The 111814-nt window shown below is 70.6% G+C and carries 110 protein-coding genes and 3 pseudogenes (2 of these 113 only partly in view); 76 read left to right on the top strand and 37 right to left on the bottom strand.

The window, feature by feature from the left end; all coding sequences use genetic code 11:
- From chvE to mmsB, 3 genes are all read left to right on the top strand, one after another.
- Positions 1-184 carry the final stretch of a multiple monosaccharide ABC transporter substrate-binding protein gene (chvE, locus tag ACH3VR_RS16425; protein ID WP_397557399.1) on the top strand. Its footprint begins 947 nt before the window's first position, so the window shows 184 of its 1131 coding nt (coding positions 948-1131); its start codon lies off the left edge, out of view; it ends in the stop codon at positions 182-184.
- An 88-nt stretch (positions 185-272) separates the two neighbouring features.
- Positions 273-1799: a multiple monosaccharide ABC transporter ATP-binding protein gene (gene mmsA, locus ACH3VR_RS16420; protein WP_397557398.1), complete on the top strand. Its 1527-nt coding sequence runs from the start codon at positions 273-275 to the stop codon at positions 1797-1799.
- 21 nt (positions 1800-1820) lie between these two features.
- Complete coding sequence (gene mmsB / locus ACH3VR_RS16415; protein WP_397557397.1) at positions 1821-3050, top strand: multiple monosaccharide ABC transporter permease; 1230 nt, start codon at positions 1821-1823, stop codon at positions 3048-3050.
- Positions 3051-3113: 63 nt separating this feature from the next.
- Here mmsB and ACH3VR_RS16410 read toward each other — a convergent pair whose 3' ends face one another.
- A complete protein-coding gene (locus ACH3VR_RS16410; protein WP_397557396.1) occupies positions 3114-4151 on the bottom strand; it encodes a LacI family DNA-binding transcriptional regulator in 1038 nt (345 codons plus the stop codon).
- A 145-nt stretch (positions 4152-4296) separates the two neighbouring features.
- Between ACH3VR_RS16410 and ACH3VR_RS16405 the strand changes: the two genes are divergently transcribed.
- From ACH3VR_RS16405 to ACH3VR_RS16390, 4 genes are read left to right on the top strand one after another with little or no spacing between them, the layout of a single operon-like run.
- Positions 4297-5340, top strand: a complete 1044-nt coding sequence (locus ACH3VR_RS16405; protein WP_397557395.1) for a nucleoside hydrolase — start codon at positions 4297-4299, stop codon at positions 5338-5340.
- Between the two features lie 53 nt (positions 5341-5393).
- Complete coding sequence (locus tag ACH3VR_RS16400; RefSeq protein ID WP_397557394.1) at positions 5394-6662, top strand: ABC transporter substrate-binding protein; 1269 nt, start codon at positions 5394-5396, stop codon at positions 6660-6662.
- The gene (locus ACH3VR_RS16395; RefSeq protein WP_397557393.1) at positions 6662-7591 is read left to right on the top strand and encodes a carbohydrate ABC transporter permease; all 930 of its coding nucleotides are present in this window, start codon (positions 6662-6664) and stop codon (positions 7589-7591) included. The genes ACH3VR_RS16400 and ACH3VR_RS16395 overlap by 1 nt, the downstream gene beginning before the upstream one ends.
- Complete coding sequence (locus ACH3VR_RS16390) at positions 7588-8481, top strand: carbohydrate ABC transporter permease (protein ID WP_397557392.1); 894 nt, start codon at positions 7588-7590, stop codon at positions 8479-8481. The genes ACH3VR_RS16395 and ACH3VR_RS16390 overlap by 4 nt, the downstream gene beginning before the upstream one ends.
- 63 nt (positions 8482-8544) lie before the next feature.
- Here ACH3VR_RS16390 and ACH3VR_RS16385 read toward each other — a convergent pair whose 3' ends face one another.
- From ACH3VR_RS16385 to glnT, 8 genes are read right to left on the bottom strand one after another with little or no spacing between them, the layout of a single operon-like run.
- Complete coding sequence (locus ACH3VR_RS16385) at positions 8545-9135, bottom strand: helix-turn-helix domain-containing protein (protein ID WP_397557391.1); 591 nt, start codon at positions 9133-9135, stop codon at positions 8545-8547.
- 9 nt (positions 9136-9144) lie between these two features.
- Positions 9145-10377: an allantoate amidohydrolase gene (locus ACH3VR_RS16380; protein ID WP_397557390.1), complete on the bottom strand. Its 1233-nt coding sequence runs from the start codon at positions 10375-10377 to the stop codon at positions 9145-9147.
- Positions 10374-11501 carry an FAD-dependent oxidoreductase gene (locus ACH3VR_RS16375; protein ID WP_397557389.1) on the bottom strand — a complete coding sequence of 376 codons (1128 nt, stop codon included), beginning with the start codon at positions 11499-11501 and terminating at the stop codon, positions 10374-10376. The genes ACH3VR_RS16380 and ACH3VR_RS16375 overlap by 4 nt, the downstream gene beginning before the upstream one ends.
- Positions 11502-11512: 11 nt before the next feature.
- Complete coding sequence (locus ACH3VR_RS16370) at positions 11513-12070, bottom strand: HutD family protein (protein WP_397557388.1); 558 nt, start codon at positions 12068-12070, stop codon at positions 11513-11515.
- Between the two features lie 7 nt (positions 12071-12077).
- Positions 12078-13400 carry an FMN-binding glutamate synthase family protein gene (locus ACH3VR_RS16365; RefSeq protein WP_397557387.1) on the bottom strand — a complete coding sequence of 441 codons (1323 nt, stop codon included), beginning with the start codon at positions 13398-13400 and terminating at the stop codon, positions 12078-12080.
- Between the two features lie 24 nt (positions 13401-13424).
- Positions 13425-14126 (bottom strand): GltB/FmdC/FwdC-like GXGXG domain-containing protein, encoded by a 702-nt coding sequence (locus ACH3VR_RS16360; protein WP_397557386.1) that lies wholly within the window; start codon positions 14124-14126, stop codon positions 13425-13427.
- Positions 14123-15049, bottom strand: a complete 927-nt coding sequence (locus ACH3VR_RS16355; RefSeq protein ID WP_397557385.1) for a class II glutamine amidotransferase domain-containing protein — start codon at positions 15047-15049, stop codon at positions 14123-14125. Before ACH3VR_RS16355 ends, ACH3VR_RS16360 begins: the two co-directional genes overlap by 4 nt.
- Before the next feature lie 29 nt (positions 15050-15078).
- The gene (gene glnT / locus ACH3VR_RS16350; RefSeq protein ID WP_397557384.1) at positions 15079-16443 is read right to left on the bottom strand and encodes a type III glutamate--ammonia ligase; all 1365 of its coding nucleotides are present in this window, start codon (positions 16441-16443) and stop codon (positions 15079-15081) included.
- Between the two features lie 208 nt (positions 16444-16651).
- Between glnT and ACH3VR_RS16345 the strand changes: the two genes are divergently transcribed.
- Both ACH3VR_RS16345 and ACH3VR_RS16340 read left to right on the top strand, forming a co-directional pair.
- Entirely contained in the window at positions 16652-17914 is a 1263-nt protein-coding gene (locus ACH3VR_RS16345) for an ammonium transporter (RefSeq protein ID WP_397557383.1), read from the top strand.
- Between the two features lie 198 nt (positions 17915-18112).
- Positions 18113-19681 carry a glycosyltransferase family 39 protein gene (locus ACH3VR_RS16340; protein WP_397557382.1) on the top strand — a complete coding sequence of 523 codons (1569 nt, stop codon included), beginning with the start codon at positions 18113-18115 and terminating at the stop codon, positions 19679-19681.
- Here ACH3VR_RS16340 and ACH3VR_RS16335 read toward each other — a convergent pair.
- Positions 19671-20690 (bottom strand): sensor histidine kinase, encoded by a 1020-nt coding sequence (locus ACH3VR_RS16335; protein ID WP_397557381.1) that lies wholly within the window; start codon positions 20688-20690, stop codon positions 19671-19673. The genes ACH3VR_RS16340 and ACH3VR_RS16335 overlap by 11 nt on opposite strands.
- Complete coding sequence (locus ACH3VR_RS16330) at positions 20687-21355, bottom strand: response regulator transcription factor (RefSeq protein WP_397557380.1); 669 nt, start codon at positions 21353-21355, stop codon at positions 20687-20689. Before ACH3VR_RS16330 ends, ACH3VR_RS16335 begins: the two co-directional genes overlap by 4 nt.
- Before the next feature lie 102 nt (positions 21356-21457).
- Here ACH3VR_RS16330 and ACH3VR_RS16325 point away from each other — a divergent pair, with 102 nt between their 5' ends.
- The 9 genes from ACH3VR_RS16325 to ACH3VR_RS16285 all read left to right on the top strand — a co-directional run bounded on the left by ACH3VR_RS16325 (position 21458) and on the right by ACH3VR_RS16285 (position 26902).
- Complete coding sequence (locus ACH3VR_RS16325; RefSeq protein WP_397557379.1) at positions 21458-22231, top strand: COG4705 family protein; 774 nt, start codon at positions 21458-21460, stop codon at positions 22229-22231.
- 74 nt (positions 22232-22305) lie between these two features.
- A complete protein-coding gene (locus ACH3VR_RS16320; protein ID WP_397557378.1) occupies positions 22306-23187 on the top strand; it encodes a GlcNAc-transferase family protein in 882 nt (293 codons plus the stop codon).
- Positions 23184-23795, top strand: a complete 612-nt coding sequence (locus tag ACH3VR_RS16315) for a prolyl hydroxylase family protein (RefSeq protein WP_397557377.1) — start codon at positions 23184-23186, stop codon at positions 23793-23795. Before ACH3VR_RS16320 ends, ACH3VR_RS16315 begins: the two co-directional genes overlap by 4 nt.
- Positions 23796-23826: 31 nt before the next feature.
- On the top strand, positions 23827-24132 hold the full coding sequence (locus tag ACH3VR_RS16310; protein WP_397557376.1) for a hypothetical protein: 306 nt from the start codon (positions 23827-23829) through the stop codon (positions 24130-24132).
- Positions 24133-24287: 155 nt separating this feature from the next.
- Positions 24288-24653: a PadR family transcriptional regulator gene (locus ACH3VR_RS16305; protein WP_397557375.1), complete on the top strand. Its 366-nt coding sequence runs from the start codon at positions 24288-24290 to the stop codon at positions 24651-24653.
- A gap of 2 nt (positions 24654-24655) precedes the next feature.
- Positions 24656-25024, top strand: coding sequence for a DUF1048 domain-containing protein (locus ACH3VR_RS16300; RefSeq protein WP_397557374.1), 369 nt, complete (start codon positions 24656-24658; stop codon positions 25022-25024).
- On the top strand, positions 25021-25836 hold the full coding sequence (locus ACH3VR_RS16295; protein ID WP_397557373.1) for an ABC transporter ATP-binding protein: 816 nt from the start codon (positions 25021-25023) through the stop codon (positions 25834-25836). Before ACH3VR_RS16300 ends, ACH3VR_RS16295 begins: the two co-directional genes overlap by 4 nt.
- Positions 25833-26594: an ABC transporter permease gene (locus ACH3VR_RS16290; RefSeq protein WP_397557372.1), complete on the top strand. Its 762-nt coding sequence runs from the start codon at positions 25833-25835 to the stop codon at positions 26592-26594. The genes ACH3VR_RS16295 and ACH3VR_RS16290 overlap by 4 nt, the downstream gene beginning before the upstream one ends.
- Before the next feature lie 83 nt (positions 26595-26677).
- On the top strand, positions 26678-26902 hold the full coding sequence (locus ACH3VR_RS16285; protein WP_397557371.1) for a three-helix bundle dimerization domain-containing protein: 225 nt from the start codon (positions 26678-26680) through the stop codon (positions 26900-26902).
- Positions 26903-26912: 10 nt separating this feature from the next.
- Here the strand turns inward: ACH3VR_RS16285 and ACH3VR_RS16280 are convergent, their stop codons facing one another.
- On the bottom strand, positions 26913-27992 hold the full coding sequence (locus ACH3VR_RS16280) for a DNA polymerase IV (RefSeq protein ID WP_397557370.1): 1080 nt from the start codon (positions 27990-27992) through the stop codon (positions 26913-26915).
- On the opposite strand from ACH3VR_RS16280, the gene ACH3VR_RS16275 reads away from it, so the two are divergent.
- The 3 genes from ACH3VR_RS16275 to ACH3VR_RS16265 all read left to right on the top strand — a co-directional run bounded on the left by ACH3VR_RS16275 (position 27889) and on the right by ACH3VR_RS16265 (position 31379).
- Entirely contained in the window at positions 27889-28341 is a 453-nt protein-coding gene (locus ACH3VR_RS16275; protein ID WP_397557369.1) for a DUF3459 domain-containing protein, read from the top strand. The genes ACH3VR_RS16280 and ACH3VR_RS16275 overlap by 104 nt on opposite strands.
- Before the next feature lie 85 nt (positions 28342-28426).
- Positions 28427-30622: an RNA polymerase recycling motor ATPase HelR gene (helR, locus tag ACH3VR_RS16270; RefSeq protein WP_397557368.1), complete on the top strand. Its 2196-nt coding sequence runs from the start codon at positions 28427-28429 to the stop codon at positions 30620-30622.
- Positions 30623-30878: 256 nt separating this feature from the next.
- Complete coding sequence (locus ACH3VR_RS16265; RefSeq protein WP_397557367.1) at positions 30879-31379, top strand: MarR family winged helix-turn-helix transcriptional regulator; 501 nt, start codon at positions 30879-30881, stop codon at positions 31377-31379.
- Positions 31380-31381: 2 nt separating this feature from the next.
- Here the strand turns inward: ACH3VR_RS16265 and ACH3VR_RS16260 are convergent, their stop codons facing one another.
- Entirely contained in the window at positions 31382-32011 is a 630-nt protein-coding gene (locus ACH3VR_RS16260) for an HDIG domain-containing metalloprotein (RefSeq protein ID WP_397557366.1), read from the bottom strand.
- An 81-nt stretch (positions 32012-32092) separates the two neighbouring features.
- Between ACH3VR_RS16260 and ACH3VR_RS16255 the strand changes: the two genes are divergently transcribed.
- From ACH3VR_RS16255 to ACH3VR_RS16220, 8 genes and pseudogenes are all read left to right on the top strand, one after another.
- The gene (locus ACH3VR_RS16255; protein WP_397557365.1) at positions 32093-32248 is read left to right on the top strand and encodes a hypothetical protein; all 156 of its coding nucleotides are present in this window, start codon (positions 32093-32095) and stop codon (positions 32246-32248) included.
- A 181-nt stretch (positions 32249-32429) separates the two neighbouring features.
- Positions 32430-33629 (top strand): LLM class flavin-dependent oxidoreductase, encoded by a 1200-nt coding sequence (locus tag ACH3VR_RS16250; protein ID WP_397557364.1) that lies wholly within the window; start codon positions 32430-32432, stop codon positions 33627-33629.
- A 23-nt stretch (positions 33630-33652) separates the two neighbouring features.
- Positions 33653-35023, top strand: a complete 1371-nt coding sequence (locus ACH3VR_RS16245; protein WP_397557363.1) for an NtaA/DmoA family FMN-dependent monooxygenase — start codon at positions 33653-33655, stop codon at positions 35021-35023.
- Between the two features lie 13 nt (positions 35024-35036).
- Positions 35037-35882 (top strand): DUF1684 domain-containing protein, encoded by an 846-nt coding sequence (locus ACH3VR_RS16240; protein ID WP_397557362.1) that lies wholly within the window; start codon positions 35037-35039, stop codon positions 35880-35882.
- A pseudogene (locus tag ACH3VR_RS16235) lies at positions 35879-36064 on the top strand (LLM class flavin-dependent oxidoreductase); the annotation flags it as partial. The gene ACH3VR_RS16240 and the pseudogene ACH3VR_RS16235, both read left to right, overlap by 4 nt.
- 89 nt (positions 36065-36153) lie before the next feature.
- Positions 36154-36759, top strand: coding sequence for an LLM class flavin-dependent oxidoreductase (locus ACH3VR_RS16230; protein ID WP_397557464.1), 606 nt, complete (start codon positions 36154-36156; stop codon positions 36757-36759).
- 101 nt (positions 36760-36860) lie between these two features.
- On the top strand, positions 36861-37367 hold the full coding sequence (locus ACH3VR_RS16225; RefSeq protein WP_397557361.1) for a GNAT family N-acetyltransferase: 507 nt from the start codon (positions 36861-36863) through the stop codon (positions 37365-37367).
- Positions 37364-38470 carry an FAD-dependent oxidoreductase gene (locus ACH3VR_RS16220; protein WP_397557360.1) on the top strand — a complete coding sequence of 369 codons (1107 nt, stop codon included), beginning with the start codon at positions 37364-37366 and terminating at the stop codon, positions 38468-38470. The genes ACH3VR_RS16225 and ACH3VR_RS16220 overlap by 4 nt, the downstream gene beginning before the upstream one ends.
- A gap of 39 nt (positions 38471-38509) precedes the next feature.
- Here ACH3VR_RS16220 and ACH3VR_RS16215 read toward each other — a convergent pair whose 3' ends face one another.
- Positions 38510-39844 (bottom strand): HNH endonuclease signature motif containing protein, encoded by a 1335-nt coding sequence (locus tag ACH3VR_RS16215; RefSeq protein ID WP_397557359.1) that lies wholly within the window; start codon positions 39842-39844, stop codon positions 38510-38512.
- A 315-nt stretch (positions 39845-40159) separates the two neighbouring features.
- Here ACH3VR_RS16215 and ACH3VR_RS16210 point away from each other — a divergent pair, with 315 nt between their 5' ends.
- Together ACH3VR_RS16210 and ACH3VR_RS16205 are read left to right on the top strand one after the other, a co-directional pair.
- Complete coding sequence (locus ACH3VR_RS16210; RefSeq protein WP_397557358.1) at positions 40160-40996, top strand: MBL fold metallo-hydrolase; 837 nt, start codon at positions 40160-40162, stop codon at positions 40994-40996.
- 123 nt (positions 40997-41119) lie between these two features.
- Positions 41120-41752 (top strand): hypothetical protein, encoded by a 633-nt coding sequence (locus tag ACH3VR_RS16205; RefSeq protein ID WP_397557468.1) that lies wholly within the window; start codon positions 41120-41122, stop codon positions 41750-41752.
- Positions 41753-41821: 69 nt separating this feature from the next.
- Here the strand turns inward: ACH3VR_RS16205 and ACH3VR_RS16200 are convergent.
- From ACH3VR_RS16200 to ACH3VR_RS16175, 6 genes and pseudogenes are all read right to left on the bottom strand, one after another.
- Positions 41822-42112 (bottom strand): annotated as a pseudogene (locus ACH3VR_RS16200) (GNAT family N-acetyltransferase); the annotation flags it as partial.
- 134 nt (positions 42113-42246) lie between these two features.
- Positions 42247-43419, bottom strand: a complete 1173-nt coding sequence (locus ACH3VR_RS16195) for an LLM class flavin-dependent oxidoreductase (RefSeq protein ID WP_397557357.1) — start codon at positions 43417-43419, stop codon at positions 42247-42249.
- Positions 43420-43494: 75 nt separating this feature from the next.
- Entirely contained in the window at positions 43495-44496 is a 1002-nt protein-coding gene (locus ACH3VR_RS16190; RefSeq protein ID WP_397557356.1) for an ABC transporter substrate-binding protein, read from the bottom strand.
- Positions 44497-44530: 34 nt separating this feature from the next.
- Positions 44531-45319 (bottom strand): amino acid ABC transporter ATP-binding protein, encoded by a 789-nt coding sequence (locus ACH3VR_RS16185; RefSeq protein WP_397557355.1) that lies wholly within the window; start codon positions 45317-45319, stop codon positions 44531-44533.
- Positions 45316-46392, bottom strand: a complete 1077-nt coding sequence (locus ACH3VR_RS16180) for an amino acid ABC transporter permease (protein ID WP_397557354.1) — start codon at positions 46390-46392, stop codon at positions 45316-45318. Before ACH3VR_RS16180 ends, ACH3VR_RS16185 begins: the two co-directional genes overlap by 4 nt.
- Before the next feature lie 129 nt (positions 46393-46521).
- On the bottom strand, positions 46522-47889 hold the full coding sequence (locus ACH3VR_RS16175; RefSeq protein ID WP_397557353.1) for a M20/M25/M40 family metallo-hydrolase: 1368 nt from the start codon (positions 47887-47889) through the stop codon (positions 46522-46524).
- A 153-nt stretch (positions 47890-48042) separates the two neighbouring features.
- Between ACH3VR_RS16175 and ACH3VR_RS16170 the strand changes: the two genes are divergently transcribed.
- On the top strand, positions 48043-48897 hold the full coding sequence (locus ACH3VR_RS16170) for a sulfurtransferase (RefSeq protein ID WP_397557352.1): 855 nt from the start codon (positions 48043-48045) through the stop codon (positions 48895-48897).
- Between the two features lie 3 nt (positions 48898-48900).
- Here the strand turns inward: ACH3VR_RS16170 and ACH3VR_RS16165 are convergent, their stop codons facing one another.
- Positions 48901-49920, bottom strand: a complete 1020-nt coding sequence (locus tag ACH3VR_RS16165; RefSeq protein ID WP_397557351.1) for a LacI family DNA-binding transcriptional regulator — start codon at positions 49918-49920, stop codon at positions 48901-48903.
- Between the two features lie 75 nt (positions 49921-49995).
- Here ACH3VR_RS16165 and ACH3VR_RS16160 point away from each other — a divergent pair, with 75 nt between their 5' ends.
- Entirely contained in the window at positions 49996-50712 is a 717-nt protein-coding gene (locus tag ACH3VR_RS16160; RefSeq protein WP_397557350.1) for a ThuA domain-containing protein, read from the top strand.
- Positions 50682-51752 (top strand): Gfo/Idh/MocA family protein, encoded by a 1071-nt coding sequence (locus ACH3VR_RS16155; protein WP_397557349.1) that lies wholly within the window; start codon positions 50682-50684, stop codon positions 51750-51752. Before ACH3VR_RS16160 ends, ACH3VR_RS16155 begins: the two co-directional genes overlap by 31 nt.
- 142 nt (positions 51753-51894) lie before the next feature.
- Here ACH3VR_RS16155 and ACH3VR_RS16150 read toward each other — a convergent pair whose 3' ends face one another.
- Together ACH3VR_RS16150 and ACH3VR_RS16145 are read right to left on the bottom strand one after the other, a co-directional pair.
- Positions 51895-53304: an aldehyde dehydrogenase family protein gene (locus ACH3VR_RS16150; RefSeq protein WP_397557348.1), complete on the bottom strand. Its 1410-nt coding sequence runs from the start codon at positions 53302-53304 to the stop codon at positions 51895-51897.
- Between the two features lie 270 nt (positions 53305-53574).
- Positions 53575-54522 (bottom strand): AraC-like ligand-binding domain-containing protein, encoded by a 948-nt coding sequence (locus ACH3VR_RS16145; protein WP_397557347.1) that lies wholly within the window; start codon positions 54520-54522, stop codon positions 53575-53577.
- A 177-nt stretch (positions 54523-54699) separates the two neighbouring features.
- On the opposite strand from ACH3VR_RS16145, the gene ACH3VR_RS16140 reads away from it, so the two are divergent.
- Complete coding sequence (locus ACH3VR_RS16140) at positions 54700-56223, top strand: APC family permease (protein ID WP_397557346.1); 1524 nt, start codon at positions 54700-54702, stop codon at positions 56221-56223.
- 104 nt (positions 56224-56327) lie between these two features.
- Positions 56328-57755 (top strand): HNH endonuclease signature motif containing protein, encoded by a 1428-nt coding sequence (locus ACH3VR_RS16135; RefSeq protein ID WP_397557345.1) that lies wholly within the window; start codon positions 56328-56330, stop codon positions 57753-57755.
- A 562-nt stretch (positions 57756-58317) separates the two neighbouring features.
- Here ACH3VR_RS16135 and ACH3VR_RS16130 read toward each other — a convergent pair.
- Positions 58318-60285, bottom strand: a complete 1968-nt coding sequence (locus tag ACH3VR_RS16130; RefSeq protein WP_397557463.1) for a primary-amine oxidase — start codon at positions 60283-60285, stop codon at positions 58318-58320.
- Positions 60286-60549: 264 nt separating this feature from the next.
- Between ACH3VR_RS16130 and ACH3VR_RS16125 the strand changes: the two genes are divergently transcribed.
- Both ACH3VR_RS16125 and ACH3VR_RS16120 read left to right on the top strand, forming a co-directional pair.
- Positions 60550-61536, top strand: a complete 987-nt coding sequence (locus ACH3VR_RS16125) for an aldo/keto reductase (RefSeq protein WP_397557344.1) — start codon at positions 60550-60552, stop codon at positions 61534-61536.
- 77 nt (positions 61537-61613) lie between these two features.
- The gene (locus ACH3VR_RS16120) at positions 61614-62681 is read left to right on the top strand and encodes an FUSC family protein (RefSeq protein ID WP_397557343.1); all 1068 of its coding nucleotides are present in this window, start codon (positions 61614-61616) and stop codon (positions 62679-62681) included.
- A gap of 41 nt (positions 62682-62722) precedes the next feature.
- Here the strand turns inward: ACH3VR_RS16120 and ACH3VR_RS16115 are convergent, their stop codons facing one another.
- Complete coding sequence (locus tag ACH3VR_RS16115; RefSeq protein ID WP_397557342.1) at positions 62723-63484, bottom strand: GntR family transcriptional regulator; 762 nt, start codon at positions 63482-63484, stop codon at positions 62723-62725.
- Positions 63485-63650: 166 nt separating this feature from the next.
- Here ACH3VR_RS16115 and iolC point away from each other — a divergent pair, with 166 nt between their 5' ends.
- From iolC to ACH3VR_RS16035, 16 genes are all read left to right on the top strand, one after another.
- Positions 63651-64613, top strand: a complete 963-nt coding sequence (gene iolC, locus ACH3VR_RS16110; RefSeq protein WP_397557341.1) for a 5-dehydro-2-deoxygluconokinase — start codon at positions 63651-63653, stop codon at positions 64611-64613.
- On the top strand, positions 64610-65518 hold the full coding sequence (locus ACH3VR_RS16105) for a Cgl0159 family (beta/alpha)8-fold protein (protein ID WP_397557340.1): 909 nt from the start codon (positions 64610-64612) through the stop codon (positions 65516-65518). Before iolC ends, ACH3VR_RS16105 begins: the two co-directional genes overlap by 4 nt.
- A 33-nt stretch (positions 65519-65551) precedes the next feature.
- Complete coding sequence (locus ACH3VR_RS16100) at positions 65552-67123, top strand: CoA-acylating methylmalonate-semialdehyde dehydrogenase (RefSeq protein WP_397557339.1); 1572 nt, start codon at positions 65552-65554, stop codon at positions 67121-67123.
- A gap of 77 nt (positions 67124-67200) precedes the next feature.
- Positions 67201-68118, top strand: coding sequence for a 5-deoxy-glucuronate isomerase (gene iolB / locus ACH3VR_RS16095; protein WP_397557338.1), 918 nt, complete (start codon positions 67201-67203; stop codon positions 68116-68118).
- Positions 68118-70031 (top strand): 3D-(3,5/4)-trihydroxycyclohexane-1,2-dione acylhydrolase (decyclizing), encoded by a 1914-nt coding sequence (gene iolD, locus ACH3VR_RS16090; protein ID WP_397557337.1) that lies wholly within the window; start codon positions 68118-68120, stop codon positions 70029-70031. Before iolB ends, iolD begins: the two co-directional genes overlap by 1 nt.
- Before the next feature lie 44 nt (positions 70032-70075).
- Complete coding sequence (locus ACH3VR_RS16085) at positions 70076-71065, top strand: LacI family DNA-binding transcriptional regulator (RefSeq protein WP_397557336.1); 990 nt, start codon at positions 70076-70078, stop codon at positions 71063-71065.
- Between the two features lie 106 nt (positions 71066-71171).
- A complete protein-coding gene (locus tag ACH3VR_RS16080; protein WP_397557335.1) occupies positions 71172-72122 on the top strand; it encodes a sugar phosphate isomerase/epimerase family protein in 951 nt (316 codons plus the stop codon).
- 25 nt (positions 72123-72147) lie between these two features.
- Positions 72148-73161, top strand: coding sequence for a Gfo/Idh/MocA family protein (locus ACH3VR_RS16075; RefSeq protein ID WP_397557334.1), 1014 nt, complete (start codon positions 72148-72150; stop codon positions 73159-73161).
- 18 nt (positions 73162-73179) lie between these two features.
- On the top strand, positions 73180-74046 hold the full coding sequence (locus tag ACH3VR_RS16070; RefSeq protein ID WP_397557333.1) for a sugar phosphate isomerase/epimerase family protein: 867 nt from the start codon (positions 73180-73182) through the stop codon (positions 74044-74046).
- Positions 74043-74930 (top strand): sugar phosphate isomerase/epimerase family protein, encoded by an 888-nt coding sequence (locus ACH3VR_RS16065; protein WP_397557332.1) that lies wholly within the window; start codon positions 74043-74045, stop codon positions 74928-74930. The genes ACH3VR_RS16070 and ACH3VR_RS16065 overlap by 4 nt, the downstream gene beginning before the upstream one ends.
- A 13-nt stretch (positions 74931-74943) precedes the next feature.
- Positions 74944-75966 carry a Gfo/Idh/MocA family oxidoreductase gene (locus ACH3VR_RS16060; protein ID WP_397557331.1) on the top strand — a complete coding sequence of 341 codons (1023 nt, stop codon included), beginning with the start codon at positions 74944-74946 and terminating at the stop codon, positions 75964-75966.
- Positions 75967-76070: 104 nt separating this feature from the next.
- Positions 76071-77534: a sugar porter family MFS transporter gene (locus tag ACH3VR_RS16055; protein WP_397557330.1), complete on the top strand. Its 1464-nt coding sequence runs from the start codon at positions 76071-76073 to the stop codon at positions 77532-77534.
- 545 nt (positions 77535-78079) lie between these two features.
- On the top strand, positions 78080-79144 hold the full coding sequence (locus ACH3VR_RS16050; RefSeq protein WP_397557329.1) for a substrate-binding domain-containing protein: 1065 nt from the start codon (positions 78080-78082) through the stop codon (positions 79142-79144).
- Positions 79145-79223: 79 nt separating this feature from the next.
- Positions 79224-80327: an ABC transporter permease gene (locus tag ACH3VR_RS16045; RefSeq protein ID WP_397557328.1), complete on the top strand. Its 1104-nt coding sequence runs from the start codon at positions 79224-79226 to the stop codon at positions 80325-80327.
- A gap of 1 nt (position 80328) precedes the next feature.
- Entirely contained in the window at positions 80329-81129 is an 801-nt protein-coding gene (locus tag ACH3VR_RS16040) for an ATP-binding cassette domain-containing protein (protein WP_397557327.1), read from the top strand.
- Positions 81130-81240: 111 nt separating this feature from the next.
- On the top strand, positions 81241-82236 hold the full coding sequence (locus ACH3VR_RS16035) for a LacI family DNA-binding transcriptional regulator (protein WP_397557326.1): 996 nt from the start codon (positions 81241-81243) through the stop codon (positions 82234-82236).
- A gap of 12 nt (positions 82237-82248) precedes the next feature.
- Here the strand turns inward: ACH3VR_RS16035 and ACH3VR_RS16030 are convergent, their stop codons facing one another.
- Genes ACH3VR_RS16030 through ACH3VR_RS16020 form a run of 3 tightly spaced genes read right to left on the bottom strand, consistent with a single transcriptional unit; the run spans position 82249 to position 85255 of the window.
- A complete protein-coding gene (locus ACH3VR_RS16030) occupies positions 82249-83025 on the bottom strand; it encodes an SDR family NAD(P)-dependent oxidoreductase (protein ID WP_397557325.1) in 777 nt (258 codons plus the stop codon).
- Positions 83022-84035 carry a sugar phosphate isomerase/epimerase family protein gene (locus tag ACH3VR_RS16025; protein WP_397557324.1) on the bottom strand — a complete coding sequence of 338 codons (1014 nt, stop codon included), beginning with the start codon at positions 84033-84035 and terminating at the stop codon, positions 83022-83024. Before ACH3VR_RS16025 ends, ACH3VR_RS16030 begins: the two co-directional genes overlap by 4 nt.
- A gap of 14 nt (positions 84036-84049) precedes the next feature.
- On the bottom strand, positions 84050-85255 hold the full coding sequence (locus tag ACH3VR_RS16020; RefSeq protein WP_397557323.1) for a Gfo/Idh/MocA family protein: 1206 nt from the start codon (positions 85253-85255) through the stop codon (positions 84050-84052).
- Positions 85256-85396: 141 nt separating this feature from the next.
- On the opposite strand from ACH3VR_RS16020, the pseudogene ACH3VR_RS16015 reads away from it, so the two are divergent.
- Positions 85397-85951: pseudogene (locus tag ACH3VR_RS16015) on the top strand (LacI family DNA-binding transcriptional regulator); the annotation flags it as partial.
- Positions 85864-86388 carry a substrate-binding domain-containing protein gene (locus tag ACH3VR_RS16010; RefSeq protein ID WP_397557322.1) on the top strand — a complete coding sequence of 175 codons (525 nt, stop codon included), beginning with the start codon at positions 85864-85866 and terminating at the stop codon, positions 86386-86388. The pseudogene ACH3VR_RS16015 and the gene ACH3VR_RS16010, both read left to right, overlap by 88 nt.
- A 35-nt stretch (positions 86389-86423) precedes the next feature.
- On the opposite strand, the gene ACH3VR_RS16005 is transcribed toward ACH3VR_RS16010, so the two are convergent.
- Positions 86424-87455 carry a Gfo/Idh/MocA family oxidoreductase gene (locus tag ACH3VR_RS16005; RefSeq protein WP_397557321.1) on the bottom strand — a complete coding sequence of 344 codons (1032 nt, stop codon included), beginning with the start codon at positions 87453-87455 and terminating at the stop codon, positions 86424-86426.
- A 91-nt stretch (positions 87456-87546) separates the two neighbouring features.
- On the opposite strand from ACH3VR_RS16005, the gene ACH3VR_RS16000 reads away from it, so the two are divergent.
- Both ACH3VR_RS16000 and ACH3VR_RS15995 read left to right on the top strand, forming a co-directional pair.
- Entirely contained in the window at positions 87547-87963 is a 417-nt protein-coding gene (locus tag ACH3VR_RS16000) for a tautomerase family protein (protein WP_397557320.1), read from the top strand.
- Positions 87964-87968: 5 nt separating this feature from the next.
- On the top strand, positions 87969-89051 hold the full coding sequence (locus tag ACH3VR_RS15995; RefSeq protein ID WP_397557319.1) for a transaldolase family protein: 1083 nt from the start codon (positions 87969-87971) through the stop codon (positions 89049-89051).
- Between the two features lie 92 nt (positions 89052-89143).
- Here the strand turns inward: ACH3VR_RS15995 and ACH3VR_RS15990 are convergent, their stop codons facing one another.
- Positions 89144-89956, bottom strand: coding sequence for a CDP-alcohol phosphatidyltransferase family protein (locus ACH3VR_RS15990; RefSeq protein ID WP_397557318.1), 813 nt, complete (start codon positions 89954-89956; stop codon positions 89144-89146).
- A gap of 17 nt (positions 89957-89973) precedes the next feature.
- On the opposite strand from ACH3VR_RS15990, the gene ACH3VR_RS15985 reads away from it, so the two are divergent.
- Genes ACH3VR_RS15985 through ACH3VR_RS15955 form a run of 7 tightly spaced genes read left to right on the top strand, consistent with a single transcriptional unit; the run spans position 89974 to position 96616 of the window.
- Positions 89974-90951 carry a zinc-dependent alcohol dehydrogenase gene (locus ACH3VR_RS15985; RefSeq protein WP_397557317.1) on the top strand — a complete coding sequence of 326 codons (978 nt, stop codon included), beginning with the start codon at positions 89974-89976 and terminating at the stop codon, positions 90949-90951.
- Complete coding sequence (locus ACH3VR_RS15980) at positions 90948-91343, top strand: 6-pyruvoyl trahydropterin synthase family protein (RefSeq protein WP_397557316.1); 396 nt, start codon at positions 90948-90950, stop codon at positions 91341-91343. Before ACH3VR_RS15985 ends, ACH3VR_RS15980 begins: the two co-directional genes overlap by 4 nt.
- Entirely contained in the window at positions 91340-92365 is a 1026-nt protein-coding gene (locus ACH3VR_RS15975) for a glycosyltransferase family 4 protein (protein ID WP_397557315.1), read from the top strand. Before ACH3VR_RS15980 ends, ACH3VR_RS15975 begins: the two co-directional genes overlap by 4 nt.
- Positions 92362-93174, top strand: a complete 813-nt coding sequence (locus tag ACH3VR_RS15970) for an SAM-dependent methyltransferase (RefSeq protein WP_397557314.1) — start codon at positions 92362-92364, stop codon at positions 93172-93174. Before ACH3VR_RS15975 ends, ACH3VR_RS15970 begins: the two co-directional genes overlap by 4 nt.
- Positions 93175-93216: 42 nt before the next feature.
- Complete coding sequence (locus ACH3VR_RS15965; RefSeq protein WP_397557313.1) at positions 93217-94230, top strand: lysylphosphatidylglycerol synthase domain-containing protein; 1014 nt, start codon at positions 93217-93219, stop codon at positions 94228-94230.
- Entirely contained in the window at positions 94227-94961 is a 735-nt protein-coding gene (locus tag ACH3VR_RS15960) for a RibD family protein (protein WP_397557312.1), read from the top strand. Before ACH3VR_RS15965 ends, ACH3VR_RS15960 begins: the two co-directional genes overlap by 4 nt.
- 11 nt (positions 94962-94972) lie before the next feature.
- On the top strand, positions 94973-96616 hold the full coding sequence (locus ACH3VR_RS15955; protein ID WP_397557311.1) for an alkaline phosphatase family protein: 1644 nt from the start codon (positions 94973-94975) through the stop codon (positions 96614-96616).
- A gap of 9 nt (positions 96617-96625) precedes the next feature.
- Here the strand turns inward: ACH3VR_RS15955 and ACH3VR_RS15950 are convergent, their stop codons facing one another.
- The 6 genes from ACH3VR_RS15950 to ACH3VR_RS15925 all read right to left on the bottom strand — a co-directional run bounded on the left by ACH3VR_RS15950 (position 96626) and on the right by ACH3VR_RS15925 (position 100491).
- Complete coding sequence (locus ACH3VR_RS15950) at positions 96626-97564, bottom strand: helix-turn-helix transcriptional regulator (protein ID WP_397557310.1); 939 nt, start codon at positions 97562-97564, stop codon at positions 96626-96628.
- A gap of 75 nt (positions 97565-97639) precedes the next feature.
- On the bottom strand, positions 97640-97963 hold the full coding sequence (locus ACH3VR_RS15945) for a DUF7882 family protein (RefSeq protein WP_397557309.1): 324 nt from the start codon (positions 97961-97963) through the stop codon (positions 97640-97642).
- A gap of 184 nt (positions 97964-98147) precedes the next feature.
- Positions 98148-98741, bottom strand: coding sequence for a DoxX family protein (locus ACH3VR_RS15940; RefSeq protein WP_397557308.1), 594 nt, complete (start codon positions 98739-98741; stop codon positions 98148-98150).
- Positions 98742-98850: 109 nt separating this feature from the next.
- On the bottom strand, positions 98851-99306 hold the full coding sequence (locus tag ACH3VR_RS15935) for an arsenate reductase ArsC (RefSeq protein WP_397557307.1): 456 nt from the start codon (positions 99304-99306) through the stop codon (positions 98851-98853).
- 28 nt (positions 99307-99334) lie between these two features.
- Positions 99335-99871 (bottom strand): GNAT family N-acetyltransferase, encoded by a 537-nt coding sequence (locus ACH3VR_RS15930; protein ID WP_397557306.1) that lies wholly within the window; start codon positions 99869-99871, stop codon positions 99335-99337.
- Positions 99871-100491 carry a TetR/AcrR family transcriptional regulator gene (locus ACH3VR_RS15925; protein WP_397557305.1) on the bottom strand — a complete coding sequence of 207 codons (621 nt, stop codon included), beginning with the start codon at positions 100489-100491 and terminating at the stop codon, positions 99871-99873. Before ACH3VR_RS15925 ends, ACH3VR_RS15930 begins: the two co-directional genes overlap by 1 nt.
- A gap of 119 nt (positions 100492-100610) precedes the next feature.
- Here ACH3VR_RS15925 and ACH3VR_RS15920 point away from each other — a divergent pair, with 119 nt between their 5' ends.
- The 11 genes from ACH3VR_RS15920 to ACH3VR_RS15870 all read left to right on the top strand — a co-directional run bounded on the left by ACH3VR_RS15920 (position 100611) and on the right by ACH3VR_RS15870 (position 111145).
- On the top strand, positions 100611-101354 hold the full coding sequence (locus ACH3VR_RS15920) for an enoyl-CoA hydratase/isomerase family protein (RefSeq protein WP_397557304.1): 744 nt from the start codon (positions 100611-100613) through the stop codon (positions 101352-101354).
- A complete protein-coding gene (locus ACH3VR_RS15915) occupies positions 101351-102250 on the top strand; it encodes a 3-hydroxyacyl-CoA dehydrogenase family protein (RefSeq protein ID WP_397557303.1) in 900 nt (299 codons plus the stop codon). The genes ACH3VR_RS15920 and ACH3VR_RS15915 overlap by 4 nt, the downstream gene beginning before the upstream one ends.
- The gene (paaZ, locus tag ACH3VR_RS15910) at positions 102247-104343 is read left to right on the top strand and encodes a phenylacetic acid degradation bifunctional protein PaaZ (RefSeq protein WP_397557302.1); all 2097 of its coding nucleotides are present in this window, start codon (positions 102247-102249) and stop codon (positions 104341-104343) included. The genes ACH3VR_RS15915 and paaZ overlap by 4 nt, the downstream gene beginning before the upstream one ends.
- Positions 104340-104747 (top strand): hydroxyphenylacetyl-CoA thioesterase PaaI, encoded by a 408-nt coding sequence (gene paaI / locus ACH3VR_RS15905; protein WP_397557301.1) that lies wholly within the window; start codon positions 104340-104342, stop codon positions 104745-104747. The genes paaZ and paaI overlap by 4 nt, the downstream gene beginning before the upstream one ends.
- Positions 104748-104772: 25 nt before the next feature.
- Positions 104773-106089, top strand: a complete 1317-nt coding sequence (paaK, locus tag ACH3VR_RS15900) for a phenylacetate--CoA ligase PaaK (RefSeq protein WP_397557300.1) — start codon at positions 104773-104775, stop codon at positions 106087-106089.
- Positions 106090-106183: 94 nt separating this feature from the next.
- A complete protein-coding gene (gene paaA, locus ACH3VR_RS15895; RefSeq protein ID WP_397557299.1) occupies positions 106184-107131 on the top strand; it encodes a 1,2-phenylacetyl-CoA epoxidase subunit PaaA in 948 nt (315 codons plus the stop codon).
- Positions 107128-107433 (top strand): 1,2-phenylacetyl-CoA epoxidase subunit PaaB, encoded by a 306-nt coding sequence (gene paaB, locus ACH3VR_RS15890; RefSeq protein WP_345800373.1) that lies wholly within the window; start codon positions 107128-107130, stop codon positions 107431-107433. The genes paaA and paaB overlap by 4 nt, the downstream gene beginning before the upstream one ends.
- 122 nt (positions 107434-107555) lie before the next feature.
- Positions 107556-108359 (top strand): 1,2-phenylacetyl-CoA epoxidase subunit PaaC, encoded by an 804-nt coding sequence (gene paaC / locus ACH3VR_RS15885; RefSeq protein ID WP_397557298.1) that lies wholly within the window; start codon positions 107556-107558, stop codon positions 108357-108359.
- Positions 108353-108853 (top strand): 1,2-phenylacetyl-CoA epoxidase subunit PaaD, encoded by a 501-nt coding sequence (gene paaD, locus ACH3VR_RS15880; protein ID WP_397557297.1) that lies wholly within the window; start codon positions 108353-108355, stop codon positions 108851-108853. Before paaC ends, paaD begins: the two co-directional genes overlap by 7 nt.
- Positions 108853-110028: a 1,2-phenylacetyl-CoA epoxidase subunit PaaE gene (paaE, locus tag ACH3VR_RS15875; protein WP_397557296.1), complete on the top strand. Its 1176-nt coding sequence runs from the start codon at positions 108853-108855 to the stop codon at positions 110026-110028. Before paaD ends, paaE begins: the two co-directional genes overlap by 1 nt.
- 346 nt (positions 110029-110374) lie before the next feature.
- Complete coding sequence (locus ACH3VR_RS15870; RefSeq protein ID WP_397557295.1) at positions 110375-111145, top strand: enoyl-CoA hydratase/isomerase family protein; 771 nt, start codon at positions 110375-110377, stop codon at positions 111143-111145.
- On the opposite strand, the gene ACH3VR_RS15865 is transcribed toward ACH3VR_RS15870, so the two are convergent.
- On the bottom strand, positions 111132-111814 hold the 3' portion of the coding sequence (locus tag ACH3VR_RS15865) for an esterase/lipase family protein (RefSeq protein WP_397557294.1). 139 nt of this gene lie beyond the right edge of the window; only the last 683 of its 822 coding nucleotides appear in the window; its start codon lies off the right edge, out of view; it ends in the stop codon at positions 111132-111134. The two genes, ACH3VR_RS15870 and ACH3VR_RS15865, sit on opposite strands and share 14 nt — an antisense overlap.

Below are 111814 nucleotides of genomic sequence, written 5' to 3'. Positions count from 1 at the left end.
CGTCACGATGGCGGTCGACCTGCTGAGCGGCAAGGACCCCGAGGTCAACAACACGAAGGACTACGACAACGGCAAGAAGGTCGTGCCGTCGTACCTCCTCGAGTCGCAGATCGTCGTCAAGGACAACATCAACGAGGTCCTCGTCGACAGCGGCTACTACACCGCTGACGAGATCAACGGCTGATCAGCCTGTCGTCAGGACTCGCCGGTGAGGGCACCACTACGGTGTCCTCACCGGCGGACCGGCGTCATTCGCAAGGAGCAGGAACAGGATGACTGAACACATTCTCCAGATGCGCAGCATCACCAAGACGTTCCCCGGCGTCAAAGCGCTCTCGAACGTCAACTTCGAGGTGGAGCGTGGTGAGATCCACGCGATCTGCGGAGAGAACGGCGCCGGCAAGTCCACCCTCATGAAGGTGCTGTCCGGGGTCTATCCGCACGGCACGTACGACGGCCAGATCATCTACGCGGGCGAAGAGGTCGAGTTCAAGAACCTCAACGACAGCGAGGCGAAGGGCATCGTCATCATCCACCAGGAGCTGGCCCTCAGCCCCTACCTCTCGATCGCCGAGAACATCTTCCTCAACAACGAGCGCACCTCCGGCGGCCTCATCGACTGGAACAAGACGAACTTCGAGGCGGGCGAGCTGCTCAAGCGCGTCGGCCTGCGCGACAACCCGACCACCAAGATCAACCAGATCGGCGTCGGCAAGCAGCAGCTGGTCGAGATCGCGAAGGCCCTGTCGAAGGAGGTCAAGCTCCTCATCCTCGACGAGCCGACCGCCGCCCTCAACGACGAGGATTCCGACCACCTGCTCGAGCTGATCATGAGCCTCCGCGAGGAGGGCATCACGTCGATCATCATCAGCCACAAGCTCAACGAGATCAAAAAGGTCGCCGACACCGTGACCGTCATCCGCGACGGCAAGACGATCGAGACGATCGCGAAGTCCGACGTCACGGAAGACCGCATCATCAAGGACATGGTGGGGCGGGACCTCGAGCACCGGTACCCCGACCACGAGCCGCAGATCGGCGAAGAGCTGCTGCGCGTCGAGGACTGGACCGCGCACCACCCCCAGGATCCCAGCCGGGTCGTCGTCGACAACGTCTCGATCACGGTGCGCGCCGGCGAGATCGTCGGCATCGCCGGCCTCATGGGCGCGGGGCGCACCGAGTTCGCGATGAGTCTCTTCGGCCACTCGTACGGCAGCCGCATCTCCGGCAAGGTCTTCATGCGCGGCGCGGAGATCAAGACCCGCACGGTCGCCGAGGCGATCCAGAACGGCATCGCGTACGCGACCGAGGACCGCAAGACCTACGGCCTCAACCTCATCGAGGACATCAAGCGGAACATCTCGATGGCGTCGCTCGGCCGGCTCGCGAAGAGCGGGCTCGTCGACGACAACGAGGAGTTCAAGGTCGCCAACGACTTCCGCAAGAGCATGAACATCAAGGCGCCGAGCGTCCTGGTCAAGACCGGCAAGCTGTCCGGCGGCAACCAGCAGAAGGTCGTGCTGTCGAAGTGGATCTACTCCGACCCCGACGTCCTGATCCTCGACGAGCCGACCCGCGGCATCGACGTCGGCGCCAAGTACGAGATCTACACGATCATCAATCAGCTCGCGGCATCCGGAAAGGGGATCATCGTGATCTCGTCCGAGCTGCCGGAGCTGCTCGGCATCTCGGACCGTGTCTACGCCCTCTCCGAGGGACGCATCACGGGCGAGCTGCCCATCGAAGAGGCGACCCCCGAATCCGTCCTCAAGCTCATGACCATGGAGAAGCCGCGCTGACCGCGCGGAGGAGTGATTGACATGTCCGAGACGACCACCCGCAACACCGCCGTCGGTTCCAACATCAACCCGCCGGAGAACAAGTTCACCAACTGGCTCAGCCACGTGCTGAGCGACCTCGGCAAGAACGGCATCTTCATCGCCCTCATCGCCGTCGTCGCGCTGTTCGCGTTCCTGACGAACGGCATCATCCTGCGCCCGCAGAACATCTCGAACCTCGTCGTGCAGAACGGGTACATCCTCGTCCTCGCGATCGGCATGGTGATGGTCATCATCGCCGGCCACATCGACCTCTCCGTCGGCTCGGTCGCCGCCTTCGTCGGGGCCTGCTCGGGCGTCTTCGCCGTCAACTGGGGCCTGCCGTGGTGGCTCTCGGTCGTGCTGTCGCTCGCCATCGGCGCCGCGGTCGGGGCCTGGCAGGGCTTCTGGGTCGCCTTCGCCGGCATCCCGGCGTTCATCGTGACCCTGGCGGGCATGCTCATCTTCCGAGGGCTCGCGCTCGTCGTGCTGGGCAACGCGAACATCGGCTCGTTCCCCACCGAATACCGCGCCCTCGGCAACGGCTTCCTCTCCGGACTCTTCGGCGAGACCGACCCCGACCTGTTCACCCTCGCGATCGGCGCCGTCGCGATCGTCGCGATCGTCGTGCAGCAGGCGCGCACACGCGCCGGCCGCTCGAAGTACGGCCAGGAGGTCGAGCCGCTGACGTGGTTCGTCATCAAGCTCGTGCTCGTCGCTGCGGTCATCGCGTGGTTCACATGGGCGCTCGCGTCGTACAAGGGCATCCCGGTGACGCTCATCATCCTCGCCGTCCTGATCCTCGTGTACAGCCTCGTCATGAATCGCACGGTGTTCGGCCGCCACATCTACGCGATCGGCGGCAACCGCCACGCGGCCGAGCTCTCCGGCATCAAGACGCGCCGCGTCGACTTCTGGCTGTTCGTCAACATGGGGTTCCTCGCCGCGCTTGCGGGCCTCATCTTCACGGCGCGCCTCAACCTCGCCGGTCCCAAGGCCGGTGACGGCTTCGAGCTCGAGGCGATCTCGGCCGCGTTCATCGGCGGCGCGGCGGTGCAGGGCGGCGTCGGCACGATCGGCGGCGCCATCATCGGTGGTCTGATCATCGGCGTCCTGAACAACGGCATGTCGATCATGGGCATCGGCATCGAGTGGCAGCAGGCCGTCAAGGGCCTCGTGCTGCTGCTGGCGGTGGCCTTCGACGTCTACAACAAGCGCCGCTCGGGTTCCTGACCCGCTCCGGCCAGAGGCCCGTCGCATCCGGAAGGATGCGGCGGGCCTGGGTCGTTCGCCGGGTCAGGCGCTGCGGGGCGGCGCGCTCGACGCGCGGGCGATGAGCTCCGGCTCGACGATGAGGTGGTGCGGGCGCTCGCCCGTGACGATCTCCTGGTGCAGCATCCGGAAGGTGATCGCACCCAGCATGCGGAAGTCGAGGCGCATCGTGGAGAGCGGGGGAGAGAAGTACGCGGCCGTGGGCATGTCGTCGACGCCGACGATGGAGAAGTCGCCGGGTGCGCGGAGCCCGCGCTGCTCCATCGCGCTCATGAACCCGAGTGCGATCTCGTCGTTGGCAGTGAAGACGGCGGAGAAGCGCGCGGGATCAGCGACCTCGCCGGCGCGGAATCCGGATGCCGACGACCAGTCCGTCGCCACGTCGAGCACCTCGGGCTCGAGGCCCGCCTCGGCCATGGCGTCGCTGTACCCGCGGGCCCGCTCGACCGCCTCGTTGCGTGTGCGAGGCCCGGCCACGTGGAGGATCCGCCGATGCCCGAGCGCGATCAGGTGACGCGTCGCCTCGAGCCCCGCCGTGTGCGACTGCGTGCTCGCGGATTGGTCGAGTGACGGCGGCATCTCCGAGACCGTGATGATCGGCGTCGACTCGCCGATCGACCGGATGAGGTCTTCCGCCCCCCGCACGGGCGTGGAGAAGACGATGCCGTCGACCGGGATCGACAGGAAATGGTCGAGCGCGCGCCGAGCCTCGCCCTCCCAATCCTTCGCCTCGTAGTCGAGGTCGAGTTCGACGATCGAGAGGGTGAAGTCGACCTCGCGGGCGGCGAGGCTCAGTCCCGTGAGCACAGCGGCGCTGCCGTAGTTGAGGGCGCCGAGGGCCAGCACGCCGACGGAGTCGGTGCGCTGGGTCCGGAGGTTCCGAGCCGCTTGATTGAACCGGTAGCCGAGCTGATCGACCGCTGCGGCGATGCGCTCCTTCGTATCGGCGCTCACGTAGCCCGTGCCCGTGAAGTAGCGGGACACGGTCTGCGCCGACACGTTCGCAGCGCGACCGACGTCGGCCATGCTCGGTCGCGATGTCGTGCCGCGCGGTGCCGCCATGCGTTCCTCCCTCGCCTCGTCACGCGTAGATAACGATCAGGTAACGGGCTTTTCAAGCCTATAGGTTATCGATCGCACATGTCGTAGGTTATCGATCACTGAAATTGGTCAACCGGTGTGGCTGACCTCGACGAGGAGATCAAGGATGACCCAGGTTCCAGCCACGACGGCGCCCGCGCTCGACACCGCCAAGAGGTGGACGCTGGGCACCGCCCCCTGGCAGAAGATCGCGCCCCTGGGTGCCGCCCGCGCGCGGGTCATCATCGACAACGATTTCTCGGGCGACCCCGACGACCTGTTCCAGGTCGTGCACCACCTGATCTCTCCGAGCGTCGAGATCCCGCTCGTGATCGGGTCTCACCTGCGTGAGGGCGACCCGTTCGATCCGGGCCCCGACACGGCGACCAACGCGGTCAGCGTGCTCCACGACGTCTTCGCCCGGCTCGGCCTGGACTCGACCCAGGTCATCGTGAAGGGTTCCGAGGCGCCGCTCGCAGACAGGGCGACGCCGCAGCAATCGGAGGCCGCCGACGCGATCATCGCGGAGGCGCTGCGCGACGACGCTCGCCCCTTGTTCTTCGTCGCCGGCGGCGGCCTCACAGATCTCGCATCGGCGTACCTGCTCGAGCCGCGCATCGCCGAGCGCCTCACCGTCGTGTGGATCGGCGGCGGCGAGCACGCGGGCCTCGCGGTGCCGCCGCCCGACGCGATGCCGATCGAGTACAACCTGCTGATCGACGTCGTCGCCGGCCAGGTCGTGTTCAACGACTCCGACCTCACCATCTGGCAGGTCGCGCGCGACGTCTACCGGCAGTGCCTCGTCTCCGACGCCGAGCTGCGCCTCCGCGTCGCGGCGGCGGGCCCGGTCGGCGAGTACCTGTACGACGAGGTCGCGAACGTCATGCTGCGCGCTGCGCTCGAAGGGCGGGGCCCGGCCGAGACGTACGCGCTGGGCGACTCACCGCTCGTGCTGCTGACCGCCCTGCAGTCGCTCTTCGAGGCGGACTCGTCGTCGAGCACCCACGTCACACGTCCGACGCCGCACATCGGCGACGACGGACAGTACACCGCTGTGCCAGAAGCGCGCGAGATGCGCGTCTACACGTGGGTCGACACCCGCCTCATGTTCGAGGACTTCTACCTCAAGCTTCACGAGTTCAGCCGCTGGCAGGCATCCGAGAACTCGTGAGCCGACGCTCCCGCGTCGGAACGCCCGACATCCACCCCAACAGAAGGAAAGCAATGATGCACACCAAGCGCATGTGGGGCGCCGTCGCCCTCGCAGCGACCGCGATCACCGTCCTCGCCGGCTGCTCCGGCGGGGGAGGCGACAGCTCCTCGGACGGGAAGGCCGAGCTGAGCGTGTGGCTGCCCACGCAGGAGGACGCGCAGGCGAAGGCGATGAAGGGCCTGATCGACGCGTTCGAGAAGGCGAATCCCGACATCACCGTCAAGACCGAGGAGCGCTCGGTCGACGAGCACAAGACGGCGCTGCGCCAGGTCGTCGGCACCGACGCGGGCCCCGACATCTACTGGTACTGGGAGGGCTCGGGTCTGGGCGGCGAGCTCGTCGACGCCGGCATGAGCCTCGACCTCTCGACGTACTACGACGAGTACGGCTGGGCGGACCGCTTCACGGGCGCTTCGCTCGCCGGGGTGACGCAGTACGGCGGGTACCACGGCATCCCGTGGACCCAGCAGGGTGAAGGCCTCTACTACAACAAGAGGCTCTTCGAGCGGGCGGGCATCACTGCTCCTCCGACGACTTATGCGGAGCTGGTTCAGACTGCGGAGAAGCTCAAGGCGGCCGGCATCACGCCGATCAGCTTCGGCGGCACGGTCAACTGGCACGTGATGCGACTGCTCGACGCGCTCATCGAGACGAAGTGCGGCGCCGCCACCGCAGACAAGCTGAACACCGGTGACGGGGATTGGGGCAAGGAGAAGTGCGTCACGGATGCCTTCACCGAGCTCAAGACATGGGGCGACGACTACCTCAACGACGGCTTCATGGGCGTCAGCAACGATGACGCCAGCCAGCTGTTCTACTCGGGGCAGTCGGCGATGCAGTTCGAGGGCACCTGGTTCAACGGCAACGTCACCGACAACGGCATGAACCCCGATGACCTCGGCATCATCGCGTTCCCGACCGGCACCGACCGGCTCTACGGGTTCGGCGAGGCGTACTACATCAACGCCGCGTCGAAGCATCCCGATGAGGCGGCGAAGTTCCTCGACTTCATCACGTCGGAGGACGGGCAGAAGATCGCCGGGTCGGCGTGGGCCGCACTCTCGGTCAACAAGGCGATGCCGGTCGACGCGAGCAACCCACTCAACCAGGTGTGGGCCGATCTGTTCAGCCAGGCCAAGGGCATCTTCACCAACAACGACCAGAACTTCTCGACCGCCGAGACCACCGAGTACTGGCGCATCCAGAACTCCGTGCTGACCGGCGACATCGACCCCGCCGACGCGGGCGCCGAGTTCCAGAAGTTCCGGGACTCCCAGTGATGGCCACGGTCACCCTCGTGACCGGGGGGCGCGCCAAGACGCGCGCCCCCCGGCACCACCGGTTCCGCCTCGCGCTGCCGTACCTGATCCCGGCGCTGGTCCTCTACGGCTGGTTCCTCGTGTACCCCATGGTCGACGCGGTCAGACTGTCGTTCTTCCAGTGGTCGGGCTTCCGCACGCAGGAGCCGGTCTGGGTGGGATTGCAGAACTACGTGCGCCTGTTCACGCAGGATGCCGTCTTCTGGACCGCCTTCCGCAACTCCATCGTGTGGGTCATCCTCTCGCTGCTGCTGCCCACGGTGATCGCGCTGCTGCTGGCTCTGGGCCTGAATCGCAAGATGGTCGGCCGCAACCTGATGCGCGCGGTCTTCTACATCCCGGCGGTGTTCGCCTCGATCACGGTCGCGGCCATGTGGCGGTGGATCTACAACCCCACGCTGGGCGCCGTGAACCAGTTCCTGAAGGCGATCGGCCTGGGCGACTGGGCGCAGTCGTGGCTCGGAGACCCGCAGTTCGCGTTCGGGTCGATCTTCGTCGCGTCGATCTGGCAGGCGGTCGGGTTCAGCATGGTGCTGTTCCTCGCCGGGCTGCAGACCGTTCCGGGCGAGCTCATCGAGGCTTCCAAGCTCGACGGCGCGAACGCCTGGCAGCGGTTCCGCGCCGTCACGATCCCCGCGCTTCGCCCGACCACGATCGTCGTGGTCAGCCTCACCATCATCAACTCGCTCAAGGTCTTCGACCTCGTCGTGGGCATGACCGGCGGCGGTCCTGCGCAGTCGACCCAGGTGCTCGCGCTCTGGTCGTACACGCAGTCGTTCACCAACCACCAGTTCGGCATGGGCGGCGCCGTCGCCACTGTGCTGCTGATCCTCACGCTCGCCCTCGTCGTGCCCTACATGGCGTGGTCGATGAAGGGAGAAGACCGATGAGCAGCGCCATCGCGACTCCGGTCATCGCACCCGAGATCCTCACCCCCGCGGGGAAGCGGCGCGGCCGCCCCGACTACGTCGGCATCGGCCTGTGGATCTCGCTCGGCATCACGGCGCTGCTGTGGTTCGTGCCGCTGTACCTCATGTTCGTCACCTCGGTGAAGAGCAAGCCCGAGATCAACACGACCCCGCAGTGGTCGCTTCCCACAACGTGGGAATGGGGCAACTACGCCTCCGCGATCGACACCGGCGACCTCTGGGTCACCGCCGGCAACAGCCTCCTGGTAGCCGCGATCAAGGTGCCGCTGGGCCTGCTCATCGCCGCAGCCGCCGCGTACGCGCTCGCCCGCATCCGGTTCCGCTACGGCCGGACCCTGCTCGCCGTCATCGCCGTCGGCTCGATGGTCCCCGTGCAGATCGGCCTCGGCCCGCTGTTCTCCACGATGCTCAACCTCGGTCTGCTCGACTCGCTCGGCGGCCTCATCCTGCCCTACCTCGCGTTCGGCATCCCGTACCAGATCTTCGTGCTCTACGGCTTCTTCCGCGGCATCCCGGACGAGCTCGAGGAGTCCGCTCGAATCGACGGCGCCTCGACGTTCCGGATCTTCTGGCAGATCATCCTGCCGCTGGCCAAGCCCGCCCTCGCCGCACTGTTCGTGCTCGACTTCGTCGCGACCTGGAACGAGTACGCCATGGCCACGACGCTGCTGCGCTCGCAGGACCACTGGACGGTCCCGCTCGCCGTGCAGAGCTTCTCCACGCAGCACGGCACCGACTACGGCCCGATGAACGCCTTCATCTTCATGTCGGCCATCCCGGTCCTGATCATCTACCTGCTCTTCCAGCGCTACTTCGTGCAGGGCGCGCTGGCGGGAGCCGTCAAGGGCTGACGAGGGCGTGGGCAGAGGCCCGTCGCATCCGGAAGGATGCGGCGGGCCGCTGGCGTGCGGCGGCTACGGGGAGCGGACGGCGAGGAACCGGATCGGCACCTCGAGCAGCTGCAGGGGACCGTGCGACGACTCGCCGTCGAGGAGGAGCGCGTCGCCCGGCTCCATCTCGTACTCGTAGCCGCCGTGGCCGTAGACCATGCGCCCCTCGAGCATGTACAGGAACTCGGTTCCCGGATGCTGGAAGAGCGGGAAGACGTTCGAGGCGTCGATGAGCGTCACGAGCGTCGGCTCGAGGGCGTTCGGGGTGTCCTTCAGGACCCCGAGCATGCGGTAGATGTGCCCGTGCTGCGTGCCGCTGCGCACGCTCATGCTGCCCGTGCCCGACTTCGTGAACGACGCCTCGCGATCGCTGTCCGAGCCGCGGAAGAGCGCCGTGACCGGGATGCCGAAACCGTCGGCGAGCCGCTGCAGCGTCGTCAGCGAGCACGACGTCGTCGCAGACTCGATCTTGGAGATCATGGCCTTCGACAGCCCCGTGCGGGTCGCGAGATCCGCCGCCGAGATGCCCTGCTCGGTGCGGTAGCGACGCACCTGCTGCGCGATGATCGGCTCCAGGACCCCCGCGTGCTGATCCTCTCCCGGCGCTGAACTCACGTCGTCATCTTAGGAGGGCGTCGCCGCAGGCTCGGGGAGGGGCGCCCGCGCGAGGTCGCCGAGCACCTGGGCGAGGGCGACGGCGCCGGCCTCGGCATCCGCGTCTTCGCACAGCTCCTCGGGCGAGTGCGACACACCCGTCGGATTGCGCACGAAGAGCATCGCCGTAGGCAGATGCCCGGCGAGCACGCCGGCGTCGTGCCCCGCGCCGGTGCCGAGCTCGGGCGCGTCGGGGAGAGCTGCGCGCAGCTGCCGGCGCAGGCCCAGGTCGAAGTCGACGGTGGGGCTCAGCGACTCCTCGCGCACCGTCGCGGTGCAGCCCTCTGCGAGCGCGATCACGTCGACGAGGTCGCGCACGCGTGTGACGAGCGCCGCCGTGACGAGGTCGTCGGGATGACGGAGGTCGATCCAGAAGTCCACGCGGGACGCGATGACGTTCGTGCCGCCCGGCACCGGCTCGAGTCGGCCGACCGTCGCGCGCGCGTCAGGGGTCGCGCGGGCGAGGTCGCGGATCGCGAGGATCATGGATGCCGCCGCCACGACGGGATCGCGGCGACCCTGCATGAGCGTCGTGCCGGCGTGGTTGCCCTGCCCGTCGACGGAGACCCGCCAGCGGCCGTGGCCGAGGATCGAGGAGGCCACCGCGACCGGGTGCCCGAGGTCGACAAGCCCGCGGCCCTGCTCGACGTGGAGCTCGACGAAGGCGCCGATTCCGGCGAGCGACGCCGGGTCGGCGCCCATGCGCGCCGGATCGAGCCCGTCGCGCGCCGCCGCGTCGGCGAACGTGTCGCCCTCGGCATCCTTCAGCGCGAGCGCGCGCTCGGGTGCGATCGCCCCGGTCAGCAGCCGCGAGCCGAGGCACGCGACGCCGAAGCGCGAACCCTCCTCCTCCGGGAAGACGGCGATGCCGATCGGGCGGGGCAGCGCCATGGACTTCAGCAGGTCGATCGCGGCGAGCGCCGACGCGACGCCGAGGGGGCCGTCGTAGCCGCCGCCGCCAGGGACGGAATCGAGGTGGCTCCCCGTCACGATCGCGGGGCCTGTCGTGCCGGGCGGCCGCCACCACGCCCACACGATCCCGTTGGCGTCGCGCTCGACGTCGAGCCCGCGGCGGATCGCGTGGCCTTCGAACCATTCGCGCAGCTCGCGGTCGACCGCGCAGTACCCCGGCCGGCTGTAGCCGCCGCGGGTCGCGTCGGCGCCGATCGCGCCGATCTCGCCGAGCATGCTCGCGACCGTCATGCGGGCACCTTCGCGTGCAGGGGGCGGAAGCGCGCCGGCACGTCATCGCCGCCGGTCACGAGCCGCGCCGCGAGCTCGCCGATGAGCGGGGCGAACTTCGCGCCGTGCCCCGAGCAGGGCGAGAGGATGGTGACGCCCTCGACGCGGTCGATGACGAACTCCTCCTCGGGCAGGTTCGTGAACAGGCACGTCGTCTCGGCGTACGGCTCGGGGTTCAGGCCCGGGAGCGTGCGCGCGACGTAGTCGACAAGCCGTTCCCGCTGCGCCGGATCCACGACGCGGTCGTGCCCGAGGGCGGAGGGGATGACGCGTCCGCCGTTGTAGATCGCCACCTTCTGGCCGCAGAAGTCGGCATCGCGTCCGCCCGGCAGGCCGTACACCTGAAGGTCGTCGGTCTTGTGGATGAACGTCGGCCAGGCCGCCTCGGGGTCGCGGTAGGGGAAGTGCAGCGCCTGCTCCTGGCGCACCTCGACGGCGGGGAAAACGATGTCGTCGGGCAGGTCGAGTGACCCCAGAAGCGAGGGCAGCCAGCCGCCGGCGGCCACGACGACCTGCGAGGCGGGCTGCTCCGCGCCGGTCTCCGACACGACGACGTAGCCGTCGCCGCGCTTGAGGACCGAGTTCGCCGTCCAGTTCGAGTGGACGACGGCGCCGTGAGCCTCGGCGAGGCGCAGCATCCCGTTCACCGCCGACTCGGCGTCGATGACGCCCGCCGCCTCGTGCCACAGCACGGGGCCGTCGAAGGCGAAGCCAGGCCACCGATCGGCGGCCTCCGAAGGGGCGAGGAGCTCGTGCGCGATGTCGAGCTCGCCGAGCACGGAGGCGAGGGCCGCGGGGTCGCGGCGACCGCCGAAGTCGAGGGCGCCGGACGGGGTGATGAGGGTCGTGCCGAGGGATGCCTCGAGCTCGTCCCAGCCCGCGCGGGCGATGCGCACGAGGTCGGTGTAGAAGGGGTCGGGATAGGCGTAGCGGAAGATCCGCGCCGAGCCGTGCGAGCTGCCGAACGGGCTCGCGGGCTCGTCGCGCTCGAGCACGACGACGTCCCGGCCCGCGGCGGAGAGCTTCCAGGCGGCGGCCGAGCCGGACAGGCCCGCGCCGATGACGACGATCGGATGGGAGGACATGGGGGTGCCTTTCACTGCGGTGCGTCGGCCGGGCTGACGCGGAATCGGGCGATCAGGGCGTCCGCGCATTCGAGGGCGCGCGGACGGGAGCCGGTCGGGAGCACGCTTCCCAGGGGCAGCGGGATGCCGTCGAGCCGGGCCGCACCCGCGACGAGGGCGGTCAGGGTGTCGGCCGGATCGACGGCGAACGGGCCGCGATGCGTCTCGATGCGCCAGGTCGTCCGCGCGAGCGCACGCCTCGTCATGACATTGAGCACCGACACGGCGCGACCGCCCGTCGCCGCGATCGCGTGGGCCTCGCCGGCGAAGGCGAGGCCCGCGGCACTCGTGACGCGGTGATCGACGCCGTCGACCATGAGGGTCAGCGCGGGCTCTGTGAGCGGGATGAGGATGCGGTCGATGCCGGGCAGGAGGGAGAACGGCATCCGTCCCCGCACCTCCGCGATGCTGACCCGCCAGGCCAGCCGCTCGACGAGCACGCGCGTCGTGCCGAGCCCGTTCGCCCACGGCTGCGGGGAGACGTCCGCGGGGGTCACGACATCGAGGTCGGCGAGCACGTCGAGCGGCACGGCGGGCCTACCGTCCGGGGACCCAGGACGTGCCGGCGAGCGGCACACCGGCCATCGCGGCGGACTCGACCGTGAGCGCGACGAGGTCCTCGGGCTCGAGGTTGCGCACGTGCGACTTGCCGCACGCCCGGGCGATCGTCTGGGCCTCGAGCGTGAGCACGCGAAGGTAGTTCGCGAGGCGCCGGCCCGCCGCCACGGGGTCGAGCCGTGCCGACAGCTCGGGGTCCTGCGTCGAGATGCCGGCGGGGTCGCGCCCGTCCTGGAAGTCGTCGTAGAAGCCCGCGGCCGACCCGAGCTTGCGATACTCCTCGTCGTAGCGCGGGTCGTTGTCGCCCAGTGCGATGAGCGCGGCGGTGCCGATGGCGACGGCATCCGCTCCCAGCGCGAGGGCCTTCGCGACGTCGGCACCGTTGCGGATGCCGCCCGAGACGATCAGCTGCACTCCCGTGCGGTGCACGCCGAGCTCCTGCAGCGCCTGCACGGCGGGGCGGATGGCGGCGAGCGTCGGGATGCCGACGTGCTCGATGAACACCTGCTGCGTCGCGGCCGTGCCGCCCTGCATGCCGTCGAGCACGACGACGTCGGCGCCGGCCTTCACGGCGAGGGCCGTGTCGTAGTAAGGGCGGGATGCCCCGATCTTGACGTAGATGGGCTTGCGCCAGTCGGTGATCTCGCGCAGCTCGGCGATCTTGATCGTGAGGTCGTCGGGGCCCGTCCAGTCGGGGTGCCGGCTCGCGGAGCGCTGATCGATGCCGACGGGGAGCGTCCGCATGCCCGCGACGCGCTCGGTGATCTTCTGGCCGAGGAGCATGCCGCCGCCGCCGGGCTTGGCGCCCTGGCCCAGCACGACCTCGATCGCGTCGGCCTTGCGCAGGTCGTCGGGGTTCATGCCGTAGCGCGACGGCAGGTACTGATAGACGAGGGTCTTGGACTGGCCGCGCTCCTCGGGCGTCATGCCGCCGTCGCCGGTCGTCGTCGAGGTTCCCGCCTCGCTCGCGCCGCGCCCCAGCGCCTCCTTCGCGTTCGCCGACAGCGCGCCGAAGCTCATGCCCGCGATCGTGACCGGGATGTCGAGGTGGATGGGCTCGAGCGCGTTGCGGGCGCCGAGCGTGACGTCGGTCGCGCATTTCTCGCGGTAGCCCTCGAGGGGGTAGCGGGACATGCTGGCGCCGAGGAAGAGGAGATCGTCGAAGTGGGGGAGCGGGCGCTTGGCGCCCCATCCGCGGATGTCGTAGATGCCGGTCGCGGCGGCACGCTGGATGTCATTGATCGTGGCGCGATCGAACGTCGCCGATTCGCGCAGGCCCTGGGCAGCGAGGTCAGTGGTCATTTCATGCTCCTGGTTTGCGAGTGGTCAGTACGCGCCGGCGTTGTCGACCTTGAAGTGGTAGAGGCTGCGGGCCGAGCCGTAGCGGCGGAACTCGCTCGGGTCCTCCGTGCGGCCGGCGCGGGCGAGCAGATCGGCGAGCTCCGCGAGGTGCTCTTCGCGCACGGGCTTCTCGACGCAGTCGGCGCCGAGCGACGCGACCGTGCCGCGCACGTAGATGCGCGCTTCGTAGATCGAGTCGCCGAGGGCATCGCCCGCGTCGCCGCACACGACGAGGCGGCCGGCCTGCGCCATGAAGGCCGACGCGTGGCCGATGCTGCCTCCCACGACGATGTCGACGCCCTTCATCGAGATGCCGCAGCGGGCTCCCGTGTTGCCCTCCACGACGACGAGACCGCCGTGGCCCGTGGCCGCCGTGGACTGCGAGGCATCCCCCGTCACGTGCACGACGCCCGACATGATGTTCTCGGCGAGCCCGACACCCGCGCTGCCGTGCACCCTGACGGTGCCGCGCTGGTGCATGCCGGCGAAGTAGTAGCCCACGTTGCCGTGCACCTCGACGTCGATCTCACGGTCGATGCCCACGGCGATGTTGTGCGCGCCGCGCGGCTCGTCGACGACCCAGGCGGAGCCGGGGTCGGCGTCGTGGAACAGCTGGTTGAGCTCGCGGACCGTCGTGATCGAGAGGTCGACGGGGGTCGCGGTGAGGGTTTCGGCGGCGAGGGTCATCGCACGGCTCCTTCCAGGACGGGCGCGTCGAGGCGCCAGGTGTAGACCACGCCGGGCGTGGGTTCGAAGATGCGGGCGTCCTGGACGCCCGGCAGGCCCGCGAGGGCGCGGTACTCGGAGGCCATGGCCACCCAGTCGTCGGTCTCGGCGATGATCGCGGGCTTGCAGGCGATGGGGTCGCGGACGACGGCCATGCTGTCGGCGGTCGTGACGACGAGCGTGTAGAAGCCGTCGAAGACGTCCTGCAGGTGCGCGAGGGCCGTCGGCAGGTCATCGCCCTCGGCCATCCGCGACGCGATGTAGCGCGCGGCGACCTCGGAGTCGTTCTCGCTGTCGAACTCGACGCCCTGCGCGCGCAGCGTGCGCCGGATCGAGGCGTGGTTGCTGAACGACCCGTTGTGCACGAGGCACAGGTCCTCCGCCACGGTGAAGGGGTGGGCGCCGACGGCGGTGACGGCCGACTCGGTCGCCATCCGCGTGTGCGAGAGCGCCTGCGTTCCGCCGATGCCGGTGAGTCCGTACGTGTCGGCGAGCTCGACGGGGTGGCCGACGCCCTTGAGCACGGCGACGTGGCGGCCGCGGCCGATGATGTGGGCCCCGGGCACCTCGGCGCGCACGGCGGCCTCGAGTGTCGCGGCATCCGTCTGGGCGTTGACGAGCACCGACTCGGCGTACGCGGCGACCGTCGGGCTCGCGCTCGGAAGCGCCGTGCGCAGTCCGGAGAGGAGGTCGTCGGCATCGACGTCGCCGATGACGGTGACCGTGGCGGTGCCGGCGGGAGTCATGCGCTCCGACCCGTAGAGGGCGAGGCCCGCGGAGTCGGGGCCGCGCTCGACGATCTCGCACAGCATCCCGTGCATGTATGCGCCGAGGTCGGCGCGCAGGGCGGGATTGCGGATCTGGAGTGCTGCGATGCCGCACATGGTGTGTCCTTTCGAGAAGTGGATGCCGGTCAGAAGGCCGTCAGGTACTGGTCGATCTCCCAGCCCGTCACGGTGTTGTGCCAGCTGAGGAACTCGTCCTCCTTGGCCGCGGCGAAGTACTCGCCGATGTCCTGGCCGCCGTTGACGGCGTCGAGCAGGACGCTGTCGTCGCGGAGGGCCTGGACGGCGTGGAGGAGGGTGCGGGGGAGCGCGGCGGAGGTCTCGCGCGACTCGCCGGGACCGCACGGGTCACCCGGGTCGGTCCGAGCGTCGATGCCCCCGAGGCCCGCGAAGATCACGGCCGCGAGCGCGAGATAGGGGTTGGCCGAGCCGTCGCCCGCGCGCAGCTCGATGCGGTTCGAGTCGGGCACGCGGATGAAGTGCGTGCGGTCGTTGCCCCCGTACGTCGCGTGCTTGGGCGACCACGTCGCGCCCGAGGCGCTCGTCGTGGCGCCGCGACGCTTGTACGAGTTGACGCTCGGCGCGAGGAACAGCTGCAGTGCCGGGGCGTGCTCGAGCACGCCGCCGACGAACGAGTAGGCGAGCGGCGAGAGGCCGAGGCCCCGGGTGTCGTCGGATGCGGGGAAGGCGGGAGAGTCGCCCTTCCACAGCGAGAGGTGGAAGTGCAGCCCGTTGCCCGAGCGGTCGGTGAAGGGCTTGGGCATGAACGTCGCCGTCATGCCGCGCTGCTCGGCGAGCATGCCGATGAGGTAGCGGAGCGTGATGACGCGGTCGGCCGTCACGAGCGCCTCGGCGTACTTGAAGTTCTGCTCGAACTGGCCGGGCGCATCCTCGTGGTCGTTGGCGTAGTTCGCCCAGCCGAGGGCGTTCATGGCGTCGCTGACGGCAGCGAGGTGATCGAACATGCGCGTGACGCCGCGGGCGTCGTAGCACGACCGGGCGCCTTCGTCGCGGGAGTCCGCCGTCGTGAGACGGCCATCCTCGTCGCGGTCGACGAGGAAATACTCGACCTCGGCGCCGACCTTGCCGGTGAGGCCGCGGGCGGCGAGCTCGCCGAGTGCGCGCTTGAGGATCACGCGTGGCGCGTAGGGCCACGGCGCTCCGTTGACATAGGGGTCGCAGTGCACGATCGCGAGGCCCTCGCGGACGAAGGGGATCGGCGCGTAGGAGTCGAGGTCGGGCACGGCGATGAGGTCGGCGTCCTGGGGGCGCTGCCCGATGAGGCCGGCCGCGAAGCCGGCGAAGCCGAGCTCCCCGGCCTCCAGCTCGTCGGCGGCCGAGACGGGCACGAGCTTGGCGCAGGGCTTGCCGTTGAGGTCGACGAACACGGCGAGGATGAATCGGACCTCGTCCTGCTCGGCGCGGGCGCGGAGCGAGAGGCGCGGCGTGGGAAGCGTCACGATCTCGCTCTCGAGTGCGGGAAGGGTGGTCATGTCAGAGGCTCCTCAGAATTGACTGTAAGTGAAGCGCGTTGACTGACAGTAACAATAGTTGCTTCACCAACAGGTCTCGACGATGTTTCGGGCACGTAAAACCGAGGACGGTCCACGACACAGACTGTTTACGGCGAAGCAACGCCCACTGAATTGCCTGTCAAGAAAATGAGTTGCATAACAGTTGTCAACCCGAGAGGCAATCGAAATGGACCAAGGAAACACCGCATTCGTGCTGCTGTCGGCGGCGCTCGTCCTGCTCATGGCGCCAGGACTGGCGTTCTTCTACGGCGGGCTCGTCAAGGCCAAGAGCGTCATCAGCATGATGATGATGACCTTCGGCGCGGCGGGACTCATCGGCGTGCTGTGGGTGATCTACGGCTACGCGATCGCGTTCCCCGGGTCGACGGGGCTCGTCGCGCCGTGGTCGATCGACTGGTCGGCGATCGGGCTCGGCAGCCTGCTCGAGACCCCCGAGGGGGCTGCGTACCCGCCGCTCGCCTTCGTCGCCTTCCAGGCGACCTTCGCCATCATCACGGTCGCCCTCATCTCCGGCGCGATCGCCGACCGCGCGAAGTTCGGCGCCTGGATGATCTTCGCGGGCGTCTGGGCGACGATCGTGTACTTCCCCGTCGCGAGCTGGGTCTTCAACTTCGGCCTCGCCGATGACGGAAGCTTCGCCTACGGCGGGTGGATCACGTACGGCCTGCAGGAGGCGTTCGGCGTGGGCGTCATCGACTTCGCCGGCGGCACGGCGGTGCACATCAACGCGGGCGCCGCGGCGCTCGCCCTCGCGCTCGTGCTCGGCAAGCGCGTCGGCTTCCGCAAGGGAGCCCACGTGCCGCACAACCCGCCCTACGTGCTCCTCGGCGCCGGCCTGCTGTGGTTCGGCTGGTTCGGCTTCAACGGAGGCTCCGAGCTCGCCGCCGACAACACCGCGGCGCTCGTCTACGTCAACACGATCGCCGCGACGGCAGCGGCCCTCCTCGCCTGGCTCGTCGTCGAGAAGATCAAGGACGGCAAACCCACCTCGATCGGCGCCGCATCCGGCGCCGTCGCGGGTCTGGTCGCGATCACGCCGGCGTGTGCCGCGCTCGACCCCATCTGGGCGATCGTGCTGGGTCTCGTCGCGGGCGCCGTCTGCGCCATCGCGATCGAGCTGAAGTTCAAGTGGGGCTTCGACGACTCGCTCGACGTCGTGGGCATCCATCTCGTCGGAGGCCTGATCGGAACGCTCTACCTCGGCTTCTTCGCCAACGGCACGGGCCTGTTCATGGGGGGCGACGGCACTCAGCTGCTCGTGCAGGCGATCGCGGCGTTCGCGGTGCTCGGCTACTCGCTCGTGCTCACGCTCATCATCGGCTTCGCGATCGAGAAGACGATCGGCTTCCGCGTGACGAACGACGACGAGATCGCCGGCGTCGACCTCGCCGTGCACGGCGAGGCGGGCTACGTGCTCGAAGACGCGTAACGGCTCTGCGGGCCGGTGCGGCGGATCCGCGCCGGCCCGATAACCCATCGCTGCGGGATGCGCCACCCCCGGGCGGACCCGCACCGTGCGGCGTACCGTGAAGCCGACGAGCCGACGACGCGGGAGCCGCTGCGCGCGGGCGCCGCGACTCTGAGCGTTTTCTCAGCGCGGGATCGTCACGGTCGAGGAGTGGACGTGATGGCGACGAGCACGACGGCGGCCCGGGGTGCGGCATCCCGGCCCGACGCACGGCTTCCGGGGACGCCTGCACGGCGGCTGCGCCGTGCAGCAATCCTCGTCGGCGCGATCGCCATGGTCGTGAGCCTCCTCGGCTCGTGGATCCCGTCGCTGTGGGGCGACGAGGCGGCGAGCGTCCTCTCGGCACAGCGCCCGCTCCCGTCGCTCATGGCGATGCTCACGCACGTCGACGCCGTCCATGGCGCGTACTACCTCGGCCTGCACGTGTGGATCGACCTGTTCGGGCCGAGCCCCTTCTCGGTGCGCTTCCCGTCCGCCGTCGCGGCCGGCCTCACGGCCGCCGCCGTGACGTGGCTGTGCGGCAGGTTCGGGTCGGTGCGGTTCGCGCTCGTCGCGGGGCTGCTCGTGGCGATCCTGCCGCGCATGACGTACGCCGGCACCGAGGCGCGGGCCTACGCGCTCGACGCCGCGATCGCGGCGATCCTCTGCGTCATCGCCGCGGAGGTGCTGCGGAGGGATGCCCCGTCCCGGCGGTGGTGGGCCGCGTACGCCGCGATCCTCGCCGTCGGCGTCTACGCCTTCCTCTACCTCGCCCTCATGGCCCTCGTCGTGGGGGTCGCGCTCGCCGTCGAACCGCGGGGCCGACGGCAGCTGCGGCGGTGGGCCGTGGCATCCGCTCTCGCGTTCACGGCTGCCGCCCCCGTGATCGTGCTCGCGCTGATCGAACGCAAGCAGATCGCGTTCCTCGCAGGCCGTGACCGGCTCACGGCCGACGCCGTGTTCGTCAAGATGTGGTTCGGCGCGCTGCCGTTCGCGATCGTGGCATGGGCGCTCATCGTGGTCGCCATCGTCGTGTACGTCCGCCGCGGCCGCCGCGCGCCACTCCCGCACCTCGAACCGCTCGCCCTCGCGTGGCTGATCGTCCCCATGGGGGTGCTCCTCGCCGCCAGCACGATCGATGCCATCTACACGCCGCGCTACGGCACGCTCGCCGCCCCCGCCGCCGCCGTGCTCATGGCGCTGGGGATCCGCGCCATCGCGCGCAGCCGCTGGATCGCGCGCCGCCGCGGCATCGCACGGGACGACCGGATGCGGCGCTCGCGCCGCATCGCTGCGGTCGTCGCAGCGGTCGTCGTTCTCGCCGCCGCGCCGGTGTGGGCCGGCCAGCGCACGGAGTGGGCGAAGAACGAGTCCGACTGGAATGACATCGCCGCGACGATCCAGCCGCACGCACGGCCGGGCGACGCGATCGTCTTCGACGAGTCGGTGCGCCCGTCGCGGCGGCCCCGGCTCGCGATGGAGACGAATCCCGCGCCGTTCGCGTCCGTCGCCGACGCCACCCTCGAGACCCCCTACGCCGAGCGGCCCCTGTGGTACTCGTCGACGTACACGGTCGCCGAGGCCGCCGGCCTCGGGCGGTTCACCGGCGTCGACCGGGTGTGGGTCGTGGAGTACGACACGGGCGGGAAGGTGAGCACGTGGGGTGTGGCCGATCTCGAGGCGCGGGGCTTCCACGCGGCGACCGAATTTCGGCTGCACAGCAGCGTCGTGACGCTCTTCACTCGGTGACGGGCCTGCCCGCCTGCCTGGCGCGGGGCAGGCGGATCGCGATCCTCGTGCCGCGGTCGGAGGTCTCGACGACGGCGGCCCGGCCGCCGAACCGGGTGAGCGCGTCCTGCACGAGGAAGAGCCCCAGGCCGTAGCCCGTGCGGGTGGAGCCTCCGCCGTCGACGGCGTCCGACGAGCGCGCGAACCGGTCGAAGACGCGCTCGGGAGGGATGCCGCGGATGCCGGATCCCTCGTCGACGACGTCGATGCGCACCTCCGTGCGCGACGCGGACGGCGCGACGGTCACGGTGCCGCCCTGCGACGAGTGCTTCACGGCGTTGTCGATCAGCGCGACGAGCGCCCGGTGCAGCGTCGCCTCGGGCATCGCGACGCACACGTCGGGGCCGATGGACCGGCCGACGAGCCGCACGCCCCGGTCGGCCGCGAGCATCTGCATCGCGTCGACGGCGAGGCGGACGGCCTCGCCCACCGGGATCGCCGGCGGATCGAGGTAGCCGGGTCCCTCCACGCCGTCGAGGAGGTCGTCGACGACCGCGATGAGCCCCGCCGAGTCGCGGCGCAGCTCGCCCACGATCTCGCGGTGCTCGTCGTCCGGGCGTAGCGATCGCTCGAACACCTGGAGCCGCGTGTCGAGCACGGCAAGCGGCGTGCGCAGCTCGTGCGAGGCATCCGCCACGAAGCGGCGCTGGCGGCGCAGTGCGTCGACGAGCGGTGCGACGGCCTGCCGCGTCGCGATGAGAGCCAGCGCGCCGACGACGAGGACGCAGAGCACGCCGATGGCCAGCACCGCGACGAGCACGTCGCGGCTGCCCACATGCACCGGATCCTCGCGGTCGCCGGTGTCGAAGAGCTCGGTGATCGAGACCTGCGACGACACGATCCAGAACGCCGCCGCCAGCACGACGATCACGAGCACAGCTGCCGTGACGGTGATCCACAGTCCGACGCGCCGCGAGGTGCGGCGGACGAGCAGCTCGTCGGCATCGAGGCGCTCGCGGCGCGCGCTCACGACACGATTCCGAGCCGATATCCGCGGCCGCGCACCGTCGTGACGATGTCGGCGTCGAGCTTCCGGCGCAGGTAGTGGACGTAGGTGTCGACCGAGCCGGGAGTCTCGGTCGCGTCGAAGACGGCGGTGAGGATCTCGTCGCGGCTGAACGTCTTGTGCGGGTGGGTCGCGAGCAGCTCGAGGAGCGACGTCTCGCGCTCGGTCAGGATGACCCGCCCGTCGTACGGCGAGTAGACGGCGCGCGACTCGGGGTAGAACTCCCACGCGCCGATGCGCACGAAGGGGCCCTCGCCGCTGCCCGCGCGCCGGATCGCGCGCAGGCGGGCGAACAGCTCGTCGAAGTCGAAGGGCTTCACGAGGTAGTCGTTGGCTCCGGCATCGAGGCCGCGCACCTTGTCGTGCACGCTGCCGAGCGCCGTCAGGATGAGCGTCGGGGTGTCGTTGCCGCTGCGTCGCAGGATCTCCACGATCGACACGCCGTCGACGGTGGGGAGGCGGCGATCGATGACGAGCGCGTCGAAGCGCCCGTCCTGCGCGGCGTCGAGCGCCTCGCCGCCGTCGGGCACGAGCGTGACCTCGTAGACCTCGTCGAGCACGCTCGCCATGAGCGGGCCGAGCTGCGGGTCGTCCTCCGCGAGCAGCAGTCGCGGTCGATCCTCGGGCATGAGCGACCTCCTCACGACGATCCAGCCACGATAGCTCTGAGATCAGACTAAGAATCGCAACGGTCAGTCGATTCTTAGCGTCTGCCCGCGACGCTCGGCGGCATGGCCACTCGCACGGCGGGCGCGCGCTCCCGCGTCCCGGACCCCTCGCCGCTGTTCTGGATGACGAAGGCTGCCTCGACGGCCCTCGGCGAGGCGGTGTCGGACTTCTCCATCCACGTGCTCCCGCCCGTCGTCGCGGTGCTGCTCGGGTTCGCCGCGTTCGTCGCGGCGCTGCTGTTCCAGCTCACGCGGGGCCGCTACCTGCCCGGCGTCTATTGGCTGGCCGTCGCGATGGTCGGCGTCTTCGGGACGATGGCGGCCGACGTCGCCCACGTCGTCATCGGACTGCCGTATGCCGTGTCGGCGCTCGTCTACGGCGTGGCGCTCGCCGCGGTGTTCTTCGCGTGGTGGCGCGTCGAGAGGACGCTCTCGGTGCACGCCATCACGACGACGCGTCGCGAGATCTTCTACTGGGCCGCCGTGGTCGGCACCTTCGCGCTCGGCACCGCCGTCGGCGACCTGCTCGCCGTCGGCCTCGGGCTGGGGTATCTCGGGTCGGTGCTCGTCTTCGCGGTGCTCATCGCGATCCCGGCGCTCGGCTATCGGTTCCTGAAGTTCGGGCCCGTCTTCGCGTTCTGGTTCGCGTACGTGCTGACCCGCCCGCTGGGCGCGTCGGTGGCCGACTGGCTCGGCAAGCCCGTCGCCGAAGGGGGAGCCGGAGTCGGGTCGGGATGGGTCGCGGCGGGCTTCGCGCTCGTCATGGTGGCGTTCGTGCTGGTGGAGCGGTTCGCGCCCGCGCGCGAGCGCGCTCCGGGACTCGTCGGCGAGGTGTGACCCACGCCCTTGTCGCCCGCGCCGGGCGGCGATATGGTCGCGGTGTCTCGGGGGAGCGAGCACTGGGGGGTGCGATGTCTGCGAGACGGATCTTCGTGCAGATCCCGGCGTACCTCGACACCGAGCTCGCGTCGACGCTGCGCGACCTGTACCGCAAGGCCGCCGAGCCCGAGACCCTGCGGACCGTCGTGCTGTGGCAGCACGACGAGGGCCAGGCGCTGCCGGCCGACGTCCTGCGGCTGCCGGGCCTGACGATCATCGAGACGGATGCCGCGGCGAGCCGTGGCCCGAATTGGGCGCGCCGCCGGCTCGGCGAGGAGCTCGCCGACGAGCCGTATTCGCTCCTGCTCGACTCCCATCACCGGTTCGCGCCGGGGTGGGACGCGCAGGTCGTCGGCATGCACGAGGGTCTCGTGGGGCGCGGCATCCCGAAGCCTCTCGTGACCTCGTATCTGCCGGCGTATCTTCCCGGCGCGGGGGCGCGATCACGGCAGCAGGATCCGTACGTCGTGTCGCCCATGGAGCGGGACGACGGCGTGCTGACCCGACTCACGAGCCATCCGCTGTACCGGTGGGAGGTGCTCGAGGCGCCCGTGCGCGGCACCTACGTGTCGCTGCACTTCCTGTTCTCGTCGAGCGACTTCACCCGCGAGGTGCCGATCGACCCGGCGGTCTACTTCTTCGGCGACGAGATCGCCCTGAGTGTGCGGGCGTTCACGTACGGGTGGGACGTGTACCACCCGCATCGGATCCTCGGCTGGCATGCGTACGACCGCGCGAGCCGCGAGCCGCACTGGGAGCGCCACCGGGAGTGGGGCGACGCGCAGCGGGCCTCGCTCGCGCGGCAGCGCTCGCTCTATACAGGAGGCTCCGACACTGCACAGCTGCGCGGTTCCGCGCGGTCGGTCGCCGACTTCGAGGCGCACGCGCTGCATCGATTGGTGGTGGCGGCATGACCCGCGTCCAGACTCTCGCCGAGACGGTCGCGGAGGGCGGCATCGGCTGCGACCCCGATTTCCTCTCCGCGAAGCGCGCCGCCGCGATGACCGACGACCTGCGGTACGTGCGCTGGGAGACCAGCCGCGTCGTCAAGCCGGCGCCGGGCGGCGGGCACGTCATCGCCGACGACCCGATCCGCGTGAGCCGCACGGCGAACCAGGTGTGGTTCAACGCGGCGCTCGCCAAGCGCGTCGACGAGATCGAGGAGCGCATCAGCCGCGATTTCGCGACGCCGCGCTCGCACCTCGAGTCATGGCAGGCGGTGCAGTACGGGCCGGGCGGCAAGTTCGAGACCCACCTCGACGGCGGCACATTCCGCGACGAGCCCGCGGGAGAGCGGGTGCTGACGCTGCTGCTCATCCTCGAGGCCCCGGAGTCGGGTGGCGAGACCTACTTCCCCGAGCTCGACCTCCTCGTCGAGCCGACGGCGGGCAAGCTCGTCGTCTGGAACAACCTGCTGGCCGACGGGAGCCTCGACCGGCGCTTCCTGCACGCGGCGACGCCCGTGCGCGCAGGCCGCAAGACCATCCTCACGACCTGGTCGCGCGAGCGACCGGTGCGCTGAGGCATCCGGATCCACGCGAAAGGAGACAGGGATGAGAGAGAGCGACGAACAGCTCGTCAAAGCGGTCATCGCGAAATACGGCACCACGCTCGACCTCGTGAACCGGCCCGACGAGCTCATCGAGATCGTCCGGAACATCCGGTTCGACGACCCAGACGGCGGCACGAACCCGTGTGCGGGGACGCCGCCGCCCCCGCCGCCCGGACCCGGGCCGACCAGCCTGCAGTTCGGCGACCTTCAGCTCGTCGATGTCATGAAGGAGGTCTTCGCCCTGCGCAAGGCCGTCGATCAGAACACGAAGCAGCTGAAGTCCCTGAGGAAGGGGCTCACGAGCTGAGTCGTGCGACCGACGCGAAGGCCGCGACCCTTGGGGGTCGCGGCCTTCTTCGATGCATGTGGAGATTCTTCGGTATTCAGTGTTGCTATGTACTGGTACTCAGCGTTACTATCTAGTGGTAGTCAGTAACACCGAGTAGTGGAAGGGAGGCTCCCATGGGCAAGCAGGAGACCGAGATGCTCAAGGGCATCCTCGAGGGCGTCGTGCTCGGCGTCCTGTCCACGCGCGCCGCCTACGGGTACGAGATCACGGCGTGGCTGCGGGACCAGGGCTTCTCCGACATCGCGGAAGGCACGATCTACGCACTCCTCGTGCGCGTCGAGCAGCGAGGGCTGGTCGACGTCGAGAAGGTCCCCTCCGAGAAGGGGCCGCCGCGCAAGGTCTACACGCTCAACGCGCAGGGACACGAATACCTGAACGAGTTCTGGAGGACCTGGAGCTTCCTCACGGACCGACTCGAGAAGCTCCGCACCGCACAGCTCGACGCCGCGGAAGACGGCGTCGAAGAAGGAGACAAGTGATCATGGCCGCGAAGTGGATCGAAGCCCTCACCGGGTCGCTCGAGCAGAAGAAGCAGTACAAGGGGTTCCGGGCCCGCATGGACGCCCTCCCCGAGCCCTACCGCGAGGTCGCGAACGCGATGCACCGGTACTTCATGTACTACGGCGGCGTCACCGACGGCGACACCCTCGTCACGATGATGGGCGACCTCGTCGACCTCTGGGAGCGCGCCGCCGCCGACGGCACCGCCGTGCGCGACATCGTCGGGTCGGACCCCGTCGACTTCGCCGAGACGTTCGCGCAGGCCTACGGCGGCACGCAGTGGATCGACAAGGAGCGCAGTCGCCTCGCGAAGGCGGTCGACGATGCAGAACGGAGTCAGGGATCATGACCGCGGCAGTACGGGTGCAGGGCGTCGAGAAGGCGTACAAAGACCTGCAGGTGCTCAAGGGCGTCGACCTCGAGGTCGAGCGGGGGTCGATCTTCGCCCTCCTCGGCTCGAACGGCGCCGGCAAGACGACGCTCGTGAAGATCCTCTCGACGCTGCTCAAGGCCGACGCGGGGGTCGCGACCGTCAACGACTTCGACGTCGCGACGCAGTCAGGCGACGTGCGCGAGTCGATCAGCCTCACGGGGCAGTTCGCCGCCGTCGACGAGGTGCTCTCGGGCCGGGAGAACCTCGTGCTCGTCGCGAAGCTGCGGCATTTGAAGAATCCCGGTGCGATCGCCGATGCGCTGCTCGAGCGCTTCGCGCTGACGGATGCCGCCTCCCGCAAGGTCGCGACGTACTCCGGCGGCATGCGGCGACGGCTCGACATCGCGATGAGCCTCATCGGCGACCCGCCGGTGATCTTCCTCGACGAGCCGACGACGGGCCTCGACCCGCAGGCGCGCATCGAGGTGTGGGATGCCGTGCGCGAGCTCGCGGCGAATGGCACGACGGTGCTGCTCACGACGCAGTACCTCGACGAGGCCGAGCAGCTCGCCGACCGGATCGCGATCCTCCACGAGGGGCGCATCATCGTCGACGGCACGCTCGGCGACCTCAAGAAGCTGCTGCCGCCGGCGAAGGTCGAGTACATCGAGAAGCAGCCGACGCTCGAAGAGGTCTTCCTCGCGATCGTCACGAAGGGCGGCGCCGACAATGCCGCCGCGAAGGGCGCCGCCGCCGGCGTCGACACGGAGAAGGAGGTCGCGAAATGACCACGCACGTCATCGGCGACACGGCCGTCCTCACCGGGAGGTCGCTGCGCCACATCACCCGCAGTCTCGACACGATCATCACGACGGCGATCACGCCGGTCGCGATCATGCTGCTGTTCGTCTTCGTCTTCGGCGGGGCGATCGACACGGGCTCAGTGCCCTACGTCAGCTACCTGCTGCCCGGCATCCTGCTCATCACGGTCGCCTCGGGCGTGGCCTACACCTCGGCGCGCCTGTTCACCGACCTGCAGGGCGGTATCTTCGAGCGGTTCCAGTCGATGCCGATCGCACGGTCGTCGGTGCTCTGGTCGCACGTGCTGACTTCGGTCGTCGCCAACCTGACCTCGGTCGTCGTCGTCATCGGCGTGGCTCTGCTCATGGGGTTCCGCTCGGGCGCCGACGTGCTGGAGTGGCTCGCGGTCGGGGGCATCCTGGTGCTGTTCACCCTCGCCCTCACGTGGCTCGCCGTCATCGCGGGGCTGTCCGCCAAGACGATGGACGGCGCGGGCGCCTTCGCCTACCCGCTCATCTTCCTGCCGTTCATCAGCTCGGCGTTCGTGCCCACCGAGAGCATGCCGGGGCCGGTGCGCTTCTTCGCGGAGTACCAGCCGGTGACGTCGATCGTCGACGCCATCCGCAACCTGCTCGCGGGGCAGCCCGTGGGCGGCGACATCTGGATCGCGCTCGCCTGGTGCGTGGGCATCCTCGTGATCGCGTACTTCGTGGCGATGCTCGTCTACCGGCGCAAGTTCCGCTGAACCCGGCCTCGGCCGCGCATCACGATCGGCCCGCGTTGTCAATCCAGGTTGACGACGTGGGCCGATGCGCGCATCCTGGACACATGAGCGCGACGAATCCGTCCGACGAGTGGGAGGCTCTCTTCCACGTCGTCAGGCGGCTGTGCGCCCGCTTCCCCGACGCGGGGGAGGACGCCGTGTTCGCGCTCGTGGCCGAGGAGCTCGTCGAGTTCGACGACGCGTGGTTGCGCGACTACATCCCGGTGCTCATCGAAGGCCGCGTGCAGCGGCGCCTGCGAGCACGCCTGCCGCGGGCCGCGGCATCCTGAACCGGCCCCGTCACCAGCCGCTGCGCGTCGGGGTATGGCCGTCGCGGGCATCGTCGGGCAACGCCATCTCGAGCCGCACGCCGAGGAGCCGGATCGGACGGTCGGGCTCGATGCCGGCGACGAGCTCCATCGTCTTGCCGAGGGCGATCTCGCGGTCGAACGTCTCGGCGACCTTGCGCGTGAAGGTCTTCGTGAAGAACGGCGCATAGCGCACCTTGAGGCCGACGCCCACGACGGGTCGCCCCTCGGCCGTGACATCGGCGAGCACCTGCTCGAAGAGCTCGAGGGCCGCGCGCCGGATGTCCACGGGGTCGACGATGTTCTCCTGGAAGGTCGTCTCGCGGCCGTGCCCGCGGGCGACCCACGGGGTGTCGTCGACGACGTTCGAGCCGTCGCCGCGTCCGAGCTGCCGGTACCAGAGGCCCATCTTCGGACCGAACTCCGCGACGAGCGGGGCCTCGTCGGAGTGCGCGAGCTCGGTGACGGTGTGGATGCCGAGGCCCAGCAGCCGCTTCGACACCTTCGGACCGACTCCCCACAGCTCGATCGTGGCGCGTGCGCCCATGACCTCGAGCCAGTTGTCGGCCGTGAGCCGGAAGACGCCCTGCGGCTTGCCGAAGCCCGTCGCGACCTTCGCGCGCACGAGGGTGTCGCCGATGCCGACGCTGCAGTGCAGCCGCGTGCCGTCGAGCACGGCGCGCTGCGTCCGGCGGGCGAACGCCTCGGGGTCGTCGGTGTCGACGCCGAGGAACGCCTCGTCCCATCCGAGCACCTGCACGACGACGCCGGGCTGCGCGCGGAGGATCGCCATGACCTCGTGCGACGCGGCCGTGTAGGCCTCGGCATCGACGGGCAGGATGACGGCGTCGGGGACTTTCCGCGCCGCGAGGCGCAGAGGCATGCCCGATCCCACGCCGAACGCGCGGGCCTCGTACGAGGCGGTCGACACGACGGCGCGCTCGGTGGGGTCGCCGCGGCCGCCCACGATGACGGGCATGCCCTTCAGCTCGGGATGCCGGAGCACCTCGACGGCGGCGATGAACTGGTCGAGGTCGACGTGCAGCACCCACCGCCGGCCACCCTCGCTCATGCGACCAGTCTGCGGGTTACGGCCGGGTCAGATCCAGGCCCGCGAGCAGTGCGCCGGCCTCGGTCAGCCACCGGCCCGGACGCTGCTCGAGGTGCGCCGCGGACTGCCCGCGTTCTCGCCCTTCGCCGATCAGCGCGTCGAGCAGCTCGATCCGCGCGTGTTCGTCGTGCGGCGTGGTGCGGGCACCGACGAGGAGGTCGTCGCGGCGATCAACGTGAGCGACGAGCCGGTGCGGCTGCCGATGCTCGCCGGCACGGACGTGCTCTCGGGACGTGAGGTCGACGGGCTGGAGCTTGCACCCTTCGGGTATGCGTGGCTCGTGCCGGCATCGCTTCCCCTTCCAGTTTAGAGACGACAGGGGGGCTTGCGGCAAGGGCCCCGTCGGGGGGCAGAATCGATCCCCGCCTCCCTTTGCCGTCCCTGGAGTCAGCTGCATGCCGCGTGTCTCGACCAGCCCGTTCGACCTGCCCGACAACCTCGCCGCGAAGGCCGCGCCCGCACTCATCGCCGCCGACGAGTCGCACTTCGCCGCGATCGGCGAGAGCCTCGCGGCATCCATCGCCGACCTGTCCGCCCGTCTCGATGAGGTGCGCCTCGCTCCGACGGGCGGCGGCCAGGCGGCGCTCGATCGCGATCTCGAGATCCACCGGCTGAGTGCGCGGCTGCGGGCGCTGCGGCGGTTCGGACTCGATCTCGTGCTCGGTCGCATCGTGCCCGACGACGGCGGCGAGCCCGTCTACATCGGCCGTTTCGGACTGGTGGATGCCACAGGTCGGCGCCTGCTCGTCGACTGGCGGGCTCCGGCCGCCGAGCCGTTCTTCGCCGCGACGCACGCTCAGTCGCAGGGCCTTCTGAGCCGGCGCCGCTACCGGTGGTCGGGCGGGCGCGTGCGGGACTACTGGGACGAGGTCTTCACGGCCGAGGGCCTCGAGGACAATGCGGCGCTCGACGACCAGTCGGCGTTCATCGCGAGCCTCGGCACGAGCCGGTCGCCGCGCATGCGCGACGTGCTCGGCACGATCCAGGCGGATCAGGATGCCATCATCCGGGCGGGTTCGCGCGGGGCGCTCGTCGTCGACGGCGGACCGGGTACGGGCAAGACGGTCGTCGCGCTGCACCGTGCCGCCTACCTCATCTACTCCGATCCGCGCCTCGGCGAGGGGAGCGGCGGGGTGCTGTTCGTCGGCCCGCACGCGCGATACCTCGCCTACGTCTCGGACGTGCTGCCGAGCCTCGGTGAGGAGAGCGTGCAGGTGTGCACGCTGCGCGACCTCGTGACGGAGGGTGCGGCTGCTCTTCCCGAGCGTGACCCGGTGGCCGCGGCGGTGAAGGCGTCGAGCCGCATGGTCGAGGCGATCGAGCCCGCCGTGCGGCTCTACGAGGAGCCGCCCACTGAGCCGCTGATCGTCGAGACGCCGTGGGTCGATCTGCTGCTCACGCCGCAGGACTGGGCGGAGGCGTTCGCGTCGCCCGAACCCGGAACGCCCCACAACGATGCCCGCGACCAGGTGTGGGAGACGATCCTCGACATCCTCGTCGACCAGGTGGACGGCGACGACGTTCCGCTGCACCGCCTGCGCCGCGCGATCGCCCAGCACGACGGGCTGCGTCGCGCGGTCACCCGGGCCTGGCCGCTCATCGAGACATCCGTCCTCGTCGCGGACCTGTGGTCCGTGCCCGCGTACCTCCGCCGCTGCGCGCCGTGGCTCACGCCCGCGGAGGTCGATGCCGTGCAGCGGACGGATGCCTCGGCGTGGACCGTCGCCGACCTGCCGCTGCTCGACGCGGCGCGGCGGCGGCTCGGCGATCCCGCCGCGTCGCAGCGTCGCCGCGAGCGCGAGGCGATGCTCGAGGCGGAGCGGGCCGAGCGCGAGCGCGTCGCGGAGGAGCTCATCGCGGCCGACGACTCCGAGATGCTCATCATGACGATGCTGCGCGGCCAGGACTTCGTCAACTCGCTCGACGATGAGGCGGCCGTCGCCACGATCGACCCCGACCTGCTCGCGGGCCCGTTCGCGCACGTCATCGTCGACGAGGCGCAGGAGCTGACGGATGCGGAATGGCGGATGCTGATGAGCCGCTGCCCGTCGCGCAGTTTCACGATCGTGGGCGATCGCGCCCAGGCGCGCCACGGCTTCACCGAGTCGTGGGAGGAGCGGCTCGACCGCATCGGGCTGCGCGACAGCACCCTCGCGGCGCTCACGATCAACTACCGCACGCCGGAGGAGGTGATGGCGGCGGCCGAGCCCGTCATCCGCGCCGCGATCCCCGACGCCAATGTGCCGGTGTCGATCCGGGCGACCGGCGCGCCCGTCGTCTACGCCGACGCCTCCGAGCGCGATGCGATCCTCGCCGAGTGGCTCGGACACCACGGCGAAGGAATGGCCTGCGTCATCGGCGACGAGACCTTCGCGGGGTCGCCGCGGGTCGCCTCGCTCAGCCCGGAGCTCGTCAAGGGGCTCGAGTTCGACCTCGTCGTGCTCGTCGACCCGGAGGCGTTCGGCGGCGGCATCGAGGGCGCCGTCGACCGGTATGTCTCGATGACCCGCGCCACTCAGCAGCTCGTCGTGCTGCATAGCCCCGCCCGGCGCGCCTCCCTGGCGGTGGGAGCATCCCGAATTCCCCATTGAACTTCGCGCTCACACGGCCCTGGCGAGGCGTGGTCGCATCTGGGGCGTTGTCGGACAGAAGTGCTCTCGTTGGCCCATTGAACTTCGTGCTCAGACAGGTGCTGCGTGAGCCTGAAGTTCAATGGGGTTTTGGGAAGCATGCCGACCGTCGTGGCAACGGCGGTCGCCCCGTCGGCACCGGCCGCGTGGCGACGCGCAAGCGGCCGATCCACGCGCGTGACACCCGCGCGCCGCCATCTCCAAGTACCGTCGGAGTGTGCCCGGGCCAGAACGTGACGACGAGGTCGACCTGCTGATCGATGCGTGGTCGCAGCGCCTGCCCGGCGTCGACCTCACGCCGCTCGACGTCATGTCGCGGCTGCGCCGGGTGGCGGCGCGGCTGTCCCGCCTGCGGTCGGCGGCGTTCCGCACCGCGAAGCTGGCCGCGTGGGAGTTCGACGTGCTCGCGGCGCTTCGCCGCGAGGAGCCGCCCCACCAGCTGAGCCCTGCCCAGCTCATCGAGGCGACCATGACCTCGAGCGCCGGCATGTCGGCGCGGCTCGCGAGCCTCATGGAGCGCGGACTCATCGAGAGGCAGCGCAATCCGAAGGACGGCCGCAGCGTGCTCGTGCGTCTCACCGACGAGGGCGCGGCCCGCGTCGACTCGGCGATGAGCGAGCTGGCCCGCCGCGAGGAGGAGGCGCTCGCGCCGCTCGGCGACCGTGAGCGCGCGGCCCTCGTGCACCTCCTGCGGCTGATGATGACCGACGAGTCCTGAGTTCAGAGCCCGAGCTCGCGCGCCACGCGCAGCCACGGGATCGAGGCATCCGGCCGCGCGGCTGAACCCCGCGCGTCACCGTCGGCCTTCACGACGACCGCCCAGTCCTCCAGCGTCGCCTCGGACCCTCGGAGCCGTGAGACGAGGTTGCGCACCGCTCTCGCGCTCGGCGCGCCCTGCACCGAGACGTGCGCCATGTGGTCCCCGACGATCGCCGCGATCGGGCGGACGAGCGTGCCCGGCCAATCGAGCCGCCGGCCGAGCGCACGGACGATCTCGGCGCCGCGCTCGGCGTGACCGCGCGACGTGAGGCGGCCGTCTCGACGACGGGTCGTGGCAGGCTTGCCGATGTCGTGCAAGAGCGACGCGAGCACGACGAGCTCACGCCGTTCCGGGGCGAAGCGCTCGGCGTCCGCGCGTGCGGCGGCGAGGTCGGCGGCCCACAGCGAGTGCACGAGCACGTCGCCCTCGGGGTGCCAGAGCGGGTCCTGCGGAGTTCCGGCGAGCGCGGCGAGCTCGGGCACTGCGGCGATGAGGCCTCGTTCGCGCAGCGCGCTTGAGGGTTCGGATGCTTCACGCGCGACCGTGCGCAGCATCCCTCCCCACTCGCGCTCTGAGACCTCGTCGGACATGGAGCGATTCTCGCCGACCGCGTCATGAAATCGGTCGGTCGGGGTCTCATGTATGGATCCCCGACGAAAGCAGCACCTCACGTGACGACCCCTGACGACCCTGACCGCCCACGTGATCGCGAAGAGCGGGAGGGACGGCGGGCCGCCCGCGGCATCATCTACGGCGTCCTCTTCTCCCTCGTCGCGATCGGCCTCATCGTCGCGGCCATCGTCGTCGCGGTCGATCTCCTCGGATAGCGATCTGCCTCAGCCGGCCGTGTGCCGGCGTATTCCCGAGAGGCGCCGGAAGCGGCATCCGTTACGGCGCATGAAGTCGCATGACCACCTTTGACGCGCCTGATTCGGCGCCCGAGGCGAACGGGCGAAGCTACTCCCCGAGGTTCGGTCGCCGCCGCGGGACCGCAGAACAGGAGAAGTCATGACCACTGATTCGCCGCTGCACGTGGGAATCGCGCTGGAGGGCGCGGGCTGGCACCCGGCCGCGTGGCGCGAGCCGTCGTCGCGCCCGGACGAGCTGTTCACGCCCGAGTACTGGACCGACATCGTGCGCATCGCCGATCGGGGAGGGGTCGACTTCGCGACGATCGAGGACTCCTTCGCCCTGCAGTCGAGCCGCCCGTTCGGCCCCGACAGCCGGCTCGACGAGGTGCGCGGGCGCCTCGACGCGCTGCTCCTCGCTGCGCGCCTCGCCCCCGTCACCGACCGCATCGGCCTCATCCCGACCGTCACGACGACGCACACCGAGCCCTTCCACGTGTCGAAGGCCGTCGCGACGCTCGACTACGCGAGCCTCGGCCGCGCCGGCTGGCAGCCCAAGGTCTCCGGCCGCGCCGACGAGGCCCGCCACGTCGGCCGCCGCGAGATCCCCGAGGTCGAGAGCATCGACGACCCGCGCCTGTGGGAGACCGCCGAGGAGCTCTTCGCCGAGGCCGCCGACGTCGTCAAGGTCGTGCGCCGGCTCTGGGACAGCTGGGAGGACGACGCCGAGATTCGGGATGCTTCCACCGACCGCTTCCTCGACGCCGACAAGCTGCACACGGTCGACTTCTCCTCCGACCGCTTCACGGTGCGCGGCCCGTCGATCACGCCGCGCCCGCCGCAGGGCCAGCCCGTCGTTGCCGCCCTCGCGCACGCCGCGCTGCCATACCGGTTCGCCGCGGCATCCGCGGATCTCGTCTTCGTGACGCCGGGCGACCTCGCCTCGGCCGCCGCGATCCTCGCCGAGGTGCGGGATGCCGAGACCGCCGTCGGACGCGAGGGCGAGCCACTGCGGGTGTACGCCGACATCCTGGTCCTCCTCGACACCGGCGAGCGAGCCGCCGATCGTCTCGTGCGACTCGACGCCCTCGGCCGCGAGCTCACCTCCGACACGCGCATCTTCACCGGCTCGGCCGCCGAGCTCGCCGACGAGATCGCGGCTCTCGGCGCTCTCGGCTACGCCGGCGTGCGCCTGCGGCCGGGCGTCGTCACCGACGACCTCCCGCGCATCGCGGAAGACCTCGTGCCCGAGCTGCGCCGCCGCGAGCTGCTCGCGGACTCCGACGAGCCGGTCTCGCTGCGCGCGCGGCTCGGCCTTCCGACCACCGTTCCCAACCGCTACGCGTCGGCACTCGCCTGATCGCGGCATCCCGAGGAGCCATCATGACCACGTCACCCCGCAAGCAGATCATCCTCGCCGCGTACGTCGGCGGCGTCAACGAGCACACGCTCTGGGAGCACCCCGATGCGGGCAGCCAGATCGCGTTCGACAGCTTCCGCCACGTCGCGCAGACCGCCGAGCGCGGCCGGTTCGACTACTTCTTCTTCGCCGAGGGTCTCGCGCTCCGTGAGCGCGACGGCAAGGTCTTCGACCACGACGTCGCGGGACGCCCCGACACCCTCCCCGTGCTCGCCGCGCTCGCCGGAGTCACGGAGCACATCGGCCTCGTCGGCACGCTCAACGCGACCTTCAACGAGCCGTACGAGCTCGCGCGCCAGCTGCTGAGCCTCGACCACCTGTCCGGCGGGCGGGCCGGCTGGAATGTCGTTACGAGCTGGGACGCGTTCACGGGCCAGAACTTCCGGCGCGGCGGGTTCCTCACGCGCGAGGAGCGCTACACGCGCGCCGAGGAGTTCGTCAGCACCGTGCGCGAGCTCTGGGACTCGTGGGCGGAGGACGCGATCGTCGCCGACAAGGAGACGGGCGAGTTCCTCGCGGATGCCTCTGCCGGCGCCTTCTCGCACCAGGGAGCGCAGTTCGACATCGAAGGCCGGTTCACGGTGCCGCGCAGCCCGCAGGGCAACCCGATCATCGTGCAGGCCGGCGTCTCGCCGCAGGGCCGCGACTTCGCCGCGGCGAACTCCGACCTCATCTTCTCGCCGTACTCGCGCCTCCCCGAGGCCCGGGAGTTCTCCCAGGACATCAAGGCGCGCGCCCGGGCTCACGGCCGCAACCCCGACCACCTCAAGATCATCCCCGGTGCGGGCTTCGTGATCGGCGACTCGCTCGCCGACGCAGAGGAGAAGGCACGCGACATCCTGGAGCAGCAGCTCACCGACCGCACCGTGCAGGTGCTGCTCGAGCAGGTCTGGAACCGCGACCTGTCGGCGTACGACATCGACGGCCCGCTTCCCGACGTCGATCCCGACCCCGAGGCCGCACCGATCATCCAGGGACGTGCGTTCATCTACCAGGACCGCTTCGAGACCGTCCGGAAGTGGCGGGATCTCGCCGACGCGAAGGGCCTCACGATCCGGGGCCTCGCCGCCGAGATCTCGCCGCGCGCGCAGTTCATCGGCACGCCCGCGCAGGTCGCCGAGGGGCTCGACGACTTCATCCAGAACGACGGCGCCGACGGTGTCGTGCTCGGCGGCCACGTCACGCCCACGGGCCTCGACGAGTTCGTCGACAAGGTCGTGCCGCTCCTGCAGGAGCGCGGCTCGCTGCGCACCGACTACGAGGGCTCGACGCTGCGCGAGAACCTCGGCCTGCCCATCCCCGCACGCCGCGGCGCGCTCGCCGCGACGGCGTGAAAGGAGTCCGCTCATGACTTCAGCTCAGATCACCGATCGCGCCCAGTTCGGACGTGAGTGGGAGGAATGGCATCGCGCCCACGAGGCCCGCCGCGCCGACCCGCACGGATTCCTGGCCGTGACCGGCCTGCACTGGCTCACCTCCGAGTCCACGTCGTTCGACGGCATCCCGGGCCTGTGGTCGACGGGACCCGACGGACCTGTCGTCGACCTCGACGAGGGCGAGTCGCTCGACGTCGCGGGCGCGCCCGCGACGGTCGAGTACGGCTTCGGCCCGATCGCGGAGCGCGACGGCGTCACCGTCGGCTTCGACGGCGGCGTCATCGAAGTCGCCAAGCGCGGCGGTCACGACATCCTGCGTCCGCGCCGGGCGGATCACCCGTTCCTTGCTTCCTATGCGGGGACTCCGACCTACGTCCCGAACCCGCGCTGGCGGGTGGCGGCGCGGTTCGAGGCGTTCGACGTGGCCCGGCCCACGTCGGTCGGTTCGGCCGTCGACGGACTCACCCACGTGTACGAGGCTCCGGGCGAGCTCGTCTTCACGCTCGCGGGCGAGGAGTTCCGCCTCGTGGCCTTCCCCGGCCGCGGTCCCGGCGACCTCCTCGTGCTGTTCACCGACGCGACGAGCGGCATCACGACGTACGCGGCCAACCGCAGTCTCGGCGTGCCCGCACCCGACGCCGACGGCTGGACCGTGCTCGACTTCAATCGCGCCGTCAACCTGCCGTGCGCGTACACCGACTTCGCGACGTGCCCGCTGCCGCCGGCGGAGAACCGTCTGCCGATCGGCATCGAGGCGGGGGAGAAGACCCCGCTGTCGCGCGTGCAGGCCGATGACCTCGTGGGGGCGCCCGCGTGAGGTTCCAGCTGCTCGACATCATCCCCTATCGCGCCGACCCGCTGACGGGTCGCCAGGTCTCACCGGCCGAGCGGCTCGAGCAGACCCTCGAAGCCGCGGTGCGTGCGGAGGAGCTCGGCTTCGACGCCGTCGCGGTCGGGGAGCGCCACGCAGGCCCGTTCCTGTCGTCGTCTCCGACGGTGCTCCTCGGCGCGATCGCGGCGCAGACCAGTCGCGTGCGACTCAACTCCGGCGTGACGTCGACTGGCCGGGCGGAGAGTTCACTCGGGCGCTGTCCGACTTCACGACGCTGCCGCGGCCGTTCGCCGGTGCGCCGCGCGTGTGGCACGGCTCTGCGACGACGCTCTTCTCGGCGGCGCTGGCCGGGCGGTGGGGCGACCCGCTGTTCAGCGCCAACGCCATCCAGCCGCTGGAGAACTACGCCGTGCTCGTCGACCACTACCGCGCGGAGTATGTGCGCCACGGCCACGAGCCGGGACGCGACTACGTCGCCGCCGGCGCGGGGGCGCTCTTCATCGCCGACACGACCGAGGAGGCGATCCGCCAGTACGGCCCCGTCTACGACGCGATCGTCGCCGCGACGAACGTGCCCGGCAACAACACGCCGTATCGCGACATCCATCACGCCGTCGCGGAAGGTCCCGTGCTCGTCGGCACGCCGGAGCAGGTGATCGAGAAGATCCAGCGCTTCCACGAGCGGCTCGGCCACTCGCTGCAGTCGATCAGTCTGCCCACGACCGTGCCGTTCGCGCAGCAGCTCGAGATCCTCGAGCGGTTCGCCCTGGAGGTCGCGCCGGTGCTGCGCCGGGAGCTGCCGACGACACTGTGGACGGAAGCGGATGCCGCGACCCGCGTCGGCGACCCCGTCGCGGCGTGACGTCGACTGAGCCCGCCACGCTGCGCTCGGTCGCTCAGGGCTCGTTACGGGGTGTTGCCCGTGCGGCCGCTGCTGTCGCGTGGCCGAGCGAGAATGGCAGGATGCCCGACCCGACCGCGCTGTGGACGATCGAGACCGTGCCGTGGGATGACGAGCGCGCCGCCGCCCTGCGCGACGCGATGGACGCCGAGGTCTCGCCGCGCTACGCCGACCGGCTCGACGACATCTCGGACGAGCAGGCCGAGCGCATCGGTGCGGCTCTGGGCATCGACCCCGACTCGATCGTGGCGACGATCGTCGCGACCGACGCCGACGCTCGCCCGGTGGGTCACGCGGCGCTGCGGGACCTCGGCTTGTCGGGGGCGCTCGAGGTCAAGCGGGTCTTCGTGGACCCGGGCGCTCGGGGAAGCGGTGTGAGCAGAGCGCTCATGGCGGAGCTCGAGCGCATCGCCGTCGCAGAGGGCGCGGGCCGCCTCATCCTGCAGACGGGGGATCGTCAGCCGGACGCCATCGCGCTCTACGAGAAGATCGGCTACACGCGCATCCCCATCTACCCGCCCTACCTCGACATCTCGTTCTCGCACTGCTTCGAGAAGAGCGTCGCGTGACGGCGGCACGCGACGCGCAGGTCGTCGTCCTCGGTGGCGGTGTCATGGGTGCGGCGACGGCGTGGCAGCTCGCGCGGCGCGGCCTCGACGTCGTGCTCATCGAGCGGTTCGAGGCCGGACACAAGCGCGGCGCCTCGCACGGCGCCTCTCGCAACTTCAACGTGAGCTACGAGGATCCGGGGCTGCTCGCGTGGCTGCACGAGGCCGAGCGCGATTGGCGCGAGCTCGAGGCCGAGACAGGGACGTCGGTGCTCACGCGCACCGGCATCGTGAACCACGGGCCGGGTCGGGACTTCCAGGAGGTTGCTTCCGCCGTGTCGGCCGGCGGCTTCGAGACCGAGCTGCTGTCTGCTGAGGCGGCGTCGGAGCGGTGGCCGGGCTTCCGCTTCGCCGGGCCCGTGCTGCACACCCCCGAGGCGGGGCGCCTGAACGCCGATCGCGCCGTGACAGGCTTCGCGGCTGCCGCCGCCGCGCGAGGCGCCCGCGTGCTGCATACGACCGCCGTCGTCGGCGGTTCGGTGTCGGATGACGGCGTCGTCGTGCGGGTCCGTTCGTCTTCAGGGGAGACTTCGTTGCGAGCGGATCGCCTCGTCGTGGCCGCAGGCGCGTGGACCGTCGACGTGCTCGCCGCGCTCGGAGCGTCCTTCTCGCTGCCGCCACTGCGCGTGACGCAGGAGCAGCCCGCGTTCTTCGCGCCGCTCGCCGGCGTCCCGGAGGACTGGCCGGGCTTCAACCACGCCTCGTCGCCCGCCGACCCCGCGACGGCGTGGTTTCCGAGCGCCGTCTACGGCATGGGCTCGCCCGGCGAGGGCGTGAAGGCGGGCTGGCACGGGGTCGGGCCCGAGACGCATCCCGACCGGCGCACGTTCACCCCCGACGCCGAGCTCTCGGCGCTCATCCGGCGCTACGCGGACGAATGGCTTCCCGGGGTGGATGCTTCGGCCGCGGCCGAGATCACGTGCACCTACACGTCGACTCCTGACGCGGCGTTCTTCCTCGAGCGCCGCGGGCCCGTGTCGGTGGGCGCGGGGTTCTCCGGTCACGGCTTCAAGTTCGCTCCCGTCATCGGACGTGTGCTCGCCGACCTCGTGGCGCGCGACTGAGCTCTGAGGCATCGAGCATCCGCATCCCGTAGGCCTGATTCAGAATGGCGCCGGGTCGCTCGCCGATCGCATGCCTGTCGGGCTCACCCACCACGTGACCCCGGTCGCGGGACAGCGGTACGACTCCCATCGCGTGCCGTGCTTGATCATGTGATGGTGCTCGCAGGCGGGGTCGAGGTTGTCGCTGCTCGTCGTGCCGCCGTACTGCCAGTCGAGGCGATGGTCGAGGTCGCACTCGCGGGCGGGGCGGGAGCATCCGGGGAAGACGCACGTGGCCTGGGTCACCTGGATCCACCGCTGGAGGTCCGCCGGCACGCGATGCGTTCGTCGATCGACGTCGAGGACGGTGCCGGTCACGGGATCCGTCAGCACGCGGATCCAGGAGGTGGCCGACCCCGCGAGCTGCTTCGCCGTCTCGATGTCGATCGGACCGTAACCCTCGAGCATCGCGGGCTCGTCGGAGGCCCCGAGCAGAGTCAGCACCGGAACCGTGATCGCTACGATCGCGCGGATATTCGGGCCGGCGGCTTCTGTCACTCCTGAGATGAGCAGATCGGCGAAGACATCGGCGCGGAGCTGGGCGAGTGTGCGCTCCTCGCCCTTCGCCGCCGCGAGGCGGCGCGCGATCGCGTCGATGCGAGACCAGGCGGCACGAGCCTTCGCTGCGGGCATGCTCGCTCCGAGCGACCCCATGCCGTCGAGCTCAGCAGCGGACCACACGCCGCGGTCGTCAGCCGCGCGTCGGTGTCTCTCCTCGATCGACTCGGGATGCTCCCGTTCGCGGGCGGCGCGGGCCGCCACGCGGAACTTCGCCGGTGTGAGCACCTCGACGACCTCGACGACCCGGGCGTCGAAGGTTGCCCAGGCTTCGCAGGCATCGGCGGGGAGCGTCGCGGCGAGGGACGCCGCCGTGACGGCGTTCTGCTCACTCACGCGGCCGGCGAGGAACAGCGACCAGAGCCGGGGCGTCCGCTCGCGCATCGCCTCCGCGTGCGACGCTCGGGTGCGCACGGTCGCCTCCGACATCCGCAGCCGCAGCGCGACGTCGGCCGCCGCGGCCCTCGCCGCGAAGTCGCGGCGCTCCTTCCGGATCGCCGAGACGGTGCGCCCGCGATGGTCGACCCACAGCGGATCGAGCGTCGGGTCGGGCCCGGTCCAGAAGTCGGGCTCGAGCTCGGCCTCGCGCAGGATCTCGCCGATGAGCCGGTATTCCTGAGCCACGGCGAGGCGGCGCTGGCGCGCGAACGCCTCGAGCTCATGGCCGGCGAGCTCGTGAAGAGAGGCGTCGGGTGCGGGTGCTCGATCAGGTGGGCCATAGAGTTCGGCATCCCACAGGTCGAGTTCGCTCGTCGGGTCGAGGAGTGATTCGTACATAAATACGAGACTAGCGAGAGCTTCCGACATTGAGCTCTCGAAGCGGGGATCCAACGAATGTCTAAAGTCTGGCAGATGATCAGTGCATGATCGAACATAGCTACGATGCTTCAATCTTCAGAACTCGGCCCGAACGTCTGCGAAGGCTTGAACCTGTTCCTGCGGGCGGCGCGGCGACTACTCTCCGTCACGCCGCCAGCGATGACGACTCGCGCCGGCGTCCGAGCCCGCGAACGGATCGGCGTGTGCCTCCCAGAACGCCTGCGCAATCACCCACCCGTGACGTGTGTGCACCGCCCGTGGTTGACTGCAACGATGGCCGGCAGCTCGACGACGACGTCTTTCTGGATCTGCGCGACGTGCGCGGTGGAGCACGCGGAGCGCGTCGACGTGTGCGCGATCTGCGCCGACGATCGGCAGTGGGTTCCGGCAGAGGGTCAGCGGTGGACGACTCTCGCGGAGCTGAGGGATGCCGGCACTCGCATCGAGCTCGTCGAAGCGGAACCGGACCTCTGGCTCGTCGGCAGCACGCCCGGTGTGGGGATCGGGCAGAAGTCGAAGCTCCTCCGCACGGATGCAGGGAGCCTGCTGTTCGATCCGATCGGATTCCTCGACGACGCAGGTGTCGAGGCCCTCCAAAAGACGGGGCCGGTCGTCGCGATCGTGGCGAGCCATCCGCACATGTACGGCGTGCAGGTCGAGTGGAGCCGTGCGCTCGGTGGTGTGCCGCTGCTCGTCGCCGAGAAGGACCGGGAATGGGTGGCCCGGCCCGATCCCGTCATTCAGCTCTGGTCGGAGGAGATCGAGATCCTGCCAGGCGTGACGCTCACGCAACCAGGTGGCCACTTCCCGGGAAGCGCCGTCGTGCACTGGGCGGCGGGAGCAGAAGGCAAGGGGGTGCTGCTGTCGAGCGACACGATCTTCGCGAACCCCGACAGGACGTCGGTGAGCTTCATGCGGAGTTACCCGAACCGGCTGCCGCTGTCCGGCGCCGTCGTGGACCGGATCGCGACCCAGGTCGGACGGTTCGCGTTCGATCGGCTGTACGGCAATTTCGACAACGTCATCCCGACGGATGCGCAGGACATCGTGCGGAGGTCGGCCGACCGGCACATCGCGTGGGTGCGCGGCGACTTCGATGACCTCACCTGAGAAGCGTGGCGCTGCCCTGGTCCGACGCAGCGGTGACCTTGATCAAGGGTCCGCGAAATGACCCCATCTGACAGGCGCGTCAGCGCGACGAGACGTCGATGCGCCAGCCGGGCGATCGCCCCGATGGTCCTCGCGGGCCTGGTCGTCGCGCTGGTCACGGGATGCAGCACGGCACCCACCGCGGAGGAGCTCGCCGGCGCCGACGCTGCGCGTGCCGAGGGGCTGCGCGTACTCGAAAGCGTCGACATACCCCTGCCGAGCGGCGTCCACCAGATCGCCGAGCGCCGCCTCGACGCCTGCGGATCCACGACGAGCGACAGGGGCGGGTTCGACGACCGACACATCGAGGGATACTCGTGCGCGGCCGTGCGGCGAACCGTCTACGCATTCGACGACGCCACCGGGAGCGGACGCAACGACGCCACTGACCTCCCCGACGATGCCACCGCCACGGCGGCCGTCGCCGAGATCCAGAACGCCTTCGGACTGAATCTCAGCCCGTACGCGCCGACGGCGGACGGCCTCGTGGACATCGACGGAACGCGCGTCCGCATCCTCGCGCTGGTGAGGCCCGCCGAGGAGGTCGACATCGACGTGCTCCCGCTCTGGCATCGCAACGAGACGGTCCGGGACGACGACGGGCCGCTCAAGGGGGCGATGGATGCCGCGGGGGTGGCGGCATCCCGGGTCCTGCAGGTGACGACGACCGTCTACTACTTCGAGGTGTCCCGCGATACTCCCGACGCCTCGGGCTGAAGCACATCGAGCCCGAAAGTGAGCAGGTCGACCCATCGGCCGGGTTCGACCTCGATCGCCTTCTCGCTCGGTGAGACGGCGGAAGCCGATCTTGGCGTACAGCGCGTGGGCGCTGAGCATCTGCGGGCCGCTGTTCATGATGACGCGATGCGATCCGCGCTCGGCGGCCAGGGCGATGACGTGGCGCGTGAGGGCCTCGCCGATACCCCGTCCCCGCGCGGAGGGCGCGACGGCGAGCTGACGGAAGTCTGTCTCGCCCGGCTCGGCGACGGGGGAGAGAGCACGGCCTTCGGGGGCCACCCACACCGTCCCGACGATCTCGCCCGAATCCACGGCGACCCAGACGTCGCCGTCGGTCACCCGTCCGGCGACGTCGCGCAGGGACGCGAGGTAGGAGTCGGACAGGTCGGCGTAGCTCGCCGAGTACGCGCAGGCGGTCACCCGACCCGCCTCCGCATACTCCTCCGGGCGGACGAGCCGGATCGACACCGTGCTCACGCGACGCCGGCCGCCTCGAGCTCGCGCTTGACAGCGGCGGCCGAGCCAACCTCCGGCTCCCACGCCTCGAGCCCCCACACCTCCGCCAGCAGCTCGTACGATCGCTCGCGATCGGCGGGGTCGTGGCTGATCGACGTCACAAGAAGCTCGTCGGCGCCCGTCACGCGCTGCAGCGTCTCGAGACGCTCGGCGACCGCGGCCGGGCTTCCGGCGAACTGGGTCGCGACGCGGTCGCTCACGAGGGCGAGGGCCTCGGCATCCAGCGGCGAAGCCAGTGCCTGCTCCGGCGTCGGATACGGGATGGCCCCGTCACCGGCGCGGATGCTGTGCACCCAGTGCGGAAAGCCCGCGGCGAGCCGGAGTGCCTCGTTCGTCGAGTCCGCCACGAGCGCATCGACCGACACGATGACGCGCGGCTCGGCGAGCACGCCCGGGCGGAACGCCTTGCGGTAGGCCTCGACGGCGTCGAGCACGAACGAGGGGGCCACGTGATAGTTCGCGCCGAACGGCAGGCCGAGCCGGCCCGCGAGGTCGGCGCTCGGGCCGGCCGTGCTGCCGTGCAGCCACACCTGGATGTCCTGGCCCTCGGCGGGGGTCGCGCGGATCGGCACGCCCTCGGGCGCGATGTAGGTGCCGCCGATGAGATCGAGGATGTCGAGCACATCCTGCTCGAAACGGTCGGCGTCGCCCGCCGTGCGCCCCAGCAGCCGGAACTGCGCGACGAAGCGCTCCGAGCCGACGTTGAACGGAAGCGGTGCGGGAAGCACGAGGCCGTCGACAACGCGGTCTTCGCGGTCGGTGACGGTGGGAGGCGTCTGCGCCGAGCTCGTCGAGCCCGAGCGGCCGATGCCGAGGTCGAAGCGCCCGGGGTGGAGCGCCGAGACGACGCCGGCGGCCTCGACGACCTGCAGCGGCGAGTAGTTGCCGATGATCGTCGCCGCGGTGCCGATGCGGATGCGCGACGTCCGATCGGCGATCGACGCGAGCAGAACGTGGGGGGCCGCGCCCGCGACGCCCGGGTTGAGGTGGTGCTCGGCGAGCCAGTAGCGCGAGTAGCCGAGCCGCTCGGCGCGCTGCGCGAGCGCGATCGAGGCGCGCAGCCCATCGGCCGGGGTCTGCCCGGCGCCGAACGGCGACAGGTCGAGGACGGAGAGGGGGACGGTGGTCATGGCTGCCTCACTGCAAAAGGGAGAAAGGGGAGAGCGTGGCGGAGCCGGACAGACCGGCCCCGCCACGCGAAGGGATCAAGAGCGGGGAAGCCCGGGAGGGTTGATCTCGGACGAGGTCACGGCCTCGGAGTCGAGACCCCAGAAGTCCAGGAGATCCTGGTAGGTGCCGTCCTCGATGAGCTTGTTGAGCACGATGTTGACGGCCTCGATGAGCCCATTGCCCTTCTTCGTACCCGCCGCGATCTGCGCCGTCTCGGGCCAGCCGCCCGGGACGAGGCCGACGAGCTTCGTGTCGCCAGTCTCCCGAGCCGCCCACGCCGACGTCGCGTTGGGGCCGAACGTCGCGTCGACACGGCCCGACTGGAGCGCGAGCACGGCCGCCGCGTTGTCGTCGTAGTACTGCAGCTCTGCGGGCGCCTTGCCGGCGGCCTTCAGCTCGTCGTTCCAGGCGAGCAGCACCTTCTCCTGGTTGGTGCCCGAGCCGACGACGATCTTGAGGCCCGAGATGTCGTTCGCGTCCTTGATCGAGTCGATGTCGCTGTCGCTCTTGACGTAGAAGCCGAGCACGTCCTCACGGTAGCTGGCGAAGTCGTACAGGTCCTTGCGCTCCTCAGTCACGGTGACGTTCGAGGTGATGAGGTCGTACTTGCCCGACTGGATGCCCAGCGGCCAGTCGGCCCACGCGACGACCTGCGGGTTGTAGGTCAGGCCCAGGCCCTCGGCGATGAGCGAGCCGAAGTTCGGCTCGGTGCCGGCGACGTCGGTCGCGGCGGAGGTGCCTTCGGGCTGGTAGCTCAGCGGCGGCACGAACGCGCCGACCGCGACCGTGAGCTCGCCGGCGTTGACGGGCGTGAAGCCGCTCGCCTTGAGCGCCGCGACGGCCTCGGGCACGGGGTCGGTGTGGAACCATTTGATGTCCCCGGTCGCCGTGTTGGTCTCGGTCGGCGACGGGGCGGATGCCTCGTCCGCCGCGGCGGGCTGATTGAGGTTGACGGCGGCGAAGATGCCGCCGACGATCGCGGCCACCGCGACGACGCCCACGCCGATCGCGATGCCCTGCTTCTTGCTGATGGCCATTGCTGTGTCTCTCTTCTTTCGGGTTTGCCGGCGCTCAGGCCAGGACTTTGGCGAGGAATTCCCGCGTGCGCGGGTGCTCCGGGTCGACGAGGACCCGCTCGGGTGGGCCCTGCTCGAGGATTCGGCCGCCGTCGACGAACACGATCCGGTCGGCCACCTCGCGGGCGAATCCGATCTCGTGGGTGACGATGATGAGGGTCGTGCCGCTGCGGGCGAGGTCGCGGATGACGTCGAGCACTTCGCCGACGAGCTCCGGGTCGAGCGCACTCGTGGGCTCGTCGAACAGCAGCACCTTGGGACTGAGCGCGAGCGCCCGGGCGATCGCGACCCGCTGCTGCTGGCCACCGGAGAGCTGGCGCGGGAAGTGCTCGGCCTTGTCGCCGAGTCCGACGCGCTCCAGGAGCGACAGCGCGAGCGAGCGCGCGGCATCCTTCTCCCGCAGACCCGTCGCGACGGGCGCCTCGGTGACGTTCTCGACGGCCGTCAGGTGCGGGAACAGATTGAAGTTCTGGAAGACGATGCCCACCTGCGTGCGGCGCTTCAGGATCTCCTTCTCGCGCAGCTCGTACAGGCGGTCGCCGCGGCGCTCGTAGCCGATCAGCTGCCCGTCGACCGTGACCGAGCCCCGGTCGACGGACTCGAGGTGGTTGATCGTGCGCAGGAGGGTCGACTTGCCCGAGCCGCTCGGGCCGAGGATCGCGACGACCTCGCCCGGCTGCACCGTGAGGTCGATGCCCGAGAGCACCTCGAGACCGCCGTAGCTCTTGTGGACGTTGTGGATCTCGACGAGACCGCGGGTCTCGGTGAGGGGCGCGATGGTCATCGGATCTCCTGGGAGGCGGGGATGCCGGCATCCGGCGTGACGGGAGTGGATGCCGCGGCGAGCGGCGCGGGAGGAGCAGGGGCGTCGCCGAGCCGCGCCCACTGCGCCGACGCCCAGCGGCGGAAGCTCTGGAACGGCGTCGGGGGCAGCACGCGCACCGTGCCGCGGGCGTAGTGGCGCTCGATGTAGTACTGGCCGATGCTCAGGATCGTCGTGATGAGCGTGTACCACACGACCGCGACGAGCAGCAGCGGGATGACGCGGCTGTTGCGGTTGTAGATGACCTGCACGGCGTAGAAGACCTCGGGGATCGCGATGACGAAGACGACCGAGGCGCCCTTGACGAGGCCGATGATCTCGTTGGTCGCGTTCGGCACGATCGAGCGCATGGCCTGCGGAAGCACGATGCGGAACAGCCGTTTGCGAGCCGGGATGCCGAGGGCGGCCGCCGCTTCGGTCTGTCCCTGGTCGACCGACAACAGGCCGCCGCGGATGATCTCGGCCGAATACGCGGCCTGGTGCAGGCCCAGGCCCAGGATCGCGGCCGCGAAGGCGCTGATGAGGTTGACGGTGGGGAACTCGACGATCCAGAAGTCGGTCGTGAACGGGGTGCCCAGGCCGAGCGTCGGATAGAGGTAGCCGAGGTTGTACCAGACGATGATCTGCACGACGAGGGGGACCGACCGGAAGAACCAGATGTAGCTCCACGAGGCGGCGCGCAGCAGGGCAGACTTCGAGAGGCGCCCGAGCGCGAGAACCGTGCCGAGTGTGAAGCCGATGGCCGCCGCGATCGCCGTGAGCGACAAGGTGTAGCCGACGCCGATGAGCACGGGCTCGGCGAAGAAGTAGTGGGCGAAGACATCCCACTCGTAATTCGGGTTCGTGAAGACCGACCAGACGAACTGCGCGATGACGAAGATCACGATCGCGCCGAGCGTCCAGCGGAACCAATGCCGCGTGTGCACGACGCGGAACGAGCCGAAGTCGACGCGTTCGTCGGCCGGAGCGGTGGCGGCCGGCGCGGAGGTGACCTGCACGGCGGTGCGCGTGCGGTCGTCGGCGGTTGTCGTCATGGCGCTTCCTCGGGAGGGATGGATGGCCGGTTCGGCCGGGGTGGAGATCACGCTAGAGAGTGCGAAGCGGGCCGCGCGGGTCGCGTCATCACACGCGGTAAGAAGTCGTCTCGCGGGGTAACAGACGGCTCACGCCGTGCGGAGGATGCGCTCGGTCGCACGGGCCGAGAACTCCACCGCCGACACCGGGATGCGCTCGTCGGCGGCGTGGAACTGCCCGAAGACGTCGAAACCGTCGGGCACGCGCAGGGGCACGAATCCGTAGCCGGCGATGCCGAGACGCGCGAAGTGCTTGTTGTCGGTGCTCGCGGGCAGGAGATAAGGGACGACCTGCGCACCAGGGTCTTCTGCGTCGATCGCGGACTGGAGGATGCGCAGGAGCGGCGCGTCGACGTCGGCTTCGGTCGCCGACCACCAGCGTCCCCACCGCAGGTCGACGTCGTCTCCGACGATGCGTCGCAGCTCGTCGCGCAGCGCGTCGTCCTGACCGGGCAGCACGCGGATGTCGAGGCGTGCCGTCGCCTCGGCCGGGATGATGTTCGTCTTGCCCCCGGCGGACAGCACGGTCGGGGTCACGGTGTTGCGCAGACTCGCGCTGACGAGCGACGAGACGAACCCGAGCTCGTCGAGCTCGCGCTCGAGGGTCTCGTCCTCGAAGGCGAGCCCACGCGCGGCGCCGAACGAGCGCAGGAACGCATCCACGGCGGCCGTGCGCACGATCGGGAAGCGGTGCTCGCCCACCGCGGCGACGGCTCGTGACAGTCGCACGACGGGGTTGTCGGGCGTCGGGCGCGAGCCGTGCCCCGCACGGCCGCGCGCAGTCAGCGTCGCCCACGCGACCCCCTTCTCGCTCGTCGCGGCGAGATACGCGCGCCGTCCGTCGCCGAGCGGCACCGAGAAGCCGCCGACCTCGCTCAGCGCGTCAGTCGCCCGGGCGAAGAGGTCGGGACGGTTGTCGACGAGCCAGCCCCCACCCCAGACTCCGCCGGCCTCCTCGTCGGCGAGGAACGCGAAGATGAGGTCGCGCTCGGGCACGATGCCCTCGCGGGCGAAGTGCCGGGCAACGGCGAGGATCGTGCCGGCGAAGTTCTTCATGTCGACGGCGCCGCGTCCATACAGCCAGCCGTCGTGCACCTCCGCGCCGAAGGGCGGATGCTCCCACTCCTGGCCCTCGACGGGCACCACGTCGAGGTGCGCGTGCGCGACGAGCGCGCCGCGCTCGGGGTGCGCGCCGCGGATGCGGGCGACGACGGAGGCGCGCCCGGGACGCGGCTCGACGAGCTCGGCCTCGATGCCCACTTCGGCCAGCAGATCGCGCACGAGCAGGGCCGCTCGCGTCTCGCCGTCGCCGATCGTCTCGGCCACCCCCGTGTTGACCGAGTCGATGCGGATCAGCTCGCGCGTCAGCGCGACCGCCTCCTCCTGGAGCGTCGTCAGGGCGAGCTCGCGGAGCGTCGGAGTGGGGGTGCGCAGGTCCGTCGGGCTCTCGGTGGTCATGGGCGCGACGCTATGCGGGGCGCGGGTCGCGGCATCCTTCGACCTGTCATACGGGGCAACCGTCGAATCGATATGAGTCGGCAGTTTTCGCCACGTTGCCGCATGTTTCGCCGGTCCGCGACGACCCCTGCAGACGCGCGCAACACTCGTGCTATGCCTCACCTCATCGCACCGCGCGCACTCCACACCGAGCTGGCTTCCGGCCGCCCGGTGCGGATGCTCGACGTGCGCTGGCGGCTCGACGTGCCTGAGGGGCGCCCCGCCTACGTGTCGGCGCACCTGCCGGAGGCCGTGTACGTCAACCTCGAACGGGAGCTCGCGAAGCCGGGGTATCCCGAGGAGGGACGGTATCCGCTGCCCGACCTCGCCGACCTCGAACAGTCTGCGCGACGGTGGGGGATCGACGACGGCGACCTCGTCATCGCATACGACGACAACGACGCCGTCGCGGCGGCACGCGCCTGGTGGCTGCTGCGCACGCGCGGCGTCGACATCCGCGTGCTCGACGGCGGGCTGCGGGGCTGGGTGGCAGAGGGCCTGCCGCTCGAGCGCGGTGACCGCGCTCCCCAGCCGGGCTCGGTGACACTCCTCGATGTCGATCCCGGCACCGCGACGATCGACGATGCCGCCCGTGCGCCCATCACGGGGCACCTCGTCGACACGCGCGCCCCCGAGCAGTACCGCGGCATCGCGACGGGCCTCGATCCGGTCGCGGGCCACATCCCCGGCGCCGTCAACGTGCCCGCCATCACGCACATCGCGCGCGACGGCACGCTCAAGTCTCCGGCCGAGATCCGGGCGGCCTTCGAGGCCTACGAGATCGACCTCGACCTGCCGATCACGCTCTACTGCGGCGCCGGCATCGGCTCGGCGCACACAGCGCTCGCCCTCGCGCACGCCGGCGTCGAGGCGCGCGTCTTCCCCGGCTCGTGGAGCCAGTGGTCGCGCTCGCAGAGCAGGCCCGTCGCGGTCGGCCGCACCCCCGCAGGAGTGCTCCAGGCCTGGTGAGGGTCACACCGAGCCGGTCGACCCCCGCACGATGAGCTCGGTCGGCAGCTCGACCTGACGTGGCATGACGGCCTCGCCCCGACGGAGGCCGTCGACGAGCTCGACGGCCCGCGCCGCCATTTCGCGGATCGGCTGGCGCACCGTCGTGAGCGGGATGCCCCGCACCCGCTGGATCGGGTCGTCGTCGAAACCGACGACGCCGACGTCGTCGGGAACGCGGCGTCCGGCATCCGTCACGGCCGCAGCGATCGCCCGCGCGACGCCGTCGTTGAACGCGAAGACCCCCAGTCGCCCCTCGGCGGAGAGCTCGAGCAGCCGGTCGCGCGTAGCGCGGGGCACCTCGTGCGACCAGTCGGCCTCGACGGCTTCGACGACGGCGCCGGGGAGCGCCTCGGCGAGGCCTTCGCGGAAGCCGCGCTCGCGCTCGCGGCCGAACCGGTACCGCAGCCGCCCCGATGCGAAGGCGAACCGCTCATATCCCTGCGCGACGAGGTGCCGTGCGGCGTCCGCCCCGCCCGCCCGGTTCGTCGCGCCGACGGTCACGAGGCCCAGGTCGGTGCGGGCCTGCGGATCGAGCAGCACGGTCGGCACGGCGAATCCCGCGAAGAGCTCGAGCTGTCGTCGCGTGGGCGTGATGAGCGCCAGCACGACCCCCGACGAGCGCCGCGCGGCGATGCGCATGGGCCAGTCGTCGGTGGGATCGTCGCGCTCGCGCGTGAGCACGAGGTCGTAGCCGAGGTCGAAGGCGCGCTCGTGGGCGCCCTGCACGACCTGGCTCGTCCAGCCGCCGCCGAGCCCGCCGACGACGAGCTCGATGAGCTGCGGATCGGGATGTGGCCGGCGTCCGCGCGCCGTCGAGGAGCGGTCGTAGCCGAGCCGGGCCGCAGCCTCGAGGACGGCGGTGCGGGTCGCGGGGGAGAAGTCGCCGGTGCGCGAGAGGACGCGCGACGCAGTGGCGGCCGAAACACCCGCTGCGGCCGCGACGTCACGCAGCGACGCTCGGCCCGGCATCCCCGATTCCATGCAGACAATTTTTGCGCACTATTCGGGCGATGGATGCCTCGACCTGGCATCGTCGTGGGTCGGAGGTGGTGCTCGATGACGACAGCCACGAAGAAGGCCCTCGTCGTGCGGGGCGGATGGGACGGCCACAAGCCCGTCGAGGCGAGCGAGCGGTTCATCCCGTTCCTCGAGGAGCAGGGCTTCGCCGTGCGGGTCGAGGAGTCGACGGCGGTCTACGCCGACGCGGAGGCGATGGCGGCGACCGACCTCGTCGTGCAGTGCGTCACGATGTCGCAGATCGAGCGCGAAGAGCTCGCCGGGTTGCGCGCCGCGGTCGAGGCGGGCACGGGGCTCACCGGCTGGCACGGCGGCATCGCCGACTCGTTCCGTGCGTCGTCGGACTACCTGCAGCTCGTCGGCGGGCAGTTCGCGACGCACCCCTCGGTCGGCCCCGGTGAGCAGCGGCTCGAGGGGGAGGAGAACTTCCGCGACTACACCGTGCACTTCACGGAGGCGGGGCGGAGGCATCCCGTCACGGCCGGCCTCGACGATTTCGACCTCCACACCGAGCAGTACTGGGTGCTGTACGACGGGCTCATCGACGTGCTCGCCACCACGACCCACCCTGCCGAGGACTGGCAGCCGTGGAACCGGCCGCACACGTCGCCCGTCGTCTGGACGCGCGAATGGGGCGCGGGACGCATCGTCGTCTCGACGCCCGGGCACAGTCTCGACGTGCTCGACCACCCCACCATCCGCACCATCATCGAAAGGGGCATGCTGTGGGCAGCACGCACCGCATCGGCGTCGTAGGACTCGGCGTCATCTCGAAGGTCTACCTCGAGACTCTCTCTCAGGCTCGGGATGCCGCCATCACGGCCGTCGCCGACCTCGACCCCTCCAAGGCGCGAACAGTGGCCGATTCGCTGCCCGCGGCGCGAGCACTCTCGGTCTCCGAGCTTCTCGGCGCGGACGACGTCGATGTCGTGCTCAACCTCACGATCCCCGCGGCGCACGCGGAGATCGCGCTCGGTGCGATCGAGAACGGCAAGGACGTGTACGGCGAGAAGCCGCTCGCCGCGACATTCGCCGACGCGTCGCGGATCATGAGCGAGGCGGGAGCGGCCGGCGTGCGCGTGGGCGCCGCCCCCGACACGGTGCTCGGCACGGGCGTGCAGACTGCGCGTGCCGTCATCGACGCCGGCGAGATCGGGCGGCCGCTCGCGGCGACCGCCGTCATGGTGACGCCCGGCCACGAGCGCTGGCATCCGCATCCCGACTTCTACTACCAGCCGGGCGGCGGGCCGCTCCTCGACATGGGGCCCTACTACGTCACGTCCCTCGTGCAGCTGCTCGGGCCGGTCGCCCGGGTGATCGGCGCGGGGAGCAGCCTGCGCGATGAACGCGTCATCGGCTCAGGGCCGCGGGCGGGGGAGTCGATACCGGTCGACGTCGACTCGCACGTCACGGGCATCCTCGAGCACGCGTCGGGCGCGCTCTCGACGATCACGACGACCTTCGACGGCGTCGCGACGAAGGCGCCGAACATCGAGGTGCACGGCGAGACGGCGTCGCTCATCGTGCCCGATCCCAATCACTTCGACGGCGACGTGCTGCGGCATCCCCTCGGGGGCTCGGGCTGGGAGGTCGTGCCGCCGCGCGCCGGTGTCGTGGGCGCCGCCCGCGGGGCGGGGCTGCTCGACATGATGCGCGGCGCGACGCCGCGAGCCTCGGGGGCCATGGGACTCCACGTGCTGGAGATCATGACCGGACTGCTCGAGTCGGCCCGCAGCGGCCGGCGCGTCGAGCTGGCGACGACAGTCGAGCGGCCGCCGCTCGTGCCGCTGGGCTGAACGCGGTCGCTGAACTCAGACGCTGACCCCGGTCGCTGACCCCGGTCGCTGAGCTTGTCGAAGCGTCGAGCCCGAGCCCGCGTGGGGCGTGGAGCACGACCCCTCGACACGCTCGGGGACCGGGGCTGGGGACAGGGTCAGATCACCAGGAGATGACCTTCGGGGCTGCCACAGCCTTGAGCCCGGCGGCGCCGAACTCCTGGCCGTAGCCGGAGGCCTTCACGCCGCCGAACGGGACCTGCGGGTTGAGGCCGCCGTGCCCGTTGATCCAGACGGTGCCGGCCTCGAGGCGCTTGGCGACCTCGATGGCGGCATCCCGATCCGACGACCACACCGAGGCGCCGAGACCCTGCTGCGACGCGTTGGCGCGGCGGACGGCGTCGTCGACGTCGGCGTAGCGGATCACCGGGATGGCGGGGCCGAACTGCTCTTCGTCGACGAGGGCCGCGCCGTCTTCGATGTCGGCGACGACGGTGGCCTGGTAGAACAGCGGCCCGAGGTCGGGGAGCGGCCGGCCGCCCGTCACGATGCGGGCGCCGCGGGCGCGGGCGTCGTCGACGAGGCGGGTCACGATGTCGAACTGCTTCTCGTTCTGGAGGGGGCCGAGCACGTTGCCGTCGTCGAGGCCGCGGCCCATCGGCATCGCCTCGGCGAGGCCGGCGAGAGCGTCGACGACCTCGTCGTAGACGGAGTCGTGCACGTAGAGCCGCTTGAGGGCGGCGCAGGTCTGTCCGGTGTTGATGAAGCATCCCCAAAACAGGTCCTGCGCGACCTGGGCCACATCGGTGCCGGGCAGGACGATCCCGGCGTCGTTGCCGCCGAGTTCGAGCGTGAGTCGGGCGAGGTTGTGCGCCGAGGATTCGACGATGCGGCGGCCGGTCGCGGTCGACCCGGTGAACATGATCTTGTCGAGGTCTGGGTGCGCGGCGATCGCGGCGCCCACCTCCCGGTCGCCCGAGATCGCGGTCAGCACGCCCTCGGGCAGGTGCCGGTTGAACACCTCGACGAGCGCGAGCACCGACAGCGGCGTGTACTCGCTGGGCTTGGCGACGACGGTGTTCCCCATCCGCAGCGACGGCGCGATCTGCCAGACCGTGATCATCATCGGCCAGTTCCAGGGGCCGATCGCCCCGACGACGCCGAGCGGGTCATAGTGCACCTCGGCGCGTGCGCTGCCCGCCTCGAAGACGACCTCGGGCTCGAGGACGGTGTCGGCGGCGCTGCGGGTCCACACGGCGCAGGCGCCCACCTCGAACCGCGCGTTCGGGCCGTCCAGCGGCTTGCCCTGCTCCCGGGAGAGGATGACAGCGAGCTCCTCGGCGCTCGCCTCGATGTCGTCGGCGATCGCGTTGAGGATGCGGCTGCGCTCCGCGTGGCCCAGCGCCGCCCACGCGGGCTGCGCCGCACGGGCCGCCGCGATCGCGGCGTTCAGGTCGGCGACCGTGTGGACCGGCGCGTAGCCGATCGTCTCGCGGGTCGCGGCATCCGGAATCGCCCGCCCCTCGCTCTGGGAAACGGTGACGGCATCCAGCAGCGTCGTCGCAACGGTCATGGGATCCTCCTCGATCGGGTCTTCACCGATCATGCGCCGGTCGTCCCCGGCGCGATTGCCGATCCGCGCAGGAGGATTGCCCGTCGGCGCAGTGCCCGGTGTCAGCCGTGCCGGATGGATGCCGGTGCCAGGCGTGCTCGGCGGATGCCGGTGCAGGCGATCGAGGGATGCCGGTGTCGGGCGTGCTCGGCGCGATGCCGGGGTCGGGCGTGCTCGGCGCATGCCGGGGTCGGGCGTGCCGGTGTCAGGCTCGCTCGGCGGCTGCCGGGGTCAGGCGTGCTCGGCGCGCACCGCGCTCGGGGGTACCCCGAAGTGCGCGCGGAACGTGCGGCTGAAGTGCGCCGGGTCGACGAACCCGTTCGAGAGCGCGATCGTCGTGATCGAGCGGTGCGCGTGCTGCGGGTTCACGAGCTCGTCGTAGCAGCGCTCGAGGCGGCGCGTGCGCACGACGGTCGACACCGTCGTGCCCTGATCGCTGAAGATGGCGTGCAGGTGCCGCACCGAGATGAAGTGCGCCGCGGCGATCTCGGCGGGTGCGAGGTCGGGATCGGAGAGGCGGTCGTCGATGAAATCCAGGATGCGGCGCAGCAGTGCGTCGTGCGCGCCGGCGCCCGGCGCCGCGGCGAGGTTCGCCTCGAGGAGGGTGCCGACCATGTCGACGGCCGTGCGGAACAGCCGCCGGGCGACGTGACCGTCGAGCTCGCCGGCGTCGCGCGCGAGCGAGGCGACGTAGGGACGGATGAGGCCGCCGACGCCGCCCGACCCGTCCAGGCGCGTCGCGGTGATGCGACCCACGGTCTCGGCGGGGATGTCGAGGAGCACCTTCGGGAACATGACGACCGACATCTTCATCGTCTCGTCGAAGAGGAGCGAGTAGGGCTTGTCGGTGTCGTAGATCGCCATGTCGCCGGCGCCGAGCGCCGTCTCGCGGCCATCCTGCACGATGAGGCCGGTGCCGCGCTCGATGAGCGAGAACTTGAAGTAGCGCTGCGGCGCCCGTGCGATGAGCGCCGGCGTGCGGTGCACGGCGTGCTCGTCGGCGGTGATGTCGAAGACATGGATGTCGCCGGTCGCGGATGCGGCGAGCCCACCGCGGAAGTCGTCGCGCCGGTCGCTGTGCACGTCGAGGGCGACGACGGCGTCGGAGACGGCCTTGCGGTAGTCCGTGAAGTCGAGCGGACCGATCGGTTCAGGGGCCGCGTGCGAGGCCTCGGGCATGTTCCACCTCACTGTGGATGATCGTATACGATCCCTCGATCGTACCAGGTGCATGGCGTGCCCGCATCGACAAGGTCTCTGCTCTCGGCGACAACCCGAGTCGTCGTGCCCGTCCGACCATGAGAACGGCGGAGTGGACCCGTGCTCCGCCGATGGATCGCATCGAAGGAGCTGCCCATGGCCACTTCCGGCCCGACGACGTCCACGACCCGCACGGCGGAGCATCGCCGCCTGGGCGTGCTCGCCGTCGCTTTCATGATCATCGCCGCCTCGGCACCCCTCACCGTCGTCGCCGGCGGCGTCACGAGCGCGTACTCGGTGACGCACGTCGACGGCATCCCGTTCGGCTACATCCTGCTGGCCGTGGTGCTGGCGATCTTCGCGATCGGGTACGCCGCCATGAGCCGCTTCATCACGAACGCCGGCGCGTTCTACTCCTATGTCTCACAGGGGATCGGCCGTCCGGCCGGGGTCGGGGGATCGATCCTCGCCCTCATCTCCTACAACGCGATGCAGATAGGCATCTGGGGCATGTTCGGCTTCCAGATCTCCTCGTTCATCGAGTCGAAGACCGGCTGGGCATCCCCGTGGTGGGCGTGGGTGCTGGTCGGCATCGTCATCGTCGGGTTCCTCGGCGTCAACCGCGTCGACCTGTCGGCCAAGGTGCTGGGCGCCCTCGTCGCCCTCGAGTTCCTCGCCGTCATCGTGTTCGACGGCGCCGCCTTCCTGAACCCCGCCCAGGGCTTCACGGCCGCCCCGATGACGCCGTCGGCGCTGTTCGTGCCGGGCGTCGGCGCTGTCCTCGCGTTCGGCATCGCGGCGTTCATGGGCTTCGAGTCGGCCGCGATCTACGGCGAGGAGTCGAAGGACCCCAAGCGCACCATCCCGCGTGCGACCTTCCTCGCCGTCGCCGTCATCGGCGTCTTCTACGCGATCTCGTCATGGGCGCTCGCGCTCGCCGTGGGACCCGAGAAGATCACCGACCCGACCGGCATCACGCCGGAGGAGGCCGGTCCCCCGCTGTTCTTCAACTTCGTCGGCGAATACCTCGGCACGGTCTGGGTCGACATCATGTCGATCCTGTTCATCACGAGCCTGTTCGCGGCGCTCGTCAGCTTCCACAACGCCGTCTCGCGCTACGCGTTCTCGCTCGGCCGCGAGGGCGTGCTCCCGCGGCAGCTCGGCACAGTCCGCACGTCGAGCGGCGCGCCCTGGGCCGGATCGCTCGCGCAGACCGTCCTCGCCGCCGTCGTCATCATCGCCTTCGCGATCGGCGAGAGCGGCTGGAATCCCGCGAACGGCCCGTACCCCGTGCTGACGCTGTTCACGTGGCTCACGAATCTCGGTGCGTTCGGCCTCGTGCTGCTCATGGTGCTCGTCTCGGCGGCCGTCATCGGCTTCTTCCGCCGCGACGCACGCGACGTCGGCGTCGGCAGCCGTCTCGTCGCCCCGATCGTCGCGCTCGTCTCGCTCGGCACGGTGTGGATCCTCATCCTCGCGAACTGGGATGTGCTCCTCGGACAGACACAGTCGACGCCGATGACGTTCATCCTTCCCGCCGTGCTCCTCGTCCCGTCCGCCGCGGCGGTCGTGTGGGCGTACTGGCTGCGCAAGGCCAAGCCCGACGTGTACCGCCAGATCGGTCACGGCGCCGACGAGGCCGCCGCCCCGCACCTCGGGAGCGAGCCCGTCGGCGTCTGACACGCTCTCGCGAGGGCCTCCGGCGTCGATGTCGGAGGCCCTCGTTACGCTGAGATCATCAGTTGAGAGACGTGCCCCTCTCCTTCTTGGAACAGGTGCGCGTCATGTCCACGCTTCCCCAGCGGCGACTCGTCGAGTCGGTTCGTGCGGTGTGCGTGCAGCTGGGTGGGGCGGATCCAGCGCCTGCGATCGCGTCGCTCGACGATGACGGTCTCATGGCTGCGCTGACATCCATCTCCGACGCGCAGCGCGCGCTTCAGGTGCTCGGTGCACTGGTGACGGCGGAGGTGTCCCGACGCTCCGAGCGCGAACTCGGCTATGCCGGACTCGCCCAACGGCAGGGCCACCGCACGGGGACGGATCTGGTGCAGTCGGTCACGGGTCAGACTCGGTCCGACGTGCGGAAGGCGACGGAGGCCGGGAAGGACTTGCGCGCGTCGGCGGGTGGGGCGGGAACGGATGCCTCGGCAACTTCTTCGGCCCCGACGCAGAGCTGGTTCGCGCCGCTCGTCGATGCGCTCCGAAACGGCGTCCTGTCGCGGGAGCAGTACGACGCGATCCGGCGCGGACTCGGCGAGCCGCCCGTGGAGCGTTACCCCGAGCTCGAGGCGGACTTCCTCACTGCGGCGTGGGGCGTTGCGGCGGCCGCGCTGGTTCGGGAGGCGCAGGATCGCGGTGTCGAAGATCTGGCCTCGGCGGCTCGGCTGGCACGCGACGGTCTCGATCCGGCCGGTGTGCAGTTGCGGTTCGATGAACGATTCGAACGCCGGTCGTTCAGGGCGTGGATCGATCAAGACGGTCAGCATCATGCGCGCATCGTGTTCGACGATGAGGCTGCCGTCTGGGTGCACACGATCCTGAATGCGGCGCTGCGCCCTCGCCGCGGACCGCGTTTCGTGAACCCGGATGCCCCGCCGGATGTCACATCGACCGACGATCCTCGCACCACCGAACAGCTCCAGTACGACACGCTCATGGCCGTCCTGCGCACAGGGGCTGCCGCCGACCCCGCTCAGGCGTTTGGAGACCGCCAGCCCGGCATCCGCATCGTCGTGACCGAGCAGTCGTTGGCGGAACGGGATGCCGTGGGTCGGCCCGTGGGCACGGCGTTCGCCGAGGAGACCGGCCAAGCACTGCCAGCCTCGGTGGCCGAACGCTACCTGTGCGACGCGGCTGCCAGGGCTGTCCTCGTCTCGGCCGAAGGCGCGCCCCTCGACGTCGGACGCGACAGACGCCTCTTCACCGAGCGACAACGTGTCGCCATGGCCGTACGCGACGGTGGATGCCTCGACTGCGGCGCCGAGCCCTCCCGCTGCGAAGCGCATCATCTTCGACATTGGGTCGCGCACCATGGTCGCACCGACCTCGCCGATGGGGTTCTGCTCTGCCGGAACTGTCACATGCGCGTCCACAACCTGGGCGGGTCGATCACCCGGATCGGCTCGACCTACTACCTGCATCTGCCCGGCAAGGAGCCGCGCGAGCTCCGACCGCGCTCGCTCCTGAGATTCCAGCGGTCGGGCGCGGGTTAGCGCGGGCAGGCCGGTCAGCCGGCAGGAGAAGTGCGTCGGCATCAGGCCGGGACGAACCTATCGAACGGGACAGCGTCGGCTGTCCCTGGCTTATCGCCGGCTCACGGTTCGATGACGCGGGGTCGCGTTCTCGAAGTCGGTCCGCAGTTCGACCGCGACCTTGGACGCTCGGCTGTTCCGAGCGGGAGTCCACGGACTGTCGAACGTGACCGCACCGCGGCGATCAACATCGACGATCGGTGCGCCGGTAGACGCGGTCGCAGCGGACATCGAGCGCAAGGCGAGGGTTCCGCCGTACCGTCAGAGAAAACCTGACGCGCCCCGGGTCAACCTCGATCGGTGCGTCGGTGAACCTGAGACCTCGTACCGCCGGAGCGAGCTGTCGGCGTCTGACTGGCGCACCAGGGAGCCAGCACGCCCCCGCATCCCTCCCGCTCATCGGGGTCGCAGCCGATGAACTCCGACGCCGAACCCACACTCGCCTCCCCAAACCACACTCGCGAGCGGAGATCGCGTGCGGGGTGGGCGGCGGAGTGTGGGTTCGACGACCTGAGGAAGGGTTTCAGCTGCCGCAGCGGCAGTCGTCGCCGCAGTCGCCCTTCGCCTCGGCGTGGGCCTGGCTCGACTCGGGGACGTCCATCGCGGGGTTGACGTCGAGGAAGCCGTACGGCTTGAACCAGAAGCCCGCGTAGTCGACGGGCATGATCGGCCAGTCCTCGGGCCGCGGGATGTGCGTCAGCCCGAACGTATGCCACAGCACGAGGTCGTCGCCGTCGATCGAGCGGTCGTCCGAGGTGTATGCAGGCAGGCCCGCGCCGCCCTGATGGGCGTTGGGGTAGCGGCCGGACGGCCAGCGCTCGTCGTCGTCGTACGCCGTGCCCCACAGGTGCTTCGTCGCGAACGCGGCGCGCGCGGCGACCGTCGAGGCGGGGTCGGCCATGAGGAGCGCCGTCGGCTGGGGGATGAGGTGGTAAGCCGTGGGCTTGCCGATGTAGTTGGTCTTCGATGCGGAGCGCACCTCCCACACCCGCGCGACCGACGTGTCGGCGACGCGCTGCGCCTCCTGCTCGGAGCGCAGCGGCGTCTCGGTCCAGGTGAAGGCGTTGCCGAACGGGTTGTCCTCACCCATCGGGATGCGAGCGGCGTCGATTTCGAGCAGCTGGTTGTCGGTGCCGTCGATGTCGACGTCGAGGCGCGCGCTGAAAAGGTGCTGGTGCACGGGCGCGAAGACGCCGGGCGCGATCTCGGGGGCATGCCGATTCGTCGACCCTGGGTGGCCCCCGCCGACGAACACGATTCCGGTCGCCTTCGCCTCGAGCTGGATCGAGCCGTCGAGGTAGAAGTACCAGAAGAAGCCGTAGTCGTAGTTGCCGATCGTCGAGAAGTACGACACGACGAGCCGGCGCGAGCGGCGAACCTGGCCGCCGACCGGTCCCTGTTCGGTGTGCTTCCACAGCACGCCGTAGTCCTCCTCGTGCATGCACACGACGTTGGGGATCTCGACGGGGTTGCCGTGGTCGTCGGCGACGTAGCCGTCGAAGTAGCGGATGACGCCGAGGCAGTCGCATCCCAGCTCGAGGTGGTTGGCGTTCTTGCCGAGGAGGTACTCGCCGGCGTCGAAGTAGCTGATCCAGAAGCGCGTCGGCGACGTGTCGCCGTAGGGCACGACCATCTCGGGCACGCTCGCGCGGTGCAGCACCGAGCGCCCGCCGAACGTCACCTCGTTGAGCACGAGGCCCTCGCGGGCGTTGAAGCCGATCCGCATCGACCAGCCCTCCCACTCGACGTGGTGGCCCTGCACCCGGAAGCTCGGGCCCTCGGGCTGCGTGATCTCGATGGGCTTGAGCGTCGTGCGCGCCGGCCCGACGGCATCCGGGGTGTACTTCCCACTCCCCGTGGGAACCGGGACGTCGCCCTCGTCCTCGATGCGGATGACGCGGTTCTCGACGAGGTCGATGTGCACGATGAGGCCCTCGACGGGGTGCGCCCACGGGATGTCGTCCTCGCTGTCGCGCAGGAACGTGAGCGAGCGGATGACCCGGCGGCCCACTTCGTCGGCACGGCCCGTGAACCCGGGCGCGAGCGGCGAGCAGAACGCGAGCTCGATGCGGTCCTGGAGGCCGCGGCGACGCATCGCCGCCTGCCATTCGGGCGACGCCTTGACGATCTCGGCGGCGCGGTCGTACTCCTCGAAGAGGTACTGCGGCTGGCCGTACGGCGGCGCCGACGGGTCGATGTCACGGCGCTCGACGACCTCGCCCCGCGTGACCGAGACGATCGCCTCGACGACGGCGCCGGTCGCGGCGTCGAGCAGCGTCACGTCGACGCTGCGCTCGAAGGGGCTGCCCGGGGTCCAGGCGGCGAGCTCGTCCTTGCGCGGCTCATGGGGGAGCAGCATCGGCACGCGCATGGACTCGCCCAGGAGTCCCGCCGCCACGAGGATCTCGCGCGCCCGCGCGATCTCGCCCGCGGTCAGCGGGTCGAGAGGATGCCGCGGCGCGGCCTCCGCGGCCGCGCGCAGCGGGATCATGTCGGGGTTGCCCTGGGCATGATCGTGCTCGTGCTCAGGGGCCTGCGTGTGCGTGTGGCCGTGGTGCGACATCCGAACTCCTTGCGCTCTGGTCCACCGTGAAGTCAACCCGTGCAGGAGGCTTCGCGCTTGTCTGTCGGCGCACGGGTCGTGGACATCGGTGCGGGGGTGGCGGGCATCGGTGCCGGGCCGCGAAGGGGGTACCGCCGGTACCGGTCACGACCCGCCCTCCCGGGGAGCGCGAAGGGGGAGTTGAGTGGACGCATGGACACACGCACACTCGGCGACGGCCTCACGGTCAGCGCCATCGGATTCGGCTGCATGAGCCTGACAGGCGCCTACGGATCGGCGCCGCGCGATCGCGCCGACGCGGTCTCGCTCATCCGCCACGCCATCGACCTCGGCGTCACCTTCTTCGACACGGCGGAGGTGTACGGCCCCTTCGCCAACGAGGACGTCGTCGGCGAGGCCCTCGAGTCGCGCCGCGACGACGTCGTGCTCGCCACGAAGTTCGGGTTCGCCTTCGACGGCACGACGCAGACCGGCGTATCGAGCCGGCCCGAGAACATCCGGCGCGCCGTCGAGGGCTCGCTGCAGCGCCTGCGCACCGACCGCATCGACCTCTACTACCAGCACCGCGTCGACCCCGCCGTGCCGATCGAGGACGTCGCCGGCACCGTCAAGGAGCTCGTCGCCGAGGGCAAGGTGCTGCACTTCGGCCTGTCCGAAGCGTCGGCCGAGACGATCCGTCGCGCGCACGCCGTCCAGCCCGTGGCCGCCCTGCAGAGCGAATACAACCTGTGGTGGCGCCGGCTCGAGGACGAGGTCATCCCGACGCTCGGCGAGCTCGGCATCGGCCTCGTGCCGTTCAGCCCGCTCGGCAAGGGATTCCTCACCGGGGCGGTCGATGCCGGCACGACGTTCGGCGCGGGCGACCTGCGCGCGCGCATCCCGCGCTTCCAGGACGAGGCGCGGGAGGCCAACCTCGCCCTCGTCGAGGTCGTGCGACGCGTCGCCGACCGGGTGGGTGCGACGCCCGCGCAGGTCGCGCTCGCCTGGCTGCTGACCCGCCAGCCGTGGATCGCGCCCATCCCGGGCACGACGAAGCGCGAGCGGCTGGAGGAGAACACGGCTGCTGCCGCGGTCGTGCTGTCGGCGAGTGACCTCGCCGAACTGCAGGAGGCAGCGGACGGCATCCGGATCGTCGGCGGCCGCTACCCCGAAGAGCTCGAGCGCATGACGAACCTGTAGTTCGGCCCGCTCGCCGGGAGCGGATGCCGCGGCCCCGCCTTCCTCCGCGACAATGGGCAGGACAGGAAGCAGGTGCGGTGGAGCAGACGGACGACGCGGAGCCCTTGCGCCCCCGCTGGGCGGCCGATGCCCGCCACGCCGTCGCGAGCCTCTTCACGCTCCGCCCCGCTCCCGGCCCGCGATGGCCGATCGCCCTGCAGGCGAGTCTCGCGATCGCGCTGCCCATCGCCGTCCTGACGCTCGCCGGGGAGCCGGGACTCGGCTACCAGGCGGCGACGGGAGCGTTCACGGCGCTGTATGCGTCGCACCTTCCGGTCGTCGAGCGCGTCCGCGTGCTGCCGTTCGTCGGCGCGGCCCTGTTCGCCGCGGCGGCGGTCGGCGTACTCGCCGGCCCGTCGGAGGTCGCGACCCTCATCGGGCTCGCCGTCGTGACGATCGTCGCGTCGACGCTCGCCTTCGGGTTCTCGCTCGGCCCGCCCGGGCCACTCTTCTTCGTGCTCGTCTACGGGCTGTCGACGCACGTGTCGGCGGCGGGAGCCGACGGCGGCGTGTTCCTCGCCGCGCTCGCAGGAGGCATCCTGCTCGCCCTGCTCCTCACGGCGAGCCCGCTCGTGCTGCGGCGGGTGCGACGGATGCGACGCCGCCCGCTCCGCGATGTCCTGCCCGGTCCGTCGTGGCCGCTCGACGCGCGCCTTCTGCTGCTGAGGGCCGTCATCGCCGCGGTGCTCGGCACGCTCGTCGGCGTGTTCGTCGACCCCGATCGCGCCTACTGGATCGTCGGCGCCGCGATCGCCGTCATCGGCACGGCGGCCGACCGTCGCGCCGCCTTCAGCCGGGGCCTGCATCGCATGGTCGGCACGCTCGCCGGGGCCGGCCTCTTCCTGCTGCTCGCCCCGATCGGCATCACGGGCGTGTGGCTCGCGCTCGTGCTCGGCATCCTGCAGTTCACGATCGAGATCGTCGTCGTGCGCAACTACGCGCTCGCGCTGACCTTCATCACACCGCTCGTGCTGCTGCTGACCGGTGCGGCGACGGGTGAGGCCGGCTCGATGGCGGTCGCCGTCGAACGCCTCGTCGACACTCTCGCGGGGGCCGCGCTCGGAGCCGCGACGGGGCTGCTGCACGCGCGGCGCGACGACGCCTGACGCGACCTCGGGCGCCGAAGTGCGGCATCCCGAATCCGCGACTACTTCGCGACGAGCGTCGTCTCGAACTTGTACATGTCGGGCCGGTAGCAGTGGTGCCCGAACTCGATCGCGCGGCCCGACCCGTCGAACGCGACGCGCTCCATCGTGAGCACGGGGCCCGTGCGGTCGATGTCGAGCAGCTCGCCCTCGTCGCCGTGGGCGCGGCGGGCGCCGATCTTCTGGTTGGCGATGCGGATCGTGACTCCGCGCGCGCGGAGGATCTGGTAGAGGCCGCGCGCCTCGAGCTGCTCGGTCGTGATGTCGGAGAACTCCGGCGGGAGGTAGTTCTCCAGCAGCGCGACCGGGACGCCGTCGGTCGACCGCTGGCGGCGCAGGTAGACGACGTCGGTGCCGGGCGCGACGCCGAGCGCCTGCGCGACATCCTCGGCCGCGGGCCGCATCTCGTGTGCGAGCACCTTCGTCCCCGGCTCCTGGTGCGAGCTCTGCAGGTCTTCGTACAGGCTCGTGAGCTCGACCTGACGGGTCACCTGCCCCTGCACGACCTGCGTGCCGATGCCGCGGCGCCGCACGAGCAGCCCCTTGTCGACGAGCTCCTGGATGGCGCGGCGCACGGTGGGGCGGGAGAGGCCGAGGCGGTGGCCGATCGCGATCTCGTTCTCGAGCCTGGCCCCCGGCGGGATCTCGCCGGAGCGGATGGCGGCCTCGAGCCGGCTCGACACCTGGAAGTACAGGGGCACGGGACCCGTGCGGTCGAGGTCGGTGAACAGCTCGTCCGGCCAGACGACGTCGTCAGCGGCCATGTTTCCTCCCGGCAGGCAAACGGTGTGATGTCACGACAATCATACGTGGAACGGGGTTTGTCACCTGGAAGAAGTTGTTGCACGCGGCGAGTCATGTGTTATTGTTAGGACATAGTCCCGGAACGCGGGACCTCGCCTCCACCGAGAGAGAGTTGTACAGCGGAGTATGACTGAGAACACGAACTCAGCCGACGTCCTCGCGATCGGGCGACTCGGAGTCGACATCTATCCCCTCCAGGACGGCGTCGGACTCGAAGACGTCGAGACCTTCGGGAAGTACCTGGGCGGTAGTGCCGCCAACGTCACGGTCGCCGCGGCGCGCTATGGCCGCCGCTCGGCGCTCATCTCGCGCGTCGGCGACGACCCGTTCGGCCGCTACCTGCTGCGTGAGCTGCATCGACTCGGCGTCGACAACGCGTCGGTCGGCATCGAGCCGAGCCTGAAGACGCCCGTGACGTTCTGCGAGATCTTCCCGCCCGACGACTTCCCGCTGTACTTCTACCGCGAGCCCAAGGCGCCCGACCTGAACGTCGAGGCGTCCGACCTCGACCTCGAGGCGATCCGCTCGGCGGGGGTCTTCTGGTTCACGGCGACGGGCCTGACGCAGGAGCCGAGCCGAGCCGCGCACCTCGCAGCGCTCGAAGCCCGCGACCGCCGCGAGTTCACGGTGTTCGACCTCGACTACCGCCCGATGTTCTGGAGCGACCCCGCCGAGGCCACCCGCGCCGTCGGCGAGGCGCTCCCGCACGCGACGGTCGCCGTCGGCAACCGCGAGGAATGCCAGGTCGCGGTCGGCGAGACCGAGCCGCTCCGGGCCGCCGACGCCCTGCTCGAGCGCGGCGTGACACTCGCGATCGTCAAGCAGGGCCCCAAGGGCGTTCTCGCCAAGACGGCCGACGAGACCGTCGAGGTGCCGCCCTACTTCGTCGACGTCGTCAACGGCCTCGGCGCCGGCGACGCGTTCGGCGGCGCACTCTGCCACGGCCTGCTCTCGGGCTGGGACCTCGCCCGCATCCTGCGCTTCGCCAACATCGCCGGAGCCCTCGTCGCCTCGCGCCGCGAGTGCTCGACGGCGATGCCGGACGAATCGGAAGTGACCGCCATCCTCGAGACGGGAGTTCGCCCGTGACCCTCCTGACCGACGAGGACTTCGCGCGCCTGCGCGACCTCCGCGCCTTCGAGCCCGACACCATCGCGCACAACCTCGCGACGCGCCGTCGCCGCGACGTGCTGCGGGGCGACGGGCGGCTCTTCATCGTCGCCGCCGACCACCCGGCCCGCGGCGCCCTCGCCGTCGGCTCGCGTCCGACCGCGATGGCCGACCGCTACGAGCTGCTCGACCGCCTCGCGATCGCGCTCAGCCGGCCCGGCGTCGACGGCGTGCTCGGCACGCCCGACATCATCGACGACCTCGCCGCGCTCGGCCTGCTCGACGACAAGATCATCGTCGGCTCGATGAACCGCGGCGGCCTGCGCGGCGCCTCGTTCGAGATGGACGACCGCTACACCGGCTACGACGTGCCCGGCATGGTCGCGGCGGGTGTCGACTTCGCGAAGACGCTGATCCGCGTGAATCTCGCCGACGCGGGCACGGCGCCCACGCTGACCGCCACCGCCGACGCCGTCACGCAGGCCGCGGCCGCGAAGCTGCCGATCATGCTCGAGCCGTTCATGAGCGACTGGGTCGACGGGCGCATCGTCAACGACCTGTCGACGGATGCCGTCATCCTGTCGATCGCGATCGCCGCGGGTCTCGGCAACAGCAGCGCCTACACGTGGATGAAGCTCCCCGTCGTGCCCGACATGGAGCGCGTCATGGAGGCGACCACGATGCCGACCCTGCTCCTCGGCGGCGACGCCGGCGTCGACCCCGACGAGACGTTCGCCGCCTGGGAGGACGCGCTCTCGCTCCCCGGCGTGCGCGGCCTCACGGTCGGTCGCACGCTCCTCTACCCGCCCGACGGAGACGTCGCCGCCGCCGTCGACACGGCCGCCGGGCTCGTCCACCCCGCCGGCGTGCCGGCAGCACTCTGACCACCCCACCTCCCACACTGCAAGGAAATCTCCATGACCACGATCGACACCACCACCGCACCGAGCCGCACCGAGGCGGCCGAGCTCCCCGTGATCGCGCACTGGGTCGACGGCGCGGAGCGCCCGTCGAACTCGGGCCGCACCGCACCCGTGTTCAACCCGGCGACGGGCCGGGTGCAGGCGCGGGTCGCTTTGGCCGATCAGGCCGAGATCGATGAGGCGATCGCGTCGGCGCAGGCCGGCTACCGGGTGTGGAGCGGCTACTCGATCGCGAAGCGGCAGACGGTGCTGTTCGCGTTCCGGGAGCTGTTGAACGCGCGGAAGGGTGAGCTGGCGGAGATCATCACGGCCGAGCACGGCAAGGTGCTCTCCGACGCGATGGGGGAGATCCTGCGCGGTCAGGAGGTCGTGGAGCTGGCGACCGGGTTCCCGCACCTGCTGAAGGGCGCGTTCAGCGAGAACGCGTCGACCGGTGTGGACGTGTATTCGCTGAAGCAGCCGCTCGGCGTCGTCGGTGTGATCAGCCCGTTCAACTTCCCCGCGATGGTGCCGATGTGGTTCTTCCCGATCGCGATCGCCGCCGGGAACACGGTCATCCTGAAGCCGTCCGAGAAGGACCCGTCGGCGGCGCTGTGGATCGCGCGGCTGTGGAAGGAGGCGGGCCTGCCGGACGGCGTGTTCACGGTGCTCCAGGGCGACAAGCTCGCCGTCGACGGCCTGCTGAACTCCCCGGTGGTGCAGTCGATCAGCTTCGTCGGGTCGACGCCGATCGCGCAGTACATCTACGAGACCGCGTCCCGCAACGGCAAGCGGGTGCAGGCCCTCGGCGGCGCGAAGAACCACATGCTCGTCCTTCCCGACGCCGACCTCGACCTCGTCGCCGACCAGGCCATCAACGCCGGCTACGGCGCCGCCGGGGAACGCTGCATGGCCATCAGCGTCGTCCTCGCGGTCGAGCCCGTCGCGGACGAGCTCATCACCAAGATCACCGACCGCATCGCCAAGCTGCGCATCGGCAACGGCGCCGGGGTGGACGGGGTGGAGCCGGACATGGGCCCGCTGATCACCGACGTGCACCGCGACAAGGTCTCCTCCTACGTCGACATCGCCGAGGCCGACGGCGCGAAGATCGTCGTCGACGGCCGCGGCTACACGGTCGAAGGCCATGAGGACGGGTTCTTCTTCGGCCCCACCCTGATCGACGAGATCCCCACCACCAGCCGCGCCTACCAGGAGGAGATCTTCGGGCCCGTCCTGTCCGTGGTCCGCGTGCAGTCCTACGACGAGGGCCTCGACCTGATCAACAGCGGCCAGTTCGGCAACGGCACCGCGATCTTCACCAACGACGGGGGAGCGGCCCGCCGCTTCCAGAACGAGGTCGAGGTCGGCATGATCGGCATCAACGTGCCCATCCCCGTCCCCGTCGCCTACCACTCCTTCGGCGGCTGGAAGCAGTCCCTGTTCGGCGACGCGAAGGCGTACGGCGTGCACGGGTTCGACTTCTTCACCCGCGAGAAGGCCATCACCAGCCGCTGGCTCGACCCCGCCACGCGGCACCATTCAGAAAACCGCGGCATCAACCTCGGCTTCCCCCAGAACAACTGACCCCATAGACCGGGATGCCGCGGACTTCCGATCTTGGCCGCGGCATCCCATCTTCCTCCCTTCCACGAAAGCAGCACATGAGCAGCACGGACCAGCGCTGGTTCCATCGCCGCGGCGACCTCGCGCGCGCCGGGTGGGAGAGCGTCGTCGACGCGACCACCCCCGGCTGGGAGCACACCGGCATCCGCGTCGCCGAGCTCGGCGACGGCGGTCACCTCGACCTCGACGACACGGGCGTCGAGCGCATCGTCGTCCCGCTCGCCGGCTCGTTCCACGTGACCCACCACCACTTCCCGGGGGAGTGGCAGACCGACCTGCACGGCCGGGCGTCGGTGTTCTCCGGCCCGACCGACGTGCTGTATCTGCCCACCGGGACGACCGCGGAGATCCGCGGGCACGGTCGGGTCGCGGTGGCCGAGGCGCCGACCGCCGAGGTCCGTTCGTGGCAGTACATCCCGGCCTCCGACACCCCCGTCGAACTGCGTGGCAAGGGCGCGTCGAGCCGCCAGGTGCACAACTTCGGCACGCCGCAGGCGCTGGATGCCGCCCGGCTCATCGTGTGCGAGGTCATCACCCCGGCCGAGAACTGGTCGTCGTACCCGCCGCACAAGCACGACGAGCATGTGCCCGGCCACGAGTCGCGCCTCGAGGAGATCTACTACTTCGAGACAGCTCCGGTGGCGGGATCGGATGCCGCGGCCGAGGCATCCTTCGGAATGTTCAGCACCTACTCCTCGCCCGCCGGCGACATCGACATCAATGCCATGGTGCACACGGGCGACATCGCCCTCGTGCCTTACGGCTACCACGGCCCCGCCGTCGCGGCGCCGGGCTACGACCTCTACTACCTCAACGTCATGGCGGGTCCCGACCCCGATCGTGCCTGGCTCATCAGCGACGACCCCGCGCATGCGTGGGTGCGCGCGAGCTGGGACGACCAGGAGCTCGACCCCCGACTTCCCTTCACCAACGAGACCCGGAAAGGCCGCCGCTGATGGCTGAGACCAAGCGCATGACGGTCAGCCAGGCGCTGATCGAGTTCCTCGCCCACCAGTGGACCGTCGATGGCGACATCCGGGAGCGCACGATCCCGGGCGTCTTCGGCATCTTCGGCCACGGCAACGTCGCGGGCATCGGCCAGGCGCTCAAGCAGTTCAACGTCTCCTCGCCCGACCTCATGCCGTACTACCAGGCGCGCAATGAGCAGGCGATGGTGCACCAGGCCGTCGGCTACGCGCGCATGCACCGCCGTCGCGGCACATATGCGGCCGCGGCATCCGTCGGCCCCGGCGCCGCCAACATGCTCACGGGCGCCGCCCTGGCGACGACGAACCGCATGCCTGCGCTGCTCCTGCCCAGCGACACGTTCGCGACCCGCGTCGCCGACCCCGTGCTGCAGCAGCTCGAGCAGCCGTGGGACATCGGCCTGCAGGTGTCCGACGCCTTCCGCCCGCTCTCGCGCTTCTTCGACCGTGTGCAGCGTCCCGAGCAGCTCTACTCGATCGCCCTCGCGGCGATGCGCGTGCTGACCGACCCCGCCGAGACGGGTGCCGTCACGATCGCCCTGCCGGAGGACGTGCAGGCCGAGGCGCTCGACGTGCCGGTGGAGTTCCTGCAGGACCGCGAGTGGCACCTCCGCCGCCCGCTACCCGAGCGTGGACCGCTTGCCCGCGCCGTCGCGGCGATCCGCGGCGCGAAGAAGCCCTTCATCGTCGCCGGCGGCGGCGTGCTCTACTCGGGCGCCGAGGACCACCTCAGGGCCCTCGTCGAGGCGACCGGCATCCCCGTCGGCACGTCGCAGGCCGGTGGCGGGGTCCTCCACTGGGACCACCCGCAGTACCTCGGCGGCGTCGGCGCGACCGGCACGCTCGCCGCGAACCGCCTCGCCGCGGAGGCCGATGTCATCATCGGCATCGGCACGCGTTACAGCGACTTCACGACCGCGTCGCGCACGGCGTTCCAGAACCCGGACGTCGTGTTCGTCAACATCAACGTCGCCTCGTTCGACGCCTACAAGCACGGCTCCCAGCTGCCCGTCGTCGCGGACGCCCGCGAGGCGCTCTCCGAGCTGGCGATCGAGCTCGAGGGCTTCGAGGTCTCGCCGGACCACTCCGAGCAGATCGCACGCCTGAAGGCGGAATGGGATGCCGCGGTCGACGACGCCTTCGCGCCGTCCGGCCTCGAGCTGCCCGGTCAGCCCGAGATCATCGGCGCCGTGCAGTCGACTTCGGCCCCCGAAGACGTGATCATCCAAGCGGCGGGCTCGCTGCCCGGCGACCTGCACAAGCTGTGGCGCGTGCGCGACGCCCTCGGCTATCACGTCGAGTACGCGTTCTCGTGCATGGGCTACGAGATCGCAGGCGGCCTCGGGGCCAAGCGCGGGCTGCTCGCCGACGGCGACGACCGCGATGTCATCGTGATGGTCGGCGACGGCTCGTACCTCATGCTCAACACCGAGCTCGTGACGGCTGTCGCGGAGGGCATCAAGCTCATCGTGGTGCTCATCCAGAACCACGGCTACGCCTCGATCGGCCACCTCTCCGAGACCGTCGGGTCGGAGCGGTTCGGCACGTGGTACCGCACGTACGACGGGGAGAGGCGCAACTTCCAGGGCGACGAGATCCTTCCCGTCGACCTCGCTGCGAACGCCCGCAGCTATGGTCTCGACGTCATCGAGATCGAGCCTGGCGCGTCGGCGATCGACGATCTGAAGGCGGCTGTGGCGGCGGCGAAGGCATCCGACCGGTCCACCTTCATCCACATCAACAGCGACCCGCTCATCTACGCGCCCGACGGCGCAGGCTGGTGGGACGTGCCGGTGCCCGAGGTCTCGACCCTCGAGTCGACGCAGCGCGCCCGCGAGGAGTACCTCGAGCAGCAGGCGAATCAGAAGCCGCTCTTGGGCTGAGCTCCTCGGAGATGAGCGGGGGAGAGGCACGACGCTCGGTCACGATGGCCGACGTCGCCGAGCGAGCGGGCGTGTCCCGCTCGCTCGTCTCGCTCGTCGTGCGCGGGTCGCCGCTCGTCTCCGACGCGCGGAGGGCCGCCGTGCTCGAGGCGATCGAAGAGCTCGGCTACCGGCACAACGCCATTGCGAGCCGTCTGGCGGCGAAATCCACTCGCACCCTCGGGTTGCTGCTGTCCGACCTGCACAACCCCGTCTTCGCCGACGTGCACGACGGCGTCGTGGAGGCGGCGCGTGCCGAGGGGTTCGAGGTCCTCCTCGTGGCGGGGCCCGGCGATGTGCGGCGCGAGTCGGCGCTCCTCGAACGGCTCGTGACGCTGCAGGTCGACGCGCTCGTCCTTGCGGGCTATGCCGGTGACGGCGACGCCCTGCGACGCATCGCCGAGCACACGCCGGTCGTCGCGGTGAACCGCCGGATCGACGGGCCCGGGATCGACCTCGTCGTCACGGATGAGACGGCGAGCGCCGTGCTCGTCGTCGATCACCTGGCCGGCCTCGGCCATCGCAGGATCGCGCACGTCGCGAGTCCGCGGTCCGACGCCTTCCAGTACCGTCGCGCGGCCTACGAGCAGGCGATGGCGGCACGCGGTCTCGACCCGTGGATCGTCGAGGGCGACCTCACGGCGCACGGCGGCCGAGCGGCTGTCGCGACGTTCGCCCGCACCGGCGACTGGCCGTCGGCCGTCGTCGCGCACAACGACGTCTCGGCGGTCGGCGTCATGTCGGCGCTGCAGGAGCGCGGGCTCGCCGTGCCCCGCGATGTGTCGGTCGTCGGCTACGACGACACCGATCTCGCGCGGCTCCCGTCGATCGCGCTGACGACGATCGAGCAGCACGCGCATGACCAGGGCCGTTCGGCGGCTCGCATGGCGATCGCGCGGATCGCAGATCCCGAGCGGCAGTCGCGCACGGTCGTCATCCCGACTCGGCTGGTGGTGCGCGCCACCACGCGCGAGCCCGCGTCGATCGGGACTTGACGCCGTCGAATTGGTGCGCTCTAATTAATGATAGATTGACCTGACAAACTGGTGCGGAAAGACCTCCTCGGTCACGCACGACCCTGCAAAGGAGCATTCGGAGACCATGACCGACACCATCCCCGCCGACTCCGACGTCGTCGTCAACAAGGGCCCGGGCCTGCGCATCGGCACGGCCCCCGACTCCTGGGGCGTGTGGTTCCCCGACGACCCCAAGCAGGTGCCCTGGCAGCGCTTCCTCGACGAGGTCGTCGCCTCCGGCTACTCGTGGATCGAGCTCGGCCCGTACGGCTACCTCCCCACCGACCCGCACCAGCTCGAGGACGAGCTCGGTTCGCGCGGTCTGAAGCTCTCGGCCGGCACCGTCTTCACAGGCTTCCACAAGGGCGACGACCAGTGGCAGCGTGCCTGGGACCAGGCGCTCGCCGTCGCGGGCCTCGCCTCCAAGCTCGGCGCAGAGCACCTCGTCGTGATCCCCGACCTGTGGCGCAGCGACGCGACGAGCGAGGTGCTCGAGGCGCGCACGCTCACCGACGAGCAGTGGACCAAGCTCGCCGCCGGCCACGACCGCCTCGGCAAGGCGCTCCTCGAGGAGTTCGGCGTGCAGCAGCAGTTCCACTCGCACGCCGACAGCCACGTCGGCACGACGCGCGAGGTGCTGCGCTTCCTCGACGAGACCGACCCGCGCTACACGAACCTGTGCCTCGACACGGGCCACTTCGCCTACTACGGCGGCGACAACGTCGCGCTCATCCAGGACCGCCCCGACCGTATCGGCTACCTGCACCTCAAGCAGGTCGACACGTCGCTGCTGTTCGACGTCCTGAAGAACGACGTGCCGTTCGCCGAGGCCGTGAGCCAGGGCATCATGATCGAGCCGCCGCACGGAGTGCCCGACCTCGCGCCGATCATCGAGGCCGTCGCCGCGATCGACTCCGAGATCTTCGCCATCGTCGAGCAGGACATGTACGGCTGCGACGTCGACCACCCCTTCCCGATCGCCAAGCGCACGCGCGAGCACATCTTCAGCTGCACGCACTTCGCCCGCGTCCACTGATCCGCTGTCAGGAGAGAACCACACAATGAGCAACGACCTTCGCGTCGGCGTCGTCGGCGCCGGCCTCATGGGCGCCGATCACATCGCCCGCATCACCCACCGCATCGCCGGAGCCGTCGTCTCGGCCGTCGTCGAGCCCGACGCGGGCCGCGCCGCCGCGGCGGCCGCGAACGCCCCGGGCGCTCAGGCGTTCGCCCGCATCGAGGACGCGATCGCTGCGGATGCCGTGGACGCGGTCCTCATCGCCGTGCCGGGGCAGTTCCACGAGCCGGTGCTCGTGCCCGCCCTCGCGGCGGGACTGCCGATCCTCTGCGAGAAGCCGCTCACGCCGGACTCGGCATCCTCCTGGCGCATCCTCGAACTCGAGCAGAAGCTCGCGCGGCCCCACATCCAGGTCGGATTCATGCGGCGCTTCGACGCGGAGTATCAGGCTCTTCGCGCGCTCGTCGCCTCCGGCGACTCCGGCGAGCTCATGCTGCTGCGCTGCGCGCACCGCAACCCGTCGGTACCCGACAGCTACACGCAGACCATGCTCATCAATGACTCGGTCGTGCACGAGTTCGACGTCGTCCCGTGGCTCGCGGGCTCGCCCGTCAAGACCGTCGAGGTCAAGTACCCGCGGCGCAACTCGCTCTCTCCGGCGCACCTGCGCGAGCCGATCCTCGTGCTCATGGAGCTCGAGAACGGCGTGCTCGTCGATGTCGAGATGAACGTGAGCGTGCAATTCGGCTACCAGGTCGCCACCGAGGCGGTCTTCGAGAAGGGCCTCGCCCGCATCGGCCAGCCCTCGGGCCTCCAGACGTGGCGCGACGGCCGCTTCTCTGTCGCAGACCACGTGAGCTTCACGACCCGCTTCGCCGCGGCGTACGACGAGCAGATCCAGCGCTGGGTGAACGCGGTCCGCGCGGGCACCCTCGTCGACGGGCCCAACGCGTGGGACGGCTACCGCGTCGCTCTCGCGTGCGAGGCCGGGGTGAAGGCGCTCGACGGCGGCGTCATCCCCGTCGAGGCCCCCGAGCGTCCCGCGTTCTACGCCTGAGTCCGGAGAGTCACGAACATGGTGCGCATCGCCCTCGACCCCACGCCCTACCACCACGACTTCTCGCTCCTCGAGTTCCCCGAGGTCGCGGCCCGCCTCGGCTACGAGCACCTGCAGCTCACGCCGCACGTCGACTTCTCGCCGTTCTTCCGCTACCCGAAGGCCGACGACGACCTCGTCGCGAAGCTCAAGAAGGCCGCGTCGGACGCCGGCGTCGGCATCCCCGCGATCCTTCCCGTGCAGCGGATCTCGTGGCCTGACGAGCCGCAGCGCGAGGTCGCGGTGCGCAACTTCACGCGCATCATCCAGCTCGCGGTCCAGATGGAGATCCCCGTCATCAACACGGAGTTCTCGGGGCGCCCCGAGCGGTCGGAGGACTCCGAGGCGGCGTTCTACCGGTCGATGGAGGAGTTGCTGCCGATCGTCGAGCGCGAGGGGCTGAAGCTCAACGTCGACCCGCACCCCGACGACTTCGTCGAGGACGGGCTCGAGGCGTGGCGCGTGCTGCGCGGCCTCAACTCGACCGCGATCGGCTTCGTGTACGTCGCGTCGCACACGTTCCACTACGGCGACCGCGCGACGACGCTGCTGCCCGAGCTCGGCGACCGTCTCGGCGCCGTATACACGGCCGACACGTTCGACCACCATCGCTCGCACGGCCTGCGGTACATCTCCAACCCGCCCGGCAACGCGTCACGCGTGCACCAGCACCTGCGCATCGGCGACGGCGACGTGAACTTCGATGAGCTGTTCGGCACGCTGCGCTCGATCGGCTACCTCGATCGCGACGACGCCCTCGTCGTGTCGAACGTCTTCGCCGAGGACGAGACCGCCGACGACGTCTCGCGCTACCAGCTCCAGCGACTGCGTGAGCTCATCGGATGACGCCGAAGCTCTCGATGAACGTCACGACGACGTTCTACGGAAACGTCGTCAACGACATCGCGGTGGCGAAGGCGGCCGGCTACGGCGGCATCGAGCTGCAGAGCCCCAAGCTCTACCGCTATCTGAATGCCGGCTATTCCGCCGAGTCGCTCCTGCCGCTGCTCGACGGACTCGAGGTCACGGGCCTCGGCGCCGTGCTCGACATCGAACGCCGGGGCGCCGCTCGCGACGAGTTCCTCGCCGAGATCCGGCGGATGGTCGGCGTCGCGACGGTCGTCGGGGCGCCGATCGTGCAGCTGTGCACGGGCCCCGTCGACTGGAATGTCGTGAAGGACTTCAAGGCCGGGCGCCTCTCGGCCGAAGACCTCCGCTACCGGGGCACGCTCGGCCTCAGCGAGTCCGACGCGATCGACGTGCTCGCCGCCAACGTGCGCGATGCCGCCGACATCGCCGCAGGCTCCGGCCTCGACCTCTACCTCGAGCCGCTTGCCTGGTCGAACATCAACCGGCACCGGCAGACGCTGCAGATCATCGAGCGGGCCGGCCGCGACAATGTCGGCATCGCCCTGGACACGTGGCACTACTGGACCGTCGGCGACACGCTCGAAGAGGTCGCGGCGACGCCGAAGGAGCTCATCAAGGCCGTCCACATCTCGGACGGACTCGACCTCGACCGCGAGAACGACGTCGCCGACCAGAGCGTGCACCGCAACGTCGTGATCGGCGGCGGTGCCATCCCGCTCCAGCAGTGGGTGGACGCCGTCAAGTCGACGGGGTACGACGGGTGGTGGTGCTCGGAGATGTTCTCCGACAAGGCGAACGAGCACGACTTCCTGAAGGTCGCCACGACCATGCGGAACCTCCTGGACATCCTCATCTCCTAGAAAGGGCGACGCCATGCAGCGGTTCGCACTTCTCGGAGCCGGCTTCATCGGCTCCGTCCACGCCGCGAACCTCGCGGCCCACCCCGGCATCGACTTCGCCCTCGTCTACGACGTCGACCCCGCCCGTGCCGCGGCTGTCGCCGCCCGGCACGGCGCGCGGCCAGCGGCATCCCTCGATGAGGTCTTCGACCCGCGCTCGATCGACGCCGTGCTCATCGCGTCGTCGACCGACACTCACTCGGAGCATCTGCGGCGAGCGGCGGATGCCGGCATCGCGGCGTTCGTCGAGAAGCCCATCGACCTCGACCTGGCCGCGGCCCGCGAGACCGTCGACCACGTCGTGCGCAGCGGCATCCCGGCCATGGTCGACTTCAATCGGCGCTTCGATCGCGATCACGCGGAGCTGCGGCGCCTCGTGACGGAAGGGGTGGTGGGCGGGGTCGAGCTCGTGCAGCTCACCTCCCGCGGGCCGGCGTCGCCGCCGCTCGACTACGTGCGGGTGTCGGGTGGACAGCTGCGCGACCAGACCGTGCACTTCTTCGACCTCGCGCGCTGGATCACGGGCGAGGATCCCGTCGAGGTCTACGTCGCCGGCTCAGCCCTCGCCGACCCGCGCATCGACCAGTTCGGCGACGTCGACACGTCGATCGCCACTCTGCGGCTGCCCGGCGGAGCGCTCGTGCAGATCGACAGCGTGCGCCGGACGGGCTACGGCTACGACGAGCGCATCGAGGTCATGGGCGCGACGGGACTCGTCGAGTCGCGCCGTCAGCGCTCCGGCAACGTCGTGCGGTATGGGGGAGCGGAGGCCACCGGCGACGGCCTGCACGCGGGATGGTTCGAGCGCGTGCAGCCGACCTATGCGGCGGCACTCGGTGCCTTCGTCAAGGCTCTCGACGAAGGCACCGCGCCCCCGGTAACCCTGGAGGACGGGCTCAGGGCTCAGGCCGTCGCGGAGGCCGCCACGCGATCGCTGCGCAGCGGCCGTGCGGAGCACGTCGAGTACGCGGCATCCCTCGACGCGCTCGCTCGCTGAAGAAGAGCAAATGTATGTTTGACAGGACATACCGTCATATGTCATTCTGACGGAAGGTTGATTCGCGGGAAAGAGGCTTCCCGCGCAACGACAAAGGAGTCCAGATGTCCACTTCCCATACCCAGAGCAATCTGGCGCAGTCGAAGCTTCCGCCGCTGACGCCGGGCGTGTACCGCAAGCGCCTGTTCGTCGTCGCCCTCATCGCGACCTTCGGCGGTCTGCTCTTCGGCTACGACACCGGCGTCATCAACGGGGCACTGCGCCCCATGGCCGCCGAGCTCGGCCTCACGGCCTTCACGGAGGGCGTCGTCACGGCGGCCCTCCTCTTCGGTGCCGCGATCGGCGCCGCCGTGTGCGGCCGGCTGTCCGACGGCTGGGGTCGTCGCAAGACGATCATCCTGCTGGCGGTCATGTTCTTCGCCGGCACCATGACGTGCGTGTTCGCGCCGAGCTTCGAGGTCATGGTCGCGGGTCGCGTCATCCTCGGCCTCGCGGTCGGTGGCGCCTCGACCGTCGTGCCGGTGTATCTCGCGGAGCTCGCCCCCTTCGAGATCCGCGGCTCGCTCGCGGGCCGCAACGAGCTCATGATCGTCATCGGCCAGCTCGCCGCCTTCGTCGTCAACGCCGTCATCGGGAACCTCTGGGGTGAGTACAACGGCGTCTGGCGTGTCATGCTCGCCGTCGCCGCGATCCCCGCCATCGCGCTGTTCTTCGGCATGCTGCGCGTGCCCGAGTCGCCTCGCTGGCTCGTCGAGAAGGGCCGCCACGACGAGGCACGCGCCGTGCTCGAGACGATCCGTCCCTTCGACCGCGCCCAGGCCGAGCTCGCCGACGTCGAGAACATCGCCGAGGAGGAGCGCGAGCAGAAGGTCACCGGCTGGCGCGGGGTGCTCGCGAACAAGTGGCTGCTGCGCATCCTTCTCGTCGGCATCGGCCTCGGCGTCGCCCAGCAGCTCACCGGCATCAACTCGATCATGTACTACGGGCAGATCGTCCTCATCGAGGCCGGGTTCTCCGAGAGCGCGGCGCTCATCGCCAACATCGCACCGGGCGTCATCGCCGTGGTGGGCGGCTTCATCGCCCTGTGGATGATGGACCGCATCAACCGCCGCACGACGCTGCTCATCGGCTTCACCCTCACGACGGTGTGCCACGTGCTCATCGGCATCGCCTCGGTCATGCTGCCCGTCGGCAACCCGCTGCGTCCCTACGTGATCCTGTTCCTCGTGGTCGCGTTCGTCGGCTCGATGCAGACGTTCCTCAACATCGCCGTCTGGGTCATGCTGTCGGAGATCTTCCCCCTCCACATGCGCGGCTTCGGCATCGGCGTGTCGGTGTTCTTCCTCTGGATCACGAACGCCTTCCTGGGGCTGTACTTCCCCTCGCTCGTCGAGGCGGTCGGAATCACCGGCACGTTCTTCCTCTTCGCCGGCGTCGGCGTGCTGTCGCTCATCTTCGTATGGACCTCCGTCCCCGAGACGCGCGGCCGCACCCTCGAGGCGCTCGAGGAGGACGTGACCACCGGCGCCATCTACACGGTCGGCAAGCGGCGCGGCGTCAACGCCTGACCGGCCGCTCCCTCGGACAGAACCGCCCGCACCCCCCGGGGTGCGGGCGGTTCTTTCGTTGTGCGCGGGCTTGTGGGCTCGGCGCCTGCGGCCTTGGGCTCGGTCAGTGGGCGCATCCGGTCGCGTGGCTGTGGGGACGCGACGATTCGCGCCCAGCGAGCGCCGTGGCGAGGCATCCCGCGTTGGCGTTCCTCGCGGGCTTTGGCTCGACCCCTCGACAAGCTCGGGGACCGAATTTGGAGAAGTGCACTCCAACCCGGTCGCCGAGCTTGTCGAGGCGTCGAACGCTCGACCCGCCGAGGACGTTCGGCCGGGACCGCGCCCGGCACCGCGTCAGTGGGCGCATTCCGTCGCCTGGCGGGGGCCTTGCGACGATTCGCGCCCACCGAGCGTCTGCTCTTTCGTGCGCGCACGACCGTCAGGTAACGAATGGGTAACGGAATGGACCGCTCCATTGTCCTTATGTAAGGACATATGGATGATTGATCTATAGATCGACGCTGATCCCGCCGCCCGAGCGGCTCGACAATGAAGGGAGTCGCGGGATGACATCCACGCTGCTCGACACCGTGAACTCGAGACTGAACCCGAATCGCCGACGCGCGCTTGCGCTCACGTCGGCGCTCCTCGCCGCCTTCGCGCTCGCCGGCTGTGCCGCGGGCGGGAACTCGGCGAATCCGACGGCATCGTCCGCAGACGGATCCGGCGCCAAAGGCGTCTCGATCGTCGTCATGGGCGGCGCGACGGACGACCCGTTCTGGTCGACCGTCAAGCGGGGCGGCGAGGCCGCCGCCAAGGTCGTCGAGGCCGCCGGCGGCACCGTGACGTTCCTCGCGATGCCCAACTACGACAACTTCGACGCCGATGCCGCCAAGCTCGTCGCCAACGTCGCCTCGCAGAACCCGAGCGCGGCCGTCATCCCCGACTGGTCGCCCGACGCGCAGAACGAGAACATCACCTCGCTCGCCAGGAGCGGCGTCCCGGTCTTCCTCTACAACACCGGAATCGACCAGGTCGACGCCGTGGGCGCCCAGGCCTACATCGGGTCGGACGACTACGAGTCCGGCAAGCTCGCGGGCGAGACCTTCGCGGACGCCGGCGCCAAGCACGTCGTCTGCGTCAACACCCTGCCCGGCACGACCAACGCCGACGCCCGCTGCCGGGGCGTCAAGGAGGGTGCGGAGCCGGGCGGCGCGAAGTATCAGGAGCTCGCGCTGCCGACGTCGCAGTTCGGCGATCCGACCGCTGTCGCGCAGGCGATCAAGGGCGCACTCATCCAGGACCCGTCGATCGACGCGATCTTCACGCCCGGCCAGGCCGACACGAACGCCGCCGCCAGTGGCATCGACCAGGCGGGCCTCACCGGCAAGGTGTCGCTCGGCGGCCAGAACTTCGACACGGAGTCGCTCGACCGCATCAAGGCGGGCAGCCAGCTGTTCGCGATCGACCAGCAGGGGTACGCCCAGGGCTACTACGCCGTCTCGGCGGCGTTCCAGCAGGCCGCGTACGGCATCGCCCTGACGCAGAACCCGCTGCTCACGGGCCCTGCGCTCATCGACGCCGACAACGTCGACACGGCCGTGTCGGGCGTCGACCAGGGCGTCCGCTGACGCCACTCGGGGACAGCGTCCCGGCGCTGTCCCCGAGACATCCCACTCCGCAACGAAGCAGAACGAAAGAGGTCTCCCGATGGCCACTCAGACCCCTCAGGGCGCGCCGCCGACCAGCGGCGGCCCGACGCCGCCCACCGCGACCAACACGCTCGCCCTTCCCAGCCTCTCCTCGAAGCGGTCGTTCGGCGACCTCTTCCGCCGGCCCGAGACCGGTGCCCTCGTCGGCACCGTCACCGTCTTCGTCTTCTTCGCGGTCTTCGGCGGCGCGCAGTTCCTCACGACCGGCGGCACCGCGAGCTGGCTGAACGTCGCGTCCGAGCTCGCGATCGTCGCGCTCCCCGTCGCGCTGCTCATGATCGCGGGGGAATTCGACCTCTCGATCGGCTCGGTCGTGGCGAGCTCCTCCATCACGCTCGCGATCGTCTCGGGGTTCTACGGCCTGCCGCAGATCGTCGGGATCATCGCGGCCCTCGCGGTGGGCGCCGTCACCGGCTTCATCAACGGACTCATCGTGTCGCGCACGAACGTCCCGTCGTTCATCGTGACGCTCGCGATGCAGTTCGCGCTCGCCGGACTCACGCTGGGCCTGGCCCGCGTCATCACTGGCAGCACCAGCGTTCCGCTGACGCCGGACCCGCTGTTCAAGGCGCTGTTCGGCACCCTCATCAACGGGCAGTTCGAGGTCGCGATCTTCTGGGCGATCGGCATCGCCGTCGTCGTCGCCTGGATCCTGCAGATGACCCGTTCGGGCAACTGGATCTTCGCGATCGGCGGTGACGTGCAGAGCGCGCGCGCCGCGGGCATCGCGGTGCCGAAGGTGAAGATCGCGCTCTTCATGTCCACCGCGATCGGCGCCTCGCTCGTCGGGATCATCCAGACGATGCTCTACAACGGCGCGCAGACCGGCACGGGGCAGTCGTTCGTCTTCAACTCGATCGTCGCCGTCGTGGTCGGCGGCGTGCTGCTCACGGGCGGCTACGGCTCGGTCATCGGCGTCGTCCTCGGCTGCCTCACCTTCGCCATCGTCAACCAGGGCATCTACTACACCGGATGGAACTCGGACTGGGCTCAGCTGATCCTCGGCGTGCTCCTGCTCGTGGCCGTCCTCATGAACAACACGTTCCGCCGTCTCGCCCTCACCGGCGGTCGCGGCCGGACACGCACCCAGAAGGGAGCCTGACATGCCCGCTCCGCTGCTCAAGCTCGATCGCGTCACGAAGTCGTTCGGCACGAACCTCGCACTCTCCGACATCTCTCTCGAGGTGAACCCTGGTGAGGTGCTGTGCCTCCTCGGCGACAACGGCGCTGGAAAGTCGACTCTCATCAAGGTGCTCTCGGGCGTCCACAAGCCGTCGGCGGGGACCGTCGAGGTGGAGGGACACGCCGTCACGTTCGACAGCCCGAAGGACGCCGGCGAGCTCGGCATCGCGACGGTCCACCAGTACGGCGGCACCTTCCCGCTCATGTCGGTCGCACGCTGCTTCTTCGTCGGCCACGAGCCGACGAAGGGCTTCTGGCCCTTCAGGTACTTCGACAAGAAGACGGCCGGCGACATCACCGTGCGCGAACTCCAGAAGCTGGGCATCACCCGCGTCACCGACGGCAACCGGCTCACCGGCGCGCTGTCCGGCGGCGAGCGTCAGTCGCTCGCCATCGCACGCGCCGTCTACTTCGGCGCCCGCGTGCTGATCCTCGACGAGCCGACCTCCGCGCTCGGCGTCAAGCAGTCGACGCACGTGCTGCGGCTCATCATGCACGCCCGCGCCCAGGGCATCGCCGTGGTCTTCGTGACGCATAACGTCACGCACGCGATGGCGGTCGGCGACCGCTTCGCCGTGCTCATCCACGGCAAGAAGGCCGACGACTTCCGCAAGGGAGAGCGCACGCGCGAGCAGATCACCGACCTCATGGCCGGCGGTGAAGCGATGGCAGAGCTCGAGGCAGAGCTCGCCGAGCTGACGGGGCCGGTCAGGCAGCCGTAGCACCGCCCTTCCCGGGCCGGGCAGCCGAAGCCTCCGGCGGCCCGGCCCTTCTGCGTTCCCGGGCTGCTGTCTCTACAATCGACCTTGTCCTGTCAAATACGGGAGGCGCGATTGCCGGCCAGACGAATCACCATCTACGACGTCGCCGAGGCGGCCGGCGTGTCCAAGTCGCTCGTCTCGCTCGTGCTGCGCGGCTCACCGGGCGTCAGCGACGGCGCTCGCCTGCGCGTGCAGCGGGCGATGGAGGAGCTGGGCTACCGCAGGAACCACGCTGCGAGCGCCCTCGCGGCCCATCGCACGCTGACCGTCGGACTGCTCATCGACGACTACACGAATCAATGGTTCGTCGACTTCGTCCACGGACTGGAGCCGGTCCTCGCGGCAGAGGGCTATCGCCTGAGCGTCGTCGAGGCCGGGGCGGACCGCGCGGCGGCCGTGAACGGGCTGCTCTCTACGCGCCCTGACGGTGTCGTGGTCGCGATGGACGTCCCGGAGGATCTCGTCGCCGCCGACGCGCCTCCCGTCGTCGTGGCGGGGACCCGGGAGCACATCCCGGATTCGGTCGACACCGTCGCCAACGACGATCGCCTGGGCGCCCGGCTCGCGACCGAGCATCTCGTCGGCCTCGGCCACACGCGGATCGGGCATCTCGCCGCCGCCGGCGGTGCGGGCGCGGCCCGGCACGCGAGCTTCGTGGCGTCCATGCGTGAGGCGGGGCTCGATCCCCTCGTCTCCGCGCCGGTGCCGGTCGCCGCGACGGAGGTCATGGGGTACGCGAGCGCGCGCGACATGCTGCGCGCGCATCCCGGGATCACCGCGATCTTCGCCGCGAACGACTCGATGGCGGTCGGGGCGCTCGGGGCCGCACACGAACTCGGGCTCGAGGTGCCGGGTCGTCTCTCGGTGATCGGCTACGACGACACCCCGCTCGCGCGGATGCGGCTCGTCGACCTCACGACGATCGACGACAAGAGCGTCGCCGTCGGCGAGGCGGCCGGCCGGATGCTCATCGCCCGAATGGAGGGCAGCGACGACCCGCAGGTGCACACGACGGTCGAGCCGACCCTCGTGGTGCGCACGACGACGGCGCACGCACCCGAGGGCTGACCCGGCCGTCGGTCAGGCGATCGGCCGAGGGGTGCCGTTGGAGGCGGAGGTGCCGCCGTCGACGGGGATGACGGCGCCGGTGAGGTAGGCGGCATCCGGACTCGCGACGAACAGCGCGACCCGTGCGATGTCGTCAGGGGTCGCGACCCGTCCGAGCGCGACGCGGTCGAGGAGACGGTCGGTGAACTCGGTGTCGTCGAGGCGCTCCTGCGTGAGCCTCGACACCGTGAAGGCGGGGGCGATCGCGTTGACGCGCACGCCGTCCCGGCCGAGGTCGAGGGCGACGCCCTGTACGGCGACGCTGACGGCGGCCTTCGTCGCCCCATACGCGTACATTCCCCACTCGCCGCGGAGGCCGGCGACGGAGGAGATCGCGACGATGTTGCCACGGGTCTCGCGCAGCGGGCCCACGGCGGCCCCGACGAGGCGGAGCACGGAGTCGAGGTTGATCGACCGCAGGCGCTCCCAGGCGGCGTCGTCGAACGTGTCGACGGGACTCGCCTCGCTGGTGCCGGCGTTCGCGATCACGACGTCGAGGCGCCCGAAGCGCCGGGCGACGGCCGAGACGACAGCATCCGCGGCGCCCTTCTGGGTGAGGTCGGTCACGAGCACGAGCGCGTCCTCGAAGCCGGAGGCTGCCTCTCGCAGGGAGGCCTCCGTGCGCCCGACGAGCGCGACGGAGGCTCCCTGCTCGAGGAAGGCGCGGGCGATGCCGCGGCCGATCCCGGTGCCGGCTCCGGTGACGAGGACGACGGTGCCCGCATAGGGGTAGGTCGCCCACGCGCTCATCGGACGAGCGACTCCTGCAGTGCGGCGTCGGCCTCCTTGAGCACGGCGGCCGCGACCTCGATGCCCTCGATGCGGCCGAGCTCGACGTCCTCGTGCTCGATGTTGACGTAGATGTCGGGATCGACCTCGTGCAGGGCGCGGAGGAACTCGGTCCAGAACCCGACGTCGTGGCCCTTGCCGAGCGCGACGAAGTCCCACGCGGCGGGCTTGGGCCACTCGTTCGCCCACTCGTCGCCGCCGAGGTTGGTGCGGGGCTCGTCCGGCGAGAGGCGGCGGAACGAGTTGTCCAGCACGCCGTACAGCGCGGCCGTCTCGGGGTTCACTCGGACGTCCTTCGCTGCGGCCTGGTAGACGAGGCCGCCCAGATGCCGGACCACCGCGACGGGGTCCATCTGCTGCCAGAACAGGTGCGACGCGTCCAGCTCGACGCCGACGTTGGTCGCGCCCGTGAGCTCGACGAGCTTGTGGACGTCGGCCGAGTTGAACACGAGGTTCTGCGGGTGCAGCTCGAGGGCGACCTTGACGTCGTGGTCGCCGGCGAGCCGGTCGGTCTCGCGCCAGAAGTCGGCGGCGAGGTCCCACTGGTAGTCGAGCACGTCGAGCGCGGCGGAGTTCCACGCGTTGACGATCCAGTTCGGACGCACGCTGCCCGGCTCGCCGCCGGGCAGGCCCGACATCGTCACGACGCGGTGCTGGCCGAGGCGCTCGGCGAGGCGGATGGCCCGGCGGATGTCCTCTGCGTGCTTGTCGCCGATCGCCCGGTTCGGGTGAAGCGGGTTGCCGTTGCAGTTGAGGCCCGCGATCGAGACGCCGGTGCCTTCGAAGATGCCGAGGTAGTCGTCGCGTGCCGCGTCGCTTTCGAGGATGTCGTCGAAGGTCGGCACATGCACGGCGGGGAGGAACCCGCCCGTGTTGATCTCGATGCCCGTGAGCCCGAGATCGGCGATGACCTTCAGCGCCTCGGGGAGGCTGCGGTCGTGGAGGATGGCGTTGTATAGGCCGAGTCGCATGTCGGGTCTCCTTCTCAGCTCGCGACCGGGACGGTCTGGGGGATGGTGACGGATGCTCCGCCCGCCGCGGCGGACTGCGCGACGGCGTCGATGAGCAGCATGTTGTGCAGCCCCTCGTCGAAGCCGGCGTTGCGCGGGAGCGAGTCGGCCTCGGCGATGCCGGCGACCTCCTCGAGGAAGGCGCGGGCCTGGAACACGAAGCCGTCGTTCTGGCCGATGCCGACACCCGGCGCGTCCATCGCGAGGCCTCCACGCCAGTAGGGGTGGCTCGGTCCGAGCGTCACGGTGCGGTAGCCGGCATCCCCCTGCTCGGTGAGGAACAGCTGGAACTCACCGGGGTGACGGAAGTCGAACGCCGCCGACCCCTTCTCGCCGAAGATCTCGAAGGAGAGGCTGTTCGGATGCCCCGCGGCGACGCGCGACACCTGAAGCGTCGCGGTTCCGCCGCCGGCGAACTCGCCCGTGAAGGCGGCGACGTCGTCGTTCTCGACCGCTTCGCGCTCGTCGGAGACGGCTCCGCCCTCGTGGCCGACGACGGCGCCGAGCGGCTTGGGCCGGGTCGGGATGACGGTCGAGAGCGATCCGCCGCGCACCGAGGCGAACTCGGAGCCGGCGACGAACTCGGCGAGGTAGGTGAGGTGGCTTCCGACATCGGCGAGCGCGCCCGACCCGTTGGGTCCCTTGTAGCGCCAGCTGATCGGCGACTCGGGGTTGCAGCCGTAGTCGGTCCAGTACGAGCCGCTCACGTTGAGAACGCGGCCCAGACGGCCGGACTGCACGAGGTCGCGGATGTGCGCGATGCCGGGCGAACGGCGGTAGGTGAGCCCGATGCGGGCGACGGTGGTGGCGGCGTCGGCGGCGGCGACCATGGACCGGGCGTCGTCGATCGAATCGGAGAGCGGCTTCTCGCACAGGACGTGCTTGCCCGCAGCCAGGAGCGCCTCGACGATCTCGCGGTGCAGCGAGTTCGCGACGACGACGCTCACGACGTCGATGTCATCGGCCTGAGCGATCGCCTGCCACGACGTGTCGTAGCGCTCGAAGCCGAACCGCTTGGCCGTCGACTGCGCCAGCGGCTCGTACGCGTCGGCGATGGAGACGAGGCGAACGGGCGGAAGGATGCTGTCGTACAGCGTGGGGGCGGTGCGGTAACCGGCGGCGTGGGCCTTGCCGGCCATGCCGGCGCCGATCACGGCGACGCCGATCTGGGTCGTGCTCATCGATTTCTCCTGGACGGGGTGGCGCCGGCCCTCACGGCGGCGGTGCGGTGAGGAGCGCCATGTGGAGCGCTCCAGAAGTCACTCTATAGTTGTTCATATGTCCTGTCAATTGCGAAGCCGAAGTCTGTCGGGAGACCGTCCGTGAGTGAAGCCCGCCCGACGATCTACGACGTCGCGAACGCGGCCGGTGTCTCCAAGTCGCTCGTCTCGCTCGTGCTGCGCGACGCCCCCGGCGTGAGCGCGGCGTCCCGCGAAGCCATCGAGCGCGCGATCCGCGAGCTCGACTACCGGCCGTCCCGGGCCGCTGCGGCCCTTGCGGCAGGTCGCACGCGGCTGGTCGGCGTGCTCATCGACGATTACGCGAACCCTTGGTTCGTCGACCTCGTGAGGGGGCTCGATGAGGCGCTGAGCCCGGACGGCTATCGCCTGAGTGTCGTCGACAGCGCGACCGCCTCGGGAACCGAGGACCCCGTCGACGGACTCCTCTCGATGCGCGCCGACGGCATCGTCGTCGCCCGCGACGTGCCGCGAGTGCTCCTCGGGCGGAATGCACCGCCCTTCGTCGTCGCAGGAAGCCGCACCGACGTGCCGTCCGGCGTCGACGCCGTGTGCAACGACGACGAGCACGGCGCACGCCTCGCGACCGAGCACCTGCTGGGACTCGGGCATCGCCACATCGGCCACCTCTCCGTGACGGGAGGCGCGGGCGGCGTGCGTCGCGAGAGCTTCCTCGCGACGATGGGGGATGCGGGGCCCGCGCCGTCGCGACCCCTCGCAGTGGGCCTGCGAGCGAGCGCGCGGGGTACGCCGGCGCTCTCGCCCTCCTTACCGCGCATCCCGAGATCACCGCGATCTTCGCCGCGAACGACGTCATGGCGATCGGTGCGCTCGGGGCGGCGCGCGAACTCGGTCTCGACGTGCCGCGCCGCCTGTCCATCGTGGGCTACGACAACACGGCCCTCGCCCAGACGCGGCTCATCGACCTCACGACGGTCGACGACGACAGCGTCGGCGTCGGGCGGGAGTCGGGACGGCTTCTGCGCGCGCGCATGGCGGGGGAGGAGCCCGACGGCATCCGGCGCACTCTCGAGCCCGCACTCGTCGTGCGCGGCACGACGGCGCCGCGCGCCTGACGGCGCCGCCCGCCGCCTGCCGGCGCCGCCCGCGCTCAGAGCGCGATCGTGCGGTGCTCCCGATCGCTCGCCGCGACGGCGTCGAGCACGCGCAGCACGGCGATCCCCTCCTCGGCCGGCACGGGACCGCGACCACCCGACGCGACGGCGTCCGCGAACTCGTCGTAATACCGCGTGTAGTCGCCCTGGCTCGACGGCACGGCCTCGACGCCATCCGCCGTGCGCAGCATCCCCCATCTGCCCGGCTCCTCGTAGCCCCACGATCCACGGTCGTCGGCAGGGCGGATGCCGCGGCGCAGCGCGTCGAACTGCACGTCGGTGTAATCCGACACGTACGAGCCCGACTCGCCGTACAGGCGGAGCTCCTTCGACAGCAGATGGTCGATCTTGCTCGCCGAGACGCGGGAGCAGGCGCCCGACTCGTGCTCGATGCCGATCGAGAACCCGGCGTCCGTCGGGCCCTGTGGTGTCTCGGCGCGCCGGAGGTGTGCGCTCACGCTGCGCGCCGGGCCCATGAGCAGGAGGGTCTGGTCGATGACGTGCGATCCCAGGTCGCGCAGGAGACCTCCCGTCGGACCGCCCTCGAGCGTGCTCGGGTCATCCTGGTCCATTCGCAGGTCGAGACCCCGCACTACGCCCAGCCGACCCGACGCCAGCACGCGGCGCGCCGTGACGATGTCGGTGTCGAACCGACGGTTGTGGAACACGTTGAGGAGCACGCCTCGCTCGCGGGTGTGATCCGCGAGCAGCTGCGCCTCATCGCCCGACGGGGCGAACGGCTTGTCGGCGACGACGGCGACGCCCCGATCGATCGCCTCGAGCACGAGGTCGCGGCGGGTCTCGGGGGGAGTCGAGATCACGACGGCGTCCACGATCCCGGCATCCAGCAGCGCCGTCAGCGACGGTGCGATCGTCGCGTCCGGATGGTCCGCGCGGGCGGCGGCGACCGCCTTGTCCGATCGCGCGACGATCGCGACGAGCTCACACTCCTTCGATGCCGTGATGTAAGGCGCGTGGAACAGGCGCCCTCCCACTCCGTAGCCCACGAGGCCGATGCGGACGACCATGTCACTCCCTCTCTCGCCGGCACTGTTGCCGTTCCTCCATTATGTGCGTATGATAGGACAAAGTTCACGACATACGATCCTCGGAGCATCCATGCCTCTCGTCCGCATCGACCACAGCGACGCCCGCACCAATCCCGCCGAGATCGCGGGAGCCATCCACGACGCCATCGTCGCCGTTTACGGCATCCCGGTGCGCGACCGCTTCCAGATCCTCACGGCCCGCCCCGCGACGACGATCGTCGCGGAGGACGCGGGCCTCGGATTCGAGCGCATCGACCCGGTCGTCATCCAGATCTTCACGCAGCGCGGTCGCACCGACGAGACCAAGCAGGAGCTCTACGCCGAGATCGCGCGCCGCCTCGAGACGGTCGGCGTCGCCCCCGAGGACGTCTTCATCGGCTACGTCGAGAACGGCCCGCAGGACTGGAGTTTCGGCTTCGGCCGCGCGCAGTACCTCACCGGCGAGCTCGCCGTGCCCGCCGCCAAGGCCGCCGTCACGGTCGCATGATCGCCATGACACTCGCTGAGACCCTCGTCGCCCCGCTCGCCGCGGCCGCCGCGAAGACCCCCACCGCCCTCTGGAACGATTCGGCCGACCCCGAGGAGCTCCGTCAGTCGATCGAGTTCGGCGCCGTCGGCGCGACCTGCAACCCGGTCATCGCCCTGACCGCCGTGCGCAGCGACCTCGCCCGCTGGACGCCGCGGATCCGCCGGCTCGCCGACCTGCACCCGACGTGGGGCGAGTCCGAGATCGGCTGGGAGATCGTGCGCGAGCTGTCGATCGCCGCGGCCGAACTGCTGCGGCCCGCCTTCGAGGCGAGCGGGGGTCGCAACGGCCGCCTGTCGATCCAGACCGACCCGCGCCTGCACCGCGACAAGGACGCCCTCGTCGCGCAGGCCGTCGAGTTCTCCGCTCTCGCGCCGAACATCATCGTGAAGATCCCCGCCACGGCGACCGGCGTCGCCGCGATGGAGGAAGCCGCCTACCGCGGCGTGAGCATCAACGCCACGCTGAGCTTCACCGTCGCGCAGGCCGTCGCCGTCGGCGCCGCACTCGAGCGCGCGCTCGACCGCCGCGCCGCGGACGGCCTGCCCGAGCAGGAGTTCGGCCACGTCGTGACGATCATGGGCGGCCGCCTCGACGACTGGCTCAAGCTCTGGACCGGCAAGAACCGCATCCTCACGACGCCCGGTGTGCTCGACTGGGCCGGCGTCGCGGCGCTCAAGCGCGCGCACCAGGTGTTCCAGGAGCGCGGCTACCGCAGCCGCATCCTGTCCGCCGCCTTCCGCAACCACCTGCAGTGGTCGGAGCTCGTCGGCGGAGACCTCGTCGTGTCGCCGCCGTTCGACTGGCAGAAGCGCATCAACGAGAACGGCATCCCCGCCGAGGACCGCATCGGCGAGCCCGTGCCCGCCGCGATCCTCGACGAGCTGCTCACCCTCAGCGAGTTCCACCGCGCCTACGAGGTGGAGGGCATGACGCCCGCCGAGTTCGCCGACTTCGGCGCCTCGCGCAACACGCTGCGGCAATTCCTCGACGCCGACGCCCAGCTCGACGCCCTCGTGCGCGACGTGCTCATCCCGCCCGCACCGTAGCCCGCGCAGACCAGCGACGACCCGGGGCCGTGGGAGGGCTCGGGTCGTCGCTCTTTCCCCCGGGTCCGGCCCCCGAGCTCGTCGTCGGGGCGTCAGGTCCGGTCCCCGAGCGTGTCGAGGGGCCGAACCTCGAACCCGCGAGGAACGACGGCCCCGCGCTCTCGCCACAGCCACAGCACGTCGCGACCGAACGACTCGAGCAGCAGCGCCAGCGCGATGAGGGTCGCCGCCAGTGAGAACCAGAGGGCGAACAGCCCCGACGCCGCGACGACGAGGGCGATCCCCGCGACGGCGGTCACGACCTTGCGCCAGTACCGGTACGGCAGCGCCTGGTTCATCCACGGCAGCATCCATCCCGCGACGACGAAGAGGTAGCGCAGGGCTCCGATCGACACGATCCACCAGCCCAGGTCGCCGGCGACGAAGAGGCTCAGCACGAGGAGCAGGAAGGCGTCGACCTCCATGTCGAAGCGCGCGCCGAGCTCGCTCTGCGTGCCCGTCCGGCGCGCGATCCAGCCGTCGACGGCGTCCAGCGCGAGCGCGGGCGCTGCGATCCCCGCGATGAGCAGAGGGGGGACGGATGCTGTGAAAGACGTCGCGACGAGCGCCGTGACCACCCCGACGAGTGTCGAGCGCGCCGCCGTGGCGGCGTTCGCCGGTCCGAAGCGCAGCATCCCGCGTGTGCGCAACCCCCTCGCGATCAGGGCGTTGGACACGAAAAGGTAGGTGAAGCCGGCCATCCATCCGATGGCGGAGACCTCGCCGACAGCATCCAGGAGCGCCAAGGCGAAGACGCCGGCGACGAGCGACGAGAGAGGTGCGAGCTGAACTTTTCCCACTGTGCGCCCCGTGTTCCTGTCGTGGGTAACACTGAGGACACGGCGGCGGCGGTCCGGATGGTTCATTTCGAGAGGCTATGGGAATGACCCGTGCAACGGCGTTCTGGGTTGACAGGCCCGGGAGCGGCATGCTCCGCGACGAGGACGTGCCGGATCCCGGCCCGTCCGACGTGCTCGTGCGCACGCTGTGGACGGGCATCAGCCGCGGCACCGAGTCGCTCGTCTTCCGCGGCGCCGTGCCCGCCTCCGAGCGCGACCGCATGCGCGCGCCGTTCCAGGCTGGGGACTTCCCGGCGCCCGTCAAATACGGCTATCTCAGCGTGGGCGTCGTCGAGCGCGGAGACGGACTCGAGGGGAGCACGGTCTTCGCGCTGTACCCGCACCAGTCCGCGTACGTCGTGCCCGCGGCATCCGTCGCGGTCGTCCCCGACAGGGTGCCGCCCCGCCGCGCGGTGCTCGCCGGCGCCGTCGAGACGGCGGTCAACGTCTTGTGGGATGCGGCGCCGCTGGTCGGCGACCGCATCGCCGTCGTCGGAGCCGGCATGATCGGCTGCGCCGTCGCCCGCCTCGCGCGCGGCATCCCCGGAGCCGACGTCGTCCTCGTCGACGTCGACCCCGCGAAGGCCGCCGTGTGCGAGCGGCTCGGCGTCTTGTTCGCGACCCCCGGCGACGCTCCCCGCGACCGCGATCTCGTCGTCGACGCGAGCGCATCGGAGGAGGGCCTGCAGCTCGCCCTCGACGCGGCCGCCACCGAGGGTGAGGTCGTCGTCGCGAGCTGGTTCGGTGACCGCCCCGTGCGCCTCGACCTCGGCGCGGCGTTCCACTCGCGGCGGCTCACGATCCGCTCGAGCCAGGTCGGCATGGTCGCGCCGCGCCGCCGGGGCACGCGCACGACGGCGGATCGGCTCGCGCTCGCCCTCGACCTGCTGCGCGACGACGCGTTCGACGCGCTGCTGACCGACGACTCGTCATGGCGCGACCTGCCCGACGTCATGGCGGCCATCGCCTCGGGCGGGGCGCCTGGCCTGTGCCACACGATCGACTGGAGGGACGCGGAATGACCTATTCGCTGACGGTCCGCGACCACATGATGATCGCCCACAGCTTCACGGGCGAGATGTTCGGTCCCGCGCAGCAGCTGCACGGTGCGACGTACGTCGTCGATGCGACGTTCCGCGCCGAACAGCTTCACGCCGACGGCGTCGTCGTCGACATCGGCCGTGCATCCGACGCGCTGCACCGCATCCTGTCGCGGCTCTCGTATCGCAACCTCGACGACGAACCCGCGTTCGCAGGGGTCAACACGACGACCGAGCGGCTGTGCTCCCACGTCGCCGAGCAGCTCGTCGACGTGGCGCGCGACGGCGGGCTGGGCGGCGCCGACCTCACGGCGATCGCGGTGACGATGCGCGAGTCGCACATCGCGTGGGCCTCGTACGAGGTGTCGCTGTGAGCGCCCGAGTCGTGTGGTTCGTCGTGCCGGACACGGTCGACGACCCCACACAGGTGAGCGGCGGGAACGTGTGCGACCTGCGGGTGCGCGATGGCCTCGAGGCGCTCGGCTGGGACGTGCGGTTCACGACGGTCGAGCCGGATGCCGCTGTCCGCGCGCTCGCGACGGTCCCGCCTGGTGCGCTCGTGCTCGTCGACGGACTCGTGGCGGGTCGATCTCCCGGCGCCGTCGAGGCCGCGGCGCGCTGCGCGCGCGTCGTCGTGCTCGCCCACATGGTCTCGGCCGCGTTCGCCGACGCCGATCTCGACATCGTCGAGGGCGAGCGTCGCGCCTTCCGCGCCGCTCATGCGATCGTGACGACGAGCGCCTGGACGCGCGACGAGCTCGTGCGGCGCGCGCTCGCCGACCCCGACCGCATCGTCGTGGCGACGCCCGGCGCCGATGTCGCCGCACCCGCGATCGGAACCGCGGACGGCGTCGCGCTCCTGTGCGTCGGCGTCGTCGCCGCCCACAAGGGGCAGGACGTGCTCGTCGAGGCGCTCGCGGGCCTGCGCCGCGAGCCGGCGTGGACCTGCACGATCGCGGGATCGCTCGAGACCGACCCCGCCTATGCGGGCCGCGTCGAGGAGCTCGCCCGGGTCGCGGGGCTCGACGGACGGGTGCGGATGCCGGGCGCCCTCGTCGACGAAGGGCTCGAGGGCGCCTATCGCGACGCCGACCTGCTCGTCGCGCCGTCGCTCGTGGAGAGCTACGGCATGGTCATCGCCGACGCCTTGGGGCGTGGCATCCCGGTCATCGCAAGCGATGTGGGCGGCATCCCCGAGGCGGTCGCGCCGAGCCGTGCGGCGGTGCTCGTGCCGCCCGGTGACCCCGGTGCCCTGCGCGACGCGCTCGGTCGGTGGATGCGCGACGCCGCGCTCCGCGAGCGGCTGCGGTGCGAGGCGCGGCGCGGACGGGGAGCGCGGACGAGCTGGACGGAGACGGCGACACGCGTCGCCGAGGCGCTGGAGGGTGTGCGATGACCGATGTGATCCTCGTCTCGGCGGAGTGGCTGACCCTCCGCGAGACAGCCGACGCGCGCTCCCGCTCACGTCGGCTCGCCCACGCGGCGGCGCGGATCTTGCGTGAGCCCGTCGTCGTGCACGACCTCGGCAGCGGCACGGGGTCGATGATGCGCTGGCTCGCCCCCTACCTGCCCGGACCGCAGACGTGGGTGCTGCACGACTGGAACCCCGATCTGCTCGAGCACGCGGCGGCCGAGTCCGCCTTCGACGCCCACGGCGAGCCTGTCGACGTCGACGTCAGCGTCGAGCACGTCGAGCACCTGCGCGCCTCCGACATCGAGGGCGCGACGCTCGTCACGGCGTCGGCGCTGCTCGACGTGCTCACGCGCGACGAGGTCGAGTCGATTGTGCAGGCGTGCGTCGACGCCGGCGCGCCGGCCCTCCTGAGCCTCAGCGTCATCGGACGCGTGCGCTTCGAGCCCGCCGACCCCGGCGACCACGTCTTCCAGGAGGCCTTCAACGACCACCAGCGGCGCACCGCCGAAGACCGCACGCTCCTCGGTCCCGACGCCGTGACGGTCGTCGCCGAGTCGTTCCGCCGCGCCGGGTGGGTCGTGCGCGTCGCGGGGACGGCCTGGCGTCTCGGATCGTCGGATGCCGCCCTCGCGGCCGAGTGGCTCGAGGGGTGGGTCGCGGCAGCCGTCGAGCAGCGGCCGGCGCTCCTCGAATGGGGACAGGAGTACCTCCAGACGCGCACGCGCCAGCTGCTGAGCGGCGACCTCCGCGTCGTCGTGCATCACGCCGACCTCCTCGCGAGGCCCCGATGACGAGCGTCCGGAGGCCTCGATGACCAGCGCCGGGAGGCCCCGATGACGAGCGTCGCGCGGCCCGTCGCGACGCGGCCGGCGCTGCGCGCCGTGCTCGCGTCGCCGCGGGCACGCGCCATCGCGAAGGCCGTCGCCGGATTCGGCATCCTCGTCGCGATCATCGCGCAGGCGGGCGCGGATCCCTTCCTCCGGGGCCTGAGTGCCGTCTCGGGGCAGGCGGTCGTCGCGGCGCTCGTGCTCGCGGCCATCGCGACGTCGGCCGCGGCGTGGCGGTGGCGGCTCATCGCGCGGGGCCTCGAGGTGCCGATCGGGCAGGCCGGCGCCGTCGCCGCGTACTACCGCTCGCAGTTCCTCAACACGGTGCTCCCCGGAGGTGTCGTCGGCGACGTGCATCGTGCCGTCGCGCACGGCCGCAGCGTCGGCCGGGTCGGCAACGCGTCGCGTGCTGTCGCGGCCGAGCGGGCCGCCGGGCAGGCGGTGCAGGTCGTGCTCGCCGCGGCAGTACTGGCGGTGGCCGGTCTCGCGGCATACGCTCCCGCTGTGGGCGCCGTCCTGCTCGCGGTCGTCGTCGCCTCGGTCGCGCTCCTGGTCGCCGCCGCGGCGAGCGTCCGCGTGCGCTCCGCGCTGCGCCGCGAGCTCGCGCTCGTGCGCGGCGCCTTCGCGTCGACCCGGGTCGTCGCGGGCGTCGTGGTGGCATCCGTCGTCGTCGCCTGTCACGTGGCGACCTTCGTCGTGGCCGGAGTAGCCGTGGGACTCGAGGCGTCGCCGCGCACGGCATCCGTCGCCGTCGTCGCCGTGCTGGCCGGCACCATTCCGCTGAACGTGGGCGGGTGGGGCCCGCGCGAGGGCGTGGCCGGCTGGGCCGCCGCGGCCGTCGGGTTCGGCTCGGCGACGGGCGTCGCCGCGTCCACGGCGTACGGCGTGCTGGCGATGATCGCCGTCGCGCCCGGCGCTGCCGTGGTCGCGGCAGCAGCTCTCACCCGCCGCCGCGGGCACGCCGCGGTCGCGGTGGAGATCCGTCCCCTCGCCGCTCCCGGGGAGGAATCGTCGCCATGACCAGGCCCTACGTCACCCTCAGCTGCGCGATGTCGCTCGACGGCTACCTCGACAGCGCCGCGCCGCTGAAGCTCGCCATGTCGAACGACGCCGACTTCGACCGGGTCGATCAGCTGCGCGCCGAGAACGACGCCATCATGGTGGGCGCCTCGACCGTCCGCCGCGACGACCCGCGCCTGCTCGTGCGCAGCGAGGAGCGCCGGGAGCTGCGCCGCGCCGCGGGACGGCCGGCGTCGCCTGCGAAGGTCACGATCACCGAGACGGGCGACCTGCCGCCCGAGTCGCACTTCTTCACGGCGGGGGATGCCGAGAAGCTCGTGTACTGCCCCGCGTCCCGCGCCGCCCGCATCTCGCGCGCGCTCGGCGACCTCGCGACGATCGTGGGCATCGGCCCGCGCGTCACGATGGCCGCCGTGCTCGACGATCTCGCGCAGCGCGGCATCGCGCGGCTCATGGTCGAGGGCGGCGGGCATCTGCACACGCAGTTCCTCTGCGAAGAGCTCGCCGACGAGCTGCAGCTCGTGGTCGCGCCGTTCTTCGTCGGGGAGAAGCGCGCGCCCCGGTTCGTCGAGCCCGGTCCCTTCCCGTGGACCGCGAAGCACCGCGCGCGCCTCGCCGACACGCGCCGCATCGGCGACGTCGTGCTGCTGCGCTATGCGCTCTCCGACCGCTGCCCCCAGACCGTCGCCGAGGCCGCCGAGGCCGCGGCGCGCCTGCACGCGCACTCGTAGCGGAGCCGGCGGTGGCAGGCGGCCGGCGAGAGCCCGCGGGTTCGCGTCTCGCGACGGTCGCCGCCCTCGCGGTCGTCGTCGTCGCGCCGCTCGTGCCGGGCGTGCTGTCGGCGGGATCGCCCGCCGCCCTCGCCGGACTCCCCGTCGAGGCGATCGCCGTCGTGCTGCTGCTCCTCGCCCTTCCCGCCCGACGCGCGCGCATCGCGGTGGCGGCTCTCTTCGGCGGCGTCGTCGTGGCGGCGGCGGCGTTCGCCGCGCTCGACGCCGGCTTCCGGGCGACAGTCGACCGGCCGTTCAGCGCCGCTGACGACTGGCCGCAGCTCGGCGCCGCCGTCGGCGTCGTCGCCGACGCCATCACGCCGGCAGGCGCCGTGGCCGCGGTCGTCGGGCTCGTCGCGCTGCTCGTGGCGGTCGCCGTGGGCCTCGCGGCGGCGGCGCTGCGCGCGGGCCGCGCCGCGCACAGCTCGGGCAGGCAGGGCCGCCTCATCGCGGCGACCCTCGCCTCGGCGTGGATCCTCGCGGCGCTCCTCGGGGCCCACCCCGTGCCCGGCGTGCCGCTCGCCGCCGCCGACGCCGCCGACACCATCGCGACGACGTCGTCGCGGGCCGTCGAGAGCGTCCGCGACCGGCAGGAGTTCGAGCGCGCGCTGCGCTCCGACGCCGCGGCATCCCTCCCTCCCTCCTCGCTGCTCGCGGCGCTGCACGGAAAGACGGTCGTGGTCGCGTTCCTCGAGAGTTACGGGCGCTCCGCCGTGGAAGGATCGACGTTCTCGCCGGGCGTCGATGCCGCGCTCGCGCAGGGGCAGGCCGTGCTCGACCGCACCGGCTACACGGCCGAGAGCGCGTTCCTCGACTCGCCGACGTTCGGGGGTGTCAGCTGGCTTGCGCACTCGACGCTGCAGAGCGGTGTCTGGATCGACTCGCAGCAGAAGTACGACCGGCTCACGACGACGGGCCGGCTGACGCTGGCGCGCGCCTTCGGCGATGCGGGCTGGCGCACCGTCGCCGTCGTGCCGTCCAACAAGGGGCCGTGGCAGGTCGGCTCGTCGTTCTACGGCTACGACGAGATGTTCGACTCCCGCACGCTGGGGTACCGCGGGCCCGCGTTCAGCTATGCCCGCGTGCCCGACCAGTTCACGTGGCAGACCTTCCACGACCGTGAGCTGACCCCCGGGCATGCCCCGCTCATGGCCGAGATCGACTTCGTGTCGTCGCACACGCCGTGGACGCCGCTGCCGAGCCTCGTGCCGTGGAGCGACCTCGGCGACGGGTCGGTCTTCACCGCGCAGGCAGCGTCCGGCGAGGCGCCGGTCGTGGCCTGGCAGGACCCGAAGCGCGTGCAGCAGCTGTACGGGGAATCGGTGCAGTACACGCTCGGCGCGCTGTTCTCCTACCTCGAGACGTACGGCACCGACGACCTCGTGCTCGTCGTGCTCGGCGACCACCAGCCCGCCCGCATCGTGAGCGGGGCCGCCGCGAACCACGACGTGCCCATCACGATCATCGCGAAGGATCCCACGGTGTTCGCGAGCATCTCGTCGTGGGGATGGGATGCCGGGGTGCGGCCGTCCTCCGATGCCCCGGTGTGGCGCATGGACGCGTTCCGCGACCGCTTCCTCGCGGCGTTCAGCCCGGGATCGGGGCTGACCGGCTGAGGCTCGGGCTCAGCGCCGGAGGGTGTCGGACGGGCGTTCGCCGTATTCGTCGGCGTAGAGCCGCGCGAATCGTCCGGCGTGGACGAATCCCCAGCGCCGCGCGATGTCACGGACGGACGCGTGCGGCCCGAAGCCGTTGCGCAGCTCGGCGTGCACGGAGCGCAGCCGCAGCCGCCGGAGGTAGTGCGAGGGCGTCATCTCGAACCGGCGCTGGAACGCCGACTGCAGCGCGCGCGTCGAGACCCCGGCCGCAAGCGCGACGTCGGTCATCGTGATGGGCTCGCGCGCGTGCTCCTCCATGAACGCCACGGCGCGCCGCACGGCCCGCGGCGCCGCGTCGGCTCGGCGCGCGGCCAGCTCGATGATGGGGTACGCCGTGAGGATCGACACGATCGTCTGCTGCACGATCTGCGTGCGCGCGAGCGGCGCGTCGCGCAGCCCCGCGTTGCCGACGAGCGTCGCCTCCGCGAAGCGGAGAGCTTCCGTGACGAGCGCGTGGTGGCGGGCATCCGAGTTGACGCCGTCGAGACGGAGAGGGCCCGGCTCGGCGCCGGTCAGGGACTGCGCCACCTTGCGCAGGAGGGCGGGGTCGATCCCGATCGTGCGAATGTGCGAATTGCTGAACTCGACGCGCATCTCGCGGTCGGGCGGCACGATGAAGGGCACCGAGCCCGGTCCCGACTCCGACCCGACGCGCCAGCGATGCCGCCCCGACACGGCATGGGCCACCATGACGTCGGGGAAGGCGTTGGTGCCCGAGCGGCACGACGCGCCGAACCGCAGCGCGGCAGCCGCGAATCCCGTCTCGGTGGCGACGGCCATCTCGTAGCGGAAGTCGCGCGTCGGATCGGCTGTCAGCGCCATCGGGGTGCGGTACAGATCGTCCATCGATCGGCGCGCCTCATCGATATCGGAGGTGCGCGCCATGCGCCGCGAATAGCCGTCCATCACCCTCGCCTCATCGGACTGACCGTTTGTGCGAGGGGTCCCCGATATCCTACGGGTCGCCGAGCGTGGGAACGTTCAGATGTCGGGCGAGGCGTCGCCGTTCTCGGCGGGCTCGGGGATGATCTGGAGACCGCCCGGTGAGTTCGCGGTCTGCATGAGGGCGTCGAGCCATGTGCGGTTCAGGCGCGGCATCCGGCTGCCGTGGAATTTGAAGACGAGGCCCGCGCGGGAGTGGATCCAGACCGACGTGCGGCCGCCGCCCAGGTCGACGCTTTCGCGCCACGTGAAGTAGAACGACTCGCTGCGACGCAGTTTCATGCCCATGACCGTCTGAAGATGGGCGAGGACGCGGTCGTCGAAGTCCACTCGCACCGAGTCCTCGTATTGGAACCTGCCCACTGCCACTCCTGCTTCCGGGTCCACGCGCTTCGGGCCCAAGAGCAAGATTCACCGACGACGGGCGAAGCGACCGCGACGGTGTCCCGTTCGCGAATGCGGCATCCCCTGAGCGCACACGCAGGCCCCGGCACGCGAAAGGGCGCGGAACCCCCGGGGGTGGGTTCCGCGCCCTTTCCGCACGCCGTCAGGCGAGCCAGTGGTTGCGCTGCACGAGCGGCAGCGCCCTCCACTTCGCACCGAGGCCCCAGGTGTCGCCTGCTGCGAGCACGGCGACGACGATCAGGGCGAGGGCGTAGACGATGTGGTAGTCGACGAGCGGGTTGGTCGACCCGGCGCCGGCCGCGAAGGGCCACTCGGCGAGGTACATGAGGAGCATCAGGGCGGTACCCGAGACGGCGGCGATGCGCAGGCCCACGCCGAGCATGACGGCGAGGCCGATGCCGAGCATCCCGGCCATGAAGAGCCAGTCGACGAGCGGGGTCGCGATGCCCTGGAAGAAGGGCTGGAGCGGGCCGGTCACGCCTTCGCTCATGAGGAAGCCCTGGGCGGGCGTTCCGCCGTTGATCCAGGCGCGCTCGACCGGCGTCGAGAAGCCGAGGCCGAAGGTCTTGTCGAGGAAGGCCCAGAGGAAGATGAAGCCCGTCGCAAGCCGGAGGAGAGCGAGGGTGCGGCGGCCCGTGGCCGACGTGACGATGGTGTCCTGCAGGGGGAGTGCTTTGGTGGCGGTGGTGCGCAGCGCTGTGGCAGGGGCGGCGGTGTGCACCGCGTGTGTGGTCATGATGTCCTCCTTGTGCGGGCGGGGTCTCCGCCGATCTGATGTGGTCTGACCACACTCAAGATACGCTCAGGAGCGACCGAGGGAAGGGCAGTTCCCGGTCAGTGGGAATTCAGAGAGTCATCCGGGGCGAGGGTACGTCGGGCTCGCCGATCTTGCCGGGCGGCGCCGGAATGAGTGTCTGGACGAGCGCCGCGACGCGCGCCCGGATCTCGTCGCGGATGGGGCGCACGACCTCGAGCGGCTGACCCGCGGGGTCGTCGAGCTCCCAGTCCTCGTAGCGCGTGCCGGGGAAGATCGGACATGCGTCGCCGCAGCCCATCGTGATGACGACATCCGACGCGCGCACGTCGTCGACGGTCAGGAGCTGAGGCGTGTTCCCCGTGATGTCGATGCCGATCTCGGCCATCGCCTCGACGGCGACGGGATTGATCGCATCCGTCGGCTCCGACCCTGCCGAAAGCACCGTGACGTGATGGCCCGCGAGGGCGCGGAGGAACCCCGCCGCCATCTGCGAGCGCCCCGCGTTGTGCACGCACACGAACAGGACAGTCGGCTTGTCGGTCATGTCTCCACTCTCCACCCGCCGGGCGGGGTCAGTCGTTTCCGTTCCGGCGGCTGCGGCGCTCGATCATGATCGTGTCGCGCCACTGTCCCGCTCGCGGCCCCGTCTCCAGGCGGGCGATCCGCTCGCGGCGCCCGACGGGGCGGAATCCCGCAGCCTCGTGCAGTCGCAGGCTCGCGGTGTTCTCCGGGAACACGCTGGATTGGATCGTCCAGTAGCCGGCCTCGTCGGCGGCTTCCACGAAGGCGAAGAGCAGCATCCTGCCGATGCCGCGCCCGCGTGCGGCGCGATGCACGTAGACCGAGTGCTCGATGACGCCGCGGTAGGCGGGTCGGGCCGAGATGGGGGATGCTGCGGCCCATCCGGCGATCGTGCCGTCGGCGTCGTGCGCGACGAGGCGCGGGCTCGGCACTTTTCCGGCGTCGAAGGCCTCCCAGGAGGGAGTCGTCGCCTCGAAGGTCGCTTCTCCGTCGTCGATGCCCTGGCGGTAGATCTCCTCGACGGCCGGCCAGTCGTCGGGCCGGAGAGTGCGGATGAAGATCGGTGCCCGCCCTTCGGTGCCCTGCATCAGCGTGTGCGCATCCCGTCGAGCGCGATCGTGACGATGTCGTGCGCGAGCCGGTCGCGGTCGATCTGGCCGGTGGGGCGGTACCACTCGACGAGCGAGTTGATCATGCCGAACACGAGACGCGTCGTGACGGCGCCGTCGATGTCGTCGCGCACGAGGCCGGCATCCTGCGCCTCGCGCACAAGTGCCGTGACGCGCTGGTCGAACGCGCGGCGGCGGTCGAGCGCGGCGCGCTCGCTCGGGCTGTTGCCGCGCACGCGCAGCAGCAGTGTGACGGTGGGGAGGCGATCGCTCAGCACGCGCACCGCTGAGCGCAGCACGGCGTCGAGGCGCTCGGCGGGAGATCCGGTCGTCGCGGCGGGCTCTTCGAGCACGCCCTCGAGCGCGCCCAGGGCATCGTCGAGCGCTTCGGCGAGCAGCTGCTCCTTCGAGTCGAAGTGGTGGTACAGCGCCGACTTGGTGAGTCCGAGGCGTGCCGCGAGGTCGGAGACCGAGGTCGCGTCGTAGCCCTGCTCGTTGAACAGCTCGACGGAGATCTCGAGGATCTGCGCGCGGTCGTAGCCCGGGCGGCCCCGGCGCGGAGCGGCGGCCGAGGTCTCGGCGGCGGTGGGCGCGGACATGGACACAGTCTCCCATCCGGCTCCGTGAGCCTCGCGGCGGCCGACCCCTTGGCGATCGGTCCGCTGTCTGACATTATTACTGAACGATCGGTCAGCAATCACGATACGGAGCACATCCGATGGCGGACGGCATCCCGGTGCGGGTCGAGCGGCATCCCGACCGGGTGGTGGCGACGCTCGATCGTCCCTCGACCCGCAACGCGATCGACCTCGCGGCCGTCGACGCTCTGCACGCCCTCTGCGTCGAGCTCGAACAGGAGCCGCGCATCCTCATCCTCACCGGCGCGGGCGGCGTGTTCGCGTCGGGCGCCGACATCGCCCAGCTGCGCGAACGTCGCGCCGACGACGCGCGCCAGGGCATCAACACGCACGCCTTCGAGCGGATCGCGGCGCTCCCGATGCCCGTCATCGCGGCGGTCGACGGTTGGGCGCTCGGCGGCGGCGCCGAGCTCGCCTTCGCCGCCGACCTGCGCATCGGCACGCCGCGCACGCGCATCGGCAATCCCGAGACGGGGCTGGGCATCATCGCGGCCGCGGGGGCGACGTGGCGCCTGCCGCGCATCGTGGGCGACGCGCGCGCCGCCGAGCTGCTGCTGACCGGCCGCATCCTCGACGCCGGCGAGGCGCTCGCGTGGGGCCTCCTGTCTTCGCTGCACGAGCCGGACGAGCTGATGGATGCCGCGCACGCGCTCGCCGATCGCATCGCCGCGAACGATCCGCTCGCGACGCGCCACACGAAGACGGCCCTCCGGGCCCCGGCGCACGCCCACCCCGCGATCGAGCTCGAGCTGCAGGCCGAGCTGTTCGAACGGCCCGAGAAGGTTGAGCGCATGACGCGCTTCCTGGAGAGGAGACGAGCATGACGGATGCCACGACCGTCGCGCACGGCCGGTCCGGCGCGGCCGGAGCCCTGCCCGCCCGTGTCGGCGTGCTCGGCGGCGGCCGCATGGGCGCCGGAATCGCCCACGCCTTCGCGCTCGCCGGCGCGCAGGTGGTCGTCGTGGAGGTCGACGAGACCGCCGCGGCGCAGGCCGCGAACCGCATCGTCGACGCGCTGCACCACTCCGTCGACCGCGGCACGACGCAGCGCGCCCTCGACGACCTCATCGGTGCGGTGTCGACCGCGACCGAGACGTCCGCCTTCGCCACGTGCGGGCTCGTGGTCGAGGCCGTCCCGGAGGATTCCGCCCTCAAGATCGACGCTCTGGCGCGCGTCGAGGCCGCGGTGGACCCCGACGCCGCGATCGCGTCGAACACGAGCGCCCTCTCGATCGACGAGCTCGCGGTCGGGCTGCGTCGTCGCGAGAGGTTCCTCGGCCTCCACTTCTTCAACCCCGTGCCGGTGTCGCGGCTCGTCGAGATCGTCGCGGGCGACGCGACGGCGGCGGAGGTCGTCGACGCCGCACGCGAGTGGGTCGCGGCCCTCGGCAAGACCCCCATCGTCGTGCGCGATGCCCCGGGCTTCGCGTCGAGCCGGCTCGGCATCGCCCTCGGACTGGAGGCCATCCGCATGGTCGAGGAGGGTGTCGCATCGCCCGCCGACATCGACGCGGCGATGGAGCTCGGGTACCGGCATCCCGTCGGTCCCCTGCGCACGACCGACCTCGTCGGGCTCGACGTGCGCCTCGTGATCGCCGAGGAGCTGCATCAGCGCCTGGGGGAGCGCTTCGCGCCGCCCGCGCTGCTGCGGCAGATGGTGGCCGAGGGGCGGCTGGGCCGCAAGACGGGCCGCGGATTCTACGAATGGAGTGAGGAATGACCGGGATGCTCGCGAGCTACCTGTGCGATCAGTGGTGGGCGCCGTCGGAGGGCGGGGTGATCGTCCGCGACCCGTCGACAGGCGAGCCGATCGTGCGCGTGAGCGCGGAGGGCGCCGATCTCGCCGGCGCACTCGGGTACGCCCGCACGACGGGTCAGGCATCCCTCGGCGCACTCACCTTCCACCAGCGGGCGCTGCTGCTCAAGGAGTTCGCGCTCGCCCTCACCGACCGCAAGCAGGAGCTCTACGACCTGTCCAAGCGCGCCGGCGCGACCCAGCGGGACGCGCTGAGCGACGTCGACGGCGGAATCGGCGTGCTCTTCACATACTCGTCGAAGGGGCGCCGCGAGCTGCCGAACGCGCAGGTCTACCTCGACGGGCCCGTCGAGCCCCTCTCGAAGGACGGGTCGTTCCTCGGCCGCCACGTCTACACGCGCCTGCCCGGCGTCGCCGTGCAGATCAACGCCTTCAACTTCCCCGTGTGGGGCGCGCTCGAGAAGTTCGCCCCCGCCTTCCTCGCCGGCGTGCCGACGCTCGTGAAGCCCGCGACGCCGACGGCGTATCTCGCCGAGGCGTGGGTGCGCATCCTCGTCGAGACGGGCCGCGTGCCGGCGGGGTCGCTGCAGCTCGTGAGCGGGAGCGTTCCCGGGCTGTTCGACCACCTCCGGCTGGGCGACGTGGTCGGATTCACGGGGAGCGCCTCGACCGCTTCCCGCCTGCGGGAGCAGGCGGCACCGGGCGTGCGCTTCACGAGCGAGACCGACTCGATCAACGCATCGGTGCTCGGGCCCGACGCGGTGCCGGGCACCCCCGAGTTCGACGCGTATGTCAAGCAGCTCATGGTCGAGCTCACGACCAAGGCCGGGCAGAAGTGCACGGCGATCCGCCGCGCGATCGTGCCCGAGGCATCGGTCGACGCCCTCGTCGACGCCGTGCGCACGACGATCGCGCAGCGCGTCGTCATCGGCGACCCGCACGCTGAGGGCGTCACGATGGGGCCCCTCGTCTCGGCCGAGCAGCGCGACGAGGTGCTCAGCGCCGTCGGTGCGCTCGAGGCCGCCGGCGGGCGTCTGCTGCTCGGGTCGACCGACGCTCCCGACGTCGTCCGGGCCGACGGGTCGACGGGCCCGGCCCCCGAGGGCGCGTTCGTCGAACCTCTTCTCGTGGGATTCGGGGATGCCTCCGCCCGCGCCGTCCACGAGATCGAGGCCTTCGGACCCGTCGCGAGCGTCCTGTCGTACCGCACGCTCGAGGAGGCGGCGGCGCTCGTCGACCTCGGCGGCGGGTCCCTCGTCACGAGCGTCGCGACGAACGACCCCGGCGTCGCGACCGAGCTCATGAGCCGCATCGCGGCGTTCAACGGCCGCGTGCTGTTCCTCAGCCGCGACAACGCCCGCACGTCGACGGGCCACGGCGCGCCCGTGCCGCACCTCGTGCACGGCGGACCGGGACGTGCCGGCGGGGGCGAGGAGCTCGGCGGCATCCGCGCCGTGCTGCACTACATGCAGCGCACCGCCGTGCAGGGGTCGCCGGAGATGCTCACCGCGCTGACCGGAGTATGGCATCAGGGTGCCGCTGTGCATCACGGGCGGCATCCGTTCCGCAAGCCGCTCTCCGAGCTCGAGCTCGGCGACCAGGTCGCCTCGGAGTCGCGAGAGGTCACGCTCGACGACATCGAGACCTTCGCGCACTTCACGGGCGACACCTTCTACGCGCACATGGATGAGGACGCGGCATCCGCCAACCCCTTCTTCCCGGGGCGCGTCGCGCACGGGTACCTGCTCGTCTCGTGGGCCGCGGGGCTGTTCGTCGACCCCGACCCGGGCCCCGTGCTGGCCAACTACGGCCTGGAGAACCTGCGGTTCCTCACGCCGGTGTCGCCGGGAGACACGATCCGCGTGCTCCTCACGGCGAAGCAGATCACGCCGCGCGAGACCGACGACTACGGCGAGGTGCGGTGGGATGCCGTGATCCTCAACCAGCGCGACGAGATCGTGGCGACCTACGACGTGCTGACGCTCGTCGCGAAGGACGATTCCGCGGCCGGTGACAAGCCGGATGCCGCGGCCGCGCCGCTCGAGGCCGTGCGATGACCGAGGCGGCGCTGCGGCGGATGCTGCAGAACGACCGCGCGACGGCGGCGCTCGGCATGCAGGTGCTCGTCGACGAGCCCGGCCACGCCGTCGTGTCGATGCGGGTGCGCGCCGACATGACCAACGGATTCGCCATCACGCACGGCGGGTTCGTCTTCGCCGTCGCCGACACGGCGTTCGCGATGGCGTGCAACGAGGACGAGTCGGTCACGGTCGCCGCCGGCGCCGACATCTCGTTCCTCAAGGCCACCGTCGAAGGGCAGGTCCTGACCGCCGACGCGCGCCGCCGCACCCGCTCGGGCCGCAACGGCCTGTACGACGTCACCGTGACGGACGAGACGGGCGATGTCGTCGCCGAGTTCCGCGGGCGCTCGCTCACGACGAACCGCCCGCCCGTGCCCTGAACCCCCGCACCACCTGGAGCCCGCGATGTCGACGATGACTGCGAACCGCGCCCGGCCCGCCGATTTCGAGAGCCTCGATCCGGCGGAGAGGCTGACCCGTCCCGAGATCGAGACGCTGCAGCTCGAGCGCCTGCGCTGGAGCGTGCGGCACGCGTACGAGAACGTGCCGCTCTACACGCGCAAGCTCGATGCGGCCGGCGTGGCGCCCGACGACATCCGCTCGCTCGACGACCTCCGCCGGCTGCCCTTCACGACGAAGGAGGATCTGCGCTCGACCTACCCGTTCGGCATGTTCGCCGTGCCGATGCATCGCGTGGCGCGCATCCACGCGTCGTCGGGCACGACGGGAAGGCCGACGGTGGTCGGGTACACGCCCCGCGACCTCGACAACTGGGCCACCCTCGTCGCGCGCTCGCTGCGGGCGAGCGGCGTGCGACCCGGCATGAAGGTGCACAACGCCTACGGGTACGGCCTGTTCACGGGCGGGCTCGGCGCGCACGCGGGCATCGAGCGGCTCGGCGCGACCGTCATCCCCGTGTCGGGCGGCCAGACGGCGCGCCAGGTGCAGCTCATCCGCGACTTCGAGCCCGAGGTCATCATGTGCACGCCGAGCTACCTCCTCACGATCGCCGACGCGATGGCGGAGGCCGGCATCGACCCGCGCTCGACGTCGCTGCGCATCGCGATCCTCGGCGCCGAGCCCTGGACGAACGAGATGCGCGCCGAGCTCGAGCGGCGGCTCGACGTCGACGCCGTCGACATCTACGGGCTCAGCGAGGTCATGGGTCCGGGCGTCGGCAACGAGTGCGTCGAGACGAAGGACGGCCCGCACCTGTGGGAGGACCACTTCCTGCCCGAGATCATCGGCGACGACGGCGAGCCGCTGCCCGACGGCGAGCGCGGCGAGCTCGTCTTCACGTCGCTCACGAAGGAGGCGTTCCCCGTGCTGCGCTACCGCACGCGCGACCTCACGAGACTGCTGCCCGGCACCGCGCGCCCGGGCATGCGGCGCATGGAGAAGATCACGGGCCGCAACGACGACATGATCATCCTCCGCGGCGTCAACCTCTTCCCGACGCAGATCGAAGAGCTCGTCCTCGGCATCGAGACGCTCACACCCCATTTCATCCTCGAGCTCACGCGCGAGGGGCGGATGGATGCCTTGACCGTCCGCATCGAACGGCACCCGTCGCTCGATCGCGAGGTGTGCGAGGCCGCGACCGTCGTGCTCGCCCAGCGCATCAAGCAGCACATCGGGTCGACGGTCACGGTGCGCCTCGAGGAGCCCGGCACGCTGCCCCGCAGCGAGGGCAAGTACAAGCGGGTCTACGATCTGCGCTGACCGCCCCCCCGGCATCCATCAGCGCCGTTGTAGACTTACTGAACGAACGGTCTGTAATTCCCTCGACGGGCTCACGGAAGGAACGGAGTCGACGATGACGACCGACCAGGAGGCGTTCGACGCCCTCATCGCGGCCGAGCAGCGCATCGAGCCGCGCGACTGGATGCCCGACGCGTACCGCAAGACGCTCATCCGGCAGATCTCGCAGCACGCGCACTCCGAGATCATCGGCATGCAGCCCGAGGGCAACTGGATCACGCGCGCGCCGAGCCTCAAGCGCAAGGCGATCCTCATGGCGAAGGTGCAGGACGAAGCCGGTCACGGCCTTTACCTGTATTCGGCGGCGCAGACGCTCGGCATCACGCGCGACGAGATGACCGAGCAGCTCATCACGGGGCGCGCGAAGTACTCGTCGATCTTCAACTACCCGACCCCGACGTGGGCCGACATGGGCGCGATCGGCTGGCTCGTCGACGGCGCCGCGATCTGCAACCAGGTGCCGCTGTGCCGTGCCTCGTACGGTCCGTACGGCCGCGCGATGGTGCGCATCTGCAAGGAGGAGTCGTTCCACCAGCGGCAGGGCTTCGAGATCCTGCTGACCCTCATGCAGGGCTCGCCGGCCCAGCGGGAGATGGCTCAGGATGCCGTGAACCGCTGGTACTGGCCGTCGCTCATGATGTTCGGTCCGCCCGACGACGAGTCGCCCAACTCGGCGCAGTCGATGGCGTGGAAGATCAAGCGGTTCTCCAACGACGAGCTGCGGCAGCGGTTCGTCGGCATGCTCGTGCCGCAGGCCGAGGTGCTCGGCGTGACGCTGCCCGACCCGGACCTCCGCTGGAACGAGGAGACCGAGCGCTGGGACATGAGCGAGATCGACTGGGACGAGTTCAAGGAGGTGCTCGCGGGGCGCGGCCCGTGCAACGCGGAGCGCCAGCGCAACCGCCGCACGGCGCACGAGGACGGGGCATGGGTGCGCGAGGCCGCGGCGGAGTACGCCCGCAAGCAGGCTCTGCTCCCCGAGCTCGTCGAGGGGGCGGCATGAGCGCGCCCGGCGGCTCCGACCGCGAGACCTGGCCCCTGTTCGAGGTGTTCGTGCGCGCGAACCGCGGGCTCTCGCACGTGCACGCCGGTTCGCTGCACGCTCCGGATGCCGAGATGGCGCTGCGCAACGCGCGCGACCTCTACACGCGTCGGGGCGAGGGCACGTCGGTGTGGGTCGTCCCCGCCGACGCCATCACGACGAGCGATCCCGATGCGAAGGGCGCCTTCTTCGAGTCGCCGGCCGGCAAGAACTACCGTCACGCGCGGTACTACACGGCGTCCGAGGGGGTGCCGCACCTGTGACCCGATCTCCAGGTCAGGAATCGGTCGCTGAGCTTGTCGAAGCGTCGAACCCCAGCGCTGCGCAGGCGCCGGACTCGACCCCTCGACAAGCTCGGGGACCGGGGGTAGACCCGCACGGCGATGTGACGGTCGACGAGGTCTCGCTGTCCGCCGAGCTGTCCGACCTCGGCGCGCGGCCGGCCTCGGCCGAGGTCGCCGAGTACGCCGTGTGGCTCGGCGACGACGCGCTCATCCTCGCCCAGCAGCTGGGCGCCTGGATCTCGCGGGCGCCCGAGCTCGAGGAGGACGTCGCGCTCGCCAACATCGCTCTCGACCTGCTCGGCCACGCGCGGTCGCTGCTCCGCTACGCCGGCTCGTGGGACGACCGCACCGAAGACGACCTCGCCTACTGGCGCGACGAGCCCGCCTTCCGCAGCGTGTGGCTCTTCGAGCAGCCCAACGGCGACTTCGCCCAGACGATCGCGCGCCAGCTCGCGGCATCCGTGTACTGGTTCGAGCTGTACACCCGGCTGCAGGAGTCGAGCGACGCGACTCTCGCCGCGGTCGCCGCGAAGGCGGTCAAGGAGATCGAATACCACCGCGATCACGCCGTGCAGTGGACGCTGCGGCTGGCCGGTGGCACCGACGAGTCGAGGACGCGGATGCTGCGCGCCGTCGCCGACGTCTGGCCCTACGTCGACGAGCTCTTCCGCGACGAGCCGCTGACCGACGGGCTCGCCGAGTCCGGCGTCGCCGTGCGCCCGTCCTCGCTGCGTGACGGCTTCGACGCGGTCATCGGCGCGGTCTTCGCCGAGGCGGAGATCGACGTGCCCACGACCTTCGTGTCGGCGGGCGGCGGGCGGCGGGGGAGCCATGCGGCTCCGCTCGGCTACCTCCTGGCCGAGATGCAGGTGCTCGCGCGACAGCATCCGGGGGCGACATGGTGACTTCTGCCGGCACCGACACGGCCATTCTCGCGCGCGAGGTCGCGGCATCCGTCGTCGATCCCGAGGTCCCCGTCCTGACGATCGCCGATCTCGGCATCCTGCGATCGGTCGAGGTCGACGGCGATCGCGTCACGGTCACGATCACCCCGACCTACTCCGGATGCCCTGCCGTCGACGCGATCCGCGACGACCTCGAGCTCGCGCTCACCTCGGCGGGCTTCGCCGACGTCGACGTGCGCCTCACGCTGTCGCCCGCGTGGACGACCGACTGGATGACCGACGCCGGCAGGTGCAAGCTCGAGGAGTTCGGCATCGCGCCGCCGACCGGCCGCGCCGCCGTGCGCGGCCCGATCCCCGTGCGCCTCAGCGTGCGCTGTCCGCGCTGCGGATCTCTCGACACCCGCGAGATCGCGCGCTTCGGATCGACGTCGTGCAAGGCGCTGTGGGAGTGCCGCGCCTGCCTCGAGCCCTTCGACCACTTCAAGGCGCATTGATGCGCGCCGCTGATCGCGAGGCCGAGCGCCTCGCCGAGAGCTTCCTCGCGAGCGCCGTCGGCGGGCCGCGCGGAAGCAGGCACCGTGCGCGCTTCCACACGCTGCGCGTTGCGGCGGTGCGTCCGCTGACGGATGCCTCGATCGAGGTCACCTTCGATGTGCCGGAGCAGCTGCGCGGAGACTACGACTACCTCGCCGGCCAGCACGTCGCATTGCGCACGACGCTCGACGGGCATGAGGTGCGCCGGTCGTATTCGCTGTGCAGGGCGATGGACACCGCCGCCGGAGACGGGCCGCAGTCGATCAGCGTCGCGATCAAGCGCGACCTCGGCGGAGCCTTCTCCACGTGGGCGCAGACCGAGCTGAAGGTCGGCGACGAGCTCGATGTCATGAGTCCGCAGGGGAGCTTCACCTCGGCCCTCGCCGACCTCGACGGCGCGCATGTCGCGGGCATCGCGGCGGGGTCGGGCATCACGCCGCTCATGGCGCTCGCCGCCAGCGTGCTCGCGCGCTCCGAGACCTCGCGCTTCACGCTCGTCTTCACGAACCGCTCGACGACCGACGTCATGTTCGTCGAGGAGCTGTCCGAGCTCAAGGACCGCTACCCGACGCGGCTCGCCCTGCACCACGTGCTCTCCCGCGAGCAGCGCACGGCGCCGCTGCTGTCGGGCCGCATCGACGAGGAGCGGCTGCGCCGCATCCTCGACGCGCTCGTCTTCCCCGAGACGGTCGACGAGTGGTTCCTGTGCGGACCGTTCGACCTCGTGCAGCTGTGCCGCGACACGCTCGAGGACGTCGGGGTCGAGCCGGCGCACATCCGCTACGAGCTCTTCACGACGGGCGAGCCCACGCCCCAGGCCGGCCGCCCCGTCGTCGTGCCCGAGGGCGCCGAGGTGTGGCGGCTCGAGTTCTCCCTCGACGGCCAGTCCTCGACGGTCGAGAGCCCGGTCGACGCGCACGAGTCGATCCTCAACGCGGCGCTGCGGGTGCGTCCCGACGTGCCGTTCGCGTGCGCCGGCGGCGTGTGCGGCACGTGCCGGGCGCGGCTCATCGAAGGCTCGGTCGCGATGACCGAGAACTACGCGCTCGAGCCCGACGAGCTCGAGCGCGGGTACGTCCTGACGTGCCAGTCCCACCCCCAGACCGACCGCGTCGTGGTCGACTACGACGTGTGATCGGAGGATGTATGGACCTCGAATCCGGCGGTGGTGCATATCCGAAAACCCATTGAACTTCCGGCTCACACAGCACACCGGCCTTCGGGATGGTGCGGGCGCGAGGTGCATCGAGTCCGTTCCAGCGGCTGTGTGAGTGCGAAGTTCAATGGGGTCACGGGGGCTGTGTGAGTGCGAAGTTCAATGGGGTCACGGGGGCTGTGTGAGCGCGAAGTTCAATGGGGTCACGGGGGCTGTGTGAGTGCGAAGTTCAATGGGGTCACGGGGGCTGTGTGAGTGCGAAGTTCAATGGGGTTTTTGAAGGTACATCTACCCCTTCGGGACAGGAACCGAGGAAGGGAAGGCAATGATCGACCTCAAGATCGACGACGGAGTCGCCCACGTCGTGCTGAACAATCCGGCGAAGCTCAACGCCCTCGACGAGGCGGCGATCGACGAACTGGATGCCGCATACGCCGAGGCCGAGTCATCCGGTGTCCGCGCGCTCGTGCTGCGCGGCGAAGGGCGGGCCTTCTGCGCGGGGCGCGACATCTCCGGGGTCGACCCTTGCGACGACGACGTCATGGGATACCTCGGCGGCCTCGTGTCGCCGCTGCTGCAGCGCATGGCGAACTTCCCCGCGCCGACGTTCGCCGCCGCGCACGGCGCGTGCCTCGGCGTCGGGCTCGGCCTCCTCATCGCGACCGACGTCGTCTACGTCGCCGACACGGCCAGGATCGGCTCGCCGTTCGCAGCGCTCGGCGCGACGCTCGACTCCGGCGGGCACGCCCTGTTCTTCGAGCGGCTCGGCGCGCACAAGACGCTCGACCTCATCTACACGGGCCGGCTCATGTCGGGCACCGAGGCCGTGCAGTCGGGCCTGTTCTCACAGGTCTTCCCCGCCGACGAGGTCGTGGCGGCGACGACCGCCGCGGCCGAGCGCGCCGCCCAGGGCGCGACAGGTGCCTTCCGGGCGAGCAAGGACCTCGTGCGGCGACTCCGCGACGAGCGGCTCGGGCTGTGGGAGTCGATGGATGCCGAGAACGCGGCGCAGGCAGCGCTGTGCGACTCCGACGACTACCGCGAGGGGTTCGCCGCGTTCCAGGAGAAGCGTCCGCCGCAGTTCACGGGACGGTAGGCGTCTCGGGGGTGCTTCCGCGCGCGACGTCCGCGTCAGGCGGGACCGGAATATCGTGCGGCTCCGCGACCGGGCCGGCCGCGGCATCCCTCGCCGCCGCGAGCGTGTCGTCCACGATGTCCTCCTGCACCTCGACAGGCCGCCGTGCGACCTCGAGGACGATGTCGATGACCTCGGGCTTGTCGAGCAGACGGAAGTGACCGCCGTCCTGCAGCGTGATGTTCGTCGCGCCCTCGAGGCCCACGATCGTCGGGATGTGCGGGTCGAAGACGCCTGCGATCGTCGTGATGCGTGCGTTGATCTCGAGGTTCGCCTGGAGCATCAGGGTCGTCGGATCCGAGGGTGAGAACGCCCGGAGGGTGCGCGACGTCATGTAGCGGGCGTATTCCGAGCCGGCGAACGGGGAGCAGATCGCGACCATCGAGGTGATCCGGTCGTCGGGGTCGAACTCGCTCATGACGTACTTGCCGATGAGTCCGCCCTTGCTGTGCGCGACGATCACGACGTCGCGCAGGTCATGCTCCTCGATGAACGAGGCGACGACGTGCGCGGTGTCGGGAACGGGGCGGCTGTTCCGGCCCAGCCGATTGATCGCGTAGACGGGATGCCCCGCCTGATGCAGCGCCTCGATGATCGGGCCCAGGAAGCCCCACGGCTCCCACACCCCGG

The sequence above is a fragment of the Microbacterium alkaliflavum genome (assembly GCF_044325405.1).
In the GTDB taxonomy this organism is placed as follows: Bacteria; Actinomycetota; Actinomycetes; order Actinomycetales; family Microbacteriaceae; genus Microbacterium; species Microbacterium alkaliflavum.
The sequence above is the reverse complement of the archived record's forward strand: the minus strand, read 5'-3'. Positions and strand labels throughout refer to the sequence as shown.

Coding starts and splice junctions, on each gene's coding strand:
- ACH3VR_RS16250 (WP_397557364.1), top strand. CDS start 32,430: ATGACCACTGATTCGCCGCTGCACGTGGGAATCGCGCTGGAGGGCGCG.
- ACH3VR_RS16160 (WP_397557350.1), top strand. CDS start 49,996: ATGACGACAGCCACGAAGAAGGCCCTCGTCGTGCGGGGCGGATGGGAC.
- ACH3VR_RS16375 (WP_397557389.1), bottom strand. CDS start 11,501: ATGTCCTCCCATCCGATCGTCGTCATCGGCGCGGGCCTGTCCGGCTCG.
- ACH3VR_RS16140 (WP_397557346.1), top strand. CDS start 54,700: ATGGCCACTTCCGGCCCGACGACGTCCACGACCCGCACGGCGGAGCAT.
- ACH3VR_RS16275 (WP_397557369.1), top strand. CDS start 27,889: ATGACGGGCATGCCCTTCAGCTCGGGATGCCGGAGCACCTCGACGGCG.
- ACH3VR_RS16340 (WP_397557382.1), top strand. CDS start 18,113: ATGGCGACGAGCACGACGGCGGCCCGGGGTGCGGCATCCCGGCCCGAC.
- ACH3VR_RS16100 (WP_397557339.1), top strand. CDS start 65,552: ATGACCACGATCGACACCACCACCGCACCGAGCCGCACCGAGGCGGCC.
- ACH3VR_RS16170 (WP_397557352.1), top strand. CDS start 48,043: ATGCCTCACCTCATCGCACCGCGCGCACTCCACACCGAGCTGGCTTCC.
- ACH3VR_RS16360 (WP_397557386.1), bottom strand. CDS start 14,126: ATGACCCTCGCCGCCGAAACCCTCACCGCGACCCCCGTCGACCTCTCG.
- helR (WP_397557368.1), top strand. CDS start 28,427: ATGCCGCGTGTCTCGACCAGCCCGTTCGACCTGCCCGACAACCTCGCC.
- ACH3VR_RS16325 (WP_397557379.1), top strand. CDS start 21,458: ATGGCCACTCGCACGGCGGGCGCGCGCTCCCGCGTCCCGGACCCCTCG.
- ACH3VR_RS16180 (WP_397557354.1), bottom strand. CDS start 46,392: ATGACGACAACCGCCGACGACCGCACGCGCACCGCCGTGCAGGTCACC.
- paaB (WP_345800373.1), top strand. CDS start 107,128: ATGAGCGCGCCCGGCGGCTCCGACCGCGAGACCTGGCCCCTGTTCGAG.
- ACH3VR_RS16050 (WP_397557329.1), top strand. CDS start 78,080: ATGACATCCACGCTGCTCGACACCGTGAACTCGAGACTGAACCCGAAT.
- ACH3VR_RS16175 (WP_397557353.1), bottom strand. CDS start 47,889: ATGACCACCGAGAGCCCGACGGACCTGCGCACCCCCACTCCGACGCTC.
- ACH3VR_RS16065 (WP_397557332.1), top strand. CDS start 74,043: ATGACGCCGAAGCTCTCGATGAACGTCACGACGACGTTCTACGGAAAC.
- iolD (WP_397557337.1), top strand. CDS start 68,118: ATGGCTGAGACCAAGCGCATGACGGTCAGCCAGGCGCTGATCGAGTTC.
- ACH3VR_RS16115 (WP_397557342.1), bottom strand. CDS start 63,484: ATGGCCGCTGACGACGTCGTCTGGCCGGACGAGCTGTTCACCGACCTC.
- ACH3VR_RS15915 (WP_397557303.1), top strand. CDS start 101,351: ATGACGGATGCCACGACCGTCGCGCACGGCCGGTCCGGCGCGGCCGGA.
- ACH3VR_RS15960 (WP_397557312.1), top strand. CDS start 94,227: ATGACCAGGCCCTACGTCACCCTCAGCTGCGCGATGTCGCTCGACGGC.
- paaE (WP_397557296.1), top strand. CDS start 108,853: ATGCGCGCCGCTGATCGCGAGGCCGAGCGCCTCGCCGAGAGCTTCCTC.
- ACH3VR_RS15940 (WP_397557308.1), bottom strand. CDS start 98,741: ATGACCACACACGCGGTGCACACCGCCGCCCCTGCCACAGCGCTGCGC.
- ACH3VR_RS16295 (WP_397557373.1), top strand. CDS start 25,021: ATGACCGCGGCAGTACGGGTGCAGGGCGTCGAGAAGGCGTACAAAGAC.
- mmsB (WP_397557397.1), top strand. CDS start 1,821: ATGTCCGAGACGACCACCCGCAACACCGCCGTCGGTTCCAACATCAAC.
- ACH3VR_RS16285 (WP_397557371.1), top strand. CDS start 26,678: ATGAGCGCGACGAATCCGTCCGACGAGTGGGAGGCTCTCTTCCACGTC.
- ACH3VR_RS16205 (WP_397557468.1), top strand. CDS start 41,120: ATGGTCCTCGCGGGCCTGGTCGTCGCGCTGGTCACGGGATGCAGCACG.
- iolC (WP_397557341.1), top strand. CDS start 63,651: ATGACTGAGAACACGAACTCAGCCGACGTCCTCGCGATCGGGCGACTC.
- glnT (WP_397557384.1), bottom strand. CDS start 16,443: ATGACCACCCTTCCCGCACTCGAGAGCGAGATCGTGACGCTTCCCACG.
- ACH3VR_RS16210 (WP_397557358.1), top strand. CDS start 40,160: ATGGCCGGCAGCTCGACGACGACGTCTTTCTGGATCTGCGCGACGTGC.
- ACH3VR_RS16085 (WP_397557336.1), top strand. CDS start 70,076: ATGGCCGACGTCGCCGAGCGAGCGGGCGTGTCCCGCTCGCTCGTCTCG.
- ACH3VR_RS16025 (WP_397557324.1), bottom strand. CDS start 84,035: ATGCGACTCGGCCTATACAACGCCATCCTCCACGACCGCAGCCTCCCC.
- ACH3VR_RS16040 (WP_397557327.1), top strand. CDS start 80,329: ATGCCCGCTCCGCTGCTCAAGCTCGATCGCGTCACGAAGTCGTTCGGC.
- ACH3VR_RS16150 (WP_397557348.1), bottom strand. CDS start 53,304: ATGACCGTTGCGACGACGCTGCTGGATGCCGTCACCGTTTCCCAGAGC.
- ACH3VR_RS15965 (WP_397557313.1), top strand. CDS start 93,217: ATGACGAGCGTCGCGCGGCCCGTCGCGACGCGGCCGGCGCTGCGCGCC.
- ACH3VR_RS16330 (WP_397557380.1), bottom strand. CDS start 21,355: ATGCCCGAGGATCGACCGCGACTGCTGCTCGCGGAGGACGACCCGCAG.
- ACH3VR_RS15935 (WP_397557307.1), bottom strand. CDS start 99,306: ATGACCGACAAGCCGACTGTCCTGTTCGTGTGCGTGCACAACGCGGGG.
- paaD (WP_397557297.1), top strand. CDS start 108,353: ATGGTGACTTCTGCCGGCACCGACACGGCCATTCTCGCGCGCGAGGTC.
- ACH3VR_RS16005 (WP_397557321.1), bottom strand. CDS start 87,455: ATGGTCGTCCGCATCGGCCTCGTGGGCTACGGAGTGGGAGGGCGCCTG.
- ACH3VR_RS15920 (WP_397557304.1), top strand. CDS start 100,611: ATGGCGGACGGCATCCCGGTGCGGGTCGAGCGGCATCCCGACCGGGTG.
- ACH3VR_RS16260 (WP_397557366.1), bottom strand. CDS start 32,011: ATGTCCGACGAGGTCTCAGAGCGCGAGTGGGGAGGGATGCTGCGCACG.
- ACH3VR_RS16300 (WP_397557374.1), top strand. CDS start 24,656: ATGGCCGCGAAGTGGATCGAAGCCCTCACCGGGTCGCTCGAGCAGAAG.
- ACH3VR_RS16020 (WP_397557323.1), bottom strand. CDS start 85,255: ATGAGCACGACCCAGATCGGCGTCGCCGTGATCGGCGCCGGCATGGCC.
- ACH3VR_RS16135 (WP_397557345.1), top strand. CDS start 56,328: ATGTCCACGCTTCCCCAGCGGCGACTCGTCGAGTCGGTTCGTGCGGTG.
- ACH3VR_RS16125 (WP_397557344.1), top strand. CDS start 60,550: ATGGACACACGCACACTCGGCGACGGCCTCACGGTCAGCGCCATCGGA.
- paaI (WP_397557301.1), top strand. CDS start 104,340: ATGACCGAGGCGGCGCTGCGGCGGATGCTGCAGAACGACCGCGCGACG.
- ACH3VR_RS16195 (WP_397557357.1), bottom strand. CDS start 43,419: ATGACCACCGTCCCCCTCTCCGTCCTCGACCTGTCGCCGTTCGGCGCC.
- ACH3VR_RS16405 (WP_397557395.1), top strand. CDS start 4,297: ATGACCCAGGTTCCAGCCACGACGGCGCCCGCGCTCGACACCGCCAAG.
- ACH3VR_RS15925 (WP_397557305.1), bottom strand. CDS start 100,491: ATGTCCGCGCCCACCGCCGCCGAGACCTCGGCCGCCGCTCCGCGCCGG.
- ACH3VR_RS15980 (WP_397557316.1), top strand. CDS start 90,948: ATGACCTATTCGCTGACGGTCCGCGACCACATGATGATCGCCCACAGC.
- ACH3VR_RS16045 (WP_397557328.1), top strand. CDS start 79,224: ATGGCCACTCAGACCCCTCAGGGCGCGCCGCCGACCAGCGGCGGCCCG.
- ACH3VR_RS16345 (WP_397557383.1), top strand. CDS start 16,652: ATGGACCAAGGAAACACCGCATTCGTGCTGCTGTCGGCGGCGCTCGTC.
- ACH3VR_RS16355 (WP_397557385.1), bottom strand. CDS start 15,049: ATGTGCGGCATCGCAGCACTCCAGATCCGCAATCCCGCCCTGCGCGCC.
- ACH3VR_RS15995 (WP_397557319.1), top strand. CDS start 87,969: ATGACACTCGCTGAGACCCTCGTCGCCCCGCTCGCCGCGGCCGCCGCG.
- ACH3VR_RS16390 (WP_397557392.1), top strand. CDS start 7,588: ATGAGCAGCGCCATCGCGACTCCGGTCATCGCACCCGAGATCCTCACC.
- ACH3VR_RS16380 (WP_397557390.1), bottom strand. CDS start 10,377: ATGACGGTCGCGAGCATGCTCGGCGAGATCGGCGCGATCGGCGCCGAC.
- ACH3VR_RS16130 (WP_397557463.1), bottom strand. CDS start 60,285: ATGATCCCGCTGCGCGCGGCCGCGGAGGCCGCGCCGCGGCATCCTCTC.
- ACH3VR_RS16165 (WP_397557351.1), bottom strand. CDS start 49,920: ATGGAATCGGGGATGCCGGGCCGAGCGTCGCTGCGTGACGTCGCGGCC.
- ACH3VR_RS16365 (WP_397557387.1), bottom strand. CDS start 13,400: ATGACCACTGACCTCGCTGCCCAGGGCCTGCGCGAATCGGCGACGTTC.
- ACH3VR_RS16000 (WP_397557320.1), top strand. CDS start 87,547: ATGCCTCTCGTCCGCATCGACCACAGCGACGCCCGCACCAATCCCGCC.
- ACH3VR_RS15930 (WP_397557306.1), bottom strand. CDS start 99,871: ATGCAGGGCACCGAAGGGCGGGCACCGATCTTCATCCGCACTCTCCGG.
- ACH3VR_RS15950 (WP_397557310.1), bottom strand. CDS start 97,564: ATGGACGGCTATTCGCGGCGCATGGCGCGCACCTCCGATATCGATGAG.
- paaK (WP_397557300.1), top strand. CDS start 104,773: ATGTCGACGATGACTGCGAACCGCGCCCGGCCCGCCGATTTCGAGAGC.
- ACH3VR_RS16055 (WP_397557330.1), top strand. CDS start 76,071: ATGTCCACTTCCCATACCCAGAGCAATCTGGCGCAGTCGAAGCTTCCG.
- paaZ (WP_397557302.1), top strand. CDS start 102,247: ATGACCGGGATGCTCGCGAGCTACCTGTGCGATCAGTGGTGGGCGCCG.
- mmsA (WP_397557398.1), top strand. CDS start 273: ATGACTGAACACATTCTCCAGATGCGCAGCATCACCAAGACGTTCCCC.
- ACH3VR_RS16320 (WP_397557378.1), top strand. CDS start 22,306: ATGTCTGCGAGACGGATCTTCGTGCAGATCCCGGCGTACCTCGACACC.
- paaA (WP_397557299.1), top strand. CDS start 106,184: ATGACGACCGACCAGGAGGCGTTCGACGCCCTCATCGCGGCCGAGCAG.
- ACH3VR_RS16410 (WP_397557396.1), bottom strand. CDS start 4,151: ATGGCGGCACCGCGCGGCACGACATCGCGACCGAGCATGGCCGACGTC.
- ACH3VR_RS15990 (WP_397557318.1), bottom strand. CDS start 89,956: ATGAACCATCCGGACCGCCGCCGCCGTGTCCTCAGTGTTACCCACGAC.
- ACH3VR_RS16030 (WP_397557325.1), bottom strand. CDS start 83,025: ATGAGCGCGTGGGCGACCTACCCCTATGCGGGCACCGTCGTCCTCGTC.
- ACH3VR_RS16185 (WP_397557355.1), bottom strand. CDS start 45,319: ATGACCATCGCGCCCCTCACCGAGACCCGCGGTCTCGTCGAGATCCAC.
- ACH3VR_RS16190 (WP_397557356.1), bottom strand. CDS start 44,496: ATGGCCATCAGCAAGAAGCAGGGCATCGCGATCGGCGTGGGCGTCGTC.
- ACH3VR_RS16315 (WP_397557377.1), top strand. CDS start 23,184: ATGACCCGCGTCCAGACTCTCGCCGAGACGGTCGCGGAGGGCGGCATC.
- ACH3VR_RS16070 (WP_397557333.1), top strand. CDS start 73,180: ATGGTGCGCATCGCCCTCGACCCCACGCCCTACCACCACGACTTCTCG.
- ACH3VR_RS16280 (WP_397557370.1), bottom strand. CDS start 27,992: ATGAGCGAGGGTGGCCGGCGGTGGGTGCTGCACGTCGACCTCGACCAG.
- ACH3VR_RS16215 (WP_397557359.1), bottom strand. CDS start 39,844: ATGTACGAATCACTCCTCGACCCGACGAGCGAACTCGACCTGTGGGAT.
- ACH3VR_RS16075 (WP_397557334.1), top strand. CDS start 72,148: ATGAGCAACGACCTTCGCGTCGGCGTCGTCGGCGCCGGCCTCATGGGC.
- ACH3VR_RS16060 (WP_397557331.1), top strand. CDS start 74,944: ATGCAGCGGTTCGCACTTCTCGGAGCCGGCTTCATCGGCTCCGTCCAC.
- ACH3VR_RS16305 (WP_397557375.1), top strand. CDS start 24,288: ATGGGCAAGCAGGAGACCGAGATGCTCAAGGGCATCCTCGAGGGCGTC.
- ACH3VR_RS15970 (WP_397557314.1), top strand. CDS start 92,362: ATGACCGATGTGATCCTCGTCTCGGCGGAGTGGCTGACCCTCCGCGAG.
- ACH3VR_RS16080 (WP_397557335.1), top strand. CDS start 71,172: ATGACCGACACCATCCCCGCCGACTCCGACGTCGTCGTCAACAAGGGC.
- ACH3VR_RS16225 (WP_397557361.1), top strand. CDS start 36,861: ATGCCCGACCCGACCGCGCTGTGGACGATCGAGACCGTGCCGTGGGAT.
- ACH3VR_RS16245 (WP_397557363.1), top strand. CDS start 33,653: ATGACCACGTCACCCCGCAAGCAGATCATCCTCGCCGCGTACGTCGGC.
- ACH3VR_RS15870 (WP_397557295.1), top strand. CDS start 110,375: ATGATCGACCTCAAGATCGACGACGGAGTCGCCCACGTCGTGCTGAAC.
- ACH3VR_RS16145 (WP_397557347.1), bottom strand. CDS start 54,522: ATGCCCGAGGCCTCGCACGCGGCCCCTGAACCGATCGGTCCGCTCGAC.
- ACH3VR_RS16310 (WP_397557376.1), top strand. CDS start 23,827: ATGAGAGAGAGCGACGAACAGCTCGTCAAAGCGGTCATCGCGAAATAC.
- ACH3VR_RS15985 (WP_397557317.1), top strand. CDS start 89,974: ATGACCCGTGCAACGGCGTTCTGGGTTGACAGGCCCGGGAGCGGCATG.
- ACH3VR_RS16290 (WP_397557372.1), top strand. CDS start 25,833: ATGACCACGCACGTCATCGGCGACACGGCCGTCCTCACCGGGAGGTCG.
- ACH3VR_RS16240 (WP_397557362.1), top strand. CDS start 35,037: ATGACTTCAGCTCAGATCACCGATCGCGCCCAGTTCGGACGTGAGTGG.
- iolB (WP_397557338.1), top strand. CDS start 67,201: ATGAGCAGCACGGACCAGCGCTGGTTCCATCGCCGCGGCGACCTCGCG.
- ACH3VR_RS16400 (WP_397557394.1), top strand. CDS start 5,394: ATGATGCACACCAAGCGCATGTGGGGCGCCGTCGCCCTCGCAGCGACC.
- ACH3VR_RS16395 (WP_397557393.1), top strand. CDS start 6,662: ATGGCCACGGTCACCCTCGTGACCGGGGGGCGCGCCAAGACGCGCGCC.